This is a genomic window from Paenibacillus sp. FSL H8-0079 (assembly GCF_037991315.1).
Classification (GTDB): domain Bacteria; phylum Bacillota; class Bacilli; order Paenibacillales; family Paenibacillaceae; genus Paenibacillus.
Genome location: NZ_CP150300.1, coordinates 2,133,848 through 2,249,190 on the forward strand (window position 1 = coordinate 2,133,848; position 115,343 = coordinate 2,249,190).

The window sequence follows — 115,343 nt, forward strand, 5'->3', positions numbered from 1 at the left end:
TTTCTTCACAGGTAGCATGGGTTCGGTTGTAGGGGAGAAAATCACCCGTGCGATTGAACATGCAACAGAGAAACGCTTGCCATTGATTATTTTCTCCACATCAGGTGGTGCACGGATGCAGGAGAGTATTCTCAGTCTGATGCAAATGGCCAAAACAAGCGCAGCTTTATCCCGTTTGGATGAACAGGGCGGGCTGTACATTTCGGTCATTACGGACCCAACGACTGGTGGAGTCTCGGCAAGTTTTGCGAGTCTGGGCGATATTAATATTGCCGAACCTGGCGCTGTATTTGGTTTTGCCGGCAGAATCGTTATCGAACAGACGATCCGTCAGAAGTTGCCTGATGATTTCCAAACGGCTGAATTTAATATGCAACACGGTCAATTGGACATGGTTGTACACCGGAAAGAACTACGGGCCACTCTTGGCAAGCTTCTGGATATGCATAGTGAAAAAGGAGGGGTCTAAATGGCGGGTGAGTTGCCATATGAAGCGCCTCTGGTTGAGATGCGCAAAAAGATTGATGAACTCGTACAGTTTGGACAGGAAAAAGGCATCGACTTCACGGACGAGATTGCCCGCCTGGAAGAACGTTACCATAGACTTGAAGAAGAGATTTACACTGGCATAACGGCAGCTCAGAAAATGCATCTGGCGCGTCATCAGCAGCGTCCAACGGCGCTGGACCTGATCCAGCTGATATTTACAGACTTCATTGAGCTGCACGGTGACCGCATGTTCGGAGACGATCTTGCGGTTGTTGGTGGGCTTGCCAAGTTGAATGGAAAGACAGTAACGGTAATTGGACAACAGCGGGGGAAAGATACGAAGGATAATATCGCCCGCTTTTTCGGGAGCGCTCATCCGGAAGGTTTCCGAAAAGGGCTGCGTCTGATGAAACAAGCGAACAAATTTGGCCGTCCTATTATTACGTTTATTGATACTAAAGGGGCGTATCCGGGTAATACTGCAGAAGAGAGAGGTCAATCGGAAGCTATTGCTCGCAACCTGATGGAAATGGCGAAACTTTCGGTCCCTGTTATTGTTGTGGTCATCGGCGAAGGTGGAAGCGGCGGTGCCCTCGCTATGGCTGTGGGTAATCGTGTGTTGATGCTGGAACATGCGATCTATTCTGCGATCTCTCCGAACGGGGCTGCTTCGATTCTCTGGAAAGATGCATCCAAGGCAGATCAGGCGGCTGAAGCGATGAAAATAACAGCCAAAGACCTCCTGGAGATGGAAGTCATTGAAGATATTATCCCTGAGCCACGCGGCGGTGCTCATCGGGATTATGAAGCGTCTGCTGCTTTCATCAGCGAAGCTCTGGTCCGTCATCTCGACGAGATGAAGGGTTGGAGCGGGGATCAGCTGAAACAGGATCGTTATGAGAAATTCCGTAAAATTGGATCGGTCACGTTTGAACCTCAAGCGCCCATTGAAGCCCCTCAAGAGCCTGTAGAAGTCGATGTGGCGAGTAATTTGTCGGGAAATGCTGAATAATGTGACGAATTTCCTATACAAATGAGTAAAAGTATAGTAAATTTAATAGTTGGAAAAAGAAAAATAGATAAAGAGATATACCTTTAAAATCGGAGGAAACCCAAAATGCGCAAAACGAAAATTGTATGTACCATTGGTCCATCCAGTGAATCACTGGAGAACACCAAAAAATTGATTATGGCCGGTATGAATGTGGCCCGTCTGAACTTCTCCCACGGTGATTTCGATGAGCACGGCGGACGGATCATTGCGATTCGCCAAGCATGCGAAGAGTTGAACAAAACAGTAGCGATCCTGCTGGACACCAAGGGACCGGAAATTCGGACAGGTAAACTCGAAGTTGAGCCGATTGAATTGGTTCAAGACGAGTACATCACTTTGACAACAGAAGAAATTCTGGGCACCAAAGAACGTCTTTCCATTACGTATACAGATCTTCCGAATGATGTTGAACCGGGATCTACAATTCTGATCGACGACGGTCTGATCGGACTGACTGTGGTGGAAGTGCAAGGCACCGAGATCAAATGCCGTATCGTTAACGGTGGTTCGATCAAAAGTAAAAAAGGTGTTAACGTTCCGGGCGTTGCCATTTCTCTGCCGGGTATCACTGAAAAAGACGCTAACGATATCGTATTCGGTATTGAGCAAGGTGTCGATTTCATCGCGGCTTCTTTTGTTCGTAAAGCGAGTGACGTACTTGAGATTCGTGAATTGCTCGAAAAACACAATGCTGGACATATCCAAATCATCTCCAAAATCGAAAACCAACAAGGTGTCGACAACCTCGATGAAATCCTTGAAGTGTCTGACGGCCTGATGGTTGCTCGTGGAGACCTGGGTGTTGAGATTCCTGCGGAAGAAGTACCATTGGTACAAAAACGCATGATCCAAAAATGTAATGTTGCAGGTAAACCGGTTATCACAGCTACACAAATGCTGGATTCCATGCAGCGTAACCCGCGTCCAACACGTGCGGAAGCAAGTGACGTGGCGAATGCGATCTTCGACGGTACGGACGCAATCATGTTGTCCGGTGAGACAGCTGCGGGTAAATACCCAGTTGAATCCGTTCTGACCATGTCCCGTATTGCTGAAAAAGCAGAATCTGCTCTGCCTTACCAAGAGTTGTACCTGAAACAACGTGTTGCTCAACAAACAACCGTTACAGAAGCAATCAGCCAATCAGTTGCCCTCCAAGCTCAAGATTTGAACGCGAAAGCGATCATTACTTCGACTGAATCAGGACACACTGCACGCATGATTTCCAAGTATCGTCCAGAATCTCCAATCATCGCTGTGACAACGGAAGACAGAACTTCCCGTCGTTTGGCTCTGGCTTGGGGTGTAACTCCTGTAAAAGGAAGACTGGTTGATTCCACGGATGCTTTGTTCGAAAATGCAATTGAAGGCGGCGTGAAATCCGGACTTGTTAAAGAAGGAGACCTCGTTGTGATCACAGCAGGTGTACCTTTGGGACGTTCCGGTTCTACGAACCTGATTAAAGTAAGCCAAATTCCAAACAACGCTTAATTGCGTTTTGGATGGAGAAGCAGCAACAGGAAAGAAGCAATGGGGCGTTATTGTCCCGTTGCTTTTTTTCCATCTTAATGACACTTTACAGGGACGTAACACGTATGAATGGTAGAGCGAAGGAGGCCGATAACGTGCAAGAACAGATCAACGGTAGCTGGTATGCGGCACGTCTTCGTGTACGCTATCAAGAAAGTGACCAGATGGGCGTGGTCTATCACGCGAACTATTTGAACTGGTTTGAAATCGGTCGTACTGAGATGATTCGCCAAATGGGGTATACATATCGTAAAATGGAGGAACAGGGGTTACTGCTTCCCGTAACCGGACTGGATGTGAAGTATCACAAACCTGCCCGATATGATGATGAGATTATCATTTTCACCCGTATTGCTGCATTTAGTGGTCTGCGACTGAACTATGAGTACGACATAAGGCGCATGTTTGAAGAACCTGATGAGCATATGGCGATTGGAGAAAGGGTATGGTCAGCTGATGAATCACTCCCCGGTGAACGGCTGGTTACAGGTTCTACCCAGCATGTATGGGTGAATGGAGACTGGAAGCCGGTTCGGCTGGATAAGGCAGCCTCTGAGCTATACAGCGCGCTTGAAAAGGTGTGGCTTTCGGGAAAGGGGTAATACATCAATGCGAAAATGGATGTGGGCTTTACTATTAATCATTCCGGTGATTGAATTATTTGGTTTCATTCTGATAAGTGACTGGATTGGAGCCGGAAAGACATTGCTTCTCATGATTCTCACGTCCTTGATTGGTATAGCAATGTTGCAGTTTGAAGGACGAAAAGTACTTGTGGACGCCAAATCCGAGATGGAGCGCGGCAAGGTACCTGGTAGAAAAATGGTTGATGGTCTTTTTATTTTCGTAGGTGGTTTCTTGCTCTTGATTCCAGGCTTTGTAACGGATCTGATCGGGTTTACACTGGTGTTTCCATTAACACGTCCGGTATACCGTCTGTTCTTCCTGGGTTGGCTGGAGAAGAAAATGAAAAGTGGCAACATCACGTTCTATCGTCGTCCGAAATGAGGAACTAGTTGTTATGCAAAAAGGCTCCGCTCAGCAGATAATTTCTGTTGAGCGAGCCTTTTTCTGGTTTTCCTGCGTGCTCATATGGTCATGCCTCATCGGACACGTCCGTTGATGATGTATGTTCTGAGGTCGCGTAATACGTTAGCTCGATTGAATGCATCGAGGATGACCAGACTGACAGGACCAATAATCAAACCCAGTACACCGAACAGCTTCAAACCTACGAACATGCCAACCAGCGTGGCGAGCGGGTCGAGGCCTACACTGCTGGCAAGTACCTTGGGTTCAATAATCTGACGGGCAATCAGCAAAATAAGATAGATAACACTAATGCCAATCCCCAGATACAGATCCCCATTCATAAATAGATATGCTGCCCAAGGTACCATGACCAGACCGACACCCAGATAAGGAAGCAGATCGACCAAACCAATCATCAGAGCGATGGTGAAGGCTGAATTGACTTGCAGTATAAGCAGTCCAATCATGACGAATAGTGCTGTAATCGAGATCATGATCAATTGTGCTCTTGCGTATCCGAATAGTGCCTTCTTTAGGTCAGTCCATATGTCGGATATCGGCTTGCGAATGGAAGAGGGTACCCAACCTGAGACGGTGATGCTGTGCCGGGTCCAACTTTTGCTAATGAAGAACGTAGATAATAGAACAACGATTAATACTGCGCCCATGTTAGGTAGGGAGGTCAGCAGACTTAGAATCATGTTGAAAAATCCGGTGACCAGATCTGTCACGACTGTACCCACCGTTTCCGTCGTTTTACTAATATTGCTGTTGATGGTTTCCTGGTAGTTCGGATTTTCCTTGTAAAACTCATTGATCTGCGCAATCAAACTCTGAATCGTGTCATTCTGAGTCCAGCGCACAAACGTGTCTTTGATCTCATCAACGTGGAGATCGAAGCTTGTCGTCAGTGAAATGACTTCTTTCACCATACGGGTAATAGCCGCAGACAGGACCACCGCAATGGCTCCAAAATAAAGGATCAATGAAAGAGTCACAGCCAGCCAGCGGGGGAATCGTGCTCGATGCTGAAGCAGCTTCACCAATGGATTCATGGCGTAAGCGATAATCCAGGCGATCGCAAAAGGGTATAAGAGCGGAAACAGTAAGTATATGGCAACGGCGATCAGAACGGTCGCAATAATCACCCATAAGCCGCGGAGCAGACGTTTCATTATAATTCTATCCAAGCATCAACTCTCCTTATTTCAATTAAGCCGACCTATGTATGATCCATGAAACAGTATTAGAAATAGATGGCTATCTTAATTAATATAGAGCATTTACAAGATTTTGAAACGCCGGGATGTTACCAGAAGCTGTTCAAAGGGGCTTTTGAACAGCTTCTACCCAAATCATTCTTTTGCCTAGAGTATGCCTCAGTATTACAGAATATAGCAACAGAAAGTTCTTCATACGACAGAATTGGTTAAAAAACATTAAATGTCAACCCTGTTTTTGTAAAGGCTTTCAAAAATGCTTTATCGGACCGATAAAGAAGTTTGATGTGCGAATGATCTCTCATCATGTTCACATAAACGACAAAATCCAGTATGATGTTATAAGTAAATACCGATTGACAGATAGGAAAACCGTATTTTGGATTATTTGGTAATTTCAAAATGAAAATGTTTACAAAAAGAGGATAGGTGCATTTTGGCACTTATATGACACTCTGGAATGGTTCCTGATTTCGCTTATTAAAGGAGAGATGTAATATGACAGCTACCAAAGGTCTGGAAGGCATCGTTGCAACAACCTCTTCGATCAGCTCTATTGTAGACGGTGTGCTTACATACCGTGGTTACGATATCGACGATTTGGCTGAACATGCCAGCTTTGAAGAAGTTGCCTATTTGTTGTGGTTTGGTAAATTGCCGACAACAGATGAACTGAAATCCCTTCGCAAAAGCCTGAGCGATTACGCGCCGATTCCGAGCGAGTTGATTGCACAAATCCAATTGTATCCGAAAAACGTCAGCACCATGGCAGCACTTCGTTCCGCAATCTCTGCACTTGCACTGTATGACGAGCAAGCGGATGAGATGACAACGGAAGCGAATGAGAACAAAGCCGTTAAGTTGCAAGCACAGTTGCCAACGATTGTGGCAGCCATCGCCCGTATTCGTCAGGGCAAAGAACCTGTGGCTCCAAAAGAAGGCGCTTCCATCGCAGAGAACTTTTTATATATGATGACTGGTGAAGAACCATCAAAGACCGCAGTAAAAGCATTGGACCAAGCGCTTGTCCTACATGCGGATCACGAGTTGAACGCTTCGACATTTGCAGCCCGTGTAACGGTTGCGACACTGTCGGATATCTATTCAGGTGTAACTTCCGCCATTGGCGCACTGAAGGGACCACTGCATGGCGGTGCGAATGAAGCCGTTATGAAAATGCTGAATGAGATCGGTACGCCTGATCGTCTGGAAGCGGCAATTCAGGAAAAACTGAACAACCGTGAAAAGATTATGGGCTTTGGACATCGCGTATACAAAAACGGTGATCCACGTGCCAAACATCTGCAGAAGATGTCCAAAGAACTGGGCGAGCTGAACAATGACACACGTCTGTATGATATGTCTGTGAAGATCGAGGAACTGGTTACAGGACAAAAAGGACTGAAGCCAAACGTAGACTTCTATTCTGCTTCTGTATATACCCAACTGGAGATTCAACAGGAATTGTTTACGCCGATCTTTGCCATCAGCCGGGTGTCTGGTTGGACTGCGCACATTTTGGAACAGCTTGCGGACAATCGCATCATTCGTCCACGTGCGGAGTACACAGGCCCTACTGAACAGAAATACGTTTCTATTGAACTTCGCTAATAGCCGCAAAACCAGTATAATAATAAGGACGAGGTGAAGGGTTGGAAAGCAGGGGCGTTACTTGCTTGGGCTCTCGGGACCCTTCCTTCAACAAGACTAGTGGTATGATGAATACTGCATATACAAAACCTAGGAGGAATTTTAACTATGAAATTAGAAAAATTTGCTCACCCAACTGAAGGCGAAAAAATTCAAATTGATAACGGTACACTTCAAGTACCTAGTAACCCAATCATTCCATTTATCGAAGGTGACGGTACAGGCCGTGACATCTGGAAAGCTTCCAAACGTGTATTGGATGCAGCTGTTGAAAAAGCATACGATGGCAACAAAAAAATTGCATGGTATGAAGTGTTTGCTGGACAAAAAGCATTCGATACATACGGTGAGTGGTTGCCGAATGATACGCTTGAAGCCATTCGCGAGTATATCGTAGCAATCAAAGGACCATTGACTACGCCAATTGGTGGCGGTATTCGTTCTCTGAACGTAGCTTTGCGTCAAGAGCTTGACTTGTACACATGCCTGCGTCCTGTTCGTTATTTTGACGGTGTACCTTCTCCGGTAAAACGTCCTGAGCTGGTAGACATGGTCATTTTCCGTGAGAATACGGAAGATATCTATGCAGGAATCGAGTATGCTGAAGGTTCTGAAGAAGTGAAAAAAGTAATCCAGTTCTTGCAACAAGAGATGGGTGCTAACAAAATTCGCTTCCCTGAAACTTCCGGTATTGGTATTAAACCAGTTTCTTCCGAAGGTTCGAAACGTTTGGTACGTGCAGCAGTTCAGTACGCAATTGATCATAACCGTAAGACGGTTACATTGGTACACAAAGGTAATATCATGAAATTTACCGAAGGTGCCTTCAAAAACTGGGGATACGAAGTGGCTGAAGAAGAATTCGCTGACAAAGTATTCACATGGGCACAATACGACATCATCAAAGAAAACGAAGGTACAGATGCAGCGAATGCAGCACAAAAAGCCGCTGAAGATGCTGGTAAAATCATCGTGAAAGATGCGATTGCCGATATCGCTCTGCAACAAGTATTGACTCGTCCAGGCGAGTTCGATGTAATCGCAACCCTGAACCTGAACGGTGACTATCTGTCCGATGCACTTGCTGCACAAGTTGGCGGAATTGGTATCGCTCCTGGAGCGAACATCAACTACGTAACAGGACATGCTATCTTCGAAGCGACTCACGGTACTGCACCTAAATACGCGGACAAAGATGTCGTGAACCCGGGTTCCGTTATTCTGTCCGGCGTAATGTTGCTTGAGCACTTGGGATGGCAGGAAGCCGCTAACCTGATCTACAAAGGTATGGAAACATCCATTAACAATAAAACAGTAACGTATGACTTCGCACGTCTGATGGACGGCGCTACTGAAGTGAAATGTTCTGAATTCGCTGATCAAATCATTAAAAACCTGTAAGGGGAGATGTGAATCTTGACTATTCAGCGCAAAAAAATCACAGTAGTCGGCGCCGGGTTTACCGGAGCTACGACCGCATTGATGCTTGCCCAAAAGGAACTCGGGGATGTTGTACTGGTTGATATTCCTCAACTGGAGAACCCGACGAAGGGGAAAGCACTCGATATGATGGAAGCGAGTCCGGTTCAAGGATTTGACAGTCATATCGTCGGTACTTCCAACTATGAAGATACTGCAGGTTCTGAGATTGTAATCATCACGGCTGGTATCGCCCGTAAACCGGGTATGAGCCGCGATGATCTGGTTAATACGAATGCGGGTATCGTGAAGTCCGTTTGTGAAAATGTGAAAAAATATTGCCCTGATTCCATCGTCATTATTCTAAGCAACCCGGTGGATGCGATGACTTATGCAGCTTATCAGACCCTGGGTTTTCCTAAAAACCGTGTTATCGGTCAGTCAGGTGTTCTGGATACAGCACGTTATTGCACCTTCATTGCGCAAGAGTTGAATGTATCTGTTGAAGATGTTCGTGGATTCGTTCTTGGCGGCCATGGAGACGATATGGTACCCCTCGTTCGTTATTCGAGTGTAGGTGGTATTCCGATCGATACGCTGATTCCGGCAGACCGCATCGAATCCATCGTTCAGCGCACACGTGTTGGCGGTGGCGAGATTGTGAATTTGCTGGGTAACGGCAGTGCATATTATGCACCGGCGGCTTCAATCGTTCAGATGACCGAAGCGATTTTGAAGGACAAGAAACGCATCATTCCAGTGATCGCTTATCTTGAAGGTGAGTATGGCTACAATGATCTGTTCCTCGGTGTACCAACCATTCTAGGTGGTAACGGCATTGAGAAAATATTCGAACTTGAACTGACCGCAGAAGAAAAAGCAGGATTGGACAAATCAGCTGATTCGGTTCGCAACGTCATTTCGGTAGTAAACCTGTAAGTTTGAAAACTTTTTGAACAGAAACAGAGAGAAAACCTCCGGTAAACCCGGAGGTTTTCTTTTCTTTGGATAAGTTCCCCAGTATAATGGGATGTGATGTATAGCACACCGAAAATGTTGAGGAGGATGAAAATTTTGGGAATGATTATGTATCTGCTTCATATTGTTGGAGCACTGGCGATGGGATTCTATCTGATTCTGCCATTCGTGGTCGGTAAAATCCGTACTTTGAATGCTGCAGCACAAGAGGGAGCATTTGCGTCGCTTCGTTCTTTGAACAAAGTCGCGCAATATGGACTTGTGATCCAACTTCTTACAGGAGGTTACCTGATGACAAAAGGTGAGTATTCTCATATCTGGATGGCTGTTGTTGTCGTTCTGCTCTTGGCTATTGCGGCTATTGGAGGAATTATGGGTAAACCGCTGCGGCTCGCTGCAGAAGGTGTGAAAAACAAGCGTGATGTAGGGGCAGAACAGAGCAAGATCCGTATGTTCAGTACACTTTTGGCTGTATTCTTGCTAATCATGGTGTACCTGATGGTGAATAGCCAGGTGATCTAAGCACGTTGTGCACGGTTAATTCATCATTAAGATAGGTATTGTTAGCGGTATCTTAAGCGTTTGCACACGTAATAAGGACAAGCTCGATGATATGTAGATGGTCTTTACGTTAACAAATGAAAAACAGACAGCCTTTTGGGCTGTCTGTTTTAGTTGTTGCGATGATGAGGTCGATAGTCAGGGTATGTGAAATGGAGTTACAGCGCTGGCTATCAAACATATCACTATACATATCCCATCAGACACGGTCTGTATTGGTTAGACTGTACTCACAGCATGGACACGAACTGCATTCCGACCATTGCGCTTGGACTCGTATAAGGCAGTGTCAGCGTCGCGTAACAAGGACTCCAGCGAATCCGCACCTCCATTGTACTGAGCAATACCAAAGCTTGAGGTCAGCGTAATAGGGGCTCCCTGAACATCGAGCGGTTCATTCAACAAGGCAACTCTTAGTTGCTCTGCAAGTTTCTCGGCTTCCTGAAGTGAGGTATTCGGAAGAGCAATCACGAACTCTTCTCCTCCATAACGTGCGAACAACATCTCAGGGTTCAGGTAACGGTTACAGACGGAGACAACATGAATGATGGCCTGATCGCCAACATCATGCCCGTACGTATCGTTGATACGTTTAAAGTAATCAATATCAAATAAAATAAATGAGGCAGGTTGTAGATTAAGGTGAGCTTCACTTAAAATTTCCCGACCTTTATGCAAAAATTGAGTGCGATTGTAAATTTTGGTCAGACCATCGAAATAAGCCAGTTGCTTCAGTTGTTCTTGCAAGAAACGTTGCTCCGTGATATCGATAAGCATAATCAGACTACCCACAGTCTGTGCATCCTTGTTAAAAACGTAAGATGTCCTGACCTGATAACATACGGTCTCTCCATTTAACTGCCAGTACAGATCCATTTGCAATCCTTCCCTGCCGTATTCAACCGGAAAAGTCTCTCCAGCAAGGTTAAGCCATATGTCATCCAAGGGTCGGCCGATCATGGTCGGATTAATCTCTGGCAACATGTCACGCATCGATCGGTTGTAATCGACCAGACGATTGGAGCTATCCAGTACGATAACACCTTCACGCATGCTCTCGAAAATACTGTCCTTGGCGATCGGCACGATGGTCAGGAGACGAGAGGATAGAATCGCCCAGATGTACATGGCAGATGTGATACACATGAGCACCGGTACAGGGTCCATCCCGCCTGGCGTCAAACCAAGCAAATACAGGAAAGCTGCGACCATGGGAATAATCTGTGAAGTAATCAGAGTAAGTAACTGACGACGATACATCTTCTTGGTATGTTTCCATTGCCCAATCAGAATGAGGCAGGCACACAACAAACAGGAGAACGTGAAGGCACCGTGTACAACATACCATTGGCCTACTGCGATATCCATCAGGGGTACGGGACTATCTTCTCTTAGCCATACTTTTTTATAAAAAAGATGATGAAAATCATTGGTTGCTACCATACATAGCGTAATGGAAGGGATTACAAACAGCGCGGCAGTTACCTTTTTGGATAACGTTCTTCCGGTATATTTTATCATCAGGATGAGACCAAGAGATGCGGAGAAGGGCATGCCTATATACTCCACGGTGGTCCAAAACTTCATTTGCTCCAGCGTGTTGCTGGCCAGCTCAATGGCATACCCGAAGGTATATATGGAGAGTGCTGCAGTGTAGAGAATGAATACTTTGGCACTTGGGATTTCGGATCTTCTGAAATAGGTATATAAACACAAAAAGACATTCAGCACGGCTGAAGTGGCTACAAGTGTTATATATGAATTAATGTGCGATTCCATTGTCAGGTCTCCATGTCAGGTTAGAATGATCAAGCCTGTAATGATAGTTAAAGCATATCTGTATACTGTACATTGTACATCAGCCCAAGCAGCATAGGAATACACTTTGTATCATGAAACAGTCTAATTTCGAATAAATTTCGAATTTTCGGTAAATCGATGAAGATCAAATATCTATGTCTTCTTTTTACAAAAGTCGGGATCAGTCTTCATACAACCATGATATTTTAGGATTAGCCCTGTATAGAGTTGAACGTAGTCCATATCGATATGTTTCCTGATGGATGGGAATGGTCACCATGTCATCTGTGATATGATAGACCGAGCAAGTTTACTTCGGGGGGACAGTCATATGAAAATGAGCAAACAAAATGCAGCACATTATATATGGGGCGGGAAGTGCGATGGTTGGCACCTCGTTCAAAATGAAACACTCAGCATTATTCATGAACGAATGCCTGCAGGAACGGCTGAAATCCGACATTATCATTCGATAAGCCGTCAGTTTTTTTTCATCCTCAGCGGTGAAGCCTGTATGGAGCTTAATGGAGAAACGTTCGTGCTCGAAACCCATGAAGGAATAGAGATCCCTCCGGGAGAGCCTCATCAGATGATGAACCGGAGCGACGAAGAAGTGGAATTTCTCGTGATTTCCAATCCTGGTACCCGTGGGGACCGAATTGAACTGGATTCATTGTAGCGTGAGTCATTAGATATTAATTAATCTGATCATAAAAGGAAGAGATAGATGAGACCGTTCCGAATTCGCCTTGCCATCATAATGATGGTGCTGATCGGTGTATCCGTCATTGTGGCTGGATATACGATGGGCAGAGTGTTTAAGACTACACATACTACCGCACTGGAGCAAACGATGGTGCGTGAAATTAATTTGCTCAAAGCAACCTTCCCATTCCATGATGCAAGTGATCCAACCTCGCAAGCAACACGAAAATATTATTCAGATCGAGCGCTGGAATTGGATCGTCTGACGGATTCGCGGGTAACCTTCATCAATAAAGATGGCACGGTCATCGGAGATTCCGAGAGTGATCCGGCATCGATGGATAACCACTTGAACCGGGAGGAGATTAATGGTGCTGTTGGGGATGGATACGGGCAGTCTATACGTTATAGTGAAACGTTAGGACAGGACATGCTGTACGTGGCACTACCTGTGAATTCGGATCAAAGTGACATGATTGAAATTCCGAGCGGCAAATTTGATGGCTACATCCGTCTATCCATGAGTTTGCAGGCTGTGGATCAGGGTCTTCAGCGTGGATGGATGATCATGTTTGCTGCACTTGGACTGCTGTTCCTGATTGTCGCGTTTGTCAGTTATCGGGTTGCACGCGGATTAACCTCTCCGATTGAGCATATTACGAAAGTGGCCCATCGAATTACCAAGCTGGAATACGATGCGAGAGTGGATGTCACGCGTAGAGATGAGATCGGACAGCTGGGGCTTGCGATAAACGGAATGGCAGACAGCTTGCAGTCTCAGCTGAAGACGATCCGTGACAATGAGGCGCTGTTACAGAGTGTCTTGGCGAATATGACCGGAGGCATTGTCATGATTGATGCAGGCCAATCCATTGCACTGGTTAATCGGGAAGCGGAGCGTATGCTGGGTATTCAGGCAGGTAAGGTTACAGGTAAGCCTTATATTGAACTGAAGAGACACTACGAGCTAACCCGCACCATTGAAGAGAGTGTTGCCCTTAAAGAGCGGATGCATGAAGAAGTGAGTGTGTTCAACCCGGAGGAAAAACTGATTCGCATTGACGGGGTACCGATGTCCGAAGATGATGGCGGGTATCGGGGCATGTTGTTCCTTTTGCAGGACGTGACAGCGATCCGTCGACTGGAGTCGATGCGTAGTGAGTTTGTTGCGAATGTCTCTCACGAACTCAAGACACCTGTTGCTGCGGTCAAAGGGTTTGCCGAAACGTTGCTTAGTGGAGGGGTGCAGGATAAGGAGACGGAGCGCTCATTCCTGAAAATCATCTATGATGAGGGAGATCGACTTAATCGATTAATCGGGGATATTCTGGAGTTATCCAAAATTGAATCCAAACGCGCGCCGCTGCAATGCTCCCCTGTTCATGTGCATTCTTTCTTTGAAATGGTGCTGGGCACCTTATCCAAAGTGGCGGAGAAAAAGCAGATTCGTCTGGAAATGCATGTTCCGGAAGAACTGTACATTGAAGCAGATGAGGACAAGATGAAGCAGATATTCATCAATCTCTTATCCAACGGAATCAATTATACCCCTGAGGGTGGACGGGTGAAGTTGCAGGTGACGATGGATAACGATGATGAAGTTGTGTTTGCGGTGTCGGATACAGGCATTGGCATACCGAAAAAAGATTTGCCGCGAATCTTCGAACGATTCTATCGCGTCGATAAAGGCAGATCCCGTAATTCCGGAGGCACGGGTCTTGGGCTTTCCATCGTGAAACATCTGGTGGAATTACATCATGGCAAATTGTCTGTAGAGAGTGAATTGGGCATGGGGACAACGTTCCGTGTGATTCTTCCATTCATTCAAGATGAAGAGATGTAGGTGCCAGGTATCAATGTAAAAAGTATGTATTGTTTTACACAGCGTTAACAAATTAGTGCTATGATAGAAAAAGTGTTGTGGCAACAGACAACCTATGAAGAGAGAAGGGGTATCATGGCACAGCGTTTGCTAGTTATTGAAGATGAACCTACATTATCAAGATTACTCACGTATAACCTGACACAAGAAGGTTATGACGTTACAGCTGAGGATCACGGATCTGCAGGATATGACCGGGCCTTGTCTCAGGAATTTGATCTCATTTTACTGGATCTGATGCTTCCGGGTATGAATGGTCTGGATATACTGAACAAGTTAAGAATTCAGGGTGTCAGTACACCAGTTATCATTCTGACGGCGAAGACCGGTGAAGCCGAGGTTGTACAGGGACTGAAATCGGGTGCCGATGATTATATTACCAAACCATTTGGTGTATCGGAGTTATTAGCCAGAGTGGATGCAGTATTAAGACGTTATTCCAATGGTGAAGATTTACCACAGCCTGAGGACAAGGATGGTTCACGAATTATTTTGGGAGAGCTGGAGATCTATCCTCTGAAGTATGAAGTGACACTGGGTGGACAATCCATCAGTCTGCGTCCAAAAGAGTTCGAAGTACTGCTATATTTGGCCAAAAAGCCGGGTGTGGTGCTGACAAGGGATGATCTGATGAACGCGGTGTGGGGCTTCGATTATATCGGGGGTCAACGAACCGTAGACGTTCACGTCAGCTCGTTACGTAAAAAGCTGGAATTAGACCCGGAATCGGTTCACATTGATTCCATTCGCGGTGTAGGATATAAATTGGTTGTCAAAAGAAAAACTCCCCATCATTCAAGTTAGCAATGATCGGGGAGTTTTATTTTACGTTCTTTTAACATAAAGGAAGATTTTTCTTTACGTAGAGGGAGTAGCATGGACTTATCTGAGTGATACTTTGTACCTACATAACCCACCTCAAGACGGAGGTATTACGTAAAGGAGATTGCGCATTTATGCCCATGTTGCTCGAAGTGAAACCCGATCAGCCTGTTGTTGTTTTACATAATGAAGAAACGGTTGTTATCGTCGTAGAACCTGTAATCCATTTGCATCACTATTATCGTCAGGTTCCTGTCGCCGGGGTCCATACGACCTGTGGAGAAGCGGCGACCATGATGAATCAGGATCAGGAGCACCCGTGCATCGTATTATGTGATGAGCAGATGAAACCGACCGGATTATTAATGCGAGAGACGTTATATCGGATGTTGAATGGTCGTTTTGCGGCAGATCTATTCTACCGTAAACCGGTCATACAAGTAGCGAATGTATCTCCGGTTATTGCGGATATTCATATGGAAGCCACAACGATTATTGATATTGCACTTGGACGCAATGAACAGCATTTCTACGACTGTCTGCTCGTTACGGAACAAGACAGACTGCTCGGTGTGCTGACAATGCGTGACGTAATGTCTCTCTCCCGCACACTGCAACAGGCTTCTTCGGCAGAGCGCGTACGTACGGTTACCGAGAGCAGACAAGAGATATCCAGAATCAATGATGCGGTCACCAAGCTGGTACAAGCGGCTAATCAGACTGTACATGAAGCCCGTGAGATCATGGCATTATCGAAGCATGGAGAAGAGAGTTTGAAGCACGTCGATGCTTCCTATAACCGCGTACATCAGCATATGGATAGCCAAGGTCAACATGCGGATTACATGCTGGATTCGATCAAAACAGGCTCAGGCATGGCACATTCCATTCGATCCCTGGCAGATCAGAGTGGCCTCCTTGCCCTGAACGCTTCCATCGAAGCAGCTCATGCGGGTGAATATGGACGAGGCTTTCAGATTGTTGCAGGGGAGATCCGCGCGCTCGCGAAACAGACCCGTGAAGTTGCAGGCAACATGTCTTCATTGCTTGAGAATATTGGTGGCTTGACCCTTCAGACGGTAGAGCTGGTTAAGGCAAGCGGAACCGAGATTGACGATAGTTCGGTGCATGTGACCTCTGGAGGAGCAATGTTCCGGCAACTGAACAATGCAGTGAGAGATCTGTCCCGGATAGCAGAGGAGATCGCCATGGAAGGCGGGAAAGCTGGAGAAGTCGCAGAGCATATACGCATGAGGCTGGATGAGATGGTTTCGGATAACGAGTGATATATAAGCAAATCAATAAGGCAGGCATCAGGAATCAGATTGATCCATTAAGCAGATCATGAAGGTTAAGGATGTCTTTTTACATTCCGTTAACATGAAAGTGATACTGTTTTTACAATGAAAGGGTAGGATATTAAAGATGGCCGAGCAGCGATGAATGATTATCAGCATCGGTCTCAACGTAAAGGGAGTTTCAGTGTCCCTGCAGCGAAGGAGAAGTGAACATCCATGAAGGACCTCATTCACATTGAAAATCTTAATTTATACTATGATACGCATCACGCGCTTAAAAATATATCGATGGATCTGCCGGAAAAAACCGTTACTGCGTTCATCGGGCCGTCAGGTTGCGGTAAATCGACATTGCTTCGCACATTGAACCGGATGAATGACATGATTCCGGGAGTTCGTGTGGAAGGACAGGTTATGCTGAATGGATCCGATATTTACAGTAATGAGATTGAAGTCGAGACACTGCGCAAACGGGTCGGCATGGTGTTTCAACAACCGAATCCTTTCCCAAAATCCATCTATGAAAACGTGGCTTATGGACCGCGCTTGCACGGGGTAACCCAAAAGGCTGAACTGGATAAGTTGGTGGAACAGAGTCTTGTCCATGCGGCACTGTGGGATGAAGTGAAGGATGTATTGAAAAAGTCGGCACTTAGTCTGTCCGGCGGACAGCAGCAGCGTCTCTGTATTGCACGTGCGCTGGCTGTCCAGCCTGACGTTCTGCTAATGGATGAAGCGACATCGGCACTTGACCCGATCTCCACATTGAAGATTGAGGAACTGGTGAAGGAATTGCATCACAAGTACACGATCGTTATGGTTACCCACAATATGCACCAAGCGGCACGGGTATCTGGACGCACGGTATTTTTCCTGAATGGTGAAGTGGTGGAGGCAGCTGATACGGAGACGTTATTCTCCACACCGCAAGATTCCCGGACCGAGGATTATATATCCGGAAGGTTCGGTTAAGCGAGCTGAATTGCAACGATCCCGGCATACCCGGAGATGATGGATAAGGAGGACATGAAATCTATGATTCGCAGAAAAGAATTTGATCAGGAGCTTGAAGAACTACGTACCTTGCTCAAGCAAATGGGTGAACATGTAGGAGCGGCACTGGATGGTGCCATTGAGAGTCTGCAGACGATGAACGCGGAGAAAGCTCAGGTCATCATCAAGAATGATGCGAATCTGAATGCCCTTGAAGACAAGATTATGGAACTTGGCTCCAAACTGATCATCACACAACAACCGGTGGCGAAGGATCTCAGACGTATTATCGTTGCCTTCAAAATTTCCAGTGATCTGGAGCGTATGGGAGATCTCGCGCTCGACGTGGCGAAGGTAACCCTTCGGATGGATGGACAGAAGCTGATTAAACCTCTGGTGGATATTCCGCAAATGGCAGAAATCGTGAAATCCATGATTGATGAATCCATCGAATCTTTCCTGAAAGAAAACACAGACCTGGCCTATAAAATGGCTCAAACGGACGATCAGGTCGATCAATTGTACAGTCACATGATCAGTGATCTCTACACGTTAATGACGGAGCATCCGAATCAGGCTTCTCAGGCTATGTTGCTGATGATGGTTGGACGTTACATTGAACGTATTGGTGATCATGCAACCAACATTGGTGAGAGTACGGTATACCTGGTGACAGGTAAACGTCCGGATCTGAATCAATAGGAAGAGCATTGTTATGGAATTGGGGAATCAGTGCTGATTAAGTAATGGAATCATATGAATGGAAAAGGACTTTCTCTCAGGTAGGCTGTGTACAGCTGTCTATGGAGAAGGTTCTTTTTTTGCGGGTAAAACTGAAGTGAAAAGATGGCTATTCTTTTTGATGTGACAGGTGGGTATGGTATCATGAGAGTAGATGTAATTTGAAAAGGTTGACCATATGATACGCGAGGTGCTGGAATGGACAAGTTTATTCTCATAGATGGAAATAGCATTATTTACAGGGCGTTTTTTGCAATGCCGCCACTGACCAACTCGAAAGGTCTGCATACCAATGCGGTATACGGCTTCACCACGATGCTGCTGAGACTGCTTGAAGAGCATAAGCCTACACATGTTATGGTCGCTTTTGATGCAGGCAAAATCACGTTCCGCCACGAAGGGTACCAGGAATACAAGGGCGGCCGGGAGAAAACACCACCAGAATTGTCAGAGCAATTCCCGTTGCTCAAAGAACTGCTGAAAGGACTTGGCATCGCTCAGTTTGAGCTGGCTGGATTCGAAGCGGATGACATCATCGGAACGTTAACCAAACGGGCAGATGAGGCGGGCAGACAGGTGCTCGTTGTATCGGGTGACAAAGATATGCTGCAACTTGCCTCCGAACATGTACATATCGGGCTGACGCGTAAAGGGGTAACCGATATCGAGCTGTATGATCCTGCTCAGATTAAGGAGCGCTATGGTCTGACGCCGTTGCAAATCATTGATCTCAAGGGTCTGATGGGCGATGCGTCCGATAACATTCCAGGCATTCCCGGGGTTGGAGAGAAAACAGCGTTGAAGCTTTTGCACCAGTTCGGATCGGTAGAAGATGTGTTGAATGGCACAAGTGAACTGAAAGGCAAAATGAAGGAGAAGATTGAGGCCCACGCCGAAGATGCCCGGATGAGCAAACAACTCGCGACGATTCACCGGGAAGTTCCACTGGAGCAGACGTGGGAGGATATGCAATTCGCCGGATTAAAAGAAGAACATGCTGGCCCTGCATTGGCCAAGCTGGAATTCAAATCTTTGCTCGAACGCCTGTCGTTCAGTGGTAGCATCGGTTCGGAACAGGAAGCGGTTCCTGCTGCCGAGGTGGAATCTTCCATTGCAACAGAGGACAACATCAGTGAGCTGTTCAGTTCTCTGGATTCCATTGATGTGCTCCACGTGGAGACACATGGGGATAACCCGCACCAAGCGAAATTGATTGGACTTGCTGTAGGTTCCGCTGGAACGTATACGTTCATATCTCCCGAATTGCTTCATTCCGAGGCTGCGGCTCCAGTGCGGGCATGGCTTGGTAATTCAGAGCAGCCTAAGCGCGGGTATGATCTTCATCGTGTAGACCTGGCCCTGCATGCGCATGGCATTGAATTCGCAGGTGCGTCATTCGATGTACAACTGGCAGCGTATTTGCTTGATCCAACGGAATCCAATCAGACGATTAGTGGACTCACGACCAAGTATGGTCTGCCGTCGCTCGTAGAGGATGACACGGTTATGGGCAAAGGGGCTAAGTACAAGGTGCCGGAAGTGGAGATACTGGGGGATTTCCTATGCCGTAAAGCTGCTGCAGTAGCAGCCATTATTCCACTTCAGGAGCAGGTGCTTGAAACCGATGAGATGAATTCGCTGTTCCATGAACTGGAGATGCCGTTGTCACGCATATTGGCAGACATGGAGAAACAGGGAATTAAGGCGAATACAGCTGATCTGCAGGCTTTGGGTAGTGAGTTTGAAGAGCAGATCGGCAGGTTGATGGCTGAGATCTACAAGTTGTCAGGAACGGAATTTAATCTGAATTCACCGAAGCAATTGGGTGAGATTTTATTTGATAGACTGGGCTTGCCGGTGGTGAAGAAAACAAAAACGGGCTATTCCACAGATGCTGAAGTATTGGAGAAGTTGGCCCCTTATAATGATGTGGTCAAGCATATTCTGCAATATCGTCAGCTTGCCAAGCTGCAATCCACTTATGTGGAAGGATTACTTAAAGAGATTTCCAATCGGGATGGCAAGGTGCATACGTATTACCGTCAGACCATTGCTGCAACAGGAAGACTTAGTAGTCAGTTCCCGAACTTGCAGAACATTCCGATTCGGATGGAGGAAGGTCGCAAAATCCGGAAGGTATTTGTTCCTTCCGAGCCTGGATGGTCTATTTTGGCAGCAGACTATTCCCAGATTGAACTGCGTGTACTGGCCCACATTTCGGACGATGAGCGCTTGAAGGAAGCATTTGTCAACGATATGGATATTCATACGAAGACCGCTTCGGATGTATTTGGCGTGAAGCCTGAGGATGTGGATGGAGATATGCGTCGTTCCGCCAAGGCAGTTAACTTTGGTATCGTTTATGGAATAAGTGATTATGGTTTGTCCCAGAACCTGCACATTACGCGTAAAGAGGCTGCACAGTTTATTGATCAGTATTTTGAAGTCTTCCAGGGTGTACGCCGATATATGGATGACATTGTGAAGGAAGCTCGCCAGGATGGTTACGTCAAAACGTTGTTGGAGCGACGTCGCTACCTGCCAGAGATTAACGCCAGTAACTTCAACCTGCGTTCCTTCGCAGAGCGTACGGCGATGAATACACCTATTCAGGGAACAGCTGCAGATATCATCAAGCTGGCTATGGTACAGATGGATGAAGCGCTGCGGGAACGCAATTTGAAGAGCCGTATGTTGCTTCAGGTGCACGATGAGCTTGTATTCGAAGTGCCTGCGGATGAATTGGAACTAATGAAAGAACTAGTACCTTCTGTTATGGAAAAAGCATTGGAACTGTCTGTTCCGCTGAAAGCAGAAGTCAGCTTTGGGGATAACTGGTACGAAGCAAAATAAATCATGTACTGCGCGGTTTTTCCGGTATTTTACAATAGACCTTTCCATGTTTTCGATATAAGAAAAGGGTCCCGCTGAGCGCCATCTTCCGTTATAATATAGGGGAGGTGAGAACATCATGCCGGAATTACCGGAAGTCGAAACAGTCAGAAGAACATTGAATCAGCTTATTGTAGGCAAGACCATTGATCATGTTACCGTTAGCTTGCCGCGGATTATTCAGCGGCCGGACGACATAGATGCATTTGCACTGGAACTCGCGGGACATACCGTAATTGGGGTGGAGCGCCGAGGCAAGTTTTTGCGTATTTTGCTGGACGGGCTGGTGCTTGTCTCCCATCTGCGGATGGAAGGAAGATACGGTGTGTACGAGCAGCATGAAGATGTGGAGAAGCATACCCATGTGATCTTCCATTTTAATGACGGTACGGAATTACGTTATAAGGATGTGCGCCAGTTCGGTACGATGTACCTGTTCAATGCAGGAGAGGAACTGGTATCGAAACCTTTGCTGAAGCTGGGATTGGAGCCGCTTGATCCGGCCTTTACGGTAACTGCATTCCGTGAGGCAGTTGGCAAGCGGACAACCAAAATCAAAGCTGTGCTGTTAAATCAGGCATATGTGGTCGGCATCGGGAATATTTATGTGGACGAGGCTCTATTTCGCGCAGGTATCCATCCCGAGACCATCGCCAAGACACTGACCGAAGCTCAGTTAACGGTGCTTCATGAAGCGATTGTGGCTACGTTGCAAGATGCAGTGAATGCAGGCGGATCTTCCATCAAATCCTATGTGAATGGACAGGGTGAGATGGGCATGTTCCAGCATCAACTGAAAATCTATGGACGCAAATCGGAACCTTGTGCAACATGTGGTACGTTAATCGAAAAAACGGTGGTTGGTGGCCGTGGTACGCATTTTTGTCCGAACTGTCAGCCACTGAACATGATCTGAATGAACGAAATGATGAAATCATAGCACCCTTGGATTCCTCCCTCCATATACTGATATGGCAGAAATAAGCGGGCGTATACCCATACTGGCATCTTCAGTTGGCACGAGTACCGCACAGAGGAGGAATCCGGGGTGCTGCATCATTTTATTTCATTGCTGGCGCTTGCTTTGGCGCTTAGTTTAGATGGTTTTGGAGTCGGGATTACATATGGGTTACGGAGGACTAAGATTCCCCTGTTATCTATCGCTGTTATTTCGATCTGTTCGGGATTGGTTATTGCCTTGTCGATGCAAGTAGGTGTGCTGTTGTCCCATGTGGTGTCACCGGATATCGCTTCGATTGTGGGAGCCGTTATATTGATAGGCATTGGTGCATGGTCACTGTTGCAACTTATTCGAAAGCAAGGCAAAGAACAGCTGGAAACAGACACTAGAACGAACGAGGGAACGGAAACAAAGGTAACTGAAGTTGGAGAAACAAAAGAGACGCTGTCGGATTCAAAGGGTAGAAATCAGGTGCTTGCGCTGGATCTGGAGCAATCGGCGTCTGGTGGCTCGTTGGAACGAATGGTATTTACACTGGAGTTGCGTAAGCTGGGGGTCGTCATTCAGATCCTTCGGAGTCCCTCCAAGGCGGATATGGATAACTCGGGGAGCATATCTGCCCAGGAAGCGATGTGGCTTGGTATTGCACTGTCTCTGGATGCGTTTGGGGCAGGATTGGGAGCGGCACTTTTGGGATTTCCTACACTATGGACGGCACTCATTATTGCACTGTTTAGTGGGGCGTTTCTGTCACTCGGCATGAAGGTTGGACTGCGTTTCTCAGCTCTGCGCTGGATGCGAAGACTGTCTGTATTGCCAGCACTATTGTTAATGATTATGGGAATAATGAAGCTGTTATGAGGTGAAACGATGAATATAGGCTTAACCGGCGGGATCGCGACAGGCAAAAGCAGTGTTTCCGCCTATCTCGCCAGTAAGGGAGCGTTGCTCATCGATGCAGACGTTATTGCCCGGGAAGTTATGATGCCCGGGCATCCCGTGTTGGCCGCCGCTGTTGAGCGGTTCGGACAAGCCATACTGAACGAAGATGGAACACTGGATCGGAAAAAGCTTGGAAGTATTGTTTTTCAACAACCCGAGGAACGAAAGGCATTGGAGGCTATCACACACCCGGCGATCCGTAGAGAGATGCGTGAACGGGCTGCCGCATACGCGGTGCAACATCCGGATAAACTTGTGGTATCTGATATTCCTTTGTTATACGAATCGGGTCTGGAAGATGGTTTCGAGGAAGTGATGGTTGTATATGTTCCCAGGTCAGTCCAACGAGATCGCTTGATGATTCGGGATGGAATGACTGCGGCACAGGCTGAAGCCCGGATGGATGTACAGATGGATATTGAGCGCAAAAAGCAGCTTGCAGACATTGTCATCGATAACAGCAGCATATGGTCAGAGACGGAGCAGCAAATTGACTCATTTCTACAACGTAAGGGTTTGTTATGAAAATATTACGCAAGAAACGTGTACTGCTGTTGATGTTTGTGTCCTTTGTACTCGTGCTATTTCTGAATACAAACTGGATGGCATGGTTCTATCCGATTCATTATAAGGAAGAGATTCGTGCCCAATCTCAGAGCTACGAGGTTGATCCGTTTCTGATTGCTTCCATTATCAAGGTGGAGACCAATTTCAAGACAAGCAAGGAATCCAAACGAGGTGCCATTGGGCTCATGCAACTGATGCCGGACACTGCGAACTGGATATTGGAACAAGCCAAAATTCCTCACACTTCACTGGAGGAATTGAAGCACGAGCCAGAACGAAATATTCAATTAGGTACATGGTATCTGCGGAATCTGTCCGATCAATTCGATGGCAATGAAGCCGTTATGATCGCTGCCTATAATGCGGGTCCAGGTAAAGTGAACAGTTGGCTTAGAGATGGTGTATGGGATGGCTCATTCGATACGGTGAAAGATATTCCGTTTGGTGAGACGCGTCACTATGTACAAAGGGTCATTTACTATTATAATCAGTATGTAAAGATCTATAATACGTTCTGAGTATATAAGTAGAAGCACAGAGCAGGCCGGTTGTTCACCGGCCGCTCCATGCTCCTCTGTGTAGCGTATTACGATGCAGATATTATTGGTATTGACCTGCCAATTGCTGTTCTGCAATTGTTACCAGACGCTTCGTGATGTATCCACCGATCGAACCGTTCTCGTAAGAAGTCATGTTACCTTGGTATCCGTCTTGTGGGATGCTGATTCCGAGTTCTTGAGCAACTTCATATTTCAGTTGTTCGAGGGCTGCGGAAGCTTTAGTTACCACCAAGTTGTTGGAGTTACCGTTGCTTTGTGCCATTGCTGTTCACCTCCTCGCGGGTTGGTAAAAGTATTATGTGTCGGCAATGCGTTTTTCATTACAAAATGAGTACAGGGAATATGTGGTAAAAAGTAAAACGTGGGAAGTGATCTGATTTGAAATGTCCTTATTGCGCTTTTCTGGGCACCAAAGTCCTTGATTCAAGGCCAGCTAATGAATCGAAGTCGATTCGTCGCCGTCGTGAATGTGAGCAGTGCGCCAGAAGATTTACAACGTTTGAGATGATTGAAGAAACACCGCTGATCGTTATTAAGAAAGATGGCAGCCGGGAAGAGTTCAGCCGGGACAAGATTCTCCGTGGGCTTATTCGTGCCTGTGAGAAACGTCCAGTCTCTGTAGAGACGCTGGAGATGATGGTATCTGAGGTAGAGAAGTCTTTGCGTAATACTGCCGATGCTGAAGTCGAGAGTCGCCAGATTGGTGAGCTATTGATGGAACAGCTGTTTCCAGTCGATGAAGTGGCATATGTGCGCTTTGCTTCCGTGTATCGCCAGTTCAAAGACATCAATATGTTCATGAAAGAACTAAAATCCCTGTTGTCCAAAGACGATCGGGAGCATTAGTGAAGTGGGTAAGGGGAGAAGAGCAGTCTGGGGTTCCAGTCCGTGTGTGCCAGTGAAATCGGTTGTTCTTCTCCAATCACTTTGGAGCATGAAAAAGTGATTGACAGCGAAAGCTGGATTTTATATGATATAGGAGTCGCCTGCGGAACGTAGCAGTGCTGAACAAGTTATTCATTTCATATCCTGGGGCCTTAGCTCAGCTGGGAGAGCGCATCGCTGGCAGCGATGAGGTCAGGGGTTCGATCCCCCTAGGCTCCATATAAACTTAAAATGATGAAAACCCTTGCGGAGCAAGGGTTTTTTATTGCTTTATTAATCGGAATATATACTCATCAAGCTGAGGCGATCACTCACATGTATAAAGGTAGTTTGAGTACGCGTGAAGTGGCTAAGTTCATCTACTCCATGTTTTGGATCGCATTTACTCTCTCCCACCACGATCAGTAATACCACATTATTATTTGAATGTTTAAGCTATAACTTTTTTATATATGAAGCTAATAAGCTATGAACCTAATTTAGTGATTTATAGCTTTTTTGTCGTTAAAACATTTGATTGTGTTTTATAGGGGGAAATTACTAGGGGCGAAGAACCTTGCATATCTCGCATCTATGCATAATAGGTTATAGAAATTTGTAGAAGTAAATATCAAAGTTTATTTTGAATTTTCTTTATAGATTAATCCTAGTAGTGAAAAGATTATGGTGTATTATAATATTAACAGTTAGGTGCGTTTTTAATTTTTAGATAAGAACATTCATATTACATACTAATAAAGAACGGAAGGAAGCGTTGCAACCATGTTACATGCAAGAAAGATGAACCTTTTAAAAAAAAGAGTTCTTATCGTAATTGGTATTTTATTGATTGCTTTCGCAATGTCGGAATCTAGCCTAGCGTCATCCGTTGATCCAATTGATCAAACAACGGATACAGACAATACGATCCCGGATTCGCATGGCGGATCAAAGGGAGTAGGACAAAGCTTTACTGCAGGCAAAACGGGATGGATGTACGATGTCGATGTATTTCTTGCTCAATCCTCAGCTGCTGAGCGGGAGATAAGCTTGACGATTCATGAAGGCGCCGATATTAATGGGACAGTACTAGGCGTAGCGAAGGTAAGCAGTAGTATTGTGCCTGTTTTTCCGGGAGGATGGGTTCGGTTTAATTTTGACGAAGGGATTTACGTGGAGTCTAATAAGGAGTATAGCATGATGATGGAGACAACCAATAATGACCCAAATCAAGTAAACCAAGTCACTTGGAGAATATACACTCCTAGTGCATATACTGGCGGTACACCGTATTATTTTGGACATTGGAATAATTTCAATTTTGATTTTGCATTCAGGACGTATGTAGCTTCTCAGCAGAGGGACTATTCGACTATTTTGCAGTTGGATCAGCTTACAACAACTTATGGTGATACAGAGGAGATCAGAGCTACATTGCTGGATTTTCAAAATCAGGCAGTATCGAATAAAAGAATCACATTTTCTCTGGATGGAACCGTTCTTGGTTCATCTGATACGAATGGCAATGGTGAAGCCGTATTCAGCTATTCGGTTAATACGGGAATAGGGGATCATATACTAACAGCGCTATTCGATGGAGACCCTACTCATATTGCTTCGATTGGTTCTGCTATGATGACGGTCGATAAGAGGCCGCTTGTAGTTACAGCAAATAATGCAACGCGTGAATATGGAACGAGCAATCCTGTTTTCACAGGGGCAATAACTGGCGCCTTGTCGTTAGACGGCATGACAGCAACTTATGCTACGAGTGCCGATCAGGCAAGTGATGCAGGGAACTATGCAATTGAAGCAACACTGGTTGACCCTAATAACAAGTTAGGGAATTATGAAGTAACGAAAACCGCAGGTAGTTTATCTGTTACGAAAGCGTCACTTTCGGTAACCGCAGATGGTGCGACGCGTGAATATGGTACGAACAATCCAGTTTTCACAGGAACGGTCTCAGGAGGTTTCTCGTCAGATGGGATTACAGCAACTTATGCTACGAGTGCCGATCAGGCAAGTGATGTAGGGAACTATGCGATTGAAGGGTCACTGATTGACCCGAATAATAAGCTGGGAAATTACGAAGTAACCAAAACTGCAGGTAGTCTATCTGTTACAAAAGCGCCGCTGACAGTGACGGCTCACCCAATATCTCGTTGGGTGAACAATGGGAATCCCACCCTGACCGGTGTTGTAACAGGTGTGCTGAACAATGACGATATATCTGTGAAATATGTGACGCTTGCAGAGCAAAGCAGCCCAATTGGAAATTATACGATAGAGACTGAAATAATTGATCCTAATCAACGTATAGGTAACTATGAAGTTACGAGCAATACTGCGAAGTTCAACGTGTATGATATTCCGAAATTAACTTATGTTACTAACGATACCGCTTCATCAGTTATTGGACATCTCGGTCTTCCAGCAACTGATGAGGAAGGTAGAAGCATTCAATGGGTTTCCTCAAATAATCAATTGGTAGATGGTGCGACAGGTTATGTACAACGCCCGTCCTATCCAGAGGGGAATAAGAGCGTAACGCTTAAAGCGACGACAACAGCTGATGGTGCTACTTATGAAGCAATTTATCCTTTAATCATTATTGCAAGAAGTAACACAAGCCCTGGAACAAGTCCTGTAACAAGTTCTGAAACAAGCCCCGGAATAAGTTCTGGAACAAGTTCTGGAGTATCCTATTACATTGAGACTGTGTTAGCTAATGGAAAGCAACGAGTGGAACTAAAACTTGATGATTTGAAAAAAGGATTTGCTACAATCAAATCAGATAGTGAATTCGCAGAGTTTGTTATTAGTAAAGAGACATTAACGCATTTAACGGCTATTTCGCCATCCATGAAACTGCAGTTCATTACATTAAAAGATGAAATTACCATACCCATTCAAGAGATGGCGATTGCAGGGGATACTCATGATCTAACCATTAAAATAGGCAGAGCAGATACGACAACAGAATTTGTTGAAGTTAAGAAGAGTCTTGGCGCAAATGTTTGGTCAGGGCCAGTTGTGTTCAATGTTAATAGACTTGATGATCAAGGTAGAAACTCTGAGATTTCAGCGTTCACAGCTTATGTTGAAAGAAAAATTGAGCTTGATGGCCAAGAGTCTGATTTTGCTACAGTTGTATTTTGGGATGAAGAGAAGCAATTGTTCACCTTTGTTCCTGCTCAATTCATAAATGAGAATGGTAAAGTCACAGCAATTGTGAAGAGTATGCGAAACGGGTACTTTTTCGTAATGGATCGTCGAGTTAGCTTTGTAGATATGCAGAATCATTGGGCAAAGTCGGATATAGAGTTACTTGCAGCTAAGTTCATCGTTAAGGGGCGTAGCGAAATGAATTTTGATCCGAATGGTATGCTTACCCGAGCAGAAACAGCTGCATTACTTGTACGTGCATTAGGAATTCCGTTGAATAACACTGAATTTAACTTTTCTGATGTGGATGGGAAATGGTATGAAGCAGATGTTATAGCAGCTGAGCAGGCGGGATTAATCAAGGGATATAGTGATGGGACTTTCCGTCCCAACAACCGTGTGACACGTGAGGAGTTGGCGGTTATGCTTACTCGAGCTATTACTAATGCTAATCCTTCTTTGCAGAAAGATAATGGGGTGTTAGCTTTAACAGATGTGGAATCCATTTCATCATGGGCGGAGGATTCTATTAATCAAGCGCTTAATTTAGGTATTATTAAAGGCGATCAGCAAGGTAATTTCAAGCCTCAAGCAGAAGCAACTCGGGCAGAAATGGTTACACTTCTCTCTCGTATGCTGAAACTATTAAATTTTATATAGGATTGGATTTTGGTTGAACTGAATAATAGCTGAAATTTGTTCTAAAAGCCACGTTCCGGCATGCGAATCCACAACCGCAATAATCTAATCTACTGGCAGCGATGAGGTCAGGGGTTCGATCCCCCTAGGCTCCATATAATAGGGAAGAAAACACGCCTTTGATGGCGTGTTTTTTGTTTTGTACTTAAATTATCCCATGATGCGTTGCCGGGATAGCCTTCAATTGATCCAATTGCCGCGAAAGACTCTATGTAACCTTATCATTTACGATCTCCAAACCAAGCACGATGAAGCGAATGTACTCCCTCTTGAATATCCTCCATACTCAAACCACCGAAACCGATCTGAACCATGGATTGCTCAGCCTGAGCTTGTTGTGCCCAGAAGGGCGATACAGGATAGACTTGGGTACCTTCCTTTTCAGCTGAGGCAATCAATTGCTGCTCATGCATTCCATTATGCACACGCAGCAAAATGTGAAGTCCTGCATCCTCACCAATGATTGTCACGTTAGAGCCCATCAGCTGCTGAATCGTTGAAATCAGTATGGATTGCTTTTGTCGATATACTTTGCGCATTTTGCGAATGTGGGCGTCCCAATGTCCATTTCTCATAAAAAGCTCCAGTGTATTCTGATGAAAACGTGAAACGGTCTGATCATACAGGCGGTAGTTTTGCTTATTGTGAAGCTCCAGCAAGTTTTTAGGCAGAACCATGTAGGCAATACGTAATGAAGGAAGCAGGCATTTTGAGAAAGTCCCCAGGTATACCGTACGTTGATGGGAATCCAAGCCCTGTAGGGAAGGTATCGGCTTACCGACATATCTAAACTCGCTATCGTAATCGTCCTCAATAATAATGCCATCTTGATCTGCTGCCCATTTCAGTAATTGCATTCTCTTGTGGAGAGGCATGACCATCCCATAGGGGAACTGGTGAGACGGTGTTATATACACGATGCGGGACTGACTCTCATAGAGCTGCTGAATATGAAGCCCATCCGTTTCCAACGGAATCGGACTAAGTTGTAGACCATGATGTTGAAAAATCGTTCGAGCACTGTCATAGCCAGGCTCTTCCATCGCTATACTGCGGTTATCGGGTCCTAATAATCCAGATAACACGGCAAGTAAATATTGAATGCCAGCACCGATCATGATTTGATCTGGTGAACAATTCACACCTCTTGATCCGTGCAGGTACTTGGCAATTTCCATTCGAAGGCCAGGTTCTCCAAGAGGATCACCATAAGAAAATAAGGGCTGATGGTTCTGCTGTAAGCTTAGATTGGATAATTTACGCCAAGTCGCAAGTGGAAAATGCTCAGCGTCCACATCACCATATCGAAAATCGTACTGGATCGTTGGATGAGCCAGTGATTGATCTTCCGACCCTGTTTTACGAACATGATGAGATGAAGGTAAGGAATCCAATTGCAGATCCATAACGTATAAGCCACTTCTTGGTTTGCTTAGCACATAGCCTTCTGCCAATAACTGCTGATAGGCCAAATCGACGGTGTTACGGCTAATATGTAAGTGTGCAGACAGGGATCGAATGGATGGAAGCCGTGTCTGGGCTGGCAACTTTCCGTTCATAATTTCTTTCTTAATATATTGATATAGCTGGGTGTATAACGGTTCTTCGGACTCTCTCTTCAGCAATAAGGTTAAATCGATCATATATAACCTCCTATTGGTTTTGTCAACTGACCCTATAATATAGTTTAGTTTTGTCACTACTTATGGGGTCAATGGACGATTACAATTGTATCACGTCCTGTCTTGGTGGGAACAGCACTCCATGACGGGAATCACCATTGCTTTAGGAGGAGACTTGAATTGGATAAAAATACAGACTCCATTGGACAAATGGAGAGAGGTCAACAATCCGCACTGAATGTAGATGCATTTCATAATCATCCCGGTTTCCGGCAGATGTTTGCCCCGGATCAATTGACAATAGGCCTATTTCTACCGCTTAGATTTTATACGGGTAACATGGATGTTCTGAAGGGTCAGGCTGACTTGGTGGATATAATCGATCAACAACATTTTGCATCCGTATGGGTGCGTGATGTTCCGCTATTTGATCCTGGATTCCGAGATGCCGGGCAGGTATTCGATCCATTTGTTTATCTGGCCTACCTTGCTGCAAGAACCAAAAATGTATCCCTGGTAACAGGAAGTGCCATTTTCACGCTTCGCCATCCGATTGATTTAGCCAAGGCAGCCGCTTCCATTGATATACTTTCGGGCGGACGACTTGTACTAGGCATTGCATCAGGTGATCGTCCTGCTGAGTTTCCGGCATATGGATTACATGTGGATCATCGGGATGAGCGTTTTCGTGATACCGTAAAATTCTTTCGTGAACTGGTTCAGCATAACAGTCCCACGATTCAATCTTCGCTTGGTCAAATGAGTGGGCTTGATTTGTTACCTAAGCCTGCAACAGGTGGTATACCACTTGTTGTGACAGGTTCAAGCAGGCAATCCTTGGATTGGATCGCAGAGCACAGTGATGGTTGGCTTACCTATCCTGAAGCGACGGCTAATGATTCCGGCCCCCGCATGCTCGGACGTAAGATCAATGCATGGCGTGAAAAAATACCTAACGGCATGTTCAAGCCGCATATGACGAACGAATGGATTGATCTTGTGGAAGATGTCAATTATCCTCGAACACCGCTTCGTGGCGGGTACATATTACGTACAGGACGGGCAGGTCTGATTCAGCTTCTGGAGGAATGGCGAGCAGTCGGCGTTAATCATGCTGCACTTGGTATTCAATTTTCGAGTCGGCCACCCGCCGAGGTGATCGAGGAGTTGGCGGAGGAAGTGTTGCCACTATTTCCGACACATACAGGTACAGCTCCAATAGCTACCGGGTGGTAAGAGAATGAAGTCAATTCATACTGAAATTTACTGGACAACTTTTACAAACAGCCTGTTCAACGACTTGCCGGTGAATGTAGCTGCAACGGAGCGAGGATTATGCCTGATATCTATGCCGGATGATATCCATATGAATATGAAGGATTGGGTCACCAAGAAGTTTGTTCATGCGAATCTAGTTGAAGATCAGAACAGGCTTTCTCCATATGTGGAACAGTTGCAATGGTATTGTGAGGGGAAAAGTAAGGCATTCGAGATTCCTCTTGATCTACAGGGGACGAAATTTCAGATTTCGGTGTGGCAAGCGTTAATGACAATTCCATATGGGCAGATTCGCAGTTATTTGGAGGTCGCGAAGATGATCGATCATCCCAAAGCCATACGTGCAGTGGGCAGCGCCAATGGAGCGAATCCGATTCCAATTGTCATTCCATGCCACCGTGTCATCGGCAAAAACGGAACATTGACTGGTTATAGTGGCGGATTAAAGATGAAAGATAAGTTGCTTCAACTTGAAGGATACGATAGATACACGGTTTCGGGCCATTCTCGATTCAATTTTTAGAAGGTTAGATTATTTTTATACATTCGCCCATTCCCTCCGCGAATGCCCTTCATACAGTATAAAGTGCCTTGTGTTGCAATACTGTAGAACATTTGTTCAATAGGGAGTGGGACGTGTGAAATCATCAACAAAGCTTACCGGACGGGTTATTTATAAAGGAGATCCGGGATATGAAGCGGCGCGCAAAAACTGGGACCCGCATACTGACAAATATCCTAAAGTCTTTGTATTTGCCCAAAAAACGAAAGATGTCTCCAATGCCATCAAATGGGCTCGTGAAAACAATGTACCGATCAGGCCGCGTAGTGGTAGACATGCGCTTGAGGTCAATCTTTCACAGGTTAACGGCGGAATTGTGATTGATGTCAGTGATCTGAATTCCATCAAGCTTGATAAAAAAAATGGAACCGTTGTTGTGGGTACGGGTAACCGAGTTGGAAGAATTGCGAATACCCTCGCCAAGCAAGGATTTATAGCTCCTTTTGGTGACAGCCCCTCTGTAGGGATCGGTGGAATTACTTTAGGTGGGGGAATTGGGCCTCTCCAGCGTACCATCGGTCTCATCAGTGATAACCTGCTTGAGGTGGAGATGGTGGATGCGAACGGCAAAGTGATTCGGGCCAATAAAAATCGCAATGCGGATCTCTTTTGGGCCTCGCGGGGAGGCGGCGGTGGTAACTTCGGAGTATATACCCACTACAAATTCAAGGTGCGTCGTGCTCCAGCGAAGGCGACTGTATTTAAGATTACCTGGCCATGGGCTCAATTCGAAAAGGTGCTCAAAGTTTGGCAGAAGTGGGCTCCCTCTGTTGATACGAGATTGGGCAGCGAGTTGTCCATCGGACCGAAAAAGGGTGGCAATGTCGTCATGGAGGGGTTGTTCTTAGGGTCAAAAACAGGGGCTCTCCGTCTATTGCAGCCGATTACGAGTGTTGGTACACCAACGAGCTCTATTGTTCGTTTGTTACCTTATACGGAAGTTGTGAAATTCTTATTGCTTCCTGATCCGATCGAAACTCAAAGGTTCAGTAACCAGTTCTCGTCCGGTTTTGGACGAAAACCATTCCCCGACAAAGCCATTAAATCGATGCGAGCATTCTTGGAGAACTTGGAAGAGGGGCCAGGAGGGTTCTATTTCCTCAACTGGGGCGGAGCGGTAAGTCGCAAATCGCCTAGATCAACCGCATTCTTCTGGCGTAAAGAGAAGTTCTACGTGGAATGGAACAGTACGTGGACGAAGGAGTCCCAGGCGGCTAAAAATATCGCACTCACTCGGAACACGCGTAAGAAATTGCAACCATACATTGTTGGTTCCTATATCAACGTTCCGGACCAAGGGATCAAAAATTCCGGTTTAGTGTACTATGGCGCCAACTATGCCAGACTGCGGAGAGTCAAAGCCAAGTATGATCCGAAAAATGTGTTCAACAATCCGCAAAGTATCACGCCGGCTCGGAGAGTATAATCCATTGTAACCTGTTCAACGAGTGAAGAAACACGCCTTAATTGGCGTGTTTTTTGCTATGTATGTTAGTATAAATGCCAAAACCAAAAATGAAATCAACTCATTGATATAGAAAGCAGGTACACGCCATGATCGATGTAGATCAGTTAGCCAACACATTTGCAAGCAGTCATTATGAGATACATGAGGTCAACCGATTGGTGATCCAGCCCAGAAGTATACTGCGTGAATTTAAAACCGAGAAGTACGGGTTTCTTTTTGTGATGCGTGGAGAAGCACGAATGACGGTCAATGGAACGATATATGAATTACGGCCGGGGTCTGTGTTTCATGCGGCCCCAGGCATGAAGATGGATTCCCGAGTGATCAGTGAAACCGAGTATGAATACTACGCTGTATTCTATGGGCCGGACAAGATGGATGATGAAAAAGAACAAGACGTCCACAATGTATTGGGTGTCCATTTCAAAATGGATCAGGCAGTTAATCCGAGGATCGTAGAATTATTGGCGATGTTGCAAGAACATGCTTATCATTCTGGGGGGATGGAAAAGCTTCGAGTGAAGCAACTATTTCTGAGTATCATGGTCGAGGTTCTAATGGGGTACAGGCAGCGGGAAAGTGTAACTTCTCCGAGTGAACAGGTCATTGAGGAAGCTCTGTCCTACATTAATGTCAATTACATGAATCCGCTGACACTGGACGAGTTAGCAGAGACACATGGCATGAATTCCAAACAGTTTTCCTATTTTTTTCATAAGTACACAGGATTACGACCCATTGATTATGTCATCCATCATCGTATGGAGAGGGCAAGGGATCTGTTGAAATCGGGGAATTTTCTTATTCGTGATGTGGCCATCAGTGTAGGGTATCCTAATCCGTTATATTTCAGTAGAGTTTTTAAAAATAAATTCGGTGTATCACCCACAGCATATGCGGATCAGTTAGAAAACCAATAATACTAATTTTAACTTGTACTTAAATTAAATTAGACAATAATACATATGGGTTTCGTGATTTGTGTATTCGCATGAGCGCTCATCCTTGCTATCATATTTAATGATAATGAGAATCATTATTAATATATATGTTTCCAATACGTGAACCCGCCCATCATTGGGCAGAACATATTTAGAAATGAGGGTATACAGGATGAAAGAGCATGAAGTGTATGATGTAACCATTATCGGCGGAGGACCCGCTGGTTTATTTTCGGCTTTTTATAGTGGATTGCGTGAGATGAAAACGAAAATTATTGAATTCCAGCCCTATCTGGGCGGGAAAGTACATGTCTATCCTGAAAAGATGATTTGGGACGTGGGCGGGTTACAACCTGTTCCCGGTGCACAGCTGATTGAACAGATCGTCAATCAGGGACTGACATTTCAACCAGAGGTGGTTCTTGGAGAAAAGATCACGTCCATATCCAAAGATGAACAGGGTTATTTTGCACTGCACACAGCCTCCACAGAGGTGCATTACTCCAAAACTGTGATCTTGGCCATTGGGGGAGGAATCCTGAAGCCAATCAAACTGGAGATTGAGGGAGCAGAACGTTTTGAAGTGACCAATCTACATTACACGGTCAAATCACTCTCCCGCTTCAAAGACAAAACAGTTCTCATCTCGGGTGGAGGGAACGCGGCGATTGATTGGGCAAATGAACTCGCACTTATTGCCAAACAAGTCTATCTGACGTATCGGAAAGATACACTGAAGGGGCATGAAGCTGAAATATCTCGTCTTGGCAGCAGTTCGGTGGAATGCCTGCTTAATACAACGATCGAGAAATTGGTCGCTACAGATGATCATCAACAGATTGAGACGGTTGTGCTGAAACGCAATGAAGATGGCGCAATGCTTGAGCTGGCAGTGGATGAGGTCATCATTAACTATGGCTATGAGCGCGATAAGGAATTGTTGGTCAACAGTCATATTCAGATTGATATGAAGGATCATTGGATTGCAGGAACGCCGGTCAGCGAGACATCCGTACCGGGCATCTATGCTGCGGGTGATATTTTGCATCATGAAGGAAAGCTTCATCTGATTGCCGGAGCGTTCCAGGACGCAGCCAATGCCGTGAACCGGGCGAAGTTGCATGTGGCACCTGATGCGAATGCACACGGGATGGTCTCCTCGCATAATGACTTGTTTACTCAGAAAAACCGCGAATTAATGAAAGATTTGTACATCAAGTAATCGTTGATCTGAAGTGAACGTATTTTCAAAAGGGAACCAAAAAGCCGCCCTCGGTCATAAGACTAAGAGCGGCTTCTTCACATGCCAACTACGCATGCCAGTCAATGAGCTATTAAGCTTTCACTTGTTCTCCAGCAAATACTTCAACGTTCATTGGAGCGGCCATGAATGCTGCTGCTTGTTGTACAAAAGCTTGGAAATGCGCGCTTGTGTTGTGGGAAGCTGTAGCAGCTTCATCTTTCCAAAGCTCGATCATCGTGTATTGTTGTTCGCGTTCTGTGCTTTTCGCCAGGTCATAGCTGATGTTGCCTTCTTCTTGACGTGTTGCAGCAATGAGTTCTTTCGTAGCTGCGAGGAATGCTTGTTCTTGGTCCGGTTTAACTTGCAGGTGAGCGTGAATGATAATCATAATATAAAACCTCCATATAGTGTTTAAATTGTGTTAAGAATGTATGTTTATTGACCAATTCAATCGTAACTTACAGGGAAACAGTCCCTGATATTATGCCCAAGTTGTGATTGTATCTACTGGCAGACGGTAAGAAGGGTGACCATCTTTGGCCGATTTACCGATCGAGATCAACATAACCGGTTGATAACGCTCTTTGTCCATGCCAAATGCTTCTGCAATTTGATCTTTTTCGTAACCACCGATTGGGTTGGTGTCATAACCATGAGCACGTGCAGCAAGCATCAATTGCATGGAAGCAAGACCTGCATCAATCAGGTTAACGTCGCGAAGATCGGCAGCAGGCATGTTGTCATAGTAAGGTTTAACAAATTGAACTTGTGCGTCTTTAACTTCTTGTGGCATGTAACCATGCTCTACCGCTTTGCTGAAGATCTCTTCCAGGTATTCAGCATTATTCATGTCGATAAATACGCCAACCACAGCTGCCGAAGTCAACACTTGATTTTGATTGAATTTAGCAAGAGGAGCGAGTTTTTCTTTGCCTTCAGCTGTATCTACAACGAGAAAACGCCAAGGTTGCATATTAACGGAAGAAGGTGCACGTGAAGCTTCTGCCAGAATTTCTGTCATTTCTTCACGGCTGATTTTTACCTCAGAATCGTAAAGCTTAACAGAACGGCGGCCGTAAGTAATTTCGTTAAAATCATTTGTCTTTTGGAATTTACTTTCAATTGTACTCATGGATAAATCTCTCCTCTATATATAAGTTTAGAAATTATTCTGCATACGTTCCAGGTAATCGGCGAGAGCCTGAACTTCGTCTTCACTGAAATCCTGCAAAATTTGGTTGATGAAATTGGTCTTCTCTGCTTTGTAGCCTTCAATCTGCTTCCGACCATGGTCCGTCAGACGTACAAAAGTTACCCGATTATCTTCGGGGTTCTTGCGTCTTGTAACCATCAGGTCCGCCTCAAGCTGTTTCAAGTGGCGTGTAATCGCAGCACTATCAATGTTAATGATTTTCTGCAGCATGGATTGGTTAATCTCATCGACCTGATCCAGCTCATGCAGAATTTCAAAGCGAGAGGAACTGATACCCGTACAGCGTTCGAACTTGGGACTGATTTTGTTGCCCAACACGTTCAGCAGGTTGATGATCTGTTCTTCTTTGGAAACATTACGTGTCATGACTAGACCTCCCGGGTGAATCTGAATCATGAACAACGGCGTATGTTAACCAATAATTAAAGTTGCAGTATACAATGCCATTGCCTAATGATTATTTGGATGCTCTCGATCATTGATGTATCAATAGTTGATGCCTCAATCATTGATGGCTCAATTAATATATCATGCCTTTTAATATTTTGCAACAGGTTCAGAAGAAGAGGATGATTATACCTGTATTATCCCGGTACATAAGCATTGTCGTCTGTATAGGATGTCCATCTGCATAAGTTTATATCGATTGCACAAGTTATTGAGAATTATTATCAATTGATTTATAATAAAAGGAAATGTACATAACGAGCGAACGTAACAGGTAGTTCATACAACAGCTGAGAAGGCATGAAGGTGCATCTGGATCGGAGGGTAAGTATAAAGAATATGAATTTGAATGATCACATCAGGCTGTGGAATCATGTTTTTGTGAAAATACTGGATGTGCGCCAAAACGCTTTGCATCCTGGGGAGAAGCTGAAGAATTATCAACTGCCTGCGAGTACCTATCTATATATCATCGACGGAAGTGCAAGTATACGAATGGATCAACACAGATATATCGTGGATGGATTCCACATTGTTCATGGGGGCAAGCAGGCGTACTTAAACATGGAGACGGATTCGGGCGTGGCGTATTATATGATTTTGTACAAAGCCATTCTGGCGTTGCCCTGTGGTACGGAAATTCAGCATCTGATGGACCATGAACGTCCGTTTCAGGACCAATATGCACTTGTACCAACCCGTCCGCTGGACATGTATCAATGTATGGAGGAATTGAAACGGGAGTGGGAACTTTCCACGAAACTCGCAAAGTTACATGCCAAAACCTTATTTCATCAATGGGTATATTTTTTGTTGGAAGACTTACATAGACAATCCATTCAGCCATATAAACCGGATACGGTCACACAGGCTATTGAATATATGAATGCTCATCTGCATGAACCTATAGCTCTTGATGTAATGGCAGAAGCATTGGAAATCAGTGTGGGGCACCTGTCCAGATTGTTTAAACAAAAGTTGAACATTAGTCCCATCCAATATCTTGGACAGATCCGAATGGAGAGAGCTGCACATCTTCTGGTCCATACGAATGCTACGTTGCAACAGATTGCTGAACAGGTCGGTTATCCGGATGCGCATTCGCTGAGTCGCAGCTTCAAAAAAATCAAAGGACTATCTCCAATTCGCTACAAAAAAGGACTAAGCCAACGGTTAATTAAGCCGAAAAAGGCATTGGAATTGAACTATAAGCAAGATTTGCCCAGTGTGATGCAAGAAAATGCCCTTCATCCACTACATTCCTCTTTATATAATGATATTGATTATCAATATCAAAAGAATGTTGGAGGGGAATTACTGATGCAAGGAAAATTCAAAATGACAGCACTAAGCATGATGCTGTGTCTCACGCTATTACTCGCCGCCTGTTCCAGTCCTGCACCGTCTGCAAGTGGTACACAAACAGAGACCAATGCGACTACTGCACAATCGGGTAACCAGGCAACGGAGGCAGGGAAATCGACTGCAATGCCAGAGACGAGAACGGTCTCTACATTGAGAGGAGATGTGGTGATTCCGGCCAATCCGCAGCGTGTTGCTTCAGATCAATATATGGGGTACCTGCTGAAACTGGGCGTAGTACCGGTTGGTGTAAGAACATTTATGCTGAACGAAGGATGGATTGAAAAGTCTGGCATTGCTGCTGATGTTATAGCGGGTATTGAGGATTTGGGAGGAGAGTTCCCAATGAATCTGGAGAAGTTAGTGTCACTTGAGCCGGATCTCATCATCGGTTCCATTGATAAAAATATTGAGGATTACGAAAAAATTGCAACGACCGTCTTTTTACCTTATTGGGAAGGTGATAAAACTTCTGGCCCACTGGAAAAGCTGCGCCGGATTGCTGGTGTTTTTGGAAAAGAGAAGGAAGCAGAGCAATGGATCACGACATATGAAGAGAATATCGAAGAGACTAAGAAGCAGATTGATGGTGTAATAAAAGAAGGCGAGACCGTATCCATCATACAAATAGGGTACAAAGCGTTGTATGTACTTGGTGCAGAAGGCGGGAACTATGGTAGTTCCACGATCTATGAGATGCTGAAACTGCCTCCAACTCAGCAAGCACTCGAAATGAAGGATGGATTCGAAACGATCTCCCTTGAAGTACTGCCTGAGTATATGGGAGATCATATCTTCTTATATGGTTCGGGTAGTGAGGACGCCAAAGAGATCCTGAACAGCGAGGTGTGGAAACGTCTGCCTGCTGTGCAGAAAGGACAAGTCTACGCCTATGGTTCCTTGGATGGTACAGAGGATGAGTTCGTCATGGAAGATCCCTATTCACTGGAGTTGCAGTTGGATAGTATAAAGAATTTACTATTGGGAGCTGAAAAATAGAGTGTAATCAGTTCACATAGAATCGGATCCAAACAGGGAGGTGACGTCATCATGGAGGAAAATGATTGGATCAAACGACTGGAACAGCTACATTTCTCTGCTGTCCACGTCTGCCATTACTCTAGCAATCCGGGGGCTGTTCAGCGTCGGATCTGGAAAAGGTTCGCCATTTGCAGGGTCATCGCGGGCAAGGGATCTTTGTCTATGGATAACATTGTACATACGGTATCTCAAGACGAGTGGTTTTTGTTGAAGCCAGGAATGCATGTGGAGTTTCAGACGGATATGGAAGCACCTGTCCGATATCAGATCATTTTATTTTCCTGTGTTACACTTACCCGGCGTCGGAATGCTTGGCATACCGAGGCATTTGATCTCCCTGTGACGGGCAAGCTTAATGTTCCTTCCAATACACGTGATATTCAGGAGATGATGGATACCCTGGTGAGTGGAAAACACTCGTTTACGAGTCTGGAAAAGACGCGCAGGAAACATCTTTTGCATCAGTTGTTGATTCAGTTAATGATGCACGTGAATGAAGCAACTCCCCCTGTAGCGGGGATGGATTTGGCACTTGATTATATGACGCATCAGTATATGGAAGATATTCGAATTGATCAGATGGCCAGCATGGCAGGGCTTAGTGTGAATCATTTTATAAGAACATTCAAACGACAATTAAATATGACCCCGATTGAATATATACTGAAACTACGTATGGCAAAGGCCAAGCAGTTGTTATTTTCTTCAGATAAAATCAAGGAAATTGCGGAGCAAGTGGGTTATAAGGACGAGCACTATTTCAGCAGAGTCTTCAAGAAAAACGAAGGAATCGCCCCAACGTTATATATGAAAAATAAAGTGAATCGCATTGCCACCTTGTATTACGGGTTGGACGATTATGTGATAACGCTTGGTTTGAGGCCAGTATCCGCTTTATCCTATGGTCAGAGGGTGGCTCGTCATGTTGCCATACCTGCGCTTCAAGCACACAGTCATCAGGGACTTATTCTGGATAGCTTCAATCAGAACTATGATGATTTGAGGCGAGTCCAACCGGACCTGATCATTACAAGTGATCGTTTGGAGCCAAATGACTCCCTGAATCGTATCGCGCCTACCACCATGCTGGAGCACACCAACCATTTTGGCGAGAGGCTTCTGTATATGGCGGACATTATGGGTCGCACCGAACAGGCTGTACAGTGGATTGAACAACATGCTGAACTGAGCCGGGTTCTTCGAGGACGCATTCAATCGAGGTGGGGGAAACAGAGTGCCATGTTCATCCGGGTGACTTCTCATTTCTACCGAATGTATGGATTGAACAACCAGACAGGGGCGCTATTGTATGATGATATGGGATTTTATTTGCCTCGTGATTTTCCGGAACAACAGTGGGCTGTAGAGAGCAAAGTTTGCGATTTGCAGTTATACGACGCGGATCATGTGTTTGTAATGGTCGATCCCACAGAAGACGCACGTGCTCAACTGAGGCAATTACAGCAATCCAGTGCATGGTTGGCATTAAAGGCTGTTCAAGAAGGCCATGTATATAATGCAGGAGATATTTTTTTCAAAACGCTGGGTCCCACCGGACGCATGTGGGCCATGCGATATGTGGCAGAGCAACTTGGGGTTACCTTACGGTGATATTGTGCAAGAGAAGAGAGTGGAATAATCCATGGTAAGCCTGTATGCTTTTCCCTACTATAGTGATAATGATTATTATTATTAAATAGTAGAGGGGATTTACTACAAATGGTAAGACAGAGAGCAACAACGATGATACTGTTGGCCCTGCTTGTGCTCGTTCTGACGGCATGTAGCAAGGCATCAGAAGTAACAGAAGCAACGCCTCCGCAACAGGATACACCTGTGGAAGAGAGTGGTACGCAAACGATTGAGCATCTTAAAGGAACAACGGTTGTACCGCAAAAAATAGAGCGTATGGTGGTATTATCTGCTGCTTACATCGATCACATGTTGACGATTGGTGAGAAACCAGCAGGCGTTAATGTAGAAGTTCGTTACGGAGGAGATTATTTGCCTTACTTTGCAGATCAGCTTGCCGGCATTCCAACGGTAGGGTCTGCAGACAGTCCTAACCTGGAGGCTATCCTTCAGATTGATCCGGATGTCATCGTTATTGAGAGTCGAACTGCGGAGAGTACGTATGATCAGTTGGAGAAAATCGCTCCGACGATTGTACTTGGTACTGAATGGCTGGATTTTGTTGATGATACAACATATTGGACACAGGATCTGTTGACCATTGCCGGGATGTACAACAAAGTGGATCTGGCAAAAGAAAAGATAGCCGAGGTAGAGCAGCAGGCGAAGCAATTAAAAGCGAAGATCGAACAACTGGATCAAAAAAAGTTGGCTTATCTGCGTGTAAGAGAGAAGACCTTACAAATTTACGCGGCAAAAGGACATCCAACCAACACACTTTTGTATCATGATCTTGGATTTGTGCCAACGACTGTGACACCTGCCGAACAACGTGAGGACCTGTCCATGGAGAAAATCGCGGATATCGATGCTAATTTCGTAGTTCTTGAGGTTGACCCGAATGCCGATGAGTATTTAAACAACATCAATGCAAGCTCACTCTGGAAGGGAGTGCCGGCTGTCGGTGCAGATCAGGTCTATACGACAGACTCGTTCTGGTTGTTTAAGGGCTGGGGAGCGATTGGGCGAAGCGAGATTATCAACGAAGTTGAAGAGATGATTCAATAGATGAGACATTATCCAAGACATGATTATTCAGAGATGTCGGAAGTGTTACAGCAATTTTTTGTGACGACGATCCAAGTGGACTGCGATGATTCCAAGTATCCTTTCCGTGTGAAGGATCTGCTGAATGAAGAGAAACGAAACTTGATATTGCGTGAACAGGCTATGCAGCAAGGGCTTCAATTGGGCGGAAGAGGAAGTGCGGCCGTCGGTACACTTTTTGCCAAACGTTACTCCGTATTCGTGATGTCCGTAATTTCAGCATTCAGTCTATACGATACTATACTTAGCGTTGCAGACGATGATGTGCGGTTTGAATTGAATGGTGCAGGTGGCATGCGATATGAGACTCTGCTGGAGAGAACCTCTCTGGAGGGTGAAGATCCTGTTCAGCGCAGGTCAGAGAGTGGCTTGCTCAAGAAAAGAGTGCTGCTACATCTGGAACCTGTCCTGCGAGCGGTAGCCGTCGCTACAAGAGCGAGCGATAAGGTCATGTGGTCTCTGGTTGCCCATAATGTGCAACAATTGTATGCACGTATGATCAATGATCAGAGCATTTGGAAGACAGATGAACGGCTTGCAAAGATTCAAGAAGATCAAAGCCTCTGGCTGGATCGGCAAAACGATAATGCATGTACATTTGCCAATGAGCTGCAGCGCTTCGAACATTCCGGGTGGCAGGGACCTCCGTTCCTGCTACGCCGATATTGTTGTTTGGCTTATCTGGTTGGAGACGGAAGTCATACACATGGGTATTGTGACAGTTGTCCGAAGCTGGATTCGGAATCCCGATTGCGTAATCTTCTACAGCAGTGAACTTACACTCTTGTACCGCATCGTCCGAATCTTTTTTAGACGATCCATGTTCTCTTCGAAACTGGCACCATTTCCGTTTACTCAAAATGAAATTCATAGCCGGTCCATTCCCATGGATCATGATATTGCGGAATTCTTCCAAGGAATCCTGCTGAACATCGACATGTTCCACAACCTGCAGCGGCTTGCGCCAGCGTCTGCGGGTTTGTTGGTTTTGGACGGGAAAGTTACTGCCTGGTGTACTGACGAGCAATTCCTGACGAACGATGATGGCATCAGGAAACGGCTGGATCTGGTTTAGTTCGCTCATGAGAGGTGTGACTAGATCATGACTTTGAAGTTGTATAACGTGTAACATGTTCCATAAGGGAAAGGAGCTGGTTCGATCGGCCATGATGAATGAAAATAAGCTAAAACGAGCATTCAAGCAGCAATACGGCAGATCCATTCATGCGTACGTCATTCAGAAACGGATGGAAAAGGCGCGTGAGCTACTGGAGAGTGGGCAAGTTGGTGTATCGGAGGCTGCCCAATTGGAAGGGTATGTGAACAGCAGTTATTTCATCAGTCGTTTCAGGCAAACGTATGGCTATAATCCAAGTAAGCTTAAAGGATGAATGACCTTTCACTTTTTTGCGTTTTGCACTGATTACATGAATCAGATATACTTCTGGTTATTGATCAATTCATAACTGTGCATTGGAAGGGGAAAATGATGGCTAAAGATACAGCAGCGTCGGTTAACCGGCGAAATGATATTATTTCTGCAGCGATTGATGTCTTCGCGGAAATTGGCTATTATCGTGCAACTACAGCTCAAGTGGCTGAACGGGCACAGATCTCACAGCCGTATATCTTTCGTTTTTTCAAAACCAAAGAAGCTTTATTATTAACTGCAATTGAGGTCTCGTGGACTAGGGTGATTGATTCTTTTCGAATTGTGGTGGAGACGGCGACGCCAGATCAGTTGGAGAATGATCTAATTGAAGCCTACGATAAGATTCTCGAATCTCACAAGAGTGAAATTTTGCTTCAGATGCAGGCGCAAACGATTCGGGAAGAAGTCATTCGTCAGGCCATGCAAAAAGGCATTAGTGATGTACGAAGCATGGTACTTGAAGCTTTCACCGTTGCGGGAATTGCTGAACCGCTGAAAAGAACCATGATTTTCTTAGCGATTGGGATGTTGTGTAATTTATCTACTGCATTGGATATGCCGGAGCTGAAGGATCGTTAGAGAGGGAGTTTAAGTCCCTTTTTGTATTTTAGTTATTGATCAATCACTAAATGGATGAAAGAGGTCGGTATAAGATGAAAAGAGCTATTGTGATTGGAGCCACAGGTGGAACAGGTGCGGCAATTACGGAGGAATTGATTAAACGGGGGATTTCTACGATTGCATTTGGGCGCTCCAGTCAAAAACTGGAGCAACTTGCGGTAAAGTTGGGATCTCCAAATCACCTGCAAATGGCAGTGGGAGATGCATTTCGGTCGGATGATATTATCGCTGCTTCCCAGGAAACGGATGTTATATTTCATTGTGCAAACGTCCCGTATAACGAGATGGAGAGCAGGCTGATTCCGCTGGGCGAATCTGTGATGGTGGCGGCAGAACACCTGGGTCTGAACGTGGTTGTAATAGACGGAATCTACCCTTATGGTAGAAGACAAATGAGCGAGGTAACGGAAGAACATCCGAAGCAGCCACATACCCGAAAAGGCAAGACACGACTTGCCTATGAACAAATGTTATTCAGCAAGAGATGGAGCAAAGCTCAGGTGATGATCGTTCGCTTGCCGGACTATTATGGCCCAACGGCTAATCAGGCTTCCTATCTGGGTTCAACGCTTGAAGCGATAGCGAAAGGCAAGATGGCTTTTTTTATCGGAAATATGAAGGTTCCCAGAGAGTACATCTATTTGCCGGATGCTGCGGTTATGGTGGTAGAACTTGCAAGCAGGCAGACGACGTATGGACAGAACTGGAACATTCCTGGAACGGGGATCATCTCGGGTCATGAGATTGTACGTATGGCACAGAAGGCTGCGGGAAGAAGCAAACCTGTGATGGCGTTAGGAAAAGTGGGCTTGTCGTTGATTGGACTGGGTGTACCGGTTATGAAAGAAATTGTAGAGATGTTATATCTGACCGAGGAACCCCTGATCTTGAGTAGACAGAAGTATGAGGAACAGATTGGCCCAGTTGTGGCAACATCTTTTGAAGAGGGAGTTGCGTTGACGATTAAGGAGTTACTGGGTGAGTAGAAGGGAATATATTTTTTAGAGAATAGTAATTGATTGATCACTAACTATGGTGGTTTCATAGGCATATTGATTAGGGGGCGCACAAAGCTAGTCCCGGGCATACAGTGTACTATTGTAAAATGCGGAGATTTGACGTGGTGTACAAGGAGGGGGGATTTTCTTGTGAGCAGTATGTCCAAAAAGAAACGCAAAATTTCCTCAATCAGCACAGTTAAACGGAAAGCAAAAAAATCAAAAAAGCACTCTATCCCAAAGAAGAAGAGTAAATCTTGTAAGAAAAATAGACGTTCGTGCAAAAAAAAGAAAAGCCACAGGATTCCTTTCCTTCGCGGCCCACGGGGTTATCGGGGAATGAGAGGATACACCGGAGCAACTGGAGCTACCGGGTTAACCGGAGACCCTGGGTATCCAGGCAAAAGGGGAGCAACCGGTTTAACAGGACGGACTGGAGTAACTGGAGTAACTGGAGCTACGGGTGTTACGGGTTCAACTGGAATCACGGGCAGCACCGGAATAATTGGGGTCACAGGTGCAACTGGAGTTACCGGACTGATGGGCTCCACAGGTATGACTGGAACTACCGGATTTACAGGTCCAACCGGTCCAACGGGTGATGCGGGAGCAACTGGAACTACTGGTGAAACAGGAACAACGGGCTCAACAGGACCGACTGGATTAACAGGTATAACGGGAAGTACTGGCGCAACAGGAACCACAGGAGTTACGGGTACAACAGGAACGACTGGATTTACCGGCATTACGGGTGCCACTGGGGAAACGGGTGTAACAGGCGTAACAGGTACGACAGGTGTAACGGGACCAACCGGGGCGACTGGTGTGTCAGGACCGACTGGGGTAACAGGAGCAGCGGGAATTACTGGAACAACAGGAACAACCGGCACGACCGGACTAACTGGTGATACAGGGTTAACAGGACCCACTGGCACAACAGGAGTCACAGGTACGACTGGAGCAACAGGAAGCACGGGTACAACCGGAGTTACTGGCGTAACCGGCACAACTGGTGTCACAGGGGGAACAGGATCGATAGGCGCAACTGGCGTTACAGGTATCACTGGTGTGACGGGAGCTACTGGAAGTAATGGTACTTCAGGGAATACAGGCGCGACTGGTATTACTGGCGAAACAGGAAGCACTGGCACAGCAGGTATTACTGGATTTACAGGAACTACGGGTGCGACCGGAACAACAGGCATCACCGGACTGACTGGAGCAACTGGTATTACTGGAGAAACAGGTAGCACAGGAACGACTGGATTTACTGGTGCGACCGGAGCCACTGGTGTCATTGGGGAAACGGGAGTAACAGGTACGACTGGAACCACTGGAACCACTGGAACCACGGGAAATACCGGTACCACCGGACTAACTGGTGTCACTGGAGAGACGGGACCGACCGGGGCTTTAGGCGAAACTGGTATTACAGGAACGACCGGCCCAACCGGAGTTACAGGACCCACTGGGAACAATGGAGCAACGGGAAGTACGGGTGCTACAGGAATTACTGGCATCACCGGCACAACTGGAACTACAGGCACTACGGGAACAGCCGGAGAGACGGGAGTAACTGGCATCACAGGTGCGACCGGAGCTACTGGTATCACTGGAGAGACGGGTCTAACAGGTATTACGGGTGAGACTGGGGTTACAGGAATCACGGGTACTTCTGGAATAACAGGCACTACGGGGGCAACTGGATTAACTGGTGAGACGGGAGCGACTGGAAATACTGGTGTTTCAGGAAATACTGGATTTACGGGCAGTACAGGTGCGACCGGAGCCACTGGAGAAACGGGTCTAACAGGTGCCACAGGCACGACTGGTGTGACAGGATTCACCGGAGAGACAGGAAATACTGGTCTAACGGGACCCATCGGTGTAACTGGCACAACCGGAGTCACTGGCGAAACAGGAGCAACAGGAGCAACAGGATTGACTGGCGTTACGGGAATCACTGGTGTGACTGGAGCTACTGGAAGTACAGGTGCTACAGGAACTGGAACTACAGGAGCGACGGGAAATACGGGTACAACGGGCATTACGGGGCCCACCGGAGCTACTGGTTCAACCGGGGTCACTGGCGCAACAGGACCGACCGGCACAACTGGCGTAACTGGTGTTACAGGATTAACTGGAGTAACAGGACCCACGGGCATCACAGGCGTGACCGGTGCTACAGGAAGTACTGGTGAAACAGGAGTTACCGGAACGACTGGTCTAACGGGACCCACCGGGGTCACAGGCACAACCGGAGTCACTGGTGTTACTGGTTCTACTGGAGCAACAGGAACCACGGGCATTACAGGAGAGACGGGTATCACAGGAATTACTGGCGTAACTGGGACGACCGGTATAACTGGCGCGACTGGAGCCACAGGGGAAACAGGTCTAACAGGGATTACCGGAACGACTGGTGCGACCGGATCTACGGGAGTTACTGGAGTTACGGGCAACACAGGTGTGACTGGATTTACTGGAATTACTGGTGATACAGGGTTAACAGGACCCACCGGCACAACAGGAGTCACCGGTACGACTGGAGCAACAGGAAGCACGGGTACAACCGGCGTTACTGGCGTAACTGGTGTCACAGGGGCAACGGGTCTAACAGGAATTACTGGCCCAACTGGAGTTACGGGAGTAACTGGACTTACTGGATTCACTGGGGAGACGGGTCTAACCGGTATCACAGGTGCGACTGGACTGACTGGTGTTACGGGAACTACAGGCATCACCGGACCGACTGGTGCTACTGGTATTACTGGCCTAACTGGATTTACAGGTGCTACAGGGGTAACCGGTCCAACGGGTATTTCTGGTGAAACAGGCCCCACCGGTACTACTGGCCCAACTGGTGTTACGGGAGTCACTGGACTTACTGGATTCACTGGGGAGACGGGTCTCACAGGTGCAACTGGACTGACTGGTGTTACGGGAACTACGGGCATCACCGGACCGACTGGTGCTACTGGTATTACTGGCCTAACTGGATTTACAGGTGCTACAGGGGCAACCGGTCCAACGGGTATTTCTGGTGAAACAGGCGCCACCGGTACTACTGGCCAAACTGGTGAGACGGGAGTAACTGGATTCACTGGGGTTACAGGTACTACAGGATTTACCGGCACGACGGGATCAACCGGTGCCACTGGCATAACCGGCACGGCAGGACCAACTGGTGTTACGGGTGCAACAGGTGCGACCGGAGCCACTGGTGTCACAGGGGAAATGGGTATAACTGGGCTCACGGGTACGACTGGAGCAACAGGAAGCACGGGACCCACCGGAGTTACTGGCGTAACGGGTACAACTGGCATTACGGGATTAACTGGAGCAACAGGAAGTACAGGAACCACGGGAATCACAGGAGAGACGGGTGTAACAGGCGTTACAGGTACGACAGGTATAACGGGACCAACCGGGACGACCGGTATAACCGGCGCGACTGGAGCCACTGGGGAAACAGGTACTACAGGATTTACCGGCATGACAGGTACGACTGGTGTTACGGGATCCACCGGGGCTACTGGAGCACCGGGAACTACGGGAGTTACTGGCGTAACCGGCGCGACTGGAGAGACGGGTGTAACAGGCGTTACAGGTACGACAGGTGTAACAGGACCAACCGGTTCCACTGGCACAACCGGCCAGAATGGCTTAACTGGCGTAACGGGTACAACAGGTGCGACTGGAGCCACTGGGGAAACGGGTACGACTGGAGCAACGGGAAGTACGGGTACTACGGGAGCTACTGGTGTAACGGGCACAACTGGCATCACAGGGGAAACAGGTCTAACAGGAATCACTGGTCCAACTGGTGTTACGGGATTAACTGGAGCCACGGGCATTACAGGAGAGACGGGTGTAACAGGCGTTACCGGCACGACAGGACCAACCGGAGCCACTGGTGCGACTGGCATAACCGGAGTCACAGGTATGACTGGATTTACAGGAGCAACGGGGAGTACGGGTTCCACAGGAATAACTGGCGTAATCGGGCCGACTGGTGCTACTGGGATTACTGGCGTAACCGGATTTACAGGCATCACGGGAACGACAGGTAGTACAGGAACGACTGGTGCTACTGGAATTACTGGGGTAACTGGATTTACAGGTGTTACAGGGGCAACCGGTCCAATGGGTATTACTGGTGAAACAGGAATAACCGGCACGACCGGCGTAACTGGCATTACGGGTGTGACTGGAGCTACTGGAATTACAGGCGCCACCGGCACAACTGGCCAAACTGGTGAGACGGGAGTAACTGGACTTACTGGACTTACTGGACTTACTGGGGTTACAGGTAATACAGGATTTACTGGAACGACGGGAGCAACTGGTGCCACTGGAGAGACGGGTGTAACAGGCGCTACCGGTACGACAGGTGTAACGGGACCAACCGGTGCGACTGGCTTAACTGGTGTTACGGGTACAACCGGTACAACCGGTGCGACCGGAGCCACTGGTGTAACAGGGGAAACGGGTATATCTGGGGTCACGGGTACAACAGGTACTACGGGAATTACCGGCATAACCGGAACTACGGGTATCACAGGTGTGACTGGAACAACCGGAGCTACTGGCGTAACGGGATTAACTGGAGCAACAGGAACCACGGGCATTACAGGAGAGACGGGTGTAACAGGCGCTACAGGCACGACAGGTGTAACGGGACCAACCGGTACGACCGGCGTAACTGGTATAACGGGTGTGACTGGAGCAACGGGAACTACGGGGATAACCGGGGTCACCGGCGAAACAGGAACAACCGGTACGTCTGGCATAACCGGAGTCACAGGTACTACTGGAGTTACAGGAACAACGGGGAGTACTGGTTCCACAGGAATAACTGGCGTAACCGGATTTACAGGTATCACTGGAGCGACCGGAGCAACAGGAAGTACGGGTCCCACCGGAGTTACCGGCATCACCGGAACGACAGGTAGTACGGGGACGACTGGTGCTACTGGAATAACTGGAGTAACTGGATTTACAGGTGCTACAGGGGCAACCGGCCCAACGGGTATTACTGGTGAAACAGGAACAACCGGCACGACCGGCGTAACTGGAATTACGGGTGTGACTGGAGCTACTGGAATTACAGGTGCCACCGGCACTATTGGCCAAACTGGTGAGACGGGACCCACCGGGGCTACTGGAGCAACGGGAACCACGGGAGTTACTGGCATAACCGGCACAACTGGCTTAACTGGTGTTACGGGTACAACAGGTACGACTGGAGCCACTGGGGTCACAGGTGTGACCGGAGTAACAGGAATTACGGGCATTACAGGAGAGACGGGTGTAACAGGCGTTACAGGCACGACAGGTATAACGGGACCGACCGGAGCAACTGGGGCGACAGGGCTCACAGGTGTATCAGGAGCTACCGGCACCACAGGAATTACGGGGATCACGGGCGTGACTGGAGCTACAGGAAGTACTGGTATAACGGGAGTTACAGGCATTAACGGACTTACAGGAGCCACAGGTTCAACAGGTCTAACAGGAGCTACAGGTACAACGGGCGTGACTGGGGCTACAGGAAGTACCGGTATAACGGGAGTTACAGGCATTAACGGACTTACAGGAGCCACAGGAGCCACAGGCTCAACAGGTCCAACAGGAACTACAGGAACTACAGGGCCCACAGGTGTAACAGGAGCCACCGGAAGTAATGGTTCAACAGGAGTTACAGGTATAACTGGCGCGACCGGAGCAACAGGACTAACGGGTGTAACTGGGACAACAGGAACTACAGGAACTACAGGCGTAACTGGCACCACCGGAAGCACCGGCACAACAGGAGTTACAGGAACAACCGGAACAGCAGGCATTACGGGAGCTACTGGTTCTACAGGTGCAACTGGGGTCACTGGGGTTGCCGGAACTACTGGAACTACTGGGGTTACAGGCATCACCGGCCCAACCGGCCCAACCGGCCCGACTGGACCAACTGGTGCTAATGGACTTACAGGAGCTACCGGTATAACTGGTGTAACTAGTGCAACCGGAGCTACGGGAGCCACTGGAGCAACAGGCATAACAGGAACTACAGGTGCGACTGGGGCAACGGGGCTGACAGGAGCCACGGGCCCAACCGGCCCCAACTTTGCAACACAAGGGTTCTCGGCCTTCCTGGCTACACTTTCGACAGCAACGAGCGCACAATTAACCAACTGGACGACTACGGCTCCTTATTACGGTAATGCCAACTTCAATGCAACCACAGGAAATTATACCGTCCCGGTAACAGGAAGATATTCCATTGTGGCCACGATCAATTATGCAACGACCGCAGCGCTTGCCCTATCACTGGGTGCTGGGGTTAACCCTGCCTTTCTTGTACAGAGGACATCACCGACAGTTACAACGCTAGTTAGTGGTTTATTGCCTGTACTAAATGTGGCGATTACACTACTAACACTGCGGGCAGTGCTGGGAAGCGGTGCAGTTACTTTGGCGGTAGAAGTGGCATTGAATGCGGGAGATGTGATTGGACTGTTCTATGCTGCAAACGGGTTGACGCTCACCTTGAACCTGGGCAGTGGTGCTACGAATGGCATTGTGTGGTCTGTGCATGAGATCACCTAAAAACTTCTTAACGGATCACGCCTATGGACAAATTCATGAAGTTGTAATAAGTTAGTTTGAAGATATTCGAAATATCTTTCGGAAATTGGACTAACAAGTGAGGTGGATTTCATGATTCCTATTTTGGGACGCATCAATGAATTAAGTCGAAAACAACGAAGCAGCGTTGGCTTGACAAAAGCAGAACAAAGCGAGCAGCAGGAGCTTAGAAAACAATATTTACAGGCTATTCGAGGTCAGGTGCTGACAACCATGTTGGCAGTATCCGTTGTGGACCCACTGGGTCATGATGTGACCCCTGAGAAATTAACCAATGAAAAATTGCAGCGCCGAGAACAAGCCGGCCAATAGCATTCTTTTAATAAGACAGACCAAGGTAACATCTTGGTCTGTCTTTTTTCATTTTCTGTAAAGCATCCATCAGGAAAAAAGCACATTAAAAGAGGAAGGTACCATCCAATTAGGTATTTCGTACGAATTAACAAGCATGTTAGATATTTTTAGTTTTGATGACAATAAATCTACCGCGAACTTCAATTCATCCCCGATAACTCATATAATAACGCTAATATATTTCAGGAATACAAGGTGAAATGCAATTCTCCTCAATATAACTGACAACAAACTTACATCAAATAATCGAAAAAGAATAGTTCATATATGTATCTCGAAAGGGTTGATGAATCATGAGCCTGGAAGCTTTGAATGAACGTGTGAAGAATGATCTAGCTTATTTGTCATTTGGTGGCGCGAACTGGGTACGTCCAAGAGAACATGCGGATGGTCATGTCTATGATGTCGTCATTGTGGGTGGAGGCCAGAGTGGATTAGGGGCGGCATTTGGGCTTCTTCGTGAACGGATCTCCAATATTGTGGTCATTGACGAGAATACATCGGGGCTTGAAGGACCTTGGGAGACTTATGCGCGAATGGTTACTTTGCGTACACCCAAGCATCTGACTTCCATCGATCTGGGTATCCCCTCGTTAACCTTTCGCTCATGGTGTGAAGCACAGGTAGGGCCCGAAGGTTGGGAAGAAGTAGACAAGATCCCGCGTGGAGACTGGATGAATTATTTGCGCTGGTATCGGGAAATATTGAATCTGCCTGTGCTTAATGAGGTGAAATTGACACTGGTTGAGCCAACAGAGGACGGTATACATCGACTTCATGTGAACAAGGCAGGAACTCAGATGGATGTCATACTTGCTCGTAAAGTAGTGTTTGCTACAGGAATACAAGGGGGCGGAGAGTGGCATGTACCTTCCATGATTGCCGATAGATTACCTCGGGAGCTGTATGCCCACACGTCTGAAGCGATTGATTTTGAACGACTAAAAGGTAAACGGGTTTCTGTGCTTGGCGGCGGTGCTTCTGCTTTTGATAATGCCAGTTATGCGCTTGCCACGGGTGTGGCCGAAGCTCATGTATTTGTACGGCGGGAACAGCTGCCTAGTGTTAATCCTATTCGTCAGATGGAACAATCCGGTATGATCGAGCGATACCACGCTCTTCCGGTTGCTGATAAATATGAAGTGATCTCTCATTTCTTCAAATTCAATCAACCGCCTACCAACGATACGTTTAATCGTGCGGCAGCCTGGCCTGGATTCGAACTGCATTTGAACTCGCCCTGGCTGAGTGTAGAAGCAACGAACCAAGGCGCGATTGTGCATACGGCCCAGGGAGCGTTTACGTTTGATTTTCTGATTATTAGCACAGGTCTGCTTAGTGATCCGGCACTTCGGCCTGAACTCAGACTTATAGAGTCGCATATCGCGCGTTGGGAGGACTGTTATCAGGCTCCAGCAGAGCATCGCAATGCCTTGCTGGATGCACATCCATACCTAAGTTCGGGGTTTGCACTGACCAGCAGAAGTGAGCAGGGTGAGGAGCAGTTGCATGGATTGTTTGTATTCAATTACTCTGCACTTGCCAGCTGTGGTCTGTCCGCATCAGCAATATCGGGGACCAAGAGTGCAGTTCCGAAGCTGGTCTCTGCAATAGCGGATCAGTTGTTCCTCGATGATCGGGAGGTTATTTTGCAACAATTCTATGCTTATGAAGAACAGGAATTTACGGCTACGTGGGTGAAAAGTGGTGCCCTTGGCTGAGTACATGCACTCCATAAGTTTGTGAACGTGTGGCATCTGATGCTGCACGTTTTTTTGTTTTTTATATGATGAAGGTTACACTTGTCTTTAATTTGTTGTAAAATGTCGGTTGGAACATGTTAAAGGCAGGGATAATAGATGAATGAAATGAACTATGAGCAATTTAGAGCCCATTTGAAGAAAGTGTCGCGTAAACGAAATGTACCTTTGATTAAGATCGTTGCATTTCAAGAGAAATACATGAAGATTGAAGAAGTTCAGTTTTACGATGTGGAACAAAATCATATGAGTGTTCAGGCTTGCAATACGTTGTGGATGCATCTGGAGAATAAATCTTTCCGTAATATGGTGTCCCAACATTTGCATTTTTATAGAGATATGGAGAACCTGGGTCGGCATTCCTTTGAGAATCTGATCAAAGAACTATATGATACGTCTGTTCCAGTACTACTCGATTACAATCCCGCTCATTATTACACTTCGGGGCAACTCGCTGAAATTCTGGTAATGGACGAGGAGCGGCTAATTGAACAATTGGAGATGGGCCGCTTCAAGGGTGCTTTTATTAATGAAGATGGCAAATGGCTTAAACCCAAACCGGATACAATGGTTGTAGAGTCATAAACGCCGTACATTTCCAATGAAAAGCAAAATCCTGCAACGTCGCGCATCAAGCGCTGGAGGTTGCAGGATTTTTAATGGAGATATGAAGGCCACGAAATACCAACTTTAAGAAAATGAACTAAATAACTTCGTTCGTTTGCTCGTTAAATACTCAAGTGTTGCGGCGAACCGTAAATCCATCTTTACACCGATTGGGGGAGCCGGGGATTGAGACGGTACCTCTTCCTTGAATCATGATCCCTTTTTGAGAGGTACGAAAAGCAGGAGATTGTCCGTTCAGGCGGCACATGTTGAAGGTTACGGGAGTAAGCCGTGCCATGGAGGCGATGGAGCTTCCTACAGTGGGTGCTTCAACAATCCACTCCGCAGAAGATTGCGGCCCCGAATAATACTGAATGGTGCGAAAAGTCCAGCCCAGCGTTAGATTAGAGAGAGTGATGCACCAGGTTTTGCGCGTTAATTTGGCGATGACTGCTCGAATACGATGACCAGGGGAAACAGGATGTGGAATGATGGTTTCCGCCTCAGGCAGGATCTCCCACCAGGCATAATAGCTGGGCTTGCCTTGAATCCAGTCGTGACCTGTTCCGGTCTGAATGAGACTACTGTTCTCGAAGCCATCAATTCCAATCCATGCGGATGAATACGAGTTGCGTGTGCCAGGTAGAACATAGGGGACAGTCCATTCGGCTGAGATGCGGCGGTATTGGTTCTGTGTTCCTGTACGAGCGTAGCCACTCCAGTTGGAGGAGATCCACCCAAAGCGAGGAGAGGAATCTTTCTTTTTCTGATGCAGGGCACAGGGTTTTCGCCGTTTGTGTGGACGATCTGTCATCAGGTCACCACCTTGGATAAAATAGGGACTAGATTATCAGATGCGTGTTCAGGAGCCTGCGGAAGGGACAATTGGACAAGAAAATAAGTCGAAAGATGCGGGTTTTTGAAGGTTTTTAAATTATTTTGAATGAAAGTGGTTGTTTTTTGAGGGATTTATGATACTATAGAAGCAGTTGGAGGAATGAAGATGCTGACTGAAGAACGATATGCTGCAATTATAGAGCGCTTACATTTACAGGGAATTGTGAAGTTACAAGAGCTTGTTGATGTGCTTGGTGCTTCTGAATCAACGATTAGACGTGATTTGATTGATCTGGAGAGTCGTCAGATGCTCAAACGCATCCACGGCGGTGCCGCACTGGTGAATGAAAAAACGCTAGAACCGGGCATGGAGGAAAAAACGTTCAAAAACATTCAACAGAAAACAACGATTGCCCGTTTGGCTGCACAGGAGATCGAAAATGGCGAATGCATCTATCTGGATGCAGGAACGACAACGTTAGCCATGATTCCCTTTATTGAAGCAAAGGACGTAACGGTTGTTACCAACGGACTTTCACATGTTGAGGCATTGGTAAGCAAACGTATTCGTAGTTACTTGCTAGGAGGTATGATGAAAATTCATACGAAAGCAGTCATCGGCAGTATCGCATTACAGAACATGGATAACTTCCGTTTTGATAAATGTTTTCTTGGGAGCAATGGAGTGGACCCCGAAATGGGGTATACAACACCTGATCCGGAGGAAGCCTTGATTAAAAGGCGGGCACATCAATTGTCGGGAAAATCTTATGTGCTGGCTGATTCCAGCAAAATAGGGGAAATTACTTTTGCCAAATTGTTTGATTTGGAGGAGGCCGATTTGATTACCGAGCAGATGCCAGAACACTGGCGGCCTGGAATCGCCCAGAAAACTAAAATAATTGAGGGATAACGATGATATATACGATAACACTTAACCCGTCCATTGATTACATCGTGGAAGTGGATGAGCTGAAGCTTGGCGGATTGAATCGAATGAATCGGGATTTGAAGCTCCCGGGTGGCAAAGGCATTAATGTTTCTCGCATACTGAATCAACTTGGAGCAGATAACACGGCCATTGGTTTCCTTGGTGGATTCACGGGACGTTTCATTAATGACAAGTTGCAAGAAGATAACATCCGGACAGACTTTGTCACGATCGCAGACGATACTCGCATTAACATCAAGCTGAAGCATGGAGAAGAGACAGAGATTAATGGTCTTGGACCTGCAATAAGTGAAGAAGAGGCAGAACAGTTGCTACACAAATTGTCTTCATTGCAAAAAGGAGATATTGTCATTCTCTCCGGAAGCGTACCACCTTCACTTGGAACGGACTTCTATGATCGTCTCATTAAAGTGTGCAAGCAAACGGGTGCCGAATTCGTAATTGACACAACTGGACCTGCACTAATGGAAGCTCTTGTACATGAACCATTGCTGGTGAAGCCGAATCATCATGAACTGGCTGAACTGTTCGGTGTAACCATTGAGACTCGTGAGGAACTGGTGTTATACGGGCGTAAGTTGCTTGAAGCCGGTGCCAAACATGTGTTGATCTCCATGGCAGGCGAAGGTGCACTGTTCATTACCAAAGCGGAAGTTCATCATGCGAGTGTACCAAAAGGGACTGTGAAAAACTCCGTTGGTGCCGGAGACTCCATGATTGGCGGATTCGTAGGTACCTATGTACAGAGCGGAGATCTGCTGGAGGCTTTTCGCACAGGGGTAGCATCTGGAAGCGCAACTGCGTTCTCGGATGATCTGGCAACACGCGAATTGATTGATGAGTTGCGCAATCAAGTAACCATTACGACGATCTAGTATAACGGTCATATAGAAGTGTTTCACTGTAATTGTAATGTAGTGAGGCCTGCACATCGCAGGCCGATAGAACTTAAGGGAGTGTACCAAGATGAGAATAACAGACTTGATGATCCAGGAAACGATGATCATGGACCTGCAAGCAACTACCAAAGATGAGGCTATTGATGAACTAATTGCAAGCCTGAACCGAAGCGGACGTATTAATGATCCTGTCCTGTTCAAGGAAATGATCTATAAAAGAGAAGCTGAATCCAGCACGGGTATCGGTGGCGGAATTGCGATGCCACATGCCAAAACAACAGCGGTGAACGAACCAACGGTTGTATTTGCCAAGAGTAGAAAAGGACTTGATTTTGAAGCGTTGGATGATCAGCCAGCTCATGTGTTCTTCATGATTGCGGCTCCAGAAGGCGCAGGTAATACCCATTTGCGTACGCTTGCAGCTCTTTCCAGGTTGTTGATTGATAGCGATTTCATCTCACAATTGATGAATACAGATACACCTGCAGAAGTGAGTGCATTGTTTGATGCCAAACAGGCGGAAGCAGCTGAGAAGGAAGCAGCCAAAGAGAAAGCAAAAGCTGAAAAAGCAGCGAATGCCGCATCAGGCTCTACTAGCATTCAGCAACAAAATACTTCTGGTGTGATTGTAGGTAATGCAAATTCGGAAGATTTTGTTGTTGCGGTTACAGCCTGTCCAACAGGTATAGCTCATACATTTATGGCTGAAGACGCACTTAAAAAGAAAGCTCAAGAAATGGGCGTCAATATTCGCGTAGAGACGAACGGCTCCGAAGGAGCACAAAATGTTTTGACGGCTGATGAAATTGCCCGTGCCAAAGGGGTTATCGTTGCTGCAGACAAAAATGTGGAGATGGCACGTTTCGATGGCAAACCGGTATTGCAAAGACCAGTGAGCGATGGAATCCGTAAATCCGAAGAGCTGATTCGCAAGGCTGTTAACGGTGATGCACCGATCTATCGCAGCCAAGGCGGAAATGCCAAGGAAGAGGGCGCAAGCACTGGCAAGATTAGTGTAGGTAGCAAAATCTATAAAGATCTGATGAATGGTATCTCGCATATGCTGCCATTCGTTGTAGGTGGCGGTATCCTGCTAGCAATCTCCTTCTTGTTCGAACAGCTTGCTAGCCCTGAGAATCCGATTGTGCAACTGCTTCAAACGATCGGTGGCGGAACAGGTGCGTTCCACTTCCTGATTCCGGTACTTGCCGGATTTATCGCGATGAGTATTGGTGATCGCCCGGCCCTGATGCCTGGTATGGTCGGTGGATTGATGGCAGTTAACTCAAACGCCGGTTTCCTTGGTGGTTTGGCTGCCGGTTTCCTGGCTGGTTATGTAGTTATTGGTCTCCGTAAGTTGTTCAAAGGATTGCCAAAAGCGATTGATGGCTTGAAACCAATCTTGCTGTATCCGGTATTTGGTTTGCTGATCGTAGGTGCCATCAGTTTCTATGTCTTTGATCCAATCTTTGGTTCCCTGAACACATGGCTTGTAGATGCACTGGGTAATCTGGGTACAGGTAATGCGGTATTGTTGGGCTTGCTGCTTGGCGGTATGATGTCCATCGATATGGGTGGACCGTTCAACAAAGCGGCTTACACATTCGCTATTGGGGTATTCACATCCAGTGGTAACACAGACGGTGCATGGATGGCAGCGGTTATGGCAGGCGGTATGGTGCCTCCTCTGGCGATTGCACTTGCAACAACATTCTTCAAATCCAAATTTACAGAGCAAGAACGCAAATCAGGCCTGACTAACTATGTACTTGGATTCTCTTTCATTACAGAAGGTGCAATTCCATTTGCTGCGGCTGATCCATTGCGTGTATTGACTTCTTGTATTCTGGGTTCCGCTGTTGCTGGCGGATTGACACAACTGTGGAGCATTAATGTACCAGCTCCGCACGGCGGAATCTTTGTTGCAGCACTGGCGAACCACGCACTATTGTTCCTGCTCGCTGTTGCGATTGGTGCTGTAATCTCTGGTCTTATTCTGGGACTGTGGAAGAAGTCACCGACGCTCGTGAAATAACAAATATAAGAAACATCTCCTGGGTGAGTTTCACTTGGGGGATGTTTTTTATTTCGACTTGTGTAAAATGCTTATTTAACTTTTATATTAATACGTGGTAAAATAAAGTTAAATTATGAAACATAGTTTCGTCTAATGAAACTTGTACGGAGGGATTGGAATGTCTGATGTAATCAAGAGCCAGGTACAGAAGCAGTTTGCGAAAAATGCAGGTAAATACGTGACGAGTTCGGGGCATGCCAAAGGTGAGGATCTCGCGTTGCTCGTGGCTTCATCTCAAGCCACTTCGGATATGAACGTGCTGGATATCGCCACTGGGGGAGGGCATGTCGCCAACGCTCTGGCTCCGCTTGTTCAGCGGGTAACCGCTCTGGATTTAACGGAGGAAATGCTGCGGGTGGCTGAACAATTTATACAGGGCAATGGACACCGTAATGTAGATTTTGTTGCCGGAGATGCAGAGAAGCTGCCTTTCGATGATGATTTCTTTGACCTCGTCACTTGCCGAATTGCTGCTCACCATTTTCCGGACATTTCTTCTTTTGTCTCTGAGGCACTACGCGTCATGAAGCCTGGTGGAAGGTTGTTATTAATTGACAACGTGGCTCCTGAACGCGACGAGAATGACCAGTTTTACAATGAAGTGGAGAAGTGCCGAGATGCAAGCCATGTTCGGGCATGGCGCAAGACGGAATGGATTCATATGCTGGAGTATGCCGGATTCCGAATGGAAACGATGCTTTCCTTCCAGAAACGCTTTAAGTTTGAAGAGTGGTGTAACCGTGCAGCACTGCCCGAGCAGGAGAGGGAGGAACTTGAAGTAAGCATGTTGAGTGCACCTTCCATCATCCGAAAATTTTTCAACTTCGAAGTGACAGAACACGGGAAGCTCGTCAGCTTCCAAGGAGAAAGTGTGTATATTCAGGCGATTAAACCTATGCATATCTGATTAGGTAAGGCAACCCATTTAGATGAGCGGTTTAGGAAAGAGTAAATGGATGTATACCAATAAAAAATAAAACAGGCAGATTACCTTGGATAGGGTAGATCTGCTTGTTTAATTTGCCTATTTAAAGATCGAAACGACGGTTCAGACGGTCCCTTTTCTTCACACGTGTCACTTCCTATTTCAGCACTCATGATAGAGATACATACTAAATTAAACGACAGGCCATTTTACTTTACGCAAGGCATCGAGCAACTCAGGAGGTGCATTCAGATTGTCGCGGACTAGATCCCGCGGGGTTAACGCCATCCACTGATTCAGTGAAACATCCTCAAAGCGATCACTCCGAAATATCTCTAAAAACCATAAGGTATCTGTACCAGTATTCTGTATATAGTGTCCCATTGCGACGGGAACATATCCGACATCTCCAGCCCGATAATCAAAGGTACGAGCAACACCATTTCCACCAAAGACGGTCATTCTTCCTTGTCCTGTCAGATAGTATTGCCATTCATCCGCATTGGGATGCCAGTGCAGTTCTCGCATGGCGCCAGGTCGGATCTCCACGAGTGCGGCTGCAACGGTAGTCGAGATGGGGAAGTTGGTGGAGTCTACGATCCGCACGCTTCCGCCAGGTGTGATGAGCGGTTCCTGGGCCAGCAAACGGTGTTTGAAAGTGAGAGGAACGGTGCCGTATGGAGACTGAATTTCCTGGCTCTCGATGGAACCCGGAACGGTATCTTGGAAAATGTAGACCTGTTCCTTCGGCATTGACTGAAAAGCGGATTCGGGCACGCCGAAATTGACAGACAATACTTCTGGTGGTGTATGGGCAAACCAGTCTGATATGGATAATGTATTCAGATCGGAGAAGGAGCCATCATCGAACACGAGCAGAAATTCACAACCATCCTCCAGTCCTTGAATGGAATGGGGCAGACCTTTGGGGAAAAACCAGAGATCACCAGGCCCGACATCGGCAATAAAATTACGTCCGTTCTGATCTACCGAGGTGATTCTTGCCGTTCCCCAGATCATATAGGCCCATTCGGATTGCTGATGCCAATGTAGCTCCCGTACACCACCGGGCGTCAGACTCATGTTCACACCAGCCAGTGTAGTGGCAACAGGGAGGTCCCGCACGGTGATTTCACGTGACCACCCGCCATGGTTCAATTGCATATGGGTATCGGAAAAAGACATTCTCAGATTGGGCAATAACCCGTTATCGGTAGCTGGAGGTACCAGCATATCGGGGTTTTGTATATCTCTCACGACGTCTCTGGGTCCCAGATCAGGTCCTCCAGCGCCATCACTGCGAATGGGTTGCGGAATGATGAATGGTTTTTCGTTTGGTTGTTGTCCTTTGGTCATTGAGTGATCCCTCCAGATTCAGTAGCATGTCACACACGACATTGTATCGTTATGTTTACACCTATGAATCAGGGCCTGGATAATATGAAGGACAAACGACAAAAAAGACATGACCGCAAGTGGTCACGTCTATTTACGTATGTGAGAAGGTCGAACAATCTATGAATCCAATGATCCAATCAATTGAAGGTACTTATTACTTGCTTGCACTCCATCATGGTTAAGATGGAGTGGTTGTGGTCTTTCCAGACTGCATTGTATGAAAACGCTGCTCATAGATCTCATTTACTCGATGTAGAACGGCAGGACCTTGCTCTGTGAAACGAAGTGCTTTCGCTTTATTTTTAACTAGAAACGCACCGGATTCGTGTCCGGTTGAGGATACGGCAGCATTGTAGAGCAATGAAGCACCATGACTTGGATGAGGAAAGAACCATTTCATGACGGGTTTGATGTAGAAGGGTAACCCGGATTTTTTGTTGCCCCGTAGCGTGTTATTTCCACCGGGATCTACGCTTAGCATTTGTATGCCATCCGCTTTGGCAGACTTGGCAACCTCGCGTGTCCATAGAGATAGGCCGAGCTTCGAAGTGGCATAGGGACCAAACAGTTTTTTGAATTCAGCTGGACGTTCCAGGATGTTTAGATCAAATTGTTTGACCATATTAAACGCGGTGGTGGAAGTATTAACGACTGTTTTCATCTGTCCTTTGAGCAACAGTTCAACTACTTCCATGTAGATGATGTATGGGACAACCGTCTGAAGTTCAAAGTGCATTTCATGTCCCTGGTCAGAGAAACGGAGTTCGGCAGCGCTGCCTCCGGCGTTGTTAAACAAAACATCAATTGAATTGGTATCGGATTTAATCTGATTCAGTGCCATTCTCAGACTGTCGTAGTTGGTCAGGTTAGCCTGAACCCAACGGAGTTGACCCGAACGTAATGCGTTCTGAATTTCAGTATCGTCGGTAGGGAAAGCGGAACGGTTGAGACCGATCACCTGCCATCCTTCAGTTAGTAATCTGCGGGTCAGTTCGAGACCAATTCCTGACGTTGAACCTGTGATGAGAGCGGTGCGAAGTTGATTTTGTATATTCATACATACCTCCAGATAGAATGGGATTACAGAACGAATCTGTATGCTGCGCTCATTCTATAACTTAGAGTCGACTCCAAGTCAAGAGGGTAAAATGGAACGAATCATGCTTGACTTGGAGCTGACTCCAAGTTGTAATATGGAGAGAGATGAATGCGGAGGAGGGCCATAGGATGAGCCAGAATGAAGTGTTCTCCATTAAAGAAACGTCGGACCAGGCCGGATTATCGGAAGATACGATTCGTTATTATGAGAAAATCGGACTGCTTCCCCGAGCTGAACGCAAGGCCAATCGCCATCGGGTATACCGCCCGGGGGATATTCATACGATGAAGTTGATCACTTGCCTGAAAAAAACTGGCATGTCTCTGGAGGAAATGAAGCCATATCTACAGATGTCCATGGAATCGGATCTCGCAGATTTCCCGGAGGAGCGGGAGATGCTGGTGAACCATCGAAAGAAAGTTGAAGCACAGATTGCTTCGCTACAGCAGGTGGTTGATTTTATCGACGAGAAGTTGGATAAACGAAGTATGTATCCTGATGAATGCCCTATTACCGGGGAGAACCAGATATCTGTTTTTGAAAAACAGATCCTATTCTCTTGATGGCGCTGCTGCCTATTTGAATCTGAAAACCCACGTCATGATGACGCGGGTCTTTTTGTTGTTTCTAGTTTTTAATATCGAGTGTAAGACGAAGTCGTTTGATATCGCTTTTGGGAGGGAGACCATACATGCGTGCATACTCCCGGCTGAATTGAGACGGACTTTCATAGCCAACCTGGAACGCAGCATCGGCGGCATCAGTTGAACCTGCGAGCAGCATTCGCCGGGCTTCATGCAATCGAATCTGTTTCTGGAATTGCAAAGGGCTCATGGCGGTAATGGCTTTGAAATGATGATGTAATGAGGAAGAACTCATGTTGATCATGGCAGCAAGTTGCTCAATCCGAAGTGGCTTAGCGTAATCGGATTGGATGACTTCGATCACCTCGGCGATGTGCTGTGCATGACTGTCCTGAATAGCAAACTGCTTGATGGAATGTCCGTGTTCATCATGAATAATACGATATAGAATTTCGCGGATAAACATAGGGGCAAGGACGGGAATGTCTTCAGGTGTATCCAGCAGCCGAACCAATCGGATCACGGCTTCAAGAAGGGAAGGTTTGGTTGAGCTAACAAACAGTCCTCTTCGTGTTGAATGATCAGGTTTGGGTTGTGCAGAAGGCGTATCCTGAATCAGATCGAAAATCTGCCCTGAATCAAAATCCAGTCGCATACATAGATAGGGATGTCCGGTTGTAGCTTTTACAACCTGCCCTGAAATAGGCAAGTTTACGGAAGCTACCAAATATTGCGACAGGTCGTAGGTGTAGCTCTCGAGGCCGAGTACAACTAATTTGGAACCTTGGGCGACAATGCAGAGGGCAGGCTGATGAACGGAATATATGGGTTGTGAGATCTCGGAGGCACGGATTAAGGCAAGCGCAGGAATTGCTGTTGGGTGTATCCCGTCATTTGGGGCGAAGTGCTCGATAAGTTGGGCCAATTGTTGCTGCTGCTCTGTGATGACCGTATCTGTTTCATTTGTTTTAATGAGCATGAATTGCATCCCCCTTGTAAACCACTATTACTACTATTTTAAACGTGCTGGAGAAATAGGCAAGAATACTGTGGGATTTTTCTATCGTACAACGACTGAACCTCTACATAATGGAGATAAGCAGCTGAATCTTTTGAAGCAGAGAGGAGGGAGAAACAATGGAGCGCAATTCAATGGGCGACAAACAAGAACCTAAAGACTTGTATGTTGGAATGTGGGTCACGAAGGATGGATATATCAGACACGAACTTCTTCCTTGCGGCAGATATGATGAAGCGAGAGGAGATCGGCAAAGTGCATATCAGGGTCGCTATGTTGTTCATGGGAAGCATATAGAATACGTGGATGATACCTGATTTACAGCTGATGGAGACTTCAGGGATGGCGTTTTGTATCATGCAGGCATGGTTTTGTATAGAGAAAATGTACAATAACAACGGAATAAGGAGCGATTTAATATGTCCAATGTAAAAGGGAAAGTTGTTGTCATTACCGGCGCGAGTAGCGGAATTGGTGAGTCAACAGCTCGATTGCTTGCACAGCATGGAGCACATGTAGTTATTGGAGCTAGACGTATGGAACGTCTGGAGGCATTGGCCTCCTCCATTCGTTTGGAAGGAGGATCGATAGAGTATCATTCACTGGATGTTACCAGATTGGAAGAGATGCAAACGATCGTTGACCTCGCTCAAACTCGCTATGGACATATCGATGTTATTTTAAATAACGCTGGAGTTATGCCGCTATCTCCCCTTGAATCGTTAAAAGTAGATGAGTGGAATCGCATGATAGATGTTAACATTCGTGGTGTTCTGCATGGCATTGCGGCTGGACTACCCGTCATGAAAAAGCAGGGTTTCGGCCAGTTTATTAATATCGCCTCTATTGGAGCCTATGCTGTTTCACCAACGGCAGCGGTGTATTGTGCAACCAAATACGCGGTCCGCGCCATCTCGGAAGGGTTGCGACAGGAAGTAGGCGGAGATATCCGTGTAACCCTTGTATCACCGGGCGTGACGGAATCGGAACTCGCGGATACGATTTCTGATGAAGAAGCACGTGATCTCATGAAAGAGTATCGGCGCATATCCATTCCCGCCTCGGCGATTGCGCAAAGTATCTTGTTCGCCATTAGCCAGCCGGCAGAGGTGGACGTAAATGAGATTGTAGTGAGACCGACAGCAAGCATGGCTTAAGTTCGGATCCTCTTTTGGTATATAATAGATTCAATTGATACGAAAAGAGGAGTTCAACCTTGACCCTACAACAATTAAAATATGTAATTGAAGTTGCCACACGTGGCTCGATGAATGAAGCAGCCAAAAGGTTGTTTATCTCGCAACCCAGCCTTTCGAATGCGATTCGGGATCTGGAGCAGGAGTTGCGAATTACTATTTTTGAACGTACCAATAAGGGAATATCTCTGTCTAAAGAAGGCGTTGAGTTTCTGAGTTATGCACGTCAGGTGGTAGAACAAGCTGAATTGCTGGAGAATCGTTATCTGAACGCCAAGCCATCCCCGCAACACTTCTCCGTATCGACGCAGCACTATGCATTTGCGGTGAATGCCTTTGTTCGTCTGGTACAGCAGTATGGTCAGGATGAATACGAGTTGGCGCTTCGGGAGACAAAGACCTACGAGATTATTCAGGACGTGAAAAGCCTGCGTAGTGAAATTGGCATCCTGTATTTGAATGAGTTCAATGCCAAGGTGATTAACAAATTGTTAAAAGATGCGGGATTGGTCTTCACAAGCCTGTTCACAGCCAAGCCCCATATCTTTATCAGTGTGAAGAACCCGCTGGCGAAGCAAGAGTCGGTTGCAATCGAGCAACTGCAGGATTATCCGTACTTGTCATTTGATCAGGGAGAGTACAATTCCTTTCACTTTTCCGAAGAGATCCTAAGTACGTTATCTCACCCCAAAAGCATACAGGTCAATGACCGCGCAACATTGTTTAACCTGTTGATTGGTCTGAATGGTTATACGATCTCTACCGGTGTACTTAGCGCTGATCTGAACGGAGACGAGATAATTCCTGTACCGCTGGAATGTGAGGAATCCATTAATGTAGGGTGGATAAGCCACAAGAGTACTTCTCTCTCTAATCTGGGTGTAGCATATGTCCAGGCTCTGCATGAGGCCATAGGGTCTTAGAAGTGTTAAATGGTTCATCAAAAGGCCGTTTCCGAATGAGTTGGAACGGTTTTTTTGTTGTACTATGATCTTTAAAGTATAGGGTGGTATGTTGTCATCCCGTGTAATAGAATGAAGGTATATGTCGAATGTGTGCAAGAGATCGAAGGGAGAACGGTTAGTGAGAGTTCTGTATCGGAATAAAAGTGAACAGCATGAGCTGACGGTATATGATACCAAAAGGCTTTATGGAGAGAAGGGACGGTTTCGTGTATTAGAATTCTCCAACGCAGCTGTGCAGGGCGCAATGGATCTGGATGAGCCTGCCCGTATGGTGCTGGAGTATCCCAGAGCGATGGTGCATCTAATGGAGCGGAATGATCCTGAATTTGATACCGTATTTGTGGTGGGACATGGTATTGGCACATTGCCAACCTACTTGTCTGATCGTCAGGTCAAGGTGGCTGAGCTTGACGCAGAAGTCGCAGAGTTGAGCGAAACCTTTTTTGGATATGAGGGAAGCCCTGTGCTCATTGGAGATGGTCGTGAATTATTAGGTCAGGAACCCGCTGGGACATATGATTATATTATTATCGATGCCTTTACGGCAACGGGTACACCCGAGCAGTTTATATCCAGTGATTTTTTTGCCATGGTCAAGGACAAGCTGGACTCGGATGGAGCTGTGATCCTTAACGTGTTCGGGCGTGCGGGCAATGATCGGCTTGTCAATGCGATCTATACGACACTTCAGGCACAGTTTGCCTATACACGTGCATTTGCATTACCTACAGAAACAGCGGATGAAGTTCAAAATCGCATTTTAATGGGTAGTCATCACCCGATCGAATTTCAGGTTCGTCAGATGGCAGGGTTTGTTGAACAAGAGCCAGAAGAAGGATATATCATTGTCGATTAGGGCGATTCTGAACAGTGATTCTTCCAGGGAAAGTAAAATGTCATTAAATCGTCAATCTTACGATGTAATTGTTAAGACTTCATAAACTCTTTATTTGATCTTAACAACTTTCGTATAAGATAGAGGGAATATGCCTTTTCATGAAAATCCGGGGGAAGTTATAAAATGATCGCAGAGAACAGAACATCCAGATTACGAAGAAAAATCAAAAATATCAAGAAGATCAGTCTTACGGCTTTGCTCGGCGGGTTGGTCACCATTTCAGTTTTAATGACGTTGACCATCATGGTTATCTCATCTTATACATCTCAGAAACAGTCACTCATTGATAACACCCTGTCGCTAAATTATGCGAGCGCAGTGCAGATGAGCCAAACGCTGGATTCGCTTTTTTATTCCATGCAGGACAGCTTGAAATATGCAGCCAAGTATTTCCCGGAGATGGACTACTCTGATACGGAGCAGTTGAATTCCACCTTAGATTTGATCCGGAATAGCAGCAATTTTTTTAATTCTGTCGCTCTGGTGGATGAAACGGGAGTAGTCAGGTCCATATCCCCCTATTCACAGGCCAGCGTAGGTCAGCATGTTAGTTCTGATGCAGCAAAAGCAGCGATTAAATCCAGGGCTTCGTATATCTCCGAAGCGTATCAGACGCCAAGAACGAAGCGCCGAATTGTATTTGTCAGTGAACCGATCTTTGATTCGGCAGGAGCGTACCAAGGGACGATCGGTGGAAATATTTTTTTGCAGGAAGATAATATCTTGAGTCTCTCCTTTGGGAGTCAGCTCAAGACAAGCAATGGTTCCTACTTTTTTATTGTAGATCAGAAGGGCACCTTGTTATTTCATCCGAACACGAATCGAATTGGTGAAAATGTAAGTAAAAATGAAGTAGTGCAGAAGCTGCTACAAGACGAGACGGGGAAAGAACAATACAAAAATCTGGCAGGTGTGGATTCACTTGCGGGTTATTACAAAGTCCCCTCAACAGACTGGGGCGTCGTGATCGTGTCTCCGACCCAAACGGTGTATGATCAGTTGAATCATCATATCCGTATGTTGTTGCTGTACACTTCAGTGCCTTTCCTGATTCTGACCCTTATTGTGGTGCGGGTTGCACGCAAGCTGGCCAGTCCTTTTGTTATGCTGGCTGATTTGGTGAATCAGGTTGATAAAGGACAAGTGGAGCTGCCTGTGATGAAGCCTCACTGGAACAGAGAGGCGGATCTTCTCACCCGAACAGTGGTTGGCGCGATGGCGAACTTTAGGAAACAGACGAACCAGCTAGCCTATGACGCCAGAACAGATGTCTTAACAGGCATGAACAATCGTAGAACCTTCGAAGAGGTTATCCAAGATTGGATTCAGAACGAAGTTCCATTCTCCATTATTGTTTTGGATATTGACCGCTTCAAATCCATTAATGATACATTCGGGCATCATGCAGGGGATGAAGTGCTGAAACACATTGCCAATATCATTCAATTGTCTGTTCGACCAGAAGATGTCTGCGCTCGGTTTGGTGGAGAGGAATTTGTAGTCTTGTTAAGGAATTCCGAGTCCAACGTGGCTTTTGAGATTGCTGAACGTATCCGTATAACGGTTGAGGAAAGTAATTTGCCTATAGATCGTTCCGTCACTATCTCGGCTGGGATTGCTGAATATCCGAAGCACTCCACAACAGCGACAGAATTGTTTCACTTGGCAGATAATGCACTGTATCAAGCGAAGGAAGAGGGGCGTAATCGTACGGTTACGATCCAGACGGTTATCAAATAAGCTAAGAAGCTGATCCCTAGGAACAAGGGACAGCTTCTTTTGTCTTGTATACGTCTGGCGAAACATCCGAGGTTCGTAGTGATAAAACGGTATATTATAGCAATAGCAGGGCGTCGAGGGAATAAGCCCCGGCACCAGCAAGAGCAACACCAAGTAACGATCCAAGCATCACAAGGTTATATTCGAATCCTCCATTCAGATTCCATAGTCCTTTGTCTGCGTGCACTTTGACGATCGCTATGATCATCGTAATCATGAGCAGAACGGCACCAATGATTATCCATAGACCGGCTCCAAACAGGAATCCACCGATCAATTCAGCAAGTCCGGCACACACGGCCATGCTCCTAGCAGGTTTCAGACCCACTGCCTCGAAGAATTCAGCTGTCCCTGATACACCCTCGCCACCAAACCAGCCAAACAGTTTCTTGCATGCATGTCCGACCATAATGATACCAATTACGAGACGAATGATGAGTAGGCCTGTGTCCAACATATGATTATTTCCTCTTCTCTGGATGAATAAAATGGTGAACGTAAATACGTCACTTCAGTGACGACAGAATAGAGTCGCATAGCGCCATCGTTCCAATATTATCCTTGGCGCTGGAATGTGGGACAGACTGATTCTGGCAACATTCGATGAAATGAGCCATTTCACCAACGAACCCACGCAGATAAAGGTCTCGATAAGCTCCAGACATGGGAGAGCCAGAAGGGGTAAAGACAGTATCTTGCTCTTCAAGAGATTTCCAGGGAAGGCTGTCCGAGTTGCGGGATTGATGAACAGTAAGTGTGTTGATCTCATCAGCTGACGCAAATCCGTTATCAAAGGTGACGAGCACACTTTCGCTCTCTCTTGACCATGCACTCATGCCGGTAAAGTACGCACTGCCCACGACGTTATTTTCGAATAAAATTGAAATACTCTGGTTAATATGTTCCCGGTCCTTCACGGTTGTGCCTGTAACCCGCACGGCTTCTCCGAACAAGAAACGCATCAGATCGACCATATGAATGGCAGCGAGCTTCATGAATTGTTCCTCATCCTTGCAAAATGGAGTACTGTCAACAGCGAACTTCATCTGGAATGAACGTACCTTACCTAGCGAACCGGCATCAATGAGTTCCTTGAGCTTCATATATACCGGAGCATAACGTTTCATAAATCCGACCATGACTATGACACCAGCCTTTTCGGCAGCTTCTGCTACAGTGGCGGCTTCCGCTGCGTTCCATCCGAGCGGCTTATCCACGTATACATTCTTGCCAGCCCGAATACATTCAAGGACAAGGGTGGTCTGATCTACAGGCTGTGCAACCACAACGACTCCGTCACAAGTTTCCTGCTGTAACATAAGCTGAGCATTGTCATACGCTTTTCCGTTGCTGCCAAAACGCAGCAGAGCTGCTTCAGAACGTTCGGTGCTGCGAGTGGCAATGGCCTGAATCTGCGCTCCGGCTTCAACAACAGAAGGATATATATTCGTGGATGCATGAAACCCTGCACCGATAAAGCACAGATGGGTTGTTTTCAAGGTGGATCTCTCCTTCATTTTTGCATTCTTATGGATGGTATATTTGTTGTTTAATGCTACGATAGGGTGTTTGAAGTTGATAAAAAAGGACATATGTCCTATTCATGAATAAAGAAAAAAGAAGTTGCATTTTTATTTTGGAGCATGTATACTCTGAATTACGGTAAAACAAGGAATTGCTTCACCGGAACGCTTTTCATCGATGGATGAGGAGATACATATTATGCGGTCGTGGCGGAATTGGCAGACGCGCACGGTTCAGGTCCGTGTGGGCTAACCCCCGTGGAGGTTCGAGTCCTCTCGACCGCATCTAACAAAAAAAGGTTCGTGAGTTGCTCTAGGGCAATTCACGAACCTTTTTCTGTGGATCATTAGTGTGAATCCGGCATTTTGCTGCTAGCATTCTCATGTTGCCGCTGGCGCAGAATGACTGCCGTGATGATCCCGGCAATGGCTCCTGCAATACCGAATAGCGTAACACTGGCAACCACTTCGAGCGACTGGAGACGAAACAAAAATGCTACACCACTGCCAAAAGTGGTTCCAGCGAGAAATCCGAGCGAAATTCCTAATTCTTTGGTTAATTTCATCGATTCACCTACTTGGAAATGTGAGATATGGATTTGCAAATATTGGGTACAGGCAGTAAAGTGTGATCAGGAAAATCATCACATTTTATTTCCTTTTTTCATTTTGTGGTTTTAACCAGGTAATTATGCATGATATTTCATATGGGAGGGTAAGAGCGAATGATTATGAACGAACGAATTGCAGCGTGGAATGAGGAAGCACAGGAGTGCACTTGCGGCCATCAACACCGAGTGGTGGATATGCTGATTCATCTGGAAGCTGGGGCCATTCAGAGGTTACCAGGTTATTTGTCTGAGCGAGAATACGGTCGGGTGACGGTTGTTTATGATCGACATACATTACGGGCCGCTGGATCTGATGTCCTGAGCAGTATACAGGAAGCGGGAATTCATGTGGATGAGATCGTTCTGCCGGAGAATCGTACGGGTGATATCGTTGCGGATGAAGCGGCTATTGTACAGGTCATGTTGGGTGTGAATCTGGAAAGTCAGGCTGTGATCGCCGTGGGTTCAGGTACCATCCATGATCTGGTGCGATTTGTATGTTCAAAAATGAACAAGCCTTTTCTGTCCATACCGACAGCGGCTTCAGTGGATGGGTTTACCTCTGCAGGTGCACCCTTAATTGTAAGCGGAATCAAACAGACATTTCAGGCTGTTCCGCCTGAGGCCATCTTTGCCGATATGAATATCCTGGAGCAAGCTCCCCAAGTGATGACGGCTGCCGGATTCGGAGATATGCTTGGCAAATATACATCCCTTGCAGACTGGATTGTTTCTCGTGATCTGGGCGGGGAACCGTTCTGTCCAGTCGCTTATCGGATGACAGAAGAAGCACTGAACAGCTGTATAGACCATGTTCAAGCGATTGCTGAAGGACGAGCTGAGGGAGTAGCTGTATTAATGGATGCGCTGATCGTTTCGGGCATCTCCATGCTGATCATTGACCATTCTCGTCCAGCATCTGGAGGTGAGCACCACCTGTCTCATATCTTGGAGATGGATCTGATGCAAGCGGGTGACAGACCGGTTCTGCATGGTGCCAAAGTTGGCGTAGCTTGTGCATTACTTACTATAAAATATAAAGAACTTGCACAGACATCGGGCGAACCCGTGTTTGGGATATATGACCATTTGCCGGAGCCTTCTCAGCTTATCGAATGGTTGGAACAAGTAGGCGGACCTGTGACTCCTGAACAACTCGGTGTAACCCCAGAGATGGTGGAGCATGCGTTCACAACAGCGCATACGCTTCGTCCTCGATATACCGGATTGAAATATATTAATGAAGTGTTGAACACAAGGTAAGGATGACTTTCATGAAGAACGGTCTTCTTGAGTTGTATAAGCTTAGCTTGTAGAGCACTGTAATGGCTCTGGTTGGAAGCAAAAGGCGAAGAAGGGTAGATTATCTGACATTACCGCCAGAAGAGCCAGGAGAGCACTTCAGGTTCGGTAGAGAAGGGATGCAGTTTATTTAAAAAGGCTCTGGCCTCCTTAAGGGAGAGCAGAGCCTTTTGGTTGTTCGCTTATTTAGTTGTTGCGACGATCTTTCAAGATGACATCTGCGAACAAAATAGTTTTCGGGATGCGGAAAAATTGCTCCGCTTGTTCCTGAAACGCAGCAGAAGGCAGCGTTCCCTGATGCAGCCATTTGCGGAAAGTGCCGGGATGAACCCCGATCCAGTGGCTGACATCTGTCACCGACAAATCATGGACCATACACAAGCCTGTCAGAATACGGTTACTAACCGGAGAACGGGTCACTGTACGCTTCATGAAGCGAGATGACTCGGGTTGACATATGACAGGGCTATTGCGGACCACTTCTTCATTGAAGAGAATATGACGCGGGTAGCCGAGTAATTGGCAAGTCTTGTCCAAATTGGTACTGCCGGGTATCCGTCCTTCATACACCCACGCACTGACACTGCGTGAAGAGATGGAGAGGTCTTCAGCGAGCTGAGATAACTTGATATCATTGGCCATCAGCACGGCAAGAAGAACACGATTGCGGATTTGACAGCGTGTCGGTTTGCGGAATCGTTTAACACGGACACCTTTTCCCAAGTATTTACGGTTGATCAGAGACCACGCCTGGATGGAATGTTGTTCTGGTTGATTAGGCATATTTCCTCCGATTTTTTTTAACCAAATACTACAATAAACAACGGGGTACTTTCAAGTGCCGGGTTTACCGGTTACAAATGCGTCAATGCGTCAATTCACAATAAAGAGGGAACTACGAACTAGACCATGCGCAATTCACATCCTAGTATATTCCTAGATTACAATGTTTCACTAAAAATGAGGGAACAAATTGAACAGGAATAAAAATAATATAGTTCTAATTACTCATTTGTAGGTCTAAAGAACTTTTATCTATTTTTTGTTGATATGATGCGGTTTATTTCCCTGAATTCCCCAAAAACCTGTGATTTTCGTTACCCGGTTGCATAGAGGATGTGCACAAATCTGAAATGATAAATCCGCAAGTTCAGCATGACATGTGACCTGTCAAATCTCTTACTCTTACATATATTGTAGGGTACTCAAGTGTAAGGGAGAGGTGAGGAACGTGAATCTATCTGTGAATGCCTTTGCTGCTATCTCGGGAGCATTTGTTACGTTTGCTTTTGGCGGGTGGGATCAACTGCTGAGCCTGCTCGCGGTCGCAATGGCTGTGGATTATATCACAGGTTTGGCAGCGGCGGTAAGAACGGGTACAGGGTTGAATAGCAACATTGGGTTCTGGGGGATTGCTCGCAAAGGGCTCATGCTGACCGTTGTCTTGCTTGCCCACCGAATTGACCTGCTGATGGGAACCGATATTATCAAAGGCGGAGCCATTTATTTCTATCTGGTGAATGAACTGATTTCGATTACCGAGAATTATGCCAAAATCGGACTTCCATTGCCAGGGAAGCTCAGACAGGCCATTGCCGTGTTGAAGAAGCAGGAAGATCAGGAGTATCTGACGAATCGGGAATGGTCCAAACCGCAGCAAACCACGGACAGCATCAAGCCACAGTCTGAAACAGGACAAACTTCGCAGAATGAATCCACGAAACAGACGGAGGATGGATCTCAAGAGAAATCCGAACCGAAAGGAAACGGTTCGGATTAGTTTTTCATCTCAAGAGAACGTTTGCAAGTAACCTTTCGTAATAGAGGACGTTATGATATATTTTGGATACACGAAAATTCATTCATTTCTACTATTATACTAAACGAGGTGCTTGCTCAGATGATAAAACATATTGTCCTGTTCAAAATGAAAGATCGCTCAGCAGAAAGTATTGAAGCCGCTGCCCAGGTGCTTCGCAATCTGGATGGTAAAATTGATGTTCTGGTTTCACTTGAAATCGGGATTGATGTGCTTCGCTCGGAAAGATCATTCGACATTTCACTTACAGCGGAATTTGCATCACTGGAGGATCTTCAGGCGTACCAGGTGCACCCGCTCCATCAGGAAGTAATCAAGTATATGAATGAAGTCAGAGAACAGTCGATTGCAGTGGACTACGAAATCTAATCTGTCATTCACACTATGTTGAGATAAAGGGGACTCTGCATGAGCGATTTAAGAGACGTTATGGAATTTCTATATATTTTTATTGTGTTTCTGATTGCTTGTCCTGTGATGATATTCTGGCTTAAGCGAAGAGGTAAACGTAACCGATAACTCACTGAACGGGAAGTGGACGAATGTATTATGTGAACAGAGAACAGATTGCCCGCCGGCTTGCTGCTGTACCGGAAGTGGCCGAAGGGCTTCGCCGGGCAGCTCAGGCCTGGGATGGCAGTCTCATGCTGGGGATGGTACAGGAACGTTGTTTTCACCTGGCGATTGAAATTGTTACCGATGTGGGGAGTTATCTGATTGACGGCTTCATCATGAGAGATGCGAGCAGCTATGATGATATTATTCAGATTAATTATGAAGAAAAGGTTTTTGATAATGCGACCTATGAGGTATTGCGTCAGCTTGTCACGTTACGTAAGCCGCTGGTGCAGGATTATTACAGTTGGGAGCGGTCTGAGCTTCATCCGCTTAGCGTAGAGTTACCGGGTATACTTGAACATTTTACTACACAGGTTAGCGACTACGTGGAAAAAGAACTTGGTCCTTTCAATGCGGCACAGCCCGAGGGACAGCGTAAGGAATGAGGGAAATCGCATGACAAATGAATCAAAAGAATTCAATGAAGTAAATACTGAAAGCAAAGATACAAATGAAACACCTTCCGGATTCCATCCGGTATATATGGTTGAACTCTTGTTCCGGGAACGTCCGGAGGTGGATCGCCTGCGATTGCAGGAGGCGATGATTCGTCACACAGGACAAGTCCGACTGGATGTGAAACAAGGCGGCGCAGAGCAGGACCATGAAATGCTGGTCTTCTATCATCTGAACCACAAGGTATCTTTCCAGGAAGGAGATATCCCTGCACAGACCTGTATGCTTCCTGTCAATGAAATTGCAGAGCGTGCACGCTTTGGCGGAGCTTTGCAGCAAGCATGGCACTGGCCGGAAGCAGGACAAGCTGTAGAAGCTGCGCGTTACTCCATTCGGATACATGACATGTTCACAGCAGCCATGCCTCGCAAAGAGCGCCTGGAGCTGTTCCAGAAGACTGTACTGGCAACCATGGAAAGCTTATCTTGTGATGCGCTGTATTGGTACGGCAGTGATAAGTTGGTTGAACCGGAAGCATATGCGCAAGCACAGGAACGCGAGGAACATCTGTATGCGGCCATGAACGTTCGAATGTATCAGGCCGGAGGTACGGAGGAACAGCGTGAGTTGGTCATGGACACAGTAGGATTGTCTGCGCTGGGTGTGCCTGATGTACAGTGTCATTTCGTCGGTCTTGATCCGGATACGGTGGCCCAGACCTTACTGGGCGCAGCGTATTACATATTTGATCAGGGGGATGTTCTGCAGGATGGACAGACACTGGGTTCTTCCGGCGGACGTCGCTGGCGTTGTGAGCATCAAGCGGCACTGATTGCACCAGGACGCTATGTCGTTGATTTGCACCCTGGGGATGAGCATGCGGCGGCTGATCTGGAGCCGGCTCGTCAGACCTGAGTTTATGTGAAATGCTGAGAAAATACAGGTGCAAAGAGCACTTTCAGATTATTTTTAACATCTGGAGTGTCAAGTCAAGCCTGTGCTGCTTATAATGCATCAACAGAGTAGGCATTCGCCCGGATGGGTGAGCGACAGGCCGTTGCTTCTGATCCGGTACTTAAACGAAAGTAAAGGGAGAGATGTGACGTGAAGGATTCTAACAAAAGTTTGTTGTGGGGAGCTCTGATCGGCTCCGTGGTAGGTTCAGTAACGGCATTGTTGCTGGCACCGAAATCAGGTCGCGAGCTTCGCCAGGACATTACAGAAGGTGCTCGTCAGGTATCGGAGAAGGGTCAGGAACTAGCTGGCAAAGTAGGCGAACAAAGTTCACAGATCGTATCCAAGGTCAAAGAGACCGCAGATGTTGTGATTCAGGATATTCAATCCTGGCGGAACTGCGCTGAAGGCAAAGAAATCCGCATTTCCGCAGTCATTACAGAACCCGATACGGACAAAGCAGCAGATGAGTCGGGAATCGATATTGTAGCGAAGCTTCCTGTGGATGAGTCCAAGGACGACAACTAAGCTAAGCTTGGGATTGCAGGCTTTCCTCGATATAGAGGAGAGCCTGCTTTGTTGTGTGTCCATACATAGATGACACAGTGCGCGGGATTTTATTTGAACCCTGCGATGAAATCGGGTAAGATGTAGGTACCTTTTTGCCAGAATGTTCATACGGTAGGAAGAAAGCTCTGAGAAACAATCGTTTTGAGAACCAATTCAATGAAGAAGGAAGCGGTGTGTTCGTGCAGCAAGCAATCGCTATATTAGACTCCGGTGTGGGGGGATTGACCGTCGCCAAGGAAGTGATGCGTCAGCTCCCGCGGGAAAAGATCATTTATTTTGGGGATACTGCCCGGACACCGTACGGACCCCGTTCGTCCGAACAAGTAAAACAATTTACGGAACAAATCGTTGATTTCTTGATCCAATTCGATCCGAAGGTTATCGTTATCGCCTGTAACACAGCAACAGCAGCCGCGTTGGAGTATATCCGTGCCAAGGTGAATATGCCTGTCATTGGTGTTATACATCCAGGTGCGCGGGCCGCAATCACAGCGACACGTACAGGACGTATTGGGGTGATTGGTACCACGGGTACCATTGGCAGTGGGGCTTATACATCGGCACTCAAGCAATTGTCCCCCTACATCGATGTGGTCAGTCAGGCTTGTCCGGCGCTGGTGCCGTTGGTGGAGCAAGGTGAATTTCGTTCCGAGCACACGACACATACGGTGGAGCAATCATTGGATGAGATCAAACAGCAGCCAATAGATTGTCTTATTCTGGGTTGTACGCACTATCCTTTTCTCATGGACACCATTCAGGATGTTATGGGACAGGAAGTGAAGCTGATCAGTTCGGCAGATGAAACGGCACGGGAAATCAGTACGATTTTATATGATAAACGAAAGCTGGCCAGTGGGGATGAGACCCCGGTGCATCAATTTTTCTGCACTGGCGACCCACGCATGTTCCAGAATATCACCCGCCGATGGTTGGGAGAGCAGATCTCGAAGACCCCTGTGGTCTGGCAGGTGACGCAATTACCATAGTTATACGCTTAAGTATGCGAAGTTAGGACTTATAAAATAATGCCATTGGCTGTGCAACATCCCGGAACTGTGGAGTTCCGGGATTTTTTGTCATAATTCCGCATGAAGAGGCGATGAACATGATTCATGTCACATGACGGACAACCCGGCTTGCATATATATAATACAGACACGAAATTGGTGATTGGTGAGAACCGGACAGGAGAACCGTCTTTTCCTGTGGAAAGGAGCACAACATGGAACAGCAGTGGATTATCGTTCAGCGGGGAGATACGCTGCCGCGAATTGCGTCAGCACACCATATGACCAAAGAGTTACTTGCTGCACTAAACCCGGAAGCGGCCTCCCAGCCTTACCTTCTGGCAGGTCAGATGTTACGTATTGTCCCCGGGACAGGTCGCAGGTACGCTGTGTCGCCTGGAGAAAGTGTAGGGGGGATTGCAGCGCGCTTTGGTCTGGACGAAGAGGTGTTACGCCAGGCCAATCCCGAAATCGCCAATATTGCCGACTGGGTTGGGCGTTGTATTCATATTCCGGCTTCGAATGGAAAAACTATTGTGAAGATTCAGGGAGAGTATGGTTATCGAGAATTAATCAGGGATATAGACAAGCTTGAGAATCAATACCCGTTTATCGAGACGGGTTCAATCGGAACAAGTGTCATGGGCAAGTCACTGCCTTATTTGCGTATCGGGCAAGGGCAGAGACATATTCATGTTAACGCTTCCGTTCATGCTAATGAGTGGCTGACAACAGCAGTTCTGATGAAATTTATTGAAGAATATGCCCAGGCATATAGCGCGCATAAGGCATGGCATCAATTTCAGACAGAACGCTGGATGCAAGAGACAACACTCTGGGCAGTGCCGATGGTTAATCCGGACGGGGTCGAACTGGTTCAGGAAGGTGTGGTCAATCAGCATCCGCATGCACAGCAGTTGTTAGCCTGGAATGCTGGCAGATCTCATTTTACACATTGGAAGGCTAATATCAGAGGGGTGGATCTGAATGATCAATTTCCCGCCCATTGGGATGAAGAGGCAGCGAGAAGAGGTGTGACCTCACCTGGCCCCCGGGATTATGCAGGAACAGCTCCATTGACAGAACCGGAGGCGCAGGCACTTGCGCAGTGGACGCAGCAGCACACATTCGCTGCGGTTGTCTCTCTGCATAGTCAGGGACAGGAGATCTATTGGAACTACCGTGATCTGGAACCCAGAGAGAGTGCGCCGCTGTCGCGCAGACTCGCCAAAGCTTCGGGCTACAAGGCAGTGAAGCTTGGCGGTAGTGATGCCGGATACAAAGACTGGTTTATCCAAGCGTTTGGTAAACCGGGCTTCACGGTGGAAGTCGGATTGGGTGTTAATCCGCTTCCCGTAGAACAGTTTGATGATATCTGTATAGAAGTCGGAATGTTGCTGGCAGAACTGTTATCCAATGGGTAATGAAGTTAGGGCTTGGTTAAGAAGGTGTGAAACTTAACGGTAGATTATTCGTATAACAGGAACGGACGCTATAAGCGACGTTCCGTTTTTATTTTTTTTGAAATCACATACTACGTCATTGGTTCTGAATGGTTTTTCAAGAACGGATAATGATGTGCGTGTCGTTTTGCCGACATATATAATGTTACGGAGGGGTTCATATGAAGTGGAGAAGACTGCTGTCGTTCAAACGATGGACACAAGTTTTCAAAAGGCTCCCCCGGTTGCTCCGGGCTCCGCAGATTCCTTTAGGAGAAAAGCTGTTGTTTATTATTCCAGCCCTGTTGTACTGGGTACTTCCGGACGTCATGCCGTTTATGCCCATCGATGATATCGGGGTGACGTTGATTCTGATGAACTGGTTTGTAAGCCGTGCAGAACGCAAATATCCTGTGCTTCAGGAAGGGACGCCTTCTTAATTTGTGGCGAAATGGATAGGTTTAACATTGATTTCGCATCAATGTTATTGCGAAGAGCGGTAACTTTCTTTACAATAGATGCTGTAGTTTAAGAATGCTGAAATTGTTGAAACCAGCAATTACAATATAGGAGATGAAGAAAATGAACTGCAAAATTACGCGTAATGCTGCTAAAGTATTGAAGCTTGAATTGGACAAGCCGGAGAACGAAGGAAAGAAACTGCGCGTTGTCATCACCCATGCACATGGTGACCATGCTCACTACGGCCTGGATATCGACACACCAAAAGAAAATGATACGGTTGTATCTACCGATAAAGAGATTGATGTCATTCTCGCGAATGATCAGCCTTTGTTGAACGGTGTTAAAATTGACTACCTCTACTTCCCGGAAGAGGGCTTCGTTATTACGAATCCGTCCCAAGGTAATCACGGCGACCACTAAGGGCGCGAAGAAGGGGAACTCATGGCTAACGATATCCGCGTATGCGAAAAATGTAATCATGTCCGACTGAAATCGATTGTGCCCAAGTTGCAGAAAATGGCTCCGGACACGGAGATCAAGATTGGGTGCAAATCCTATTGCGGCCCTTGCGCGAAACGTGCGTTTGTCTTTATCAACGGTCGGTACATTAGTGCTCCGACAGAAGAAGAAGTGCTCGCCAAAGTCGCAAAGTTCGTGAAGTAACAGGATATAACAAGGTGTGTGGACGAAAAGGTTCAAACATCTGCAAGGAGGGGCGATGTGCCTCTCCTTTTTTGCGTTTGGGTAGGAGTGAAAAGATGTGTTACTCTATAGCGTCTTTGATCATTTCAGTAATTTCGAAGGTATCTTCTCGAATTTCAATGGCTATGACGGTATTATCCTTTTTCAGAAAATGTACATGACCCATTCGTTTTTCCTCCAATTCGACCCAACCTGTATCCGCTAACTTCTGAAAATAATCCATTGGTGGGTATAGTCCTTGCTCACCCCCAATATGTTTCAATTCGTAGTTAGCGCCTTTTTTAAGGTTAGGGTCATCGGAATAAGCTATGCCTTCAATAAGCGTGGCATTGCTTGGAACTGGAATGTCTGGGTTAATGTATGATCCCGTATAGCCTGTTATCTCGTATGTTGCAGGAGCGCAACCTTGTATCCAAATGAGCATGGGCAACATGCACAGAGTCAATACTATTTTCTTCAAATGATTTCCTCCTAAACCGGGATGGGTACCTTATAAACGCAGCAAGACAGGTTAAGGTTACGACAAAAATGAAAAAGAGAAATAAGAAAGGCCCGAGTCCGATCCATGGTCCTTCTCCGACAGTATGTCGAATGGTCGCTTAAAATTCTGTGAGAAGGTTAATAGAACAAGAGCAGGCAAAATTCCATACGGGAGGTACAGAATGACAAAACATATTACAGATTGTACGATTCTGAACAACGGAGTAACGATGCCATGGCTAGGATTTGGAACATATAAAGCAAAAGGCAAGGAAGTGCAACAGGCGGTCGAGACGGCTTTGGAGGTCGGGTATCGGAGTATTGATACCGCGTCCATCTATGGCAATGAGGAAGAAGTGGGACAAGCTATCGCAAGCAGTGGTGTTGCCCGTAACGAACTGTTTGTGACGACCAAGCTCTGGAACGAGGATCAGGGATTTGATTCAACGTTGAGAGCATTTGAAGCCAGTCAGAAGGCACTGGGACTGAATGTGATTGATCTTTACTTAATTCACTGGCCTGGCAGAGACCAGTACAAGGAGACGTGGAGAGCGTTCGAACGTCTATATAGCGAAGGAAGCATTCGTGCGATTGGTGTGAGTAACTTTCAAGTACATCATTTGCAAGATATCATAGATGAAGGCGGAACGGTGCCTGCGGTGAATCAGGTAGAGCTGCATCCGGGTCTGATCCAGCAGGAACTTCAGGATTTCTGCGGGGCGCAGGGAATTCAGCTGGAGGCATGGAGTCCTATTATGAAGGGTAAGCTGAACCAAGAGTCGACACTTAAGGCATTGGCCCAGAAATATGGGAAAACACCGGCACAGATTATTTTGCGCTGGGACATTCAAAACCAGATTGTGACGATTCCGAAGTCGGTTACCCCCGAGCGGATTCGTGAGAATGCGGACATCTTTGACTTTGAATTGTCACCTGATGAGTTGAAGTTAATTGATGCGCTGGATTCGGATAAGCGGACGGGTCCACATCCGGATCAGCTGTTTTGGGATTGAGTGGGTAGACGCTAATTGAATATAAGTATTTGATGAACTACTTGTGTTTGTTCCGGTTACGGATCGTTCTTTCGATCGCTGTTGTCTCCAAATTTTTTTTGATTCCTCTTCTCAGAGGATAAAATTTGAAGACAGCTTATGCTTCCGATGCAGCTTTCTTGCAGAAAGCTTTCAGGCGAACGCTCCGCTTCTTCAGAATCGATTCCGTCCCCTCCACAGTAACTGTTCATCAAACACAAATATATACAATGAGCTAGAGTGGTGTTTAGCATATAAAAAAGCAGCAGGATCGGGGAGTATTCCCTAATCCTGCTGCTTTTTTTTGAATTAGCTTAATTTTTTTTCGGCACTTCGCATCCGTCATCTGTGCATACGCCGCTGCCTTCTGCTTCTGTTGTGCTGGACTCAACCATGGTGAAAGGGGAACGTTCGTCCCATGCTTTCTGAATGGCATCCAGGAACACCTCGTCCGGCTGAGCGCCTGATACGGCGAACTTGCGGTCGAATACGAAGAACGGTACACCGCGGATGCCTAGTTGCTCGCCTTCTGTTTGGTCAGCGCGGACATTGTCGGTGAATTGATCGCTGGACAGTACTGCCGCAGCTGCATCGCGATCCAGACCTACTTCTTCTGCCAGCTGAGCCAAGACTTCAGGGTCGCCGGAGTGTTTACCTTCAATAAACACAGCTTGGAATATGCGCTCGCTTAGTTCAAGCGCTTTGCCTTGTGTATCCGCCCAATGCGTTAACCGGTGAGCTGAGAAAGAATTGGTAGGAATCATGGCATCGATATTGTATTCCAGTCCTGCTGTGCGAGCATTGGCATTCATCTGAGCATTCATGCCTTGTGCCTGTTCCGCGCTAATATTATATTTGGAAGCCAAATATTCCGTATTGGTTTTGCCTGGGTTCAATGCAGCATTTGGATCAAGCTCGAAGCTCTTGAATTGCAGCTTCACTTCATCACGATGTGGAAACTGTTGCAATACATTCTCTAGGCGGCGTTTGCCGATATAACAGAATGGACACAGAAAATCAGACCATATCTCAATATTCATTTTCTTAAAACCTCCATCATTCTTTTAGTTGAAACTAATATGGTTACAATTATAAAGCCACTTTCTATAATTCGCAAGGAGTTTGCTATTTATCCCTGTATGCCTTGGACCAATGGTAAGGTTGAATCTCGTCCAGTCTTTTGAAGACCAACTGACCAGCAGGATCATATACGGCAGCCTTAACTTCTTCACCCCAATAAAACAATCGTTCCTGGCATACGCCGCAGGGCGTAAGGACCTTGAATTCCGAATGCTCGTCATCACGAGCGATACAGAGGGAGTGGGTGACGCGTTCATTCAATTTGTGGGCCTCCAGATAAGCCCCTGTTTCCATACACAGATGCGTGGCATCGTTGATGACCTCTGGAGCTACGCTAATCAGTAGGGAACCAGCTTCGGTATAGACTGCACCCGCACCGCCCCATCCCTGAGGATAACGTTGCTGTACAAAGTTTGCGGCTGCATCGAACAATTGTTTTTCAATATTAAATGGTCCTGTGTGTGATGTCATGTAATGAGAGTTCCCCTTTTTAGCTTGTCATTACGATATTGCTCATTGAGATGTTGCTGTTGAACTGTCTTCCTCTCGGAAGCGCTGAATCAAATCATAGGTAATCACGGTGTCCGAGACATGCAATCGTTTGGTTGCTTCATCATGACCGGGGCGGCAAGCATTGATATCTGTTTTGTCACGTGTGGACAAGTCATAACAAGCGCCGCTTTCGTAGATATAATCATCCGATGGGGTATAGAACACAGAACCATCCGAGAATGCGCCATTACGCAGCACAACCGTACGTGCAGACCCGTCATATACGTCGTTACCCATATGATAATAGGACTGGTCGGATACGCCGAGCAGATGCAGCACGGATGGCGTGATGTCCAGTTGTCCCGAAGGTTCGTCGATGGTTCCGGCAGCTGCTCCGTCCGGTAAATGCACGAGCAGGGGAACTTCATTCATGATCTGTGCCATATCCAGTTCGTTTAGTGAACGTCCCAGGAACTGTTCGTATTGGGATTGTTCCTTAATCGAGTTGTCGTGATCTCCGTAGAACATAAAGATGGTATTTTCCCATAATCCCCGATTTTTCAGATCCTCCACCATCTTGCCGAGCGCCGAATCCACGTAATGAACGGATTGCAGATAATCACCGAACATCGTTCCCTGGAACTCGCCTACATCCAGTTGTTGCTTTTCTTTAGGTAAGGCGTATGGATGGTGACTGCTGAGTGTAATGAGGAAGGAATAGAACGGTTCGGTAACCTCACTGCTCATTTTCTCAACGGATTGGCGGAAAAAGGATTCGTCAGACAGGGACCAGCCAAGCGGGTCATCTTGTGCAAAATCATTTTTACTATAAAACTTGTCGTACTTCATGTTCTGATACATCGTATACCGATTCCAGAAGCCGCTCTCATAAGCGTGAAATACGTTGGTGCTATACCCGTTATCCTTCAGAATGGAAGGAAGTGAATCATACGTATGGTCTGCATATCGTACAAACGCGGATCCAACCGGAAGTGGATGCAGTGAAATATTTGCTCCAAAATCGGCATCTGACGTTCTGCCCTGACCTGTCTGGTGGTAAAAGTGGCTATAATACTGACTTTCTTTCATCAGTTCATTAAAATGCGGTGTGATCTCCTGACCGCCAATGCTCTGGCCAATCATGAAGTTCATAAAAGCCTCACCCTGGACAATGATGACATTGCTGTCCTTATATTTGCCAAACAAGGCATCGCTCTGTGGTTCAGCTCCTTGCCTTTCAGCAAAGAATGACTTTGCTTGTTCAACATCCGCGGGTTCAGCCTGCGGCCCGGAGCCAATGTGGTCTTTGGCATAGTTGTACAGATCATAACCGTGAAAAGCGAGAAGTCCGGTCACATTGTACATGGATACATTCCACCAATTGTTATCGAACAGGCCCTTGGCCCATGTTTTACTGTAAAAATAAATCGGTCCGACGGCGAGACCCAGTCCCAGCACAAGGGCAATGCTGCCAGCAGTGAGACGGCGGCGCATCCGCGCCTTGCCATCATTGTACGAATAACCTCCATAGCCATGATCAGATGCACTTGAATGCTTCGAACGGTAACGTCTGCCGAATAGTACGATAGCTGCGAACGGAATGACGACAAGCCAATCCGCAAAGAACCAGAGATCGCTTGTGTAGATTAGTGTAGCGATGCTGTCCCCTAATGCGTCAACTTGTCTGGCCTGTAACAATACCGGGATGGTCAAGAAATCCTGGAAATAGCGATAATACACCATATCGGCATAGATTAGTGCGGTAAGCAGCAGGTTAAGCACGGCCAGAGAGACGATCATGCCTCTACGAGGCAGCCACCAGGTCCAGAAGGACAGGAGCAGTAATGATCCAATGGCAATGACTTTATCCAGCAGTCCCATCGTAATGTTGTAGGCATGAAGATTGTGATGGAGCCACATGAGTTTGAGCAACATGAGCACAAGAAAAATAAGATATAACGTTAGTGGATGATTCAGAAGCCCGCGTGGCATGGAGCTGCGCGTAGGCCGAGTGACAACCATATGTATGTCCCCCTTGCTTTCGTTGTTTTGTAATCGGAATGTAAAATAGGGCTCCATCCATTATAGCGTGGCCTCATGGGTTTTCAACTATGCCTCAGGGAGAATTGCTTTCTGTCCAAACGAAGGCTGATGATGGCGAATTCATATGAACAAAATAGCGCACAAAAAAGTGCCCAAGCCATGGATGGCAAGGAGCACTCTGTATTTGCAATACTTTAAGAAGATTGTGGTGCTTTATTACGTGGGGGCAGTGGACCCAAGTACTGATAGTACTGGGTTTCAATTCGTCCGTTGAACAACTTGCGACGCTTGTCTGCCTTATGACCGAAATACTCCTCGAAAGCTTTGGTTGACGTGATTGCAAAAAAGGACCATGTTGGCATGTCGAGGTAACTGCGCCCTAATGAGCGGAGCAACTTCTGAACTTCTTTCTCTTCACTCAAACGTTCACCATATGGAGGGTTGGTAATGATGACACCATAATCACCCTGTGGTCTGGCGCGGTGAGCGGGCAGGACGCTAACTTCAATATCTTTGGCGAAGCCAGCACTTTTGATCGCTGCCATAGCAACTTCAATCGCCTCAGGATCAATATCGCTACCTGAAATCTGTAACGGGATATCGTCGCGTACAGCATCAAATGCTTCTTCGCGGGCCTGTTCCCACAATTCTTCAGGAATGACAGCCCAGTCCTCGGAGTTGAAAGTCCGACGAAGTCCTGGTGCAATGTTCCAGCCGATCATAGCGGCTTCGATCAGCATTGTGCCTGATCCACAGCATGGATCATAGAAAGGGCGGGATACATTCCAGCGACTGAGCTGAATAAGAGCGGCAGCAAGTGTTTCTTTGAGTGGCGCTTCGGTGACGAGTTTACGATAACCCCGTTTATGCAGACCTGGTCCCGTCGTATCTAAAGTAAGCAAGGCGCGATCGTTCAGCAGAATAACCTCAATCACATAACGAGACCCATCCTCTGGGAACCACTCCGTGTCATAAGTCAGTTTCAGTTTCTCTACGATTGCTTTCTTCACGATACCTTGTGATGCAGGTACGCTGCTCAACTGAGATTTTTGGGAGCGACCCTCTACAGGAAATTCGCCGTCAGCAGGAATCCACTCTTCCCATGGAAGTGCTTTGGTGCCTTCAAACAATTCGTCGAATGTTGTAGCAGGGAATTCACCCATTTTGACCAATACACGATCCGAACTTCTCAGCCACAGATTACACCGGCAAATATCAATATAATCCCCAGTGAAGAAAACCCGTCCATTGTCGATCGTAACATCCTCATACCCCAGTTGCTTCAGTTCCCGGGCAACAACAGCCTCGAGTCCCATCGCCGAGGTCGCAATCAATTGCAATTGAGCCATGTGATTCATTTCAACTCCATTTCAAGCTGGAGAAGGAATATCCTTCTCTCTGCTGTATAGTAACGGTGCGGCCTTGCCGCTTTCCGTGAAAAAACTTACAATGAGAAATGCGGTGAACGTATGCATTCCTCTTTCGAGATGATGCGCCAGTCAACCGCCTGTGTTGATAACAAACATTTATTATAGAACATTGGCATCCATATGGAAAGCAGTCCAAGTGTCCAAGGAGGATTTTAGTGGTGAATCTGACCCCTGATGAATATGTAAATCAATTATTTCAAGAGGATGACCTTTTGCTGAAAGTGAAAGAAGCCATTCGTTCGAACGGCATGCCGGAAGTTTCGGTTGCTGCGGCGTATGGACGATTGCTCACGTTTCTAGCCAAGACATCTAAAGCAGAAGCTGCGCTCGAAATCGGCGTGCTGGGCGGTTACAGTGGGATCTGCATTGCACGCGGATTGCGTGAGGAAGGAACTCTTACTTCGCTGGAACTGAAAGAGGAATATGCGGCAATGGCGCGTGGTCATCTGGAAGAAGGCGGTTTTGGGGAAAAGGTCGAGTACCGGATTGGCCCGGCGGCAGACAGCCTGGAACAATTGGAACAGGAAGGTCGCACATTCGATTTCTTCTTTATTGACGCAGACAAAGAAAACTATCCGGTATATCTCGACTATGCCATCAAGCTGGCTCGGCCAGGTGCGGTCATTGTGGGTGATAACTGTTTCCTGCGTGGTCGTACGCTGAATCCGGACAAGCAGGGTCCGGCCGTGCTTGCGGTTCGTCGCTTCAATGAACAGATGGCAAGTGACCCGCGTCTGGTGACGACGATGTTGCCGGACTACGATGGGCTGGTACTTGCTTGGGTGAAGTGAATGTTCTCTAATGATAAAACTCCGATGGAACACGATCTCACTTTATTATGCTTGTGAGGGGAAGCATGATTCTGTACGAAGTTTTCTGAAAACACACAAAGAAAGAGATGACAACATTTTGAATGACCGAAAATGTGTCGTCTCTTTTTTGCGTTTACAAATGTCGTTGTAGTCGTGCTTTCTTATACTTCCGGTGTTCCGTACGTTTCAAACCATTTTTTGATGGTGTCAAAATCATCACTGAAGGACAAGCCCAGCATCAATAATACACGAGCTTGTTGTGGACTCAGGTTGTCGCCTGCAATGATACCTTTGCCACCGCCATACACACTTCCTGAACCCGTCCGAGTGGTGGTCACGAAGATTACACCTTCCTCAATGGCTTTGGTACGAGCTTGTCCCATAGCTCTGGAGATACCGCCAGCTCCTGTACCGGAGGTTACGATGCCTTGTGCACCATTGCTCACGAACCCTTCGATGGCTCCGCCGCCAGCTTCTTGATAAGAGATCGCAATTTCCACTTTGGCCAGATCAGTCTTTGTGATTTTACTCAGATCGAATACGGGCTTCGCTGTGCCTTCAGGTTTCAAGGCGCGTGCAGGAGCGCGGTAGATTCGAATATTTTCTTCATCAATATATCCTACGGCACCGAGCATCGGTGTTTCGAACGTGTCTGTCCGATAATCATTCGTTTTGCTTACGCCGCGTGCGAGTTGGATGGTGTCATTCAACATCAGTACTGTTCCGAATGAAGTGGTACGACCACTGCCTGCAAGTTTGATGGCGTTGTACAGATTGGCTTGAGCGTCAGAGCCGATGACAGTCCATGGACGCATGGAGCCTGTGATCACGACTGGTTTGTCACTCTGAACCGTCATATCGAGGAAATAGGCGATTTCCTCCATTGTATCTGTACCGGTGGTAACCACGACACTGTCATAGAGTGCAAGAGCTTTATCTACCGTCTGCGACAAGTCATAGAGATCAGCCATGCTATAGGAGCCTGAACCCGAATTTCCGAATTGGAGCGTGCTAACATCAGCAATCTTCTGCTTATCCGGTAAAGCATCTACCATCTCTCCAATGGGAAGCGTACCTGCCTTGTAATTCTGGAAGCTGGTTGCATCCTCGGATTGACCGGCAATTGTTCCACCGGTTCCGATCACCAGTACATTAGGGAGCGCAGATTGTTTGGAGGAGTCCGGTACAGCAGGGATGGAGGTGTTGCGAGCCGGAGTAGTAGTTGATGTCTGAACAGCGCTTGTTGTACCTTTTACCTCGGTAGCTGCGTGCGCAGCGTAGGTTCCGATGGGGGACAACGAGATCGTTAACGCTGTTAAAGCTGCAGTACTCCATACGGCCCAGGGACGAAGATTGGATGTTTTTCTCATGAATAGCACTCTCCTTCAAGTAAGTGTGATGTTAAGTTTGTTGAGAAGAATATGTATACCATTTCAAAATGATTGTATTTCATGTTAAGTAATATGACAATTGTAGATATTGATAGAGTAATCGGTTACATTCATAGATATTAGGAGTATATTGATTATTTATAAGGGAAAATGAAAGAATATTCACTCTAATAAAGCGAGGATAGAGATGGTTTTAGTAGTTTTTAAGAATAATTAGACATTTATGTGTTAGTTAATATTACATATTGAGTCTTTTGTCCTGATAAAACGAGGTATTTCAAGAGAGGGGAATGTTGAATGCGGGTTTATACCAGAAGTGGACCTTTCTACAATTGATATGTATCACACAGGCTAGCATAACGAGAGGTAATTGGTAGCGCGTAGTAGGTAATGGGTCTCAATTGCGTTCCAAAGAGTGGTTTCGTTATGGAGTTATGTTTATAATAGGGGTGATTAACATATGTAAATAAATATATAATATTGATTGAGGGAAAAACGATGAAACAGGCACCCAGAAAGTATGCAAATTACATTCCGATTCGTGAATTAGAGAGTGTGGAAGAGCGGCTATCTCCCTTCCAGGTGTACGCAGAGCTTCGTGATAACACTCCAGTCCGATATGATGAGCATCGAGAATGTTGGGATATTTTTAATTATGAAGATGTGAAGTACGTTCTTAAAAATCCGAAACTGTTCTCTTCTGCACGTGATCGTGCCAATACGAGCATGCTGACGACAGACCCTCCCAAGCACAAACAGCTGCGTGATCTGGTGAATCAGGCGTTTACACCCAAGGCCATTGAAGCGTTGGCTCCGCGTATTCAGGAAATTACAGATGAGTTAATTGTTCCACACCTGTCAGAAGGTCATATGGAACTTATTGATGACCTTGCGACGCCATTGCCCGTCATAGTGATTGCTGAATTGATCGGAGTCCCTGCGACGGATCGTCAAAAGTTCAAGGACTGGTCTGATGTGTTGGTAAAGGGTGCGCGAGATGACAGTGAGCAGGCTTTCCAGGAGTTATTGGAGGAGAAAAAAAGAAATATGCAGGAGTTGCATATCTATTTCACTGGCATTATGGAAGAACGTCGGTTGCAGCCGCAGGATGATCTGATCTCATTACTGCTTGCTGCGGAGATTGATGATCAGCAATTGACTTCAGATGAAGTGGTAGGCTTCTGTATTCTCTTACTTGCTGCCGGTAATGAAACAACAACCAACCTGATTACCAATGCGGTTCGTATTCTGTCTGAACAACCCGAGCTACAACAGGAGTTGCGCGAACATCCAGAACGGATTACTTCTGCGATTGAAGAGACGCTGAGATATTATCCGCCAATTGTCGCGATTGGGCGGGTCGCCAAGGAAAATGTAGTGCTGAATGGACAGACAATACAAGTTGGAGATCAGGTGATTTCCTGGGTTGGATCAGCTAATCGGGACGGTGCGCAATTCGAACACCCGGAAGATTTCATCTCTGATCGCAAGCCGAACAGGCATATGGGATTTGGATTTGGCATTCACTTTTGTCTGGGTGCACCGCTCGCTCGTTTGGAGGCAAGGGTAGTTTTGCATACGGTGCTCCAGCACATGGAGCACATTCAGCTTGTACCGGGAACGGCTCTGCAACCGATACAAAGTGCCTTTGTGTTTGGTGTGAAACATTATCCGATACAATTCAATCTAATAAATAAATAATGAATGGCACATGAATGACAAAAGCCGCTTTCAGGCCAATTAGGCGCTGGAAGCGGCTTTTTCAAATAGAACAGTAAGATAGACTAGTTTATAACGGATAGGGCATCAGGATTCCCGAATCGAAGCAGGTTTGTTGTACAATTTGAATCTGACCCAAACCATATTGAGCAGCAGCAGTCCACCAGAGACGATAAACAGACCTTCAATCCCGATGAATCCTGCCATAAAACCTCCAATGATCGCTCCAAGCATGTTGCCTAGCGCCAGGGTGCTCGTATTAAAACTGAATGCCCGGCTAATCATGCTATCTGATGTATAGGAACGGATCAGGGCATTGACGCTTGGAAGCAGGCCACCCATGAACACACCCATCATGAACCGAACAAGAATGAGCTGCCACACGGTCTGAACAAATGCCTGCGGGATAAGCATGAGTCCTGTTCCTATGAGTGAGAACGTAAGCACCTTGTGAGGGCCGATCCGGTCACTCAGCTTCCCGAGAATCGGAGACATGGCCATATTGGATAGTCCTGTAACTGCACCGACCATTCCTGCCCAGAAGGCCACATTTACATCCGAAGCATGCAATTTCTGCACATACAGCGGCAAGAGTGACATGGGGCTAATCATCGCAAACTGTAACAGAAACGTCACAGCAAACAGTGCGGGCAGTTGAGGTGACTTATTCAATTCTTTCAGACCGGACAATACGGATTGTGCCGGCAGTTTGGCTGCTTCTTGACGGTCGAATTTCTCTCTTACCAGGAACATGGCGAGCATGGAAGCGACGAAGATCAGTCCACCTGTAATGTAGAAAATAGGGCGGAAGCCTACCGCATCCGCTAGCAAGCCACCAATGAGCGGACCCAGGATTGTGCCGGCAACCTGCCCGGACTGACTGATTCCCATGGCAAAACCCATGCGGTCTTTCGGAGTGGTACCCGATATCAGCGCAACAGCTGCAGGATTGAAACCGGAGATGGTACCGTTAAGCAAACGCAATAAGAGAAGCTGCCAGGGATTCTGTGCCAGACCCATGAGGGCAATCACGATGGCCATCCCGAATCCTGAACGCAGCAGCATCACCTTTCGACCATACTTGTCCGATAACTTGCCCCAGAGCGGTTGGAACAAAAATGAGGTGAGGAAATTGGCTGCAAATATAAATCCGGCCCATATGCCAATTTCATGTTCCCCAACAACGCCCAGATCTCTTGCGAGATAAAGGGACAAAAATGGGGTAATCATGGTCATGCCCGAATTGACCAAAAATTGTCCGAACCAAAGCACAATGAGGTTTACTTTCCACGTTTTCAAAGTGCTTTCACTTCCTTTCAAAGATATTTCTGTAATTCTCTAAAAAACACCATTCTTTCATTATAACATAATTGGCATATGGAGGATGGGTGTAAGGAATGTCATAGTATTGTCACGTGGAACGCATCTGCATGTGGTTGTTACGGCAGTTTAAAAAGGGCATAATGGTAATTATGAGTCCAAAAACTATTGGAGGCTTCTTATATGAGCTATAATGATCGACTGATTCGGGCAAGTTTCAAACAACAGGTAGACCGTGTTCCGGTATGGTACATGCGTCAGGCTGGACGTTACGATCCTGAATATCGCAAAATTAAAGAAAAGTACTCCTTGTTAGAGATTTGCCGACAACCCGAGCTGGCGGCTGAAGTTACACTTATGCCGGTACGTAAACTTGGTGTAGATGCGGCTATTTTGTATTCCGATATTATGAATCCGGTTGCCTCACTGGGCATTGATTTTGACATTGTAAAAAACATTGGACCGGTCATCGATAATCCGATTCGATCCGCTGCAGATGTGGATCGTTTGCGTCCCATTGACGTAGAAGGAGATCTGTCACATATCCTGGAGACCATTCGAATTCTGGATAAGGAGCTTGACGTGCCTCTCATTACATTTGCGGGTGCACCTTTCACCATTGCGAGCTATCTGATCGAAGGCCGACCTTCGAAAGGGTATATCCGCACCAAAACGATGATGTACAGCGAGCCTGAGGTGTGGCATAAGCTGATGCAGAAGCTTGGTGATATGGTTATTACATATGTCCGTGCGCATATTGCGAATGGCGGTAAAGCATTCCAGCTGTTTGACAGCTGGGTTGGAGCACTTTCTCCGAAAGACTTCAGAACATATGTGTTGCCTACGATTACTCGTATCTTTACCGAATTATCGGATTTGAATGTACCGAAGATCTATTTCCCTGGTGTCGCATCGGGCGAATTGTTGCCAGCGTTGCATAATCTGCAAGCTGATGTGATTGGACTGGACTGGAGAGTATCGATTTCGGAAGGTCGTGAGCGACTTGGCGGCAAATTCGCCGTGCAGGGTAACTTGGACCCCTATCTGCTGACTGCACCGATGGAACTGATCAAGGAGCAAGCCAAAGTGATCATTGACGAAGGAATCAAGGAGCCGGGGTACATTTTTAACCTGGGACACGGACTATTTCCTGAAGCATCTCTTGATAAACTCAGAGAACTAACGGCTTATATTCATGAATATTCTGCCGAAGCATTGAAGACTGGGGTGACGGTAACGAATGACTAATACGATAGGTGTACTGGTGATGTCATATGGCACACCAGAAAATTTGGAGAGTGTCGAAGCGTATTACACACATATCCGCAGAGGACGTCCGCCTGAACCCGAGCAATTAAAGGAACTGACGGATCGTTATGAAGCCATTGTTGGCGGTGTTTTTCCACTTCGGGAAAACACGGACAATCAGGTCAAGGCACTTCAGGAGACGTTAAACCGCGATGAGCGTGGCAATGATGTGGAATTCCGTTGTTATCAAGGACTGAAGCATGCCTATCCGTTTATTGAGGATGGCGTGGAACAGATGGCGAAGGATGGAATTCAGACAGCAATTGGCATTGTACTGGCGCCTCATTTCTCAACGATGAGTGTAGGCAGCTATATTAAGCGTGCGCGTGAAAAAGCAGAAGAGCTGGGCGTTCATATGTCCTTTATTGAGAGCTATCATCTGCATCCGAAGTTAATTCAGGCGTTGTCTACGCGAGTCAGTGCGAAGTTGGATATGTTCGAGGAAGCTGGAGCGAAACGCGGAGATGTGAAGGTGTTGTTCAGTGCACACAGCTTGCCAGCACGTATTGTGGAGATGGGTGATCCATACCCGCAACAATTGCTGGAGACTTCGGAAGTGATTGCCTCACGTGTAGGCATTACCAATTGGCAATTTACTTGGCAAAGTGCTGGACGAACAGCTGAGCCGTGGCTCGGACCGGATATTTTGGATACGTTACAGGAACTTTCTCGTGAACAGGTAGAGGATGTACTTGTGGCACCAATCGGGTTCGTCTCGGATCATCTCGAAGTCCTCTATGATCTCGATATTGAGGCCAAAGCGATTGCCAAAGAGATCGACATGCGCCTCATGCGTATTGATTCTCTCAATAGCGATCCTCTATACATGGAGACATTAAGCGACGTTATTATAAGCCAATGGCAGCAAGGGTCGGATGAGTAATGGGTAACAAGAAACGCCGTGTTGTTGTTGTCGGCGGTGGCCTCACTGGCCTCAGCGCGGCATTTTATATCCGCAAGCATTACCGGGAAGCGGGCGTTGAACCTGTGATTACTTTGGTCGAGAAAACCTCGTCCATGGGAGGCATGATCGAGACACTGCACCGGGATGGATTTGTGATTGAAAAAGGGCCGGATTCTTTTCTGGCTCGCAAAACAGCAATGATTGATCTTGCCAAAGAATTGGAGATCGATCATGAGCTGGTAAGTCAGAATCCGGAGTCGAAGAAAACGTATATCATGCAGCGTGGCAAGCTTCATCCTATGCCAGCAGGACTCGTTCTTGGTATTCCGACAGAACTAAGACCATTCCTGAGAAGTGGCTTGGTTTCTCCGGCAGGCAAACTGCGCGCGTTGATGGATTTTGTCATCCCGCCGCGTCGTACAACAGAAGATGAATCGCTCGGTTATATGATTGAACGTCGTCTTGGAGCAGAAGTGCTGGAGAACCTGACGGAACCACTGCTCGCGGGAATCTATGCGGGTGATATGCGGCGATTGAGTCTTCAGGCTACCTTCCCGCAGTTCGGAGAAGTAGAGCGCGATTACGGAAGCTTGATCCGGGGCATGATGACTGGTCGTAAACCGGCTGAGACGCATACCGGAACGAAACGAAGTGCCTTTCTGAACTTTCGCCAGGGATTGCAGAGCCTTGTTCACGCCCTCGTACATGAGTTGCAGGATGTGGATCAACGTCTGAACACTGCGGTGAAGTCGCTGCAGCGTCTTGACGGAGCGGAGACCAGATACCGTGTTGAACTGGAGAATGGTGAACAGCTAGAAGCGGATGATGTAGTGGTTACTGTGCCGACGTATATTGCGTCAGAGCTGTTGAAGCCTCACGTGGATACAGCAGCTCTGGATGCGATTAACTATGTGTCTGTAGCCAATGTGGTACTCGCTTTTGAGAAAAAAGAGGTCGAGCATGTATTCGACGGATCGGGTTTCCTCGTTCCGCGGAAAGAGGGCCGGAATATTACGGCTTGCACGTGGACATCGACGAAATGGTTGCATACCAGTCCGGATGATAAAGTATTGCTCCGCTGTTATGTTGGTCGCTCTGGAGACGAACAGAACGTAGAGCTTCCGGATGAGGCGCTCACGGATCTGGTTCTCAAAGATCTGAGAGAGACCATGGGCATCGAAGCGGTGCCGATTTTCTCCGAAATTACACGGCTTCGCAAATCGATGCCACAGTATCCGGTGGGACACCTCCAACATATTGCCGCTCTTCGTGAGGATCTTGGCAGCAAATTACCTGGCGTGTACATCGCAGGTGCCGGTTATGAGGGTGTAGGTTTGCCTGATTGCATCAGACAAGCGAAGGAAATGTCTGTTCAGGCTACACAAGAACTAGCGGCAGATTAAGTACAGCAAGAGAGCTGTCTCGAATGTAGATTTATCTACAGAAGAGACGGCTTTTTTTGCATGAATATCTGGAAGTTAACCGAGTTAATACCCTTCGAATCGATACAGTTCCAAGGAATGATGGAAATCCAGAATATGCCTGATATAATGGTATGTATGGCTGTGAAGAAGAAGAGGAGTTGCTTATGTATCCCCCGAGATCAGAGCGAAGTGTAGAGAAGAAAAAAGTTAAACGTGCCCGTAGCAGAATTATAAGGATAGTTAATATTGTATTGATCATGGCAATTGGTCTGGTGGGCATTTTTTATGTCATTAATACACGTCAGCAACAGGCAGACCAGCCGGTGAAGCAAGAGATAGTGGATCAGGATCAGCCTTCCATTGGAGTTGATGCCAAAGGCGGTGATCAAGTAAGTTCTCCAGACGCGGAATCTGATGAGACTTCGGAAGAAGGTCCTAAAGCAACGGATGAAGAGACAACAGAGGATGCAGAAAAAACATCCGGCGTAGCGACACCTGACGCTGCAAGCAACATCAATACTGGGAAAGCCGATTCCGGAACGAAAAAACCTGCGGCAACTTCGACACCATCCAGCACCAAGGGAAATGCAGGTGTGGATACCGAATCAGGGACGTCGAAACCTTCCAATTCAGCGAAGGATGTCACGATTAACTTTGTTGGCGATATCCAGTTCTCTGGTAAAGTTGCCGAACTGCTGGATAAGAACGGTTATGACTATCCCTTTGCTAAACTCGGCAGGTTATTCAAGGATGATGATCTTACCATCGGTAACCTGGAGACACCAATAACCCTGGGTGGTACCGGTGCAGTTGACAAAACATATGTATATAAATCTTCGCCCAAAGCATTGGCGGCAATGGCCTCTGCGGGTTTTGATGCCGTGAATTTGGCTAACAATCATATTCTGGATCAAGGTGTAGAGGGCTTGGTGGATACGCTAACCTATCTCAAGGAGTATGGCATAGCTCACACCGGGGCTGGCATGAACAAAGATGAGGCCTATGCACCAGCGTACCTGGAACGCAAAGGCATGAAGATCGCATTGCTGGGGTTCTCCCGAGTGGTACCGGAAACGAGTTGGAAGGCTGAGGGCAATCGGGCTGGCGTCGCTGAAGCCTATGATTCCACAGGGGCAGTCAAAGCGATTCAGGAGGCCCGTAAGAAGGCGGACCTGGTCATTGTGGTTGCACACTGGGGAGAGGAACGGGTAAGTACTCCGAATAGTGACCAGACTCGATTGGCTCATGAGTTTGTAGATGCGGGTGCGGATCTGGTCATAGGTGGTCATCCGCATGTATTGCAAGGGTTGGAGTACTATAAAGGGAAGTGGATTGCATATAGTACGGGGAATTTTATTTTCTCCAGATCCACAACCGAAGAAACGTGGAAAACGGCTGTATTTCAGGCACGCTGTAGTAGCGATGCTAATTGCAGTATGAAAGTCATCCCTTATGAGGCAGGGCTTGGCCAGGCCATTCCGATGATTGATGAGGCGAACAGACTGCTGCTGGAGCAGATGGCAAAGCTTTCTCCAGGCATTCGATATGATGCGAGTGGAGTCGCTTCGCCCAATTGAGAACCTTTTTGAGGAGGGAATCGAATGAACAACCTTTGTGTAGCGCACCGTGGATTTTCTTCCATTGCACCAGAGAATACGATGGCTGCATTCCTGATGGCCATGGAACGGCCAGAAGTTCAGTGGATGGAGCTGGATGTGCAGTTGTCGCGTGATGGTGTGCCCGTGATCATTCATGATTTTACAGTGGATCGCACGACGAATGGCAAGGGCTTGGTTCGGGAAACCGATTGGGCTGATCTGCAACGGCTGGATGCCGGAGCGTGGAAAAACAAGACCTACAAAGGTGAGCGGATTCCGGCTCTAAGTGAACTACTTGATCGTTCGTGCGGCAGAGTGCGTTTGAACATCGAACTGAAAACGCAGGGAGATATGTACCCTGGTCTGCCTGCCGCGGTTATATATGAAGTGAGAAAAAGACATATGCAGAATGATGTGGTGATCACTTCGTTTGAACCTGCCGCTCTGATTGAAGTGAAGAAACTTGCACCGGATATCCAGACGGGGCTAATTATCGATGCACGACCAGGTGACCTGTTAACCGCGCTGCGGCAAATGAATTGTACATTCCTCTCGATTGGATATACCAATGTGGACAAATCCTTAATGAACGAGATGCGAAGTGCAGGCATTCGTGTGATGGCTTGGACGGTGGATGACAAGACGATTATGAAGAGACTGGCGGCAGTAGATCCAGAGCTCATGTTATGTACAAACCGGCCTGACGTATGGGAACATGCATTTCAGGAGACGAGCAGCCGATTCTTCAGACCTTAATTTACTCCATATACACTAATGAACCTAATAAAGGTGGTTATATACCCATGTTGACTAATATTCGCAATGTATACTGTGTAGGACGCAATTATAAACTTCACGCGGAAGAATTGGGTAACGCGGTTCCGGATGAGCCGATGATCTTTATGAAACCTTCTCATGCAGTCGTATCCTTGAATGGTGAAACCCTTGAATTGCCTGCTACCCAAGGTGAAGTTCACTATGAAGCTGAACTGGTCGTGCGAATCGGCCGTAGTTATGAGCCAGGTGTAGCGGTAGATGAGCTGGTGGATGAGTATGCATTTGGTATTGATTTTACATTACGTGATGTACAGACCGTGATTAAGAAAAAGGGTCACCCTTGGACAGCGGCCAAAGGGTTCAAAAATTCTGCGCCGGTTACTGCATTTCAGACATTCCCAGGTGCGGCAACATTGCTGGAGAAAGACTTTACATTGACCAAAAATGGTGAGGAAGTTCAGCGTGGTAACATTGGTAACATGATCTTCAGTTTACAGGATATTGTGGATTATGTAGGTCACCATTACGGCCTGGGGCCGGGCGATGTCATTTTTACAGGAACACCCCAAGGTGTTGGACCAACACAAGCAGGCGATGTGCTCGAACTGGCATGGGACGGCGAATCCTGGGGTGCCTGTACGATTGGGGCAGCGCAATAAGGATTACACATCATACCTGCTTGAGGTGAATAGGGTACAAGAAAGGGGCGTGCATACGCTCCTTTTTGCTGTGCTATTAGGGAAATTTTCAAATCTCTATCGAAAGGATACGCTACTAATTTACGCTAAGGTATAAGATGTATTCGCACTCTGTGTGACCAACTCTTCCAGTTCGGCTTGTTGTGCAGCATGTTGCTCTGAACTGATACTTCCATTTGAAAGTCGCCCATCCAACTGCTCCCTGAGCTGCCTTACTTGTATAGCTATGACCTCATTCAAGTTCCCGTAGTTTTCTTCCGTAATCGTCCTCAGTGATTTGCCGCTGTACAGTTCCAGATACAGGTCTGCTTCTGAAGGCTGATTCAGAGCGCTGAGCAGTTCGTCACTGTTTCCCTCGCGAGTATCTAGGTCAAGAATGGACCATTTAGCTGTTGGTATGGGAGAGATGGCAGATTGGCCCCATGCTGTTCCGGCGAAGGACATGGTGACAATCATTGTGCCTATAATAATGACTCTTTTCATATTCATATGGATAATCCTCATTTCTGTAGTTGAGTACGAACTGAATCGTAGCTTGTCGTAGATGTAATTGTAGATGTTTCGATCTGAGAATAGTGTAAACGGGAAACCTGAATTGAAACTTAAAACAGGATAAGTAATTTCAACCTAGCGGAGAATGACTGCAAAAAGAAAAGATCACTAACATAATTCGCACTTGACAGGTTGGGTTAGTTGGTTATATGATGATCTCAATTATTTTAATACTCATTAAATGAACAGTGAAATAATTTGAACTGAAAACAGAAGCGAGCTGATTGGACCACCAAAGGCTCCCGGGACTACTCCTCTAAGGAATGTCCTCGGGGGCCTTTTTTTGTGCGCTGTTGAACTTCAGTTAAATAAGGAGGATATGGAATGAGCGATAGAGATTGGGAAGCGTTGGAGCGGACGGACTGGTTATTCCGCAAAATGGTCAGACGATTCGTCAAAGAGCGGGATCGCATCTCTGTAGAGGGCATCAGCCTTCCAGGCATGCTTATACTGCACAAAATCATTCGTGAAGGTGAACAACGGCTTGGAGATTTGGCAGAACAATTGGATTTTACATCCGGTGCCATTACTGCTCTAACCGATAAGTTGGAGAAAAAGGGACTCACCATCCGCAGACGAAAGGAAGACGATCGGCGGACGGTTTTACTGGACATCACATCCAGCGGGCGGGAGATGTATGCGAGAAACAGCAACATCGGTGCTCGATGTATTACGCTTCTGTTTGAGGGTTTTACAACGGAGGAGCTGGAGCAACAGAGTCAATTCTATGAGCGGGTGGTAGCGAATCTGGAGGGATTCTCGGACACGGTGCTGGAATTGGCGGAGAACAATGGGATACAAGAACACGAGCAGTCTTCCACACGTGACCTTGAGCAGAAGCAGCGGGAAAATACCGGGAAGAGTAACTATCTCAGTTATTGAAGTTGAATCAAGTAGTGATATTCGACATTCCATTCTACAAAACATTCTAGGGGAGAGATGATCCATGGGACACTCAACAATATATCCAACTGGAGCAACGCTATACAATCCGGATAAGGCTTGGGGCGGTTATACCGTCTATCAGGCAGGTGAGGAAGGTGTAGTGTTGATCGACATGAATGGCAAGGAGGTTCACCTGTGGAAAGGATTGTTAGGGTTTCCTGCCAAAATATTGCCTGGCGGCTACGTGCTGGGCAGCACGGGTCGGAGAGATCCGAAGTTCGGTATTCAGGACAATGTCGATCTGGTCCAAGTGGATTGGGACGGCAACATTGTATGGAAATACAATAGCTACGAACATATCGAAGATCCGGGGTATGAGCCACTGTGGTATGCCCGCCAGCATCATGATTACCAGCGTGAGGGTAATCCGGTAGGTTACTATGCACCTGGGCTTGCGCCGAAGACGAAGAGTGGCAAAACACTTATTCTGGCTCACAAAAATGTGAGTAACCCGCAAATTTCAGATAAGCCATTGCTTGATGATGCCATTATCGAAGTGGATTGGGAGGGGAAGGTACTCTGGGAGTGGCTGCCTAACGAGCACTTTGAAGAATTAGGTTTTGATGAAGCTGCTCGAAATGTCCTGTTCCGTGACCCGAATACACGCTCTTTCGGTCATCTTGGCGGTGGTGTCGGTGACTGGTTACATATTAATTCCGCTTCTTATGTTGGACCCAATCGCTTCTATGAAGACGGGGACGAACGGTTCCACCCTGACAATATTATCTGGGACGCCAGAGAGGCCAACATTATCGCCATTACAGATAGACAGAGCGGAAAGATCGTGTGGAGACTAGGGCCGGACTATACTTCAACTGAAGCGAAGCACATCGGTACGATCATTGGGCAGCATCATGCACATATCATTCCCCAAGGTCTACCGGGAGAAGGAAACTTGCTCGTATTCGACAACGGCGGCTGGGCAGGTTATGGCCTTCCAAATCCTGCTTCCCCATTTGGATTGAAACATGCGATTCGGGATCACTCCCGTGTACTGGAGATTAACCCGGTCACCCTGGAGATTGTCTGGCAATATACCTCGGCAGAAGCAGGTTTCTCGGTTCCGACGGATTCTTATAAATTTTATAGCCCATACATCAGTTCCGCCCAGCGTTTACCTAACGGCAACACCCTAATAACCGAGGGTTCCAATGGCAGATTGTTCGAAGTGACAGCGGAGCATGAGCTGGTCTGGGAGTATGTCTCCCCATACACGGATGGGCGGAATACCAATATGGTCTATCGCTCGTATCGAGTTCCTTATCAGTGGGTTCCGCAGTTGAAAAAACCGCAGGAGATTGCCATCGAAGCTATTGATGTCTCCACCTACAGGGTACCGGGAGCAGCACCCAAAGGTTCTGCATCCATCGTGAGCGTAGAGACAACTCTTCCATTTATGGAGGGGGCAGCCTGTGTGGCAACGTCGGATGAAGGCAAGTCAGGCGGTTAGGCGTCAAGAATCATGACTAGATCGAATGGGGTGTATATTGTGAGAAAACCATCCATAGTAACCGGCATATTGATATTATTCCTGGCTACGGCACTCCTATTATCCGGATGCAGTTCAAACGCAGCAGGATCGGGAACCCAAGCCGCTACCGGCAAAAATGCCGATAATGTAAAAATTCGAATCGCAGATACGAGTACCAACCCAACGTTCAGGGTAGCCATTGCCAAAGGTTTTTTTGAAAACAGAGGCATTGATGCAGAGAGTATTACGTTTGGTTCACCGGCTGAAGGTGTAAATGCACTATTTATCAAACAGGTAGATATTGCGTATGGGGCAGATTTCCCCGTTTTGAATGCTCTGGCTAAAGGGGAATATTCAGTCATCGCTTCTGCAGGTCAGGCTACGGATGAAGCGGCAGCTGCCTGGAAGCTGTATGCAAGGGAGGATATTCAGAGCGGAGCGGATTTGAAGGGCAAGAAAGTAAGCTTCATTCGAGGCACATTTATTCCATATCTATGGGATGAATATTTGAAGGATCAGGGATTGGCGCTCAGTGATGTGACGCAAATTGGTCAGGGGGCTTTTGATGAGTCCTACATCGCACTGAAACAGGGAGCCCTTGATGCCACTTGGGTAATCGGTTCCGCGTTAACTGATAAATTCGATGCACTCGAAGGAGTGCATCAGCTGACGGATATGTCCCAGACGCCTATACGCCTTGGTATGGGGCTGATATCGAGTAATGAATTCATTCAGGCAAACCCCGAGACGGTAAGTGATTTTCTTGCGGCGCTTGATGAGGCATCCACGTATGCTCAAGCGCATCCTGAAGAGGTTGCAGATCTGATGTATCAAGAGACCAAACAGCCTAAAGATGCCACGTTGAAAGACCTTCCGATCAATCCATGGGAAGTTGGATTTACGCAGGCTGCTTATGATAGTTTGGCAGGTCAGAAGAAATATATGGTGGACACCGGAATCATCGAACAGGATTTTGATCTCGACACCAAACTCAATCTGACTTCTCTCCAACAGACGCTGCCGGATAAAGTGACATACCGTAAATAATTTATTTTCAAATGGGAGGTGTCCGTTATGTCCTTACCTGCAACTCAGCATACCATTCATATTGAACAGCTTCGGAAAACGTATCATGCCCCGAGCAATGGGGATGTGCATTATATCATTAAGGATGTCGATCTGGTCATCAAGGGAGGAGAATTCTTTGTCCTGCTTGGTCCCAGCGGGTGCGGAAAGTCAACGTTGCTGAACATGATCGCGGGTTTTATCTCCAAGTCGGGGGGACAACTTAAGGTAGATAACAAGGAGATTGACAGACCGGGCAGGGATCGGGCGATGGTATTTCAGCAGGCGGATTCGTCTCTCTTTCCATGGTTAACCGTGAGGGAGAATGTTGAATTCGGGCTTCGAATGTCCAAGGTGCCTAAGACACAACGGCGTGAGATCTCTGATCGTTACATTCAGCTTGTTGGACTGAGTGCTCATGAGGGCAAATTTCCAAAAGAGCTATCAGGTGGCATGAAGCAGCGGGTTCAATTGGCCCGCGTACTTGCGAATGACTCGGCGATCTTGCTGATGGATGAGCCATTCGGCGCGCTGGACGCGATGACGCGGAGGACTATGCAGAAGGAACTGGTGAATATCTGGAAAGAAACCCATAAGACCGTTATCTTTGTCACCCACGATATTCAGGAGGCGTTATTGCTTGGTGAGCGCATAGGCATTATGTCCGTAGGTCCATCTTCGAATATAACAGATATTTACCACAACAACTTACCTTACCCGAGGAACATCGCCTCGTCTGAGTTCAACACCCTGTATGACCGAATTCAAGGCCACTTTGAAGAATAACTGAGGTGATATGTAAGATGAAATGGTTGGAGAAAAAATGGGTGTCTATCCCGCTTCTATGGGTAACGGTCATCTTAATCTGGCAGCTCGGCGCCCTCATCTATGGGCCTGACGTAATCCCTGGTCCGTGGCACACGATCCTGGGAGCACGCGAACTGATTGCTGACGGTACGCTGATGCAGTATATCGGAATCAGCTTCACTCGTGTACTGGCGGGCTGGGTACTGGGAAGCATCATTGCTATTCCAGTAGGATTAATTATTGGCAAGGTGCATATCATCCGGCTGTTCGCCGAGCCATTCCTTAACTTTATACGTTTTATCCCGCCAATTGCCTTTATTACCTTATTCCTGGTGTGGTTCGGAATTGGAGAGCAATCCAAGATCGCGCTTATTATGTACGCAACCTTCTTCATTGTTGTGCTGAATACACTGACAGGTGTGCTCTCCGTTGAAGAAGATAAAATCCGGTCGGCCCGCAGTATGGGAGCCAATGAACGGCAGATTCTGTTACATGTAATTGTTCCGGCAACAACCCCGTATATCTTCACGGGTGTGCGACTGGCGATGGGGACTTCTTATATGGCCATAATCGGTGCTGAGATGATTGCCTCGAATGAAGGAGTCGGTTACTTGATCTGGAATTCCAGACTCTTTTTCCGGACGGATTGGATCTTTGTCGGGCTGATTTCCCTGGGCTTTATGGGATTCCTGACGGATCGATTGTTCAACTGGTTTGGTCGCAGAGTACTCTACCGATATGGGGTCATTGGCGGAGCGAAGCGGGTCTGAATTAGAACATAGGAACACTGGATTATAAAGGATACGAAGGATACGTTAAAGGGAAGTTATCTTGTTTTAACGTTTGATCAATAACCTGTTTTGGTACTTCTACACGAGACCAAAACAGGTTTTTTGTGTGCTGGCGTAAGGAGTTTCGGCATTGGGATCAAACCGTGGTATAATTGAATTTCAAAAATACAATAAACGTCATGCGGGCTGTACATATGCTGCATGCAGGAGACATTATGGATTGGATTATTGGCGCCGTATGCGCTTCTATGGTGGCAGGTGCTGCCTATGCGAAAAAGTCGCTAACCCTGTCTGGCTGCCTGGCAGCCATCATGATGGGAACGATATATTACGGAGCCGGTAACCTGTTCTGGTTTGGCACGTTATTGTTGTTTTTCATTACTTCAACGTTGCTCTCCAGGTTTCGTAAAGATCGGAAGCAGGAGCTGGAGAAATCCTATGCCAAGTCAGGAAATCGGGATGCCGGACAAGTGATGGCTAATGGTGGGATGGGCATGTTCCTATGTCTGGGATACTGGATATTTCCACATCCGGCATGGGTATATGCTTTCATTGGTGTAATGGCTACCGTTACATCGGATACATGGGCAACCGAAATTGGGAGTCTCAGTCGCAAGCCGCCGCGCTCTGTTCTCACGTGGAAGGTACTTACGCCAGGTGCTTCAGGAGGTGTCTCACTTCTTGGCACCGTGGCTGCAGCCGTAGGCGGGGCACTGATTGGTGCGGGAGCATTCTTGTTTTCCTGGATCGCCGGGATAGAAGGGCTTAGTCTGTTTAGTTGGACTTTTGTCGGCCTTGTGGGTGGAATGGCAGGTGCTTTTGCCGATTCCTATCTGGGCGCAACCGTTCAGATGATGTATCGTTGTACCGTCTGTGGCCGTGAAGTTGAGGTACATGAACATTGCGGGCATCCGACGGTTCGGGCTCGTGGCTGGGCATGGATGAGTAACGACCTGGTGAACGTGCTTAGCTCGGTGATCGGTGGATGTGTGGCGATTGGTTTAGGTAACATTTTGGCGTGGTAAGGGGGAGTACATTTGAGCACTGTACAGGGGGACAAATCGGAGGCTATTTTGGATGCGGCCTATGGTATTTTTGGCTCGAAAGGTTTTTATGAGACGAAAATGTCTGATATTGCAGACGAAGCCGGCATCGCAAAAGGCACCATTTACTTATATTTCAAAAGCAAGGAACAACTTTTTATCGCAGTATCCAAGCGGGACTGTAACAGCTTTATCAGCCGTCTTGAATATGCTTTGAACTCGCATGAGAACACAGGTGATAAACTTGGAGCAATAGCTAAGACCCACCTTACGTATTATTATGAGCGCCGCAATCATACCAAGCTCTTCTTTATGGCACCCAATAATGATCCGGATCTGATGAAATTCATGAAGGCATTTATGAACCAATACATGAGCATGGTGTGTGAGGTATTGGAAAGTGCAAGTGTACCTGAGCCTGTATTGCTCGCGGAAGCCTATATTGGAATTCTGGACCGGCTGAAGATGGATATTATGTTGAATCCGGAGTTTAATGAGGAACATCTGAACAAACGAATTGCTTTTGCAGCAGCATTGTTTCTGGATGGATGCCGTTCTTTTTTACAAGTGTAAAGTGAGTGCACGGATGTACGTGATATTGAATTTTAATTTACAGAGAAGTGGGTACGAACAATGAACATAATGACGGTAGAGCAAATTGCAAAAAGTTATGGCGAAAAAATATTGTTCAAGGATGCTTCATTTGGCATGGCTGATCAGGACAAGATTGGTGTCGTTGGGGTAAATGGAACCGGTAAATCCACGTTTTTGCGTGTGATCTCTGGTATGGAACCCCCAGATGCGGGACAGATCTCCATTGGTAATGACGTACGTATTCAGTTCCTGGCACAGAATCCGGACTTCAATCCGGATAATACGGTACTGCAACAAGTATTCGAAGGTGACAGCATGGAAATGAAAACCGTGCGTGAATATACGGAAACCATGGAATTATTGGAACTGAATTCGTCCGATCCAGCCTTGCAAGAGCGATTATTACGTTTGAATCAGCAAATGGAGCAGCTTCAGCTCTGGCAGATGGAGAGTGAAGCGAAGAGCATTTTGTCCAAACTGGGTATTCGTCAATTCGATGCACTGATGGGCACATTGTCTGGTGGACAACGCAAAAGGGTAGCACTCGCTGCTGCGCTGATTCATCCTTGTGAACTGCTCATTCTGGATGAGCCGACGAACCATATTGATAACGATTCGGTCGTTTGGTTGGAGCAATACTTGCAGAAACGCCGCGGCGCATTGCTTATGATTACGCATGATCGGTATTTCCTGGATCGTGTGGCGAATGTCATGCTGGAATTGGATCATGGACGTTTGTTCCGATACGAAGCCAACTATACACGTTTCCTGGAACTGAAGGCGGAGCGGGAAGAACGGGAAGCTTCTTCCGAACAGAAGCGTAAGAACTTGCTTCGGACAGAGCTTGCGTGGATTCGTCGCGGTGCCAAGGCACGGACAACGAAACAAAAAGCGAGAATTGATCGCTTCGAACAACTTAAAGATCAACAAGGAATTCAGCGCTCGGGTTCATTGGAAGTATCGGTTGGCTCCACTCGTCTGGGTAAAAAGATTCTGGAGATTGAGCATCTTTCCAAATCCGTCGGTGGTCGCAAATTGATCGAAGATCTGAGTTATATTGCTGTACCTGGAGATCGGGTAGGTATTGTTGGGCCGAATGGTAGTGGTAAGTCCACGTTGCTACAGATGATATCTGGCAAGTTGGAACCCGATGCAGGCGTGGTTGACGTCGGTCCTACGGTCAATCTGGGCTACTTCACACAGGAGCATCAGGAGATGGATGAATCTCTTCGTGTGATTGAGTACATCAAGGAAGTGGCCGAGAATGTGAAAACAGCTGATGGCTCTCTGATTACAGCATCTCAGATGCTGGAGCGGTTCCTGTTTACCCCGGCATCCCAGTGGACGCCAATCTCCCGTCTGTCTGGTGGAGAGAAGCGTCGTCTGTATCTGCTGCGTGTGCTGATGGCCGCTCCGAATGTATTGCTGCTGGATGAGCCGACGAATGATCTGGACATCCAGACACTTGCTGTACTTGAAGACTATCTGGATGATTTCCCGGGTGTTGTCTTTGTGGTATCCCATGATCGCTATTTCCTTGATCGTACTGTGGATAAAGTGCTGTCTTTTGAGGGCAACGGTGCTGTACGTGTACACGTTGGCGACTACAGTGAGTATGCGGAATGGATGCTGAAAAATGCACCTGGAACTAATCAAGAGAGTGACACAGGAGTAGCGAAGGTGAAGCAGTCATCGGAGAAAACGACGCCTGCTGTGTCAGCGGCTAAACCGAAGTTGAAATTCAGCTTCAAGGAGCAACGTGAATACGATCAGATTGATGAAAATATTGAGAAGGCCGAAGCCAATCTTGTCCGGATTAACAAAGAGATGGAAGAGTCATTTAGTGATTCTGCCCGTCTGCAGGAGTTGATGGCGGAGCAGGTTGAGGCTGAGCGTCATCTGGACGAATTGATGGAACGCTGGACCGTTCTGAATGAACTTGCAGAGCAGATTGAACAGAGCAAGTCTTGATTTATGATTAACCGTCGCCCTTTTTTCCTTCGTGACATTATGTCGCATAGGAGGAGAGGGCGTCTTTTGTCTGCGAATTTGCGATTTAATGTGAAACGTTTAGTATATTCATTACGTTGTATAAGTAAAGAATTCCATAGAAGGAGAGAACACCACATATATGTATAAGCAAATGAATGAACAGTTGGCAGTGCTCAAGGAAAAGGGGAGAATTTACGAGAAATGGACCAAGCGTCTAGAGAAGCTACAAACGGAGGAAAGCGAATGGGAAACAAAGGTAAAGCGTCGTCTGGAGCATCTCCAGAAGGAGCAGAAGGACGTTGATCGACTGAACAGTATGACATTGTCAGCATTTTTCTATCAACTGATTGGTAAGAAGACAGAACGTCTGGAGAAGGAAGAGCTGGAACTGATGGAGAGCAAGGCGGCATACGACACCGCTTGTCGCATGTTACAAGATGTACAGGAGCAACGAATTCATGTGGAGCAGGAGTTGGAGGGCGGGCGGCAGTATCAGTACTGGCAGAGCGACTACAACGCGCTGTGGGGGAAGAAGGAAGGTCGTCTGCTGGACCAGGATGCGGAATTGCAACACATGGCCGAGAACCGGGAGCATCTTGCAAGCGAACTACAGGAACTGGATGAAGCTTTCCGAGAGGGGGAATACCTGCTCTATGCCCTTGAACGTGCCGAGAAGGCTTTGGCTTCGGCAGGCAATTGGGGCGTATATGACATGATGGGTGGTGGGGTAATCTCCACGCATATCAAGCGAGGACGAATGGATGACGCTCAGGTCGCCATTATGGATGCAGGTAAGCGTCTACGACGTTTTCAGAAGGAACTGGAGGATGTAGAGATGGCAGTACACGCCGATCTGCATCTGGGAGGTCTGCTTTCCTTCGCTGACTATTTCTTCGATAACCTCTTCGTGGATTGGATGGTTCAGGACAAAATTCGCAAAGCCGAACGTCAGGTGAAGGATGGACTGAGCGCGGTTCGAAAGACCATGCATGTGCTAAGAAATGAAATACGTGATCACAAGGCAGAGTTTGAGATATTGGATCGTAAATATCATGCATATGTGGAACAGGCAGATTAAAAGATATGAAACAAAGGACACTTCCGAACGCACACCGATTTGCTGTGCTTGGAAGTGTCCTTTTTGGTTAGACGAGACATATGGATGTCATCATGATGATTTCGTTATTGTAAATGATTTTGCTTTACTTGGTTGTAATGTAGGCAGCGAGCAATCGTGCCGTATTCAGGACAGCATCCTTATGCGTACGCTCCATGGAATGAGACGCGTGAACCCCTGGACCGATCAGTGCTGCTCGGATATTGTTTCCTCCGCGTAATGCTGCACTGCCATCTGAGCCATAGTGGGGATAAATGTCGACGACGTAATCCATTCCATCTTGTTTGGCCAGCTCAATGAGACGGCTAGTCATATCATAGTCATACGGGCCAGAAGAATCTTTGGCACATATAGAAACGTCGGTTTCTTTACAACTGAGGTCATCACCGATGGCTCCCATGTCAACAGCGATCATTTCACTGATTTCCGCAGGGATATACGATGCGCCATGCCCGACTTCTTCATAGTTAGAGATGAGCAGAGAGACGTTATGTAATGGTTTCCAGCCTTCGCGATGAGCAGACTCAAGGATACCGAAGAGGGCAGCCACACTGGCTTTGTCGTCCAGATGACGTGATTTGATATAACCACTCGGCGTGATGACTGCACGAGCATCGAAGGAGATAAAATCACCAACAGCGACCCCAAGTTTCAACACATCTTCCTTGGAAGAGACGACTTCATCGATTCGAACTTCCATATGGCTCTCGGTCCGTTCAAAGGTGCGTGCGTCCGGATAGACGTGTACAGATGGGTGAAGGGAGAGAATGGTGCCTGTATATGTCTTTCCATCCCGAGTGTGGATGGTGCAATATTCGTTTTCGATACTTTGCATGGAAAATCCACCAACAGAGGTCAGTTTCAATGTGCCGTAAGATGTAATGGAGCGCACCATGGCCCCTAGCGTATCCACGTGGGCGCTCAAAGCAATCGTCTTGGACGAATCCTGCCCTGGCAATGTAAGCACTGCACCGCCCTTGTTATTCAGCTCACAGGCGATGCCCAGTGATTCTGCTTCCTTGCGGATCATCTCGATAATATGATGTGTGTAACCACTTGGACTTGGTGTGTCCAGCAATTTTTTCAGAAAAGATAGAACGTAAGATTCATCAATCGTAAAACTCATTGTTTAATTTCCTCCTTGGAACGTGGGTATGGTGTGAAACAAAATACAGCCTGTCTGGGGGAGCGAATGTGATACTACCATTCCTGACTCGCCAGCAGGCTGACTCTGTTGGTTACAATGTCCCCGTAGGGTTTCCTTTGCGCTGACTCTGGATCGAATCATTCTCCAATAGGCTGTCGGATTCATTTGAGTCAAGCGAATCCATCGATTTGAAAGAATCCAACGTAGATTTGCTTGTCGCGGAACTTTCCAATTCAGATACACGCAATTTCAATTGCTTGTTCTCGCGTTGCAGTCGGTATTGGCGATAAATGCCATATGAACCTACAATAATTCCACCGATCAGTGTACAACCGAGAATGAGCAAGATCAGCGGAATTTGTACCGTGTTAAATAACAGGTTAACTTGTACGGAATCCACATTAATGACCGCAAAGATCCCCGTGAGCAGTGCAAAAACAAGACCTGCTATGAGTGCCCATTGCATTTTCATGGTGTTGCCTCCTTGTTGAACAATTGAGAACTAGATATGCATTACCCATATTCGGGTATGTTGCATCTTGCATTGATGATAAAATCCCCTGCCCAAACGGGCAAGGGATGCAGGTCACATGGAAAGACAACCTTATTTGGTTAGTTGCTCCATCTGTTCAATCAGTTCCTTGAAGACACTCATAGCTTCACGAATCGGCTGTGGTGTAGACATATCCACACCTGCTTTTTTCAGAATGTTGATGGAGTAATCACTGCCACCGCTCTTCAGGAAGCCAAGATAACGGTCAACAGCTGGTTGGCCCTCTTCCAGGATTTGCTTGGAGAAGCTGGTCGCTGCGGAGAAGCCTGTAGCATATTTGTAAACGTAGAAGCTGTTATAGAAGTGGGGAATACGAGCCCATTCCATTTCGATATCTTTGTCGACAACCATGTCTTTACCGTGATATTTAACGTTCAGATCATAATAGATCTCGGATAACAATTGTGGTGTTAATGCGTCACCTTGTTCCGCACGTTCATGAATGATTTTCTCGAATTCAGCAAACATGGTTTGACGGAATACTGTTGTACGGAATTGATCGGCATAATAGGTCAGCAGATACAACTTTTCCTTCGGATCTGTTGATTTGTTAAGCAGATAATCCATGAGCAACGCTTCGTTGGTTGTAGATGCAACTTCGGCCAGGAAGATGGTGTACTGTGCATCACGATACGGAAGTGTTGTGTCCGAGTAATGTGAGTGAAGAGCGTGACCCATTTCATGTGCCAGTGTAAACATGCTGTTCAGGTTATCTTTGTGATTCAACAAGACATATGGGTGAGTGCCGTAAGCGCCCCAGGCATATGCGCCAGAACGTTTATTTTCATTCTCATATATATCGATCCAACGGTTATCATATCCAGTCTGCAATGCGTCTGCATAGTCCTTGCCGAGTGGTGTCAGGCCATCTTTGACGGTTTGTTTCGCTTCCTCATAGGTAATATCCATTTTGTACTCGTCTACGAGCGGAGCGAACAGGTCATACATGTGCAATTGATCCACACCAAGCAACTTTTTACGCAGGTCCATATAACGGTGCAATAACGGAAGGCTCTCGTGAATGGTATCTACCAGATTCGTATACACATCCGTTGGAATGTTATCTCCGTAGAGGGACATTTCCATTACGGAAGGGTACTTCCGAACATTAGCGTAGAACATATTTTTGGTTACATTTGCATTCAAGGCAGCCGCAATTGTATTCTTCTGTTTGGCATAGGTTTCGTATACCGCTTTGAAGGCACGTTCGCGAACTTCGCGATTAGGATTCTCCAAGAACTGAATGTAGCTACCGTGTGTCAGCTCAACTTCATTACCATGTTCATCCTTGATTCTTGGAAACTTGAGATCGGCGTTATTCAGCATGCTAAAGATCGTCTGTGGTGCTTGTGAAAGGTTGCCTACCTGAGCAAGCAAAGCCTCTTCGGTTTGGCTAAGAACGTGGGCTTTTTCCCGTTTCATCTCTTCCAGCGTAAATGTAAAAGCAGAGAGTTTTTCGTTCGCAATGAACGCGTCCAACTCATCGTCAGGAAGGGAGAGAATCTCCGGTGTGACAAAAGAAAGTGCTTCACCAACCCGTACGCCTAATTTCTGGGCTTTTTGGGACAGGTTTTGATATGTAGGATTCGCTGTGTCTTCATCTTGATGCATACGTGCATACACAAAGAGGCGTTCTATTTTGAGGCTGATCTCATCTTCAAATTCGAAGCAAGATTTGAGTACATCAGGTTGACCCAGTTTGCCTTGAAATTCGGAGGCCTTCTTGGTCAAAGACGATACTTCTTCATATTCCTGATCCCAGGCGTTCTGATCGGCAAATAAATCTTCCAGTTTCCAGCTATGTTCGGCTGGCACCTCGGAACGTTTCAATAATTGACTCATGGAAATCCTCCTTTGATGATCTGATGAATGTATGGACGAAGCTGCCTTCGTCGTGCTCGCCTGTGCGGAGAGAGACGAAGGAATCAGACTAAGTACCAGTATAACAGATAGTGATTTCTGGTATTTCAACGGCCTTCCTCCTTACGATACGAATAATCTCGTATAGTATGACCTTAGGCACGTTGAAATATTTGAACATCAGGGTTCCTTGTGATTAGGTTCCCATGTTATACAAGAAATAAACGATCAGGAAAAAGGCGAAACAAATGAGCAGGGTAGCAATAAGCGCCATTCCCCGTCTTAGTCGATCCGGGATAGAGTTGCGTCCCAGAATAAGCACAATACCAAGGGAAAAGGCAAGAATAATAAAGATGACGACATTGCTTGAGTCAAGCGGCATGGGTTAGACCCCTTTGAAGGCAGCCATTAATTGACGCCATTCATCCTCACGGTTCTCAAAATCTGCTTTTGGGAAACGGCGTTCAGCCCAGTGCATTAACGCAGGACGGCTAAGGAATGTATGGCATTCTTCGCCCCACTCTTCCGAAATTTCTCGCAGTACGAGATATTTGCCTTGAACTTCTACGGTCATCATATTCCACTTGTCTGTTTTGTATATTTCATGTTTTTTTATCATAGGTAGTCTCCAAACTAACGGTTTTGGTAAAATGATACCGTACCCTACGATTCAAAGCAAATTTTTTCGACATTTATGGAAAGATAAATTGCAAAATGGAAGCCCATACAGTATAATTAGGGTATTCGCCATAGATGTCGATATTTTTAGGAGGTTTTTCATTTGAAAGGTACAGTTAAATGGTTTAACGCAGAAAAAGGCTATGGCTTTATTTCAGTTGAAGGCGGCGAGGACGTATTCGTACATTTCTCCGCAATCCAAGGAGACGGCTTCAAAACATTGGAAGAAGGTCAAGCGGTAGAATTCGAAATCACTGATGGAAACCGTGGTCCTCAAGCAGCTAACGTAAACAAACTGTAAGAATTTATCCGGCTAACGGACTTCTATACATGATAAATTTATAGCTGAATATTAAGAACCCAAGCACAGTCCCCTCAAGGGAGGCTGTGCTTTTTTTGATTCTACATTTTCGGTGTGGATATCGGGTACATACGCTCTGGGTTTCCTGTGTGTTCAAGATGCACGATTGGTCATGCTGGACCATAACTTCAATCCGAAACCGATCAGGGCAGCCAGAGAGAAAGCCATCGCGGTGAGATAGAAGGTTTGTCTGCCTGCATGTTCCAGTAGCAGTCCGCCCAACGTACCACTTAGCAGTCCTGAAGCACTGGACCACACGATGGTGAACAAAGCCATACCCGTAGCTCTGTAGCTGTCTGGAACAAGGCGAATGATGTAGCGGACCGCCGTAACGTAGAAAATACCGAAGGTAACGCTGTGCATCGTCTGAATGGCAACGACAGCTGCAGGTGTATCGGAGACGGACATGAGAAGTAAACGAACCGTATACATCAGTGCTGCAAAAGCAATAAGCGGCAGTTCTTTATAACGGTTTCCATATTTGCTGAGTAGCAGGAAAATGGGAATTTCACTTACGGAAGAGATGAGTAAAGACCAGCCGATCAGCCCCTCACTGGCACCGAGCTCTTTCAGCGTGATGGTAAGAAAAGCCTCGTTCATCCGATGTCCCATGGCTAGCAAAAATACACAGCCAAAAAAGGTGAGCACATCTCTGCGTTTCAAAA

106 protein-coding genes, 2 tRNA genes and 2 pseudogenes (2 of these 110 running past the window's edge) are annotated in these 115,343 nt (G+C 46.6%); 81 read left to right on the forward strand and 29 right to left on the reverse strand.

The annotated features are described in order from the left end of the window. The 5 genes from accD to MHI06_RS09710 all read left to right on the forward strand — a co-directional run. Positions 1–469 carry the 3' portion of an acetyl-CoA carboxylase, carboxyltransferase subunit beta gene (gene accD, locus MHI06_RS09690; protein ID WP_036609844.1) on the forward strand. Its footprint begins 425 nt before the window's first position, so the window shows 469 of its 894 coding nt (coding positions 426–894); its start codon lies beyond the left edge, outside the window; the stop codon is at positions 467–469. After that, positions 470–1,501 (forward strand): acetyl-CoA carboxylase carboxyltransferase subunit alpha, encoded by a 1,032-nt coding sequence (locus tag MHI06_RS09695; protein ID WP_169478702.1) that lies wholly within the window; start codon positions 470–472, stop codon positions 1,499–1,501. It abuts the gene before it with no gap. Positions 1,502–1,606: 105 nt separating this feature from the next. Beyond that, positions 1,607–3,034 (forward strand): pyruvate kinase, encoded by a 1,428-nt coding sequence (gene pyk / locus MHI06_RS09700; protein ID WP_017689492.1) that lies wholly within the window; start codon positions 1,607–1,609, stop codon positions 3,032–3,034. 104 nt (positions 3,035–3,138) lie between these two features. Next, a complete protein-coding gene (locus MHI06_RS09705) occupies positions 3,139–3,675 on the forward strand; it encodes a thioesterase family protein (protein ID WP_340401322.1) in 537 nt (178 codons plus the stop codon). A 7-nt stretch (positions 3,676–3,682) separates the two neighbouring features. Then, positions 3,683–4,081 (forward strand): FxsA family protein, encoded by a 399-nt coding sequence (locus tag MHI06_RS09710; protein WP_340401323.1) that lies wholly within the window; start codon positions 3,683–3,685, stop codon positions 4,079–4,081. 95 nt (positions 4,082–4,176) lie between these two features. On the opposite strand, the gene ytvI is transcribed toward MHI06_RS09710, so the two are convergent. Beyond that, the gene (ytvI, locus tag MHI06_RS09715) at positions 4,177–5,295 is read right to left on the reverse strand and encodes a sporulation integral membrane protein YtvI (RefSeq protein ID WP_340401324.1); all 1,119 of its coding nucleotides are present in this window, start codon (positions 5,293–5,295) and stop codon (positions 4,177–4,179) included. Between the two features lie 528 nt (positions 5,296–5,823). Here ytvI and citZ point away from each other — a divergent pair. The 4 genes from citZ (at position 5,824) to MHI06_RS09735 (ending at position 9,894) form a co-directional block, all read left to right on the forward strand. After that, positions 5,824–6,936 carry a citrate synthase gene (gene citZ / locus MHI06_RS09720; RefSeq protein ID WP_340401325.1) on the forward strand — a complete coding sequence of 371 codons (1,113 nt, stop codon included), beginning with the start codon at positions 5,824–5,826 and terminating at the stop codon, positions 6,934–6,936. A 147-nt stretch (positions 6,937–7,083) separates the two neighbouring features. Further along, complete coding sequence (gene icd / locus MHI06_RS09725) at positions 7,084–8,376, forward strand: NADP-dependent isocitrate dehydrogenase (protein ID WP_036609828.1); 1,293 nt, start codon at positions 7,084–7,086, stop codon at positions 8,374–8,376. Between the two features lie 15 nt (positions 8,377–8,391). Then, positions 8,392–9,333 carry a malate dehydrogenase gene (gene mdh, locus MHI06_RS09730; protein WP_340401326.1) on the forward strand — a complete coding sequence of 314 codons (942 nt, stop codon included), beginning with the start codon at positions 8,392–8,394 and terminating at the stop codon, positions 9,331–9,333. A 135-nt stretch (positions 9,334–9,468) separates the two neighbouring features. Then, positions 9,469–9,894, forward strand: coding sequence for a hypothetical protein (locus MHI06_RS09735; RefSeq protein WP_169478697.1), 426 nt, complete (start codon positions 9,469–9,471; stop codon positions 9,892–9,894). Positions 9,895–10,152: 258 nt separating this feature from the next. Here the strand turns inward: MHI06_RS09735 and MHI06_RS09740 are convergent, their stop codons facing one another. Beyond that, positions 10,153–11,712, reverse strand: coding sequence for a histidine kinase N-terminal 7TM domain-containing protein (locus MHI06_RS09740; RefSeq protein WP_169478696.1), 1,560 nt, complete (start codon positions 11,710–11,712; stop codon positions 10,153–10,155). Between the two features lie 352 nt (positions 11,713–12,064). Between MHI06_RS09740 and MHI06_RS09745 the strand changes: the two genes are divergently transcribed. From MHI06_RS09745 to MHI06_RS09795, 11 genes are all read left to right on the forward strand, one after another. Further along, positions 12,065–12,412: a cupin domain-containing protein gene (locus MHI06_RS09745; RefSeq protein WP_340401327.1), complete on the forward strand. Its 348-nt coding sequence runs from the start codon at positions 12,065–12,067 to the stop codon at positions 12,410–12,412. Positions 12,413–12,460: 48 nt separating this feature from the next. Next, positions 12,461–14,281, forward strand: a complete 1,821-nt coding sequence (locus tag MHI06_RS09750) for an ATP-binding protein (protein WP_169478694.1) — start codon at positions 12,461–12,463, stop codon at positions 14,279–14,281. Between the two features lie 114 nt (positions 14,282–14,395). Then, positions 14,396–15,124, forward strand: coding sequence for a response regulator transcription factor (locus tag MHI06_RS09755; RefSeq protein ID WP_062833557.1), 729 nt, complete (start codon positions 14,396–14,398; stop codon positions 15,122–15,124). Positions 15,125–15,276: 152 nt separating this feature from the next. Continuing rightward, the gene (locus MHI06_RS09760; RefSeq protein WP_340401328.1) at positions 15,277–16,428 is read left to right on the forward strand and encodes a methyl-accepting chemotaxis protein; all 1,152 of its coding nucleotides are present in this window, start codon (positions 15,277–15,279) and stop codon (positions 16,426–16,428) included. A gap of 228 nt (positions 16,429–16,656) precedes the next feature. After that, a complete protein-coding gene (pstB, locus tag MHI06_RS09765) occupies positions 16,657–17,412 on the forward strand; it encodes a phosphate ABC transporter ATP-binding protein PstB (protein WP_340401329.1) in 756 nt (251 codons plus the stop codon). Between the two features lie 63 nt (positions 17,413–17,475). Then, entirely contained in the window at positions 17,476–18,135 is a 660-nt protein-coding gene (gene phoU, locus MHI06_RS09770; protein WP_017689478.1) for a phosphate signaling complex protein PhoU, read from the forward strand. Positions 18,136–18,372: 237 nt separating this feature from the next. Further along, on the forward strand, positions 18,373–21,027 hold the full coding sequence (gene polA, locus MHI06_RS09775; protein WP_340401330.1) for a DNA polymerase I: 2,655 nt from the start codon (positions 18,373–18,375) through the stop codon (positions 21,025–21,027). Positions 21,028–21,145: 118 nt separating this feature from the next. Further along, positions 21,146–21,982 carry a DNA-formamidopyrimidine glycosylase gene (mutM, locus tag MHI06_RS09780; protein WP_340401331.1) on the forward strand — a complete coding sequence of 279 codons (837 nt, stop codon included), beginning with the start codon at positions 21,146–21,148 and terminating at the stop codon, positions 21,980–21,982. A gap of 90 nt (positions 21,983–22,072) precedes the next feature. Continuing rightward, on the forward strand, positions 22,073–22,888 hold the full coding sequence (locus MHI06_RS09785) for an MntP/YtaF family protein (RefSeq protein WP_340402087.1): 816 nt from the start codon (positions 22,073–22,075) through the stop codon (positions 22,886–22,888). A gap of 9 nt (positions 22,889–22,897) precedes the next feature. Then, positions 22,898–23,494 (forward strand): dephospho-CoA kinase, encoded by a 597-nt coding sequence (gene coaE / locus MHI06_RS09790; protein WP_340401332.1) that lies wholly within the window; start codon positions 22,898–22,900, stop codon positions 23,492–23,494. Next, a complete protein-coding gene (locus MHI06_RS09795; protein ID WP_169478688.1) occupies positions 23,491–24,054 on the forward strand; it encodes a lytic transglycosylase domain-containing protein in 564 nt (187 codons plus the stop codon). Before coaE ends, MHI06_RS09795 begins: the two co-directional genes overlap by 4 nt. An 82-nt stretch (positions 24,055–24,136) precedes the next feature. Here the strand turns inward: MHI06_RS09795 and MHI06_RS09800 are convergent, their stop codons facing one another. Further along, entirely contained in the window at positions 24,137–24,358 is a 222-nt protein-coding gene (locus MHI06_RS09800; RefSeq protein ID WP_053783555.1) for an alpha/beta-type small acid-soluble spore protein, read from the reverse strand. Positions 24,359–24,474: 116 nt separating this feature from the next. Between MHI06_RS09800 and nrdR the strand changes: the two genes are divergently transcribed. The 3 genes from nrdR (at position 24,475) to MHI06_RS09815 (ending at position 28,788) form a co-directional block, all read left to right on the forward strand. Next, positions 24,475–24,942, forward strand: coding sequence for a transcriptional regulator NrdR (gene nrdR / locus MHI06_RS09805; protein WP_340401333.1), 468 nt, complete (start codon positions 24,475–24,477; stop codon positions 24,940–24,942). Positions 24,943–25,127: 185 nt separating this feature from the next. Further along, a tRNA-Ala gene (locus MHI06_RS09810) sits at positions 25,128–25,200 on the forward strand. 543 nt (positions 25,201–25,743) lie between these two features. Then, entirely contained in the window at positions 25,744–28,788 is a 3,045-nt protein-coding gene (locus MHI06_RS09815) for an S-layer homology domain-containing protein (protein WP_340401334.1), read from the forward strand. 260 nt (positions 28,789–29,048) lie between these two features. Here MHI06_RS09815 and MHI06_RS09820 read toward each other — a convergent pair whose 3' ends face one another. Next, entirely contained in the window at positions 29,049–30,470 is a 1,422-nt protein-coding gene (locus MHI06_RS09820; protein WP_340401335.1) for a PLP-dependent aminotransferase family protein, read from the reverse strand. A 159-nt stretch (positions 30,471–30,629) separates the two neighbouring features. Between MHI06_RS09820 and MHI06_RS09825 the strand changes: the two genes are divergently transcribed. The 5 genes from MHI06_RS09825 to MHI06_RS09845 all read left to right on the forward strand — a co-directional run bounded on the left by MHI06_RS09825 (position 30,630) and on the right by MHI06_RS09845 (position 35,920). Next, positions 30,630–31,685 (forward strand): LLM class oxidoreductase, encoded by a 1,056-nt coding sequence (locus tag MHI06_RS09825; RefSeq protein WP_340401336.1) that lies wholly within the window; start codon positions 30,630–30,632, stop codon positions 31,683–31,685. 4 nt (positions 31,686–31,689) lie between these two features. Beyond that, positions 31,690–32,250 (forward strand): methylated-DNA--[protein]-cysteine S-methyltransferase, encoded by a 561-nt coding sequence (locus tag MHI06_RS09830; protein WP_340401337.1) that lies wholly within the window; start codon positions 31,690–31,692, stop codon positions 32,248–32,250. A gap of 115 nt (positions 32,251–32,365) precedes the next feature. Then, entirely contained in the window at positions 32,366–33,715 is a 1,350-nt protein-coding gene (locus tag MHI06_RS09835; RefSeq protein ID WP_340401338.1) for an FAD-binding oxidoreductase, read from the forward strand. A gap of 128 nt (positions 33,716–33,843) precedes the next feature. Further along, positions 33,844–34,677, forward strand: coding sequence for an AraC family transcriptional regulator (locus MHI06_RS09840; RefSeq protein ID WP_340401339.1), 834 nt, complete (start codon positions 33,844–33,846; stop codon positions 34,675–34,677). Positions 34,678–34,870: 193 nt separating this feature from the next. Then, positions 34,871–35,920, forward strand: coding sequence for an NAD(P)/FAD-dependent oxidoreductase (locus MHI06_RS09845; protein ID WP_340401340.1), 1,050 nt, complete (start codon positions 34,871–34,873; stop codon positions 35,918–35,920). A 112-nt stretch (positions 35,921–36,032) separates the two neighbouring features. Here MHI06_RS09845 and MHI06_RS09850 read toward each other — a convergent pair whose 3' ends face one another. The 3 genes from MHI06_RS09850 to MHI06_RS09860 form a co-directional block, all read right to left on the reverse strand. Next, positions 36,033–36,329, reverse strand: a complete 297-nt coding sequence (locus tag MHI06_RS09850; RefSeq protein ID WP_169478680.1) for a putative quinol monooxygenase — start codon at positions 36,327–36,329, stop codon at positions 36,033–36,035. 93 nt (positions 36,330–36,422) lie between these two features. Then, positions 36,423–37,073 (reverse strand): nitroreductase family protein, encoded by a 651-nt coding sequence (locus MHI06_RS09855; protein ID WP_264929779.1) that lies wholly within the window; start codon positions 37,071–37,073, stop codon positions 36,423–36,425. A 27-nt stretch (positions 37,074–37,100) separates the two neighbouring features. Further along, entirely contained in the window at positions 37,101–37,520 is a 420-nt protein-coding gene (locus tag MHI06_RS09860) for a MarR family transcriptional regulator (RefSeq protein ID WP_340401341.1), read from the reverse strand. 420 nt (positions 37,521–37,940) lie between these two features. Between MHI06_RS09860 and MHI06_RS09865 the strand changes: the two genes are divergently transcribed. The 12 genes from MHI06_RS09865 (at position 37,941) to MHI06_RS09920 (ending at position 55,135) form a co-directional block, all read left to right on the forward strand. Further along, positions 37,941–39,962 carry an AraC family transcriptional regulator gene (locus MHI06_RS09865; protein ID WP_340401342.1) on the forward strand — a complete coding sequence of 674 codons (2,022 nt, stop codon included), beginning with the start codon at positions 37,941–37,943 and terminating at the stop codon, positions 39,960–39,962. 51 nt (positions 39,963–40,013) lie between these two features. Next, complete coding sequence (locus MHI06_RS09870) at positions 40,014–41,615, forward strand: AraC family transcriptional regulator (protein ID WP_340401343.1); 1,602 nt, start codon at positions 40,014–40,016, stop codon at positions 41,613–41,615. A 108-nt stretch (positions 41,616–41,723) separates the two neighbouring features. Continuing rightward, positions 41,724–42,704: an ABC transporter substrate-binding protein gene (locus MHI06_RS09875; RefSeq protein ID WP_340401344.1), complete on the forward strand. Its 981-nt coding sequence runs from the start codon at positions 41,724–41,726 to the stop codon at positions 42,702–42,704. After that, on the forward strand, positions 42,705–43,517 hold the full coding sequence (locus MHI06_RS09880) for a hypothetical protein (protein ID WP_340401345.1): 813 nt from the start codon (positions 42,705–42,707) through the stop codon (positions 43,515–43,517). Beyond that, a complete protein-coding gene (locus tag MHI06_RS09885; protein WP_340401346.1) occupies positions 43,450–43,818 on the forward strand; it encodes a hypothetical protein in 369 nt (122 codons plus the stop codon). The genes MHI06_RS09880 and MHI06_RS09885 overlap by 68 nt, the downstream gene beginning before the upstream one ends. Before the next feature lie 91 nt (positions 43,819–43,909). Then, positions 43,910–44,134 (forward strand): helix-turn-helix transcriptional regulator, encoded by a 225-nt coding sequence (locus tag MHI06_RS09890; protein ID WP_340401347.1) that lies wholly within the window; start codon positions 43,910–43,912, stop codon positions 44,132–44,134. A gap of 98 nt (positions 44,135–44,232) precedes the next feature. After that, positions 44,233–44,754, forward strand: coding sequence for a TetR/AcrR family transcriptional regulator (locus tag MHI06_RS09895; RefSeq protein ID WP_062833578.1), 522 nt, complete (start codon positions 44,233–44,235; stop codon positions 44,752–44,754). 74 nt (positions 44,755–44,828) lie between these two features. After that, entirely contained in the window at positions 44,829–45,782 is a 954-nt protein-coding gene (locus MHI06_RS09900) for an SDR family NAD(P)-dependent oxidoreductase (protein WP_340401348.1), read from the forward strand. Between the two features lie 351 nt (positions 45,783–46,133). After that, positions 46,134–52,397, forward strand: coding sequence for a hypothetical protein (locus tag MHI06_RS09905; protein WP_340401349.1), 6,264 nt, complete (start codon positions 46,134–46,136; stop codon positions 52,395–52,397). A gap of 111 nt (positions 52,398–52,508) precedes the next feature. Beyond that, positions 52,509–52,748 (forward strand): DUF896 domain-containing protein, encoded by a 240-nt coding sequence (locus tag MHI06_RS09910; RefSeq protein WP_017689452.1) that lies wholly within the window; start codon positions 52,509–52,511, stop codon positions 52,746–52,748. A 335-nt stretch (positions 52,749–53,083) separates the two neighbouring features. Next, positions 53,084–54,511: an NAD(P)-binding domain-containing protein gene (locus MHI06_RS09915; protein ID WP_340401350.1), complete on the forward strand. Its 1,428-nt coding sequence runs from the start codon at positions 53,084–53,086 to the stop codon at positions 54,509–54,511. Positions 54,512–54,649: 138 nt separating this feature from the next. Next, a complete protein-coding gene (locus tag MHI06_RS09920) occupies positions 54,650–55,135 on the forward strand; it encodes a hypothetical protein (RefSeq protein ID WP_340401351.1) in 486 nt (161 codons plus the stop codon). Positions 55,136–55,286: 151 nt separating this feature from the next. Here the strand turns inward: MHI06_RS09920 and MHI06_RS09925 are convergent, their stop codons facing one another. After that, positions 55,287–55,970, reverse strand: a complete 684-nt coding sequence (locus MHI06_RS09925) for a G1 family glutamic endopeptidase (protein WP_340401352.1) — start codon at positions 55,968–55,970, stop codon at positions 55,287–55,289. A 189-nt stretch (positions 55,971–56,159) separates the two neighbouring features. Here MHI06_RS09925 and MHI06_RS09930 point away from each other — a divergent pair, with 189 nt between their 5' ends. The 4 genes from MHI06_RS09930 to MHI06_RS09945 all read left to right on the forward strand — a co-directional run bounded on the left by MHI06_RS09930 (position 56,160) and on the right by MHI06_RS09945 (position 60,828). Further along, positions 56,160–56,906: a DeoR/GlpR family DNA-binding transcription regulator gene (locus MHI06_RS09930; RefSeq protein WP_017689448.1), complete on the forward strand. Its 747-nt coding sequence runs from the start codon at positions 56,160–56,162 to the stop codon at positions 56,904–56,906. Between the two features lie 2 nt (positions 56,907–56,908). Continuing rightward, entirely contained in the window at positions 56,909–57,820 is a 912-nt protein-coding gene (pfkB, locus tag MHI06_RS09935; RefSeq protein WP_340401353.1) for a 1-phosphofructokinase, read from the forward strand. 91 nt (positions 57,821–57,911) lie between these two features. Next, positions 57,912–59,879: a fructose-specific PTS transporter subunit EIIC gene (locus MHI06_RS09940; RefSeq protein WP_340401354.1), complete on the forward strand. Its 1,968-nt coding sequence runs from the start codon at positions 57,912–57,914 to the stop codon at positions 59,877–59,879. Between the two features lie 160 nt (positions 59,880–60,039). Beyond that, positions 60,040–60,828 carry a class I SAM-dependent methyltransferase gene (locus MHI06_RS09945; RefSeq protein ID WP_340401355.1) on the forward strand — a complete coding sequence of 263 codons (789 nt, stop codon included), beginning with the start codon at positions 60,040–60,042 and terminating at the stop codon, positions 60,826–60,828. 210 nt (positions 60,829–61,038) lie between these two features. Here MHI06_RS09945 and MHI06_RS09950 read toward each other — a convergent pair whose 3' ends face one another. Together MHI06_RS09950 and MHI06_RS09955 are read right to left on the reverse strand one after the other, a co-directional pair. Continuing rightward, on the reverse strand, positions 61,039–62,202 hold the full coding sequence (locus MHI06_RS09950; protein WP_340401356.1) for an oxalate decarboxylase family bicupin: 1,164 nt from the start codon (positions 62,200–62,202) through the stop codon (positions 61,039–61,041). Between the two features lie 220 nt (positions 62,203–62,422). Beyond that, positions 62,423–63,301 (reverse strand): SDR family NAD(P)-dependent oxidoreductase, encoded by an 879-nt coding sequence (locus MHI06_RS09955; protein WP_340401357.1) that lies wholly within the window; start codon positions 63,299–63,301, stop codon positions 62,423–62,425. Between the two features lie 170 nt (positions 63,302–63,471). On the opposite strand from MHI06_RS09955, the gene MHI06_RS09960 reads away from it, so the two are divergent. Then, positions 63,472–63,906 (forward strand): MerR family transcriptional regulator, encoded by a 435-nt coding sequence (locus MHI06_RS09960; RefSeq protein ID WP_340401358.1) that lies wholly within the window; start codon positions 63,472–63,474, stop codon positions 63,904–63,906. A gap of 64 nt (positions 63,907–63,970) precedes the next feature. Here the strand turns inward: MHI06_RS09960 and MHI06_RS09965 are convergent, their stop codons facing one another. Next, positions 63,971–64,906: an AraC family transcriptional regulator gene (locus MHI06_RS09965; RefSeq protein WP_340401359.1), complete on the reverse strand. Its 936-nt coding sequence runs from the start codon at positions 64,904–64,906 to the stop codon at positions 63,971–63,973. A 158-nt stretch (positions 64,907–65,064) separates the two neighbouring features. Between MHI06_RS09965 and MHI06_RS09970 the strand changes: the two are divergent. From MHI06_RS09970 to MHI06_RS09990, 5 genes and pseudogenes are all read left to right on the forward strand, one after another. After that, positions 65,065–65,340: pseudogene (locus tag MHI06_RS09970) on the forward strand (Atu4866 domain-containing protein). A gap of 24 nt (positions 65,341–65,364) precedes the next feature. Then, entirely contained in the window at positions 65,365–66,102 is a 738-nt protein-coding gene (locus MHI06_RS09975; RefSeq protein WP_340401360.1) for an SDR family oxidoreductase, read from the forward strand. 59 nt (positions 66,103–66,161) lie between these two features. After that, the gene (locus MHI06_RS09980) at positions 66,162–67,064 is read left to right on the forward strand and encodes a LysR family transcriptional regulator (RefSeq protein WP_017689438.1); all 903 of its coding nucleotides are present in this window, start codon (positions 66,162–66,164) and stop codon (positions 67,062–67,064) included. Between the two features lie 160 nt (positions 67,065–67,224). Further along, a complete protein-coding gene (locus MHI06_RS09985; RefSeq protein WP_340401361.1) occupies positions 67,225–67,962 on the forward strand; it encodes a fused MFS/spermidine synthase in 738 nt (245 codons plus the stop codon). 165 nt (positions 67,963–68,127) lie between these two features. Beyond that, positions 68,128–69,744, forward strand: a complete 1,617-nt coding sequence (locus MHI06_RS09990; RefSeq protein ID WP_340401362.1) for a sensor domain-containing diguanylate cyclase — start codon at positions 68,128–68,130, stop codon at positions 69,742–69,744. A 94-nt stretch (positions 69,745–69,838) separates the two neighbouring features. Here the strand turns inward: MHI06_RS09990 and MHI06_RS09995 are convergent, their stop codons facing one another. Then, positions 69,839–70,240 (reverse strand): DoxX family protein, encoded by a 402-nt coding sequence (locus MHI06_RS09995; protein ID WP_340401363.1) that lies wholly within the window; start codon positions 70,238–70,240, stop codon positions 69,839–69,841. A gap of 49 nt (positions 70,241–70,289) precedes the next feature. After that, positions 70,290–71,282 (reverse strand): Gfo/Idh/MocA family oxidoreductase, encoded by a 993-nt coding sequence (locus MHI06_RS10000; protein WP_340401364.1) that lies wholly within the window; start codon positions 71,280–71,282, stop codon positions 70,290–70,292. Positions 71,283–71,507: 225 nt separating this feature from the next. Between MHI06_RS10000 and MHI06_RS10005 the strand changes: the two genes are divergently transcribed. Continuing rightward, positions 71,508–71,591: transfer RNA gene (locus MHI06_RS10005), tRNA-Leu, on the forward strand. Between the two features lie 62 nt (positions 71,592–71,653). Here MHI06_RS10005 and MHI06_RS10010 read toward each other — a convergent pair. Next, on the reverse strand, positions 71,654–71,872 hold the full coding sequence (locus tag MHI06_RS10010; protein ID WP_340401365.1) for a hypothetical protein: 219 nt from the start codon (positions 71,870–71,872) through the stop codon (positions 71,654–71,656). Positions 71,873–72,031: 159 nt separating this feature from the next. Between MHI06_RS10010 and MHI06_RS10015 the strand changes: the two genes are divergently transcribed. Further along, on the forward strand, positions 72,032–73,180 hold the full coding sequence (locus MHI06_RS10015) for a sn-glycerol-1-phosphate dehydrogenase (protein WP_340401366.1): 1,149 nt from the start codon (positions 72,032–72,034) through the stop codon (positions 73,178–73,180). 225 nt (positions 73,181–73,405) lie between these two features. Here the strand turns inward: MHI06_RS10015 and MHI06_RS10020 are convergent, their stop codons facing one another. Further along, the gene (locus MHI06_RS10020) at positions 73,406–74,002 is read right to left on the reverse strand and encodes a helix-turn-helix transcriptional regulator (protein WP_017689431.1); all 597 of its coding nucleotides are present in this window, start codon (positions 74,000–74,002) and stop codon (positions 73,406–73,408) included. Between the two features lie 448 nt (positions 74,003–74,450). Here MHI06_RS10020 and MHI06_RS10025 point away from each other — a divergent pair. The 10 genes and pseudogenes from MHI06_RS10025 to MHI06_RS10070 form a co-directional block, all read left to right on the forward strand. Next, positions 74,451–74,834: pseudogene (locus MHI06_RS10025) on the forward strand (phage holin family protein); the annotation flags it as partial. 285 nt (positions 74,835–75,119) lie between these two features. Continuing rightward, positions 75,120–75,407 (forward strand): Dabb family protein, encoded by a 288-nt coding sequence (locus tag MHI06_RS10030; RefSeq protein WP_264929710.1) that lies wholly within the window; start codon positions 75,120–75,122, stop codon positions 75,405–75,407. 173 nt (positions 75,408–75,580) lie between these two features. Then, positions 75,581–76,042: a HepT-like ribonuclease domain-containing protein gene (locus MHI06_RS10035; RefSeq protein ID WP_340401367.1), complete on the forward strand. Its 462-nt coding sequence runs from the start codon at positions 75,581–75,583 to the stop codon at positions 76,040–76,042. Positions 76,043–76,052: 10 nt separating this feature from the next. Beyond that, positions 76,053–76,967: a DUF4261 domain-containing protein gene (locus tag MHI06_RS10040; protein WP_340401368.1), complete on the forward strand. Its 915-nt coding sequence runs from the start codon at positions 76,053–76,055 to the stop codon at positions 76,965–76,967. A 189-nt stretch (positions 76,968–77,156) separates the two neighbouring features. Then, positions 77,157–77,534 carry a YtxH domain-containing protein gene (locus tag MHI06_RS10045; protein WP_340401369.1) on the forward strand — a complete coding sequence of 126 codons (378 nt, stop codon included), beginning with the start codon at positions 77,157–77,159 and terminating at the stop codon, positions 77,532–77,534. Between the two features lie 221 nt (positions 77,535–77,755). Then, positions 77,756–78,565 carry a glutamate racemase gene (gene racE, locus MHI06_RS10050; RefSeq protein ID WP_340401370.1) on the forward strand — a complete coding sequence of 270 codons (810 nt, stop codon included), beginning with the start codon at positions 77,756–77,758 and terminating at the stop codon, positions 78,563–78,565. 236 nt (positions 78,566–78,801) lie between these two features. After that, a complete protein-coding gene (locus MHI06_RS10055; RefSeq protein WP_340401371.1) occupies positions 78,802–80,010 on the forward strand; it encodes a M14 family metallopeptidase in 1,209 nt (402 codons plus the stop codon). A 200-nt stretch (positions 80,011–80,210) separates the two neighbouring features. After that, positions 80,211–80,468, forward strand: coding sequence for a hypothetical protein (locus tag MHI06_RS10060; RefSeq protein WP_036670081.1), 258 nt, complete (start codon positions 80,211–80,213; stop codon positions 80,466–80,468). A gap of 142 nt (positions 80,469–80,610) precedes the next feature. Next, positions 80,611–80,913 (forward strand): heme biosynthesis protein HemY, encoded by a 303-nt coding sequence (locus MHI06_RS10065; protein ID WP_036609727.1) that lies wholly within the window; start codon positions 80,611–80,613, stop codon positions 80,911–80,913. Positions 80,914–80,934: 21 nt separating this feature from the next. Further along, complete coding sequence (locus tag MHI06_RS10070; RefSeq protein ID WP_017689421.1) at positions 80,935–81,156, forward strand: DUF1450 domain-containing protein; 222 nt, start codon at positions 80,935–80,937, stop codon at positions 81,154–81,156. 100 nt (positions 81,157–81,256) lie between these two features. Here MHI06_RS10070 and MHI06_RS10075 read toward each other — a convergent pair whose 3' ends face one another. Next, entirely contained in the window at positions 81,257–81,655 is a 399-nt protein-coding gene (locus tag MHI06_RS10075; protein WP_340401372.1) for a hypothetical protein, read from the reverse strand. Positions 81,656–81,857: 202 nt separating this feature from the next. Between MHI06_RS10075 and MHI06_RS10080 the strand changes: the two genes are divergently transcribed. Then, a complete protein-coding gene (locus tag MHI06_RS10080; protein ID WP_062833610.1) occupies positions 81,858–82,688 on the forward strand; it encodes an aldo/keto reductase in 831 nt (276 codons plus the stop codon). A 332-nt stretch (positions 82,689–83,020) separates the two neighbouring features. Here the strand turns inward: MHI06_RS10080 and MHI06_RS10085 are convergent, their stop codons facing one another. The 4 genes from MHI06_RS10085 to MHI06_RS10100 all read right to left on the reverse strand — a co-directional run bounded on the left by MHI06_RS10085 (position 83,021) and on the right by MHI06_RS10100 (position 87,670). Next, complete coding sequence (locus MHI06_RS10085) at positions 83,021–83,746, reverse strand: DsbA family oxidoreductase (protein WP_340401373.1); 726 nt, start codon at positions 83,744–83,746, stop codon at positions 83,021–83,023. A gap of 85 nt (positions 83,747–83,831) precedes the next feature. Beyond that, positions 83,832–84,257: a cytidine deaminase gene (locus MHI06_RS10090; protein ID WP_340401374.1), complete on the reverse strand. Its 426-nt coding sequence runs from the start codon at positions 84,255–84,257 to the stop codon at positions 83,832–83,834. 42 nt (positions 84,258–84,299) lie between these two features. Continuing rightward, positions 84,300–86,300 (reverse strand): LTA synthase family protein, encoded by a 2,001-nt coding sequence (locus tag MHI06_RS10095; protein ID WP_340401375.1) that lies wholly within the window; start codon positions 86,298–86,300, stop codon positions 84,300–84,302. 215 nt (positions 86,301–86,515) lie between these two features. After that, positions 86,516–87,670, reverse strand: coding sequence for a class I SAM-dependent RNA methyltransferase (locus MHI06_RS10100; protein WP_062833614.1), 1,155 nt, complete (start codon positions 87,668–87,670; stop codon positions 86,516–86,518). Between the two features lie 239 nt (positions 87,671–87,909). Here MHI06_RS10100 and MHI06_RS10105 point away from each other — a divergent pair, with 239 nt between their 5' ends. Then, positions 87,910–88,542: an O-methyltransferase gene (locus tag MHI06_RS10105; protein ID WP_169478642.1), complete on the forward strand. Its 633-nt coding sequence runs from the start codon at positions 87,910–87,912 to the stop codon at positions 88,540–88,542. Between the two features lie 182 nt (positions 88,543–88,724). Here the strand turns inward: MHI06_RS10105 and MHI06_RS10110 are convergent, their stop codons facing one another. Then, a complete protein-coding gene (locus tag MHI06_RS10110) occupies positions 88,725–89,933 on the reverse strand; it encodes an asparaginase (RefSeq protein WP_340401376.1) in 1,209 nt (402 codons plus the stop codon). Positions 89,934–90,452: 519 nt separating this feature from the next. On the opposite strand from MHI06_RS10110, the gene MHI06_RS10115 reads away from it, so the two are divergent. Further along, complete coding sequence (locus MHI06_RS10115) at positions 90,453–91,655, forward strand: cytochrome P450 (RefSeq protein WP_340401377.1); 1,203 nt, start codon at positions 90,453–90,455, stop codon at positions 91,653–91,655. A 105-nt stretch (positions 91,656–91,760) separates the two neighbouring features. Here MHI06_RS10115 and MHI06_RS10120 read toward each other — a convergent pair whose 3' ends face one another. Next, positions 91,761–92,972, reverse strand: coding sequence for an MFS transporter (locus MHI06_RS10120; protein ID WP_169478639.1), 1,212 nt, complete (start codon positions 92,970–92,972; stop codon positions 91,761–91,763). A gap of 204 nt (positions 92,973–93,176) precedes the next feature. Between MHI06_RS10120 and hemE the strand changes: the two genes are divergently transcribed. The 6 genes from hemE to MHI06_RS10150 all read left to right on the forward strand — a co-directional run bounded on the left by hemE (position 93,177) and on the right by MHI06_RS10150 (position 99,663). Next, positions 93,177–94,241 (forward strand): uroporphyrinogen decarboxylase, encoded by a 1,065-nt coding sequence (gene hemE, locus MHI06_RS10125; protein ID WP_264929678.1) that lies wholly within the window; start codon positions 93,177–93,179, stop codon positions 94,239–94,241. After that, positions 94,234–95,184, forward strand: coding sequence for a ferrochelatase (gene hemH / locus MHI06_RS10130; protein WP_340401378.1), 951 nt, complete (start codon positions 94,234–94,236; stop codon positions 95,182–95,184). The genes hemE and hemH overlap by 8 nt, the downstream gene beginning before the upstream one ends. Next, positions 95,184–96,608: a protoporphyrinogen oxidase gene (hemY, locus tag MHI06_RS10135; RefSeq protein WP_340401379.1), complete on the forward strand. Its 1,425-nt coding sequence runs from the start codon at positions 95,184–95,186 to the stop codon at positions 96,606–96,608. The genes hemH and hemY overlap by 1 nt, the downstream gene beginning before the upstream one ends. Before the next feature lie 185 nt (positions 96,609–96,793). After that, the gene (locus MHI06_RS10140; RefSeq protein WP_340401380.1) at positions 96,794–98,206 is read left to right on the forward strand and encodes a CapA family protein; all 1,413 of its coding nucleotides are present in this window, start codon (positions 96,794–96,796) and stop codon (positions 98,204–98,206) included. A 24-nt stretch (positions 98,207–98,230) separates the two neighbouring features. Beyond that, entirely contained in the window at positions 98,231–98,983 is a 753-nt protein-coding gene (locus tag MHI06_RS10145) for a glycerophosphodiester phosphodiesterase family protein (RefSeq protein ID WP_340401381.1), read from the forward strand. A gap of 47 nt (positions 98,984–99,030) precedes the next feature. Further along, positions 99,031–99,663, forward strand: a complete 633-nt coding sequence (locus tag MHI06_RS10150) for a fumarylacetoacetate hydrolase family protein (RefSeq protein WP_340401382.1) — start codon at positions 99,031–99,033, stop codon at positions 99,661–99,663. A gap of 120 nt (positions 99,664–99,783) precedes the next feature. Here the strand turns inward: MHI06_RS10150 and MHI06_RS10155 are convergent, their stop codons facing one another. Further along, positions 99,784–100,191: a hypothetical protein gene (locus tag MHI06_RS10155; RefSeq protein ID WP_340401383.1), complete on the reverse strand. Its 408-nt coding sequence runs from the start codon at positions 100,189–100,191 to the stop codon at positions 99,784–99,786. A gap of 387 nt (positions 100,192–100,578) precedes the next feature. On the opposite strand from MHI06_RS10155, the gene MHI06_RS10160 reads away from it, so the two are divergent. From MHI06_RS10160 to MHI06_RS10200, 9 genes are all read left to right on the forward strand, one after another. Beyond that, a complete protein-coding gene (locus MHI06_RS10160; protein WP_340401384.1) occupies positions 100,579–101,136 on the forward strand; it encodes a MarR family transcriptional regulator in 558 nt (185 codons plus the stop codon). 64 nt (positions 101,137–101,200) lie between these two features. Next, positions 101,201–102,649 carry an aryl-sulfate sulfotransferase gene (locus MHI06_RS10165; protein WP_340401385.1) on the forward strand — a complete coding sequence of 483 codons (1,449 nt, stop codon included), beginning with the start codon at positions 101,201–101,203 and terminating at the stop codon, positions 102,647–102,649. Between the two features lie 12 nt (positions 102,650–102,661). Next, positions 102,662–103,717, forward strand: coding sequence for an ABC transporter substrate-binding protein (locus MHI06_RS10170; RefSeq protein WP_340401386.1), 1,056 nt, complete (start codon positions 102,662–102,664; stop codon positions 103,715–103,717). Between the two features lie 27 nt (positions 103,718–103,744). Further along, positions 103,745–104,521 carry an ABC transporter ATP-binding protein gene (locus MHI06_RS10175; protein WP_062833628.1) on the forward strand — a complete coding sequence of 259 codons (777 nt, stop codon included), beginning with the start codon at positions 103,745–103,747 and terminating at the stop codon, positions 104,519–104,521. A gap of 17 nt (positions 104,522–104,538) precedes the next feature. After that, the gene (locus tag MHI06_RS10180) at positions 104,539–105,312 is read left to right on the forward strand and encodes an ABC transporter permease (RefSeq protein WP_145319349.1); all 774 of its coding nucleotides are present in this window, start codon (positions 104,539–104,541) and stop codon (positions 105,310–105,312) included. 236 nt (positions 105,313–105,548) lie between these two features. Then, on the forward strand, positions 105,549–106,358 hold the full coding sequence (locus MHI06_RS10185) for a DUF92 domain-containing protein (protein ID WP_340401387.1): 810 nt from the start codon (positions 105,549–105,551) through the stop codon (positions 106,356–106,358). 12 nt (positions 106,359–106,370) lie between these two features. After that, the gene (locus tag MHI06_RS10190) at positions 106,371–106,949 is read left to right on the forward strand and encodes a TetR/AcrR family transcriptional regulator (RefSeq protein ID WP_017689402.1); all 579 of its coding nucleotides are present in this window, start codon (positions 106,371–106,373) and stop codon (positions 106,947–106,949) included. Positions 106,950–107,009: 60 nt separating this feature from the next. Beyond that, on the forward strand, positions 107,010–108,941 hold the full coding sequence (locus MHI06_RS10195) for an ABC-F family ATP-binding cassette domain-containing protein (protein WP_340401388.1): 1,932 nt from the start codon (positions 107,010–107,012) through the stop codon (positions 108,939–108,941). Positions 108,942–109,101: 160 nt separating this feature from the next. Then, a complete protein-coding gene (locus MHI06_RS10200) occupies positions 109,102–110,040 on the forward strand; it encodes a hypothetical protein (RefSeq protein ID WP_340401389.1) in 939 nt (312 codons plus the stop codon). A gap of 124 nt (positions 110,041–110,164) precedes the next feature. Here the strand turns inward: MHI06_RS10200 and MHI06_RS10205 are convergent, their stop codons facing one another. The 5 genes from MHI06_RS10205 to MHI06_RS10225 form a co-directional block, all read right to left on the reverse strand. Beyond that, positions 110,165–111,205, reverse strand: a complete 1,041-nt coding sequence (locus MHI06_RS10205) for a M42 family metallopeptidase (protein ID WP_340401390.1) — start codon at positions 111,203–111,205, stop codon at positions 110,165–110,167. Between the two features lie 112 nt (positions 111,206–111,317). Then, complete coding sequence (locus MHI06_RS10210) at positions 111,318–111,698, reverse strand: lipopolysaccharide assembly protein LapA domain-containing protein (protein ID WP_047842377.1); 381 nt, start codon at positions 111,696–111,698, stop codon at positions 111,318–111,320. A 132-nt stretch (positions 111,699–111,830) separates the two neighbouring features. Next, the gene (gene pepF, locus MHI06_RS10215; protein WP_340401391.1) at positions 111,831–113,621 is read right to left on the reverse strand and encodes an oligoendopeptidase F; all 1,791 of its coding nucleotides are present in this window, start codon (positions 113,619–113,621) and stop codon (positions 111,831–111,833) included. Between the two features lie 214 nt (positions 113,622–113,835). Next, positions 113,836–114,021 (reverse strand): hypothetical protein, encoded by a 186-nt coding sequence (locus tag MHI06_RS10220; protein WP_062833637.1) that lies wholly within the window; start codon positions 114,019–114,021, stop codon positions 113,836–113,838. A 3-nt stretch (positions 114,022–114,024) separates the two neighbouring features. Next, the gene (locus MHI06_RS10225; RefSeq protein WP_017689395.1) at positions 114,025–114,258 is read right to left on the reverse strand and encodes a hypothetical protein; all 234 of its coding nucleotides are present in this window, start codon (positions 114,256–114,258) and stop codon (positions 114,025–114,027) included. A gap of 162 nt (positions 114,259–114,420) precedes the next feature. Here MHI06_RS10225 and MHI06_RS10230 point away from each other — a divergent pair, with 162 nt between their 5' ends. Beyond that, entirely contained in the window at positions 114,421–114,618 is a 198-nt protein-coding gene (locus tag MHI06_RS10230; RefSeq protein ID WP_017689394.1) for a cold shock domain-containing protein, read from the forward strand. Between the two features lie 153 nt (positions 114,619–114,771). Here MHI06_RS10230 and MHI06_RS10235 read toward each other — a convergent pair whose 3' ends face one another. Further along, positions 114,772–115,343 carry the end of an MFS transporter gene (locus tag MHI06_RS10235; RefSeq protein WP_340401392.1) on the reverse strand. The gene runs 601 nt beyond the window's last position, so only the last 572 of its 1,173 coding nucleotides appear in the window; the start codon falls outside the window, past its right edge — the gene reads right to left on this strand; the stop codon is at positions 114,772–114,774.

What these genes read in the sequence shown, in the direction of transcription:
- MHI06_RS10210 (WP_047842377.1), bottom strand. Translation starts at nt 111,698, where the DNA reads ATGAAAATGCAATGGGCACTCATAGCAGGTCTTGTTTTTGCACTGCTC.
- MHI06_RS09930 (WP_017689448.1), top strand. Translation starts at nt 56,160, where the DNA reads ATGCTGACTGAAGAACGATATGCTGCAATTATAGAGCGCTTACATTTA.
- MHI06_RS09855 (WP_264929779.1), bottom strand. Translation starts at nt 37,073, where the DNA reads ATGAGTACAATTGAAAGTAAATTCCAAAAGACAAATGATTTTAACGAA.
- MHI06_RS09950 (WP_340401356.1), bottom strand. Translation starts at nt 62,202, where the DNA reads ATGACCAAAGGACAACAACCAAACGAAAAACCATTCATCATTCCGCAA.
- MHI06_RS09695 (WP_169478702.1), top strand. Translation starts at nt 470, where the DNA reads ATGGCGGGTGAGTTGCCATATGAAGCGCCTCTGGTTGAGATGCGCAAA.
- MHI06_RS09800 (WP_053783555.1), bottom strand. Translation starts at nt 24,358, where the DNA reads ATGGCACAAAGCAACGGTAACTCCAACAACTTGGTGGTAACTAAAGCT.
- MHI06_RS09875 (WP_340401344.1), top strand. Translation starts at nt 41,724, where the DNA reads ATGGTAAGACAGAGAGCAACAACGATGATACTGTTGGCCCTGCTTGTG.
- MHI06_RS10145 (WP_340401381.1), top strand. Translation starts at nt 98,231, where the DNA reads ATGAACAACCTTTGTGTAGCGCACCGTGGATTTTCTTCCATTGCACCA.
- MHI06_RS10070 (WP_017689421.1), top strand. Translation starts at nt 80,935, where the DNA reads ATGGCTAACGATATCCGCGTATGCGAAAAATGTAATCATGTCCGACTG.
- MHI06_RS09945 (WP_340401355.1), top strand. Translation starts at nt 60,040, where the DNA reads ATGTCTGATGTAATCAAGAGCCAGGTACAGAAGCAGTTTGCGAAAAAT.
- MHI06_RS10225 (WP_017689395.1), bottom strand. Translation starts at nt 114,258, where the DNA reads ATGATAAAAAAACATGAAATATACAAAACAGACAAGTGGAATATGATG.
- MHI06_RS09905 (WP_340401349.1), top strand. Translation starts at nt 46,134, where the DNA reads ATGAGAGGATACACCGGAGCAACTGGAGCTACCGGGTTAACCGGAGAC.
- MHI06_RS10150 (WP_340401382.1), top strand. Translation starts at nt 99,031, where the DNA reads ATGTTGACTAATATTCGCAATGTATACTGTGTAGGACGCAATTATAAA.
- icd (WP_036609828.1), top strand. Translation starts at nt 7,084, where the DNA reads ATGAAATTAGAAAAATTTGCTCACCCAACTGAAGGCGAAAAAATTCAA.
- MHI06_RS09840 (WP_340401339.1), top strand. Translation starts at nt 33,844, where the DNA reads ATGATCGATGTAGATCAGTTAGCCAACACATTTGCAAGCAGTCATTAT.
- MHI06_RS09845 (WP_340401340.1), top strand. Translation starts at nt 34,871, where the DNA reads ATGAAAGAGCATGAAGTGTATGATGTAACCATTATCGGCGGAGGACCC.
- MHI06_RS09965 (WP_340401359.1), bottom strand. Translation starts at nt 64,906, where the DNA reads ATGCTCATTAAAACAAATGAAACAGATACGGTCATCACAGAGCAGCAG.
- MHI06_RS10110 (WP_340401376.1), bottom strand. Translation starts at nt 89,933, where the DNA reads ATGAGAAAAACATCCAATCTTCGTCCCTGGGCCGTATGGAGTACTGCA.
- MHI06_RS09915 (WP_340401350.1), top strand. Translation starts at nt 53,084, where the DNA reads ATGAGCCTGGAAGCTTTGAATGAACGTGTGAAGAATGATCTAGCTTAT.
- MHI06_RS09960 (WP_340401358.1), top strand. Translation starts at nt 63,472, where the DNA reads ATGAGCCAGAATGAAGTGTTCTCCATTAAAGAAACGTCGGACCAGGCC.
- MHI06_RS09755 (WP_062833557.1), top strand. Translation starts at nt 14,396, where the DNA reads ATGGCACAGCGTTTGCTAGTTATTGAAGATGAACCTACATTATCAAGA.
- MHI06_RS09920 (WP_340401351.1), top strand. Translation starts at nt 54,650, where the DNA reads ATGAATGAAATGAACTATGAGCAATTTAGAGCCCATTTGAAGAAAGTG.
- MHI06_RS09820 (WP_340401335.1), bottom strand. Translation starts at nt 30,470, where the DNA reads ATGATCGATTTAACCTTATTGCTGAAGAGAGAGTCCGAAGAACCGTTA.
- MHI06_RS09955 (WP_340401357.1), bottom strand. Translation starts at nt 63,301, where the DNA reads ATGAATATACAAAATCAACTTCGCACCGCTCTCATCACAGGTTCAACG.
- phoU (WP_017689478.1), top strand. Translation starts at nt 17,476, where the DNA reads ATGATTCGCAGAAAAGAATTTGATCAGGAGCTTGAAGAACTACGTACC.
- MHI06_RS10055 (WP_340401371.1), top strand. Translation starts at nt 78,802, where the DNA reads ATGGAACAGCAGTGGATTATCGTTCAGCGGGGAGATACGCTGCCGCGA.
- MHI06_RS10030 (WP_264929710.1), top strand. Translation starts at nt 75,120, where the DNA reads ATGATAAAACATATTGTCCTGTTCAAAATGAAAGATCGCTCAGCAGAA.
- MHI06_RS10100 (WP_062833614.1), bottom strand. Translation starts at nt 87,670, where the DNA reads ATGGCTCAATTGCAATTGATTGCGACCTCGGCGATGGGACTCGAGGCT.
- MHI06_RS09995 (WP_340401363.1), bottom strand. Translation starts at nt 70,240, where the DNA reads ATGTTGGACACAGGCCTACTCATCATTCGTCTCGTAATTGGTATCATT.
- MHI06_RS09910 (WP_017689452.1), top strand. Translation starts at nt 52,509, where the DNA reads ATGATTCCTATTTTGGGACGCATCAATGAATTAAGTCGAAAACAACGA.
- MHI06_RS10085 (WP_340401373.1), bottom strand. Translation starts at nt 83,746, where the DNA reads ATGAATATTGAGATATGGTCTGATTTTCTGTGTCCATTCTGTTATATC.
- MHI06_RS09760 (WP_340401328.1), top strand. Translation starts at nt 15,277, where the DNA reads ATGCCCATGTTGCTCGAAGTGAAACCCGATCAGCCTGTTGTTGTTTTA.
- MHI06_RS09740 (WP_169478696.1), bottom strand. Translation starts at nt 11,712, where the DNA reads ATGGAATCGCACATTAATTCATATATAACACTTGTAGCCACTTCAGCC.
- MHI06_RS10095 (WP_340401375.1), bottom strand. Translation starts at nt 86,300, where the DNA reads ATGGTTGTCACTCGGCCTACGCGCAGCTCCATGCCACGCGGGCTTCTG.
- pstB (WP_340401329.1), top strand. Translation starts at nt 16,657, where the DNA reads ATGAAGGACCTCATTCACATTGAAAATCTTAATTTATACTATGATACG.
- MHI06_RS10185 (WP_340401387.1), top strand. Translation starts at nt 105,549, where the DNA reads ATGGATTGGATTATTGGCGCCGTATGCGCTTCTATGGTGGCAGGTGCT.
- MHI06_RS10010 (WP_340401365.1), bottom strand. Translation starts at nt 71,872, where the DNA reads ATGAAATTAACCAAAGAATTAGGAATTTCGCTCGGATTTCTCGCTGGA.
- MHI06_RS09830 (WP_340401337.1), top strand. Translation starts at nt 31,690, where the DNA reads ATGAAGTCAATTCATACTGAAATTTACTGGACAACTTTTACAAACAGC.
- MHI06_RS10140 (WP_340401380.1), top strand. Translation starts at nt 96,794, where the DNA reads ATGTATCCCCCGAGATCAGAGCGAAGTGTAGAGAAGAAAAAAGTTAAA.
- MHI06_RS09975 (WP_340401360.1), top strand. Translation starts at nt 65,365, where the DNA reads ATGTCCAATGTAAAAGGGAAAGTTGTTGTCATTACCGGCGCGAGTAGC.
- MHI06_RS09990 (WP_340401362.1), top strand. Translation starts at nt 68,128, where the DNA reads ATGATCGCAGAGAACAGAACATCCAGATTACGAAGAAAAATCAAAAAT.
- MHI06_RS10155 (WP_340401383.1), bottom strand. Translation starts at nt 100,191, where the DNA reads ATGAATATGAAAAGAGTCATTATTATAGGCACAATGATTGTCACCATG.
- hemH (WP_340401378.1), top strand. Translation starts at nt 94,234, where the DNA reads ATGACTAATACGATAGGTGTACTGGTGATGTCATATGGCACACCAGAA.
- MHI06_RS09860 (WP_340401341.1), bottom strand. Translation starts at nt 37,520, where the DNA reads ATGACACGTAATGTTTCCAAAGAAGAACAGATCATCAACCTGCTGAAC.
- MHI06_RS10020 (WP_017689431.1), bottom strand. Translation starts at nt 74,002, where the DNA reads ATGCCTAATCAACCAGAACAACATTCCATCCAGGCGTGGTCTCTGATC.
- pyk (WP_017689492.1), top strand. Translation starts at nt 1,607, where the DNA reads ATGCGCAAAACGAAAATTGTATGTACCATTGGTCCATCCAGTGAATCA.
- MHI06_RS09710 (WP_340401323.1), top strand. Translation starts at nt 3,683, where the DNA reads ATGCGAAAATGGATGTGGGCTTTACTATTAATCATTCCGGTGATTGAA.
- MHI06_RS09705 (WP_340401322.1), top strand. Translation starts at nt 3,139, where the DNA reads ATGAATGGTAGAGCGAAGGAGGCCGATAACGTGCAAGAACAGATCAAC.
- MHI06_RS09815 (WP_340401334.1), top strand. Translation starts at nt 25,744, where the DNA reads ATGTTACATGCAAGAAAGATGAACCTTTTAAAAAAAAGAGTTCTTATC.
- coaE (WP_340401332.1), top strand. Translation starts at nt 22,898, where the DNA reads ATGAATATAGGCTTAACCGGCGGGATCGCGACAGGCAAAAGCAGTGTT.
- MHI06_RS09850 (WP_169478680.1), bottom strand. Translation starts at nt 36,329, where the DNA reads ATGATTATCATTCACGCTCACCTGCAAGTTAAACCGGACCAAGAACAA.
- pfkB (WP_340401353.1), top strand. Translation starts at nt 56,909, where the DNA reads ATGATATATACGATAACACTTAACCCGTCCATTGATTACATCGTGGAA.
- MHI06_RS10160 (WP_340401384.1), top strand. Translation starts at nt 100,579, where the DNA reads ATGAGCGATAGAGATTGGGAAGCGTTGGAGCGGACGGACTGGTTATTC.
- MHI06_RS09925 (WP_340401352.1), bottom strand. Translation starts at nt 55,970, where the DNA reads ATGACAGATCGTCCACACAAACGGCGAAAACCCTGTGCCCTGCATCAG.
- MHI06_RS10015 (WP_340401366.1), top strand. Translation starts at nt 72,032, where the DNA reads ATGATTATGAACGAACGAATTGCAGCGTGGAATGAGGAAGCACAGGAG.
- MHI06_RS09900 (WP_340401348.1), top strand. Translation starts at nt 44,829, where the DNA reads ATGAAAAGAGCTATTGTGATTGGAGCCACAGGTGGAACAGGTGCGGCA.
- MHI06_RS10195 (WP_340401388.1), top strand. Translation starts at nt 107,010, where the DNA reads ATGAACATAATGACGGTAGAGCAAATTGCAAAAAGTTATGGCGAAAAA.
- MHI06_RS09890 (WP_340401347.1), top strand. Translation starts at nt 43,910, where the DNA reads ATGATGAATGAAAATAAGCTAAAACGAGCATTCAAGCAGCAATACGGC.
- hemE (WP_264929678.1), top strand. Translation starts at nt 93,177, where the DNA reads ATGAGCTATAATGATCGACTGATTCGGGCAAGTTTCAAACAACAGGTA.
- MHI06_RS10090 (WP_340401374.1), bottom strand. Translation starts at nt 84,257, where the DNA reads ATGACATCACACACAGGACCATTTAATATTGAAAAACAATTGTTCGAT.
- MHI06_RS10115 (WP_340401377.1), top strand. Translation starts at nt 90,453, where the DNA reads ATGAAACAGGCACCCAGAAAGTATGCAAATTACATTCCGATTCGTGAA.
- MHI06_RS09895 (WP_062833578.1), top strand. Translation starts at nt 44,233, where the DNA reads ATGGCTAAAGATACAGCAGCGTCGGTTAACCGGCGAAATGATATTATT.
- MHI06_RS09940 (WP_340401354.1), top strand. Translation starts at nt 57,912, where the DNA reads ATGAGAATAACAGACTTGATGATCCAGGAAACGATGATCATGGACCTG.
- MHI06_RS10205 (WP_340401390.1), bottom strand. Translation starts at nt 111,205, where the DNA reads ATGAGTTTTACGATTGATGAATCTTACGTTCTATCTTTTCTGAAAAAA.
- mutM (WP_340401331.1), top strand. Translation starts at nt 21,146, where the DNA reads ATGCCGGAATTACCGGAAGTCGAAACAGTCAGAAGAACATTGAATCAG.
- MHI06_RS09885 (WP_340401346.1), top strand. Translation starts at nt 43,450, where the DNA reads ATGGGTATTGTGACAGTTGTCCGAAGCTGGATTCGGAATCCCGATTGC.
- MHI06_RS10175 (WP_062833628.1), top strand. Translation starts at nt 103,745, where the DNA reads ATGTCCTTACCTGCAACTCAGCATACCATTCATATTGAACAGCTTCGG.
- MHI06_RS10040 (WP_340401368.1), top strand. Translation starts at nt 76,053, where the DNA reads ATGACAAATGAATCAAAAGAATTCAATGAAGTAAATACTGAAAGCAAA.
- hemY (WP_340401379.1), top strand. Translation starts at nt 95,184, where the DNA reads ATGGGTAACAAGAAACGCCGTGTTGTTGTTGTCGGCGGTGGCCTCACT.
- citZ (WP_340401325.1), top strand. Translation starts at nt 5,824, where the DNA reads ATGACAGCTACCAAAGGTCTGGAAGGCATCGTTGCAACAACCTCTTCG.
- MHI06_RS09750 (WP_169478694.1), top strand. Translation starts at nt 12,461, where the DNA reads ATGAGACCGTTCCGAATTCGCCTTGCCATCATAATGATGGTGCTGATC.
- polA (WP_340401330.1), top strand. Translation starts at nt 18,373, where the DNA reads ATGGACAAGTTTATTCTCATAGATGGAAATAGCATTATTTACAGGGCG.
- MHI06_RS10220 (WP_062833637.1), bottom strand. Translation starts at nt 114,021, where the DNA reads ATGCCGCTTGACTCAAGCAATGTCGTCATCTTTATTATTCTTGCCTTT.
- pepF (WP_340401391.1), bottom strand. Translation starts at nt 113,621, where the DNA reads ATGAGTCAATTATTGAAACGTTCCGAGGTGCCAGCCGAACATAGCTGG.
- MHI06_RS09865 (WP_340401342.1), top strand. Translation starts at nt 37,941, where the DNA reads ATGAATTTGAATGATCACATCAGGCTGTGGAATCATGTTTTTGTGAAA.
- MHI06_RS09880 (WP_340401345.1), top strand. Translation starts at nt 42,705, where the DNA reads ATGAGACATTATCCAAGACATGATTATTCAGAGATGTCGGAAGTGTTA.
- MHI06_RS10080 (WP_062833610.1), top strand. Translation starts at nt 81,858, where the DNA reads ATGACAAAACATATTACAGATTGTACGATTCTGAACAACGGAGTAACG.
- MHI06_RS10200 (WP_340401389.1), top strand. Translation starts at nt 109,102, where the DNA reads ATGTATAAGCAAATGAATGAACAGTTGGCAGTGCTCAAGGAAAAGGGG.
- MHI06_RS10035 (WP_340401367.1), top strand. Translation starts at nt 75,581, where the DNA reads ATGTATTATGTGAACAGAGAACAGATTGCCCGCCGGCTTGCTGCTGTA.
- MHI06_RS09795 (WP_169478688.1), top strand. Translation starts at nt 23,491, where the DNA reads ATGAAAATATTACGCAAGAAACGTGTACTGCTGTTGATGTTTGTGTCC.
- MHI06_RS09870 (WP_340401343.1), top strand. Translation starts at nt 40,014, where the DNA reads ATGGAGGAAAATGATTGGATCAAACGACTGGAACAGCTACATTTCTCT.
- MHI06_RS10060 (WP_036670081.1), top strand. Translation starts at nt 80,211, where the DNA reads ATGAAGTGGAGAAGACTGCTGTCGTTCAAACGATGGACACAAGTTTTC.
- MHI06_RS09745 (WP_340401327.1), top strand. Translation starts at nt 12,065, where the DNA reads ATGAAAATGAGCAAACAAAATGCAGCACATTATATATGGGGCGGGAAG.
- MHI06_RS10065 (WP_036609727.1), top strand. Translation starts at nt 80,611, where the DNA reads ATGAACTGCAAAATTACGCGTAATGCTGCTAAAGTATTGAAGCTTGAA.
- MHI06_RS10170 (WP_340401386.1), top strand. Translation starts at nt 102,662, where the DNA reads ATGACTAGATCGAATGGGGTGTATATTGTGAGAAAACCATCCATAGTA.
- MHI06_RS10165 (WP_340401385.1), top strand. Translation starts at nt 101,201, where the DNA reads ATGGGACACTCAACAATATATCCAACTGGAGCAACGCTATACAATCCG.
- MHI06_RS10180 (WP_145319349.1), top strand. Translation starts at nt 104,539, where the DNA reads ATGAAATGGTTGGAGAAAAAATGGGTGTCTATCCCGCTTCTATGGGTA.